General features: G+C 43.9%; 105 protein-coding genes and 1 other annotated feature (1 of these 106 running past the window's edge). Of the genes, 21 read left to right on the forward strand and 84 right to left on the reverse strand.

Annotated features, from left to right (window positions below; translation table 11 throughout):
* The 8 genes from SALPA_RS30645 to SALPA_RS27110 all read right to left on the reverse strand — a co-directional run.
* A protein-coding gene (locus SALPA_RS30645) for a hypothetical protein (protein WP_222428138.1) crosses the window boundary here: on the reverse strand, window positions 1–111 show its 5' portion. Its footprint begins 102 nt before the window's first position; the window shows 111 of its 213 coding nt (coding positions 1–111); it begins with the start codon at window positions 109–111; the stop codon falls past the left edge of the window.
* Window positions 112–147: 36 nt separating this feature from the next.
* Window positions 148–1344: a nucleotidyltransferase family protein gene (locus tag SALPA_RS27080; protein WP_145101383.1), complete on the reverse strand. Its 1197-nt coding sequence runs from the start codon at window positions 1342–1344 to the stop codon at window positions 148–150.
* 41 nt (window positions 1345–1385) lie between these two features.
* Window positions 1386–3269 carry an adenylyl-sulfate kinase gene (gene cysC, locus SALPA_RS27085; protein ID WP_145101384.1) on the reverse strand — a complete coding sequence of 628 codons (1884 nt, stop codon included), beginning with the start codon at window positions 3267–3269 and terminating at the stop codon, window positions 1386–1388.
* Window positions 3269–4075 carry a sulfate adenylyltransferase subunit CysD gene (cysD, locus tag SALPA_RS27090; RefSeq protein WP_145101386.1) on the reverse strand — a complete coding sequence of 269 codons (807 nt, stop codon included), beginning with the start codon at window positions 4073–4075 and terminating at the stop codon, window positions 3269–3271. The genes cysC and cysD overlap by 1 nt, the downstream gene beginning before the upstream one ends.
* Window positions 4072–4548, reverse strand: coding sequence for a lasso peptide biosynthesis B2 protein (locus SALPA_RS27095; protein ID WP_145101388.1), 477 nt, complete (start codon window positions 4546–4548; stop codon window positions 4072–4074). Before SALPA_RS27095 ends, cysD begins: the two co-directional genes overlap by 4 nt.
* Before the next feature lie 293 nt (window positions 4549–4841).
* Window positions 4842–5069, reverse strand: coding sequence for a zinc ribbon domain-containing protein (locus tag SALPA_RS27100; RefSeq protein WP_145101390.1), 228 nt, complete (start codon window positions 5067–5069; stop codon window positions 4842–4844).
* A gap of 80 nt (window positions 5070–5149) precedes the next feature.
* A complete protein-coding gene (locus tag SALPA_RS27105; RefSeq protein ID WP_145101392.1) occupies window positions 5150–6349 on the reverse strand; it encodes an electron transfer flavoprotein subunit alpha in 1200 nt (399 codons plus the stop codon).
* Window positions 6350–6368: 19 nt separating this feature from the next.
* On the reverse strand, window positions 6369–7154 hold the full coding sequence (locus SALPA_RS27110; RefSeq protein WP_145101394.1) for an electron transfer flavoprotein subunit beta/FixA family protein: 786 nt from the start codon (window positions 7152–7154) through the stop codon (window positions 6369–6371).
* Between the two features lie 220 nt (window positions 7155–7374).
* Between SALPA_RS27110 and SALPA_RS27115 the strand changes: the two genes are divergently transcribed.
* Window positions 7375–7959, forward strand: coding sequence for a YdcF family protein (locus SALPA_RS27115; RefSeq protein ID WP_145101396.1), 585 nt, complete (start codon window positions 7375–7377; stop codon window positions 7957–7959).
* Here SALPA_RS27115 and SALPA_RS27120 read toward each other — a convergent pair.
* Window positions 7949–11374 carry a DNA polymerase III subunit alpha gene (locus tag SALPA_RS27120; RefSeq protein WP_145101398.1) on the reverse strand — a complete coding sequence of 1142 codons (3426 nt, stop codon included), beginning with the start codon at window positions 11372–11374 and terminating at the stop codon, window positions 7949–7951. The genes SALPA_RS27115 and SALPA_RS27120 overlap by 11 nt on opposite strands.
* 52 nt (window positions 11375–11426) lie before the next feature.
* On the reverse strand, window positions 11427–12056 hold the full coding sequence (locus SALPA_RS27125) for a DUF1638 domain-containing protein (protein ID WP_145101400.1): 630 nt from the start codon (window positions 12054–12056) through the stop codon (window positions 11427–11429).
* Between the two features lie 226 nt (window positions 12057–12282).
* Between SALPA_RS27125 and SALPA_RS27130 the strand changes: the two genes are divergently transcribed.
* Genes SALPA_RS27130 through SALPA_RS27140 form a run of 3 tightly spaced genes read left to right on the forward strand, consistent with a single transcriptional unit; the run spans window position 12283 to window position 16479 of the window.
* Entirely contained in the window at window positions 12283–13152 is an 870-nt protein-coding gene (locus SALPA_RS27130; protein WP_145101402.1) for an ABC transporter substrate-binding protein, read from the forward strand.
* 27 nt (window positions 13153–13179) lie between these two features.
* Window positions 13180–15150 carry a peptidase U32 family protein gene (locus tag SALPA_RS27135; protein ID WP_145101404.1) on the forward strand — a complete coding sequence of 657 codons (1971 nt, stop codon included), beginning with the start codon at window positions 13180–13182 and terminating at the stop codon, window positions 15148–15150.
* Window positions 15151–15174: 24 nt separating this feature from the next.
* Entirely contained in the window at window positions 15175–16479 is a 1305-nt protein-coding gene (locus SALPA_RS27140; RefSeq protein WP_145101406.1) for an aspartate aminotransferase family protein, read from the forward strand.
* Window positions 16480–16680: 201 nt separating this feature from the next.
* On the opposite strand, the gene SALPA_RS27145 is transcribed toward SALPA_RS27140, so the two are convergent.
* Entirely contained in the window at window positions 16681–16965 is a 285-nt protein-coding gene (locus tag SALPA_RS27145; RefSeq protein WP_145101408.1) for a hypothetical protein, read from the reverse strand.
* A 175-nt stretch (window positions 16966–17140) separates the two neighbouring features.
* Window positions 17141–17872 carry a nucleoside deaminase gene (locus SALPA_RS27150; RefSeq protein WP_186451251.1) on the reverse strand — a complete coding sequence of 244 codons (732 nt, stop codon included), beginning with the start codon at window positions 17870–17872 and terminating at the stop codon, window positions 17141–17143.
* A gap of 382 nt (window positions 17873–18254) precedes the next feature.
* Between SALPA_RS27150 and SALPA_RS27155 the strand changes: the two genes are divergently transcribed.
* Window positions 18255–18776: a GNAT family N-acetyltransferase gene (locus tag SALPA_RS27155; protein WP_145101412.1), complete on the forward strand. Its 522-nt coding sequence runs from the start codon at window positions 18255–18257 to the stop codon at window positions 18774–18776.
* A 35-nt stretch (window positions 18777–18811) separates the two neighbouring features.
* On the opposite strand, the gene SALPA_RS27160 is transcribed toward SALPA_RS27155, so the two are convergent.
* The 4 genes from SALPA_RS27160 to SALPA_RS27175 all read right to left on the reverse strand — a co-directional run bounded on the left by SALPA_RS27160 (window position 18812) and on the right by SALPA_RS27175 (window position 22415).
* Window positions 18812–18982: an aspartyl-phosphate phosphatase Spo0E family protein gene (locus tag SALPA_RS27160; RefSeq protein WP_145101414.1), complete on the reverse strand. Its 171-nt coding sequence runs from the start codon at window positions 18980–18982 to the stop codon at window positions 18812–18814.
* A 254-nt stretch (window positions 18983–19236) separates the two neighbouring features.
* The gene (locus tag SALPA_RS27165; protein ID WP_145101416.1) at window positions 19237–19680 is read right to left on the reverse strand and encodes a cell division protein SepF; all 444 of its coding nucleotides are present in this window, start codon (window positions 19678–19680) and stop codon (window positions 19237–19239) included.
* A gap of 295 nt (window positions 19681–19975) precedes the next feature.
* Window positions 19976–21781, reverse strand: coding sequence for a translational GTPase TypA (gene typA / locus SALPA_RS27170; RefSeq protein WP_145101418.1), 1806 nt, complete (start codon window positions 21779–21781; stop codon window positions 19976–19978).
* Window positions 21782–21962: 181 nt separating this feature from the next.
* A complete protein-coding gene (locus SALPA_RS27175; protein WP_145101420.1) occupies window positions 21963–22415 on the reverse strand; it encodes a YbaK/EbsC family protein in 453 nt (150 codons plus the stop codon).
* A 151-nt stretch (window positions 22416–22566) separates the two neighbouring features.
* Here SALPA_RS27175 and SALPA_RS27180 point away from each other — a divergent pair, with 151 nt between their 5' ends.
* Together SALPA_RS27180 and SALPA_RS27185 are read left to right on the forward strand one after the other, a co-directional pair.
* Window positions 22567–23406 carry a DUF6597 domain-containing transcriptional factor gene (locus tag SALPA_RS27180; protein WP_145101422.1) on the forward strand — a complete coding sequence of 280 codons (840 nt, stop codon included), beginning with the start codon at window positions 22567–22569 and terminating at the stop codon, window positions 23404–23406.
* Between the two features lie 73 nt (window positions 23407–23479).
* Complete coding sequence (locus SALPA_RS27185) at window positions 23480–24127, forward strand: flavin reductase family protein (protein WP_186451252.1); 648 nt, start codon at window positions 23480–23482, stop codon at window positions 24125–24127.
* A gap of 275 nt (window positions 24128–24402) precedes the next feature.
* On the opposite strand, the gene SALPA_RS27190 is transcribed toward SALPA_RS27185, so the two are convergent.
* The 20 genes from SALPA_RS27190 to SALPA_RS27285 form a co-directional block, all read right to left on the reverse strand.
* Window positions 24403–26346: a S9 family peptidase gene (locus SALPA_RS27190; protein ID WP_222428139.1), complete on the reverse strand. Its 1944-nt coding sequence runs from the start codon at window positions 26344–26346 to the stop codon at window positions 24403–24405.
* A gap of 307 nt (window positions 26347–26653) precedes the next feature.
* Window positions 26654–27724 carry a DMT family transporter gene (locus tag SALPA_RS27195; protein WP_255451385.1) on the reverse strand — a complete coding sequence of 357 codons (1071 nt, stop codon included), beginning with the start codon at window positions 27722–27724 and terminating at the stop codon, window positions 26654–26656.
* Window positions 27705–28859 (reverse strand): HD-GYP domain-containing protein, encoded by a 1155-nt coding sequence (locus SALPA_RS27200; protein WP_145101425.1) that lies wholly within the window; start codon window positions 28857–28859, stop codon window positions 27705–27707. The genes SALPA_RS27195 and SALPA_RS27200 overlap by 20 nt, the downstream gene beginning before the upstream one ends.
* Before the next feature lie 90 nt (window positions 28860–28949).
* Window positions 28950–29360, reverse strand: a complete 411-nt coding sequence (locus SALPA_RS27205; protein WP_145101427.1) for a response regulator — start codon at window positions 29358–29360, stop codon at window positions 28950–28952.
* A 20-nt stretch (window positions 29361–29380) separates the two neighbouring features.
* Window positions 29381–32410: a PAS domain S-box protein gene (locus tag SALPA_RS27210; protein WP_145101429.1), complete on the reverse strand. Its 3030-nt coding sequence runs from the start codon at window positions 32408–32410 to the stop codon at window positions 29381–29383.
* Window positions 32411–32473: 63 nt separating this feature from the next.
* Window positions 32474–33499, reverse strand: coding sequence for a chemotaxis response regulator protein-glutamate methylesterase (locus SALPA_RS27215; protein WP_255451386.1), 1026 nt, complete (start codon window positions 33497–33499; stop codon window positions 32474–32476).
* Window positions 33500–33511: 12 nt separating this feature from the next.
* Window positions 33512–34321 (reverse strand): protein-glutamate O-methyltransferase CheR, encoded by an 810-nt coding sequence (locus tag SALPA_RS27220; protein ID WP_145101433.1) that lies wholly within the window; start codon window positions 34319–34321, stop codon window positions 33512–33514.
* Between the two features lie 65 nt (window positions 34322–34386).
* Window positions 34387–36114 carry a methyl-accepting chemotaxis protein gene (locus SALPA_RS27225; RefSeq protein ID WP_145101435.1) on the reverse strand — a complete coding sequence of 576 codons (1728 nt, stop codon included), beginning with the start codon at window positions 36112–36114 and terminating at the stop codon, window positions 34387–34389.
* Window positions 36115–36148: 34 nt separating this feature from the next.
* Window positions 36149–36646: a chemotaxis protein CheW gene (locus SALPA_RS27230; protein ID WP_145101437.1), complete on the reverse strand. Its 498-nt coding sequence runs from the start codon at window positions 36644–36646 to the stop codon at window positions 36149–36151.
* Between the two features lie 49 nt (window positions 36647–36695).
* Window positions 36696–38816, reverse strand: a complete 2121-nt coding sequence (locus tag SALPA_RS27235; protein WP_145101439.1) for a methyl-accepting chemotaxis protein — start codon at window positions 38814–38816, stop codon at window positions 36696–36698.
* A gap of 28 nt (window positions 38817–38844) precedes the next feature.
* Window positions 38845–40920, reverse strand: coding sequence for a chemotaxis protein CheA (locus SALPA_RS27240; protein ID WP_145101441.1), 2076 nt, complete (start codon window positions 40918–40920; stop codon window positions 38845–38847).
* A 25-nt stretch (window positions 40921–40945) separates the two neighbouring features.
* Window positions 40946–41308: a response regulator gene (locus tag SALPA_RS27245; protein WP_145101443.1), complete on the reverse strand. Its 363-nt coding sequence runs from the start codon at window positions 41306–41308 to the stop codon at window positions 40946–40948.
* A gap of 34 nt (window positions 41309–41342) precedes the next feature.
* The gene (locus SALPA_RS27250; RefSeq protein WP_145101445.1) at window positions 41343–41933 is read right to left on the reverse strand and encodes a TetR/AcrR family transcriptional regulator; all 591 of its coding nucleotides are present in this window, start codon (window positions 41931–41933) and stop codon (window positions 41343–41345) included.
* 413 nt (window positions 41934–42346) lie between these two features.
* Entirely contained in the window at window positions 42347–43084 is a 738-nt protein-coding gene (locus SALPA_RS27255) for an N-acetyltransferase (RefSeq protein WP_145101447.1), read from the reverse strand.
* 267 nt (window positions 43085–43351) lie between these two features.
* Window positions 43352–44965, reverse strand: coding sequence for an MBL fold metallo-hydrolase RNA specificity domain-containing protein (locus tag SALPA_RS27260; protein ID WP_145101449.1), 1614 nt, complete (start codon window positions 44963–44965; stop codon window positions 43352–43354).
* A 133-nt stretch (window positions 44966–45098) separates the two neighbouring features.
* Window positions 45099–46022 carry a UDP-N-acetylmuramate dehydrogenase gene (gene murB / locus SALPA_RS27265; protein WP_145102322.1) on the reverse strand — a complete coding sequence of 308 codons (924 nt, stop codon included), beginning with the start codon at window positions 46020–46022 and terminating at the stop codon, window positions 45099–45101.
* Window position 46023: 1 nt separating this feature from the next.
* Window positions 46024–46374, reverse strand: coding sequence for a YlbF family regulator (locus SALPA_RS27270; protein ID WP_145101451.1), 351 nt, complete (start codon window positions 46372–46374; stop codon window positions 46024–46026).
* Between the two features lie 54 nt (window positions 46375–46428).
* On the reverse strand, window positions 46429–47292 hold the full coding sequence (locus SALPA_RS27275; RefSeq protein ID WP_145101453.1) for a TIM barrel protein: 864 nt from the start codon (window positions 47290–47292) through the stop codon (window positions 46429–46431).
* Window positions 47293–47316: 24 nt separating this feature from the next.
* A complete protein-coding gene (gene trmL / locus SALPA_RS27280) occupies window positions 47317–47775 on the reverse strand; it encodes a tRNA (uridine(34)/cytosine(34)/5-carboxymethylaminomethyluridine(34)-2'-O)-methyltransferase TrmL (protein WP_145101456.1) in 459 nt (152 codons plus the stop codon).
* 14 nt (window positions 47776–47789) lie between these two features.
* Window positions 47790–48704 (reverse strand): DMT family transporter, encoded by a 915-nt coding sequence (locus tag SALPA_RS27285; protein ID WP_145101458.1) that lies wholly within the window; start codon window positions 48702–48704, stop codon window positions 47790–47792.
* A gap of 156 nt (window positions 48705–48860) precedes the next feature.
* On the opposite strand from SALPA_RS27285, the gene SALPA_RS27290 reads away from it, so the two are divergent.
* Window positions 48861–49958 carry a PRK06851 family protein gene (locus SALPA_RS27290; protein ID WP_145101460.1) on the forward strand — a complete coding sequence of 366 codons (1098 nt, stop codon included), beginning with the start codon at window positions 48861–48863 and terminating at the stop codon, window positions 49956–49958.
* A 62-nt stretch (window positions 49959–50020) separates the two neighbouring features.
* On the opposite strand, the gene SALPA_RS27295 is transcribed toward SALPA_RS27290, so the two are convergent.
* Both SALPA_RS27295 and SALPA_RS27300 read right to left on the reverse strand, forming a co-directional pair.
* Window positions 50021–51643, reverse strand: coding sequence for a polysaccharide biosynthesis protein (locus tag SALPA_RS27295; RefSeq protein ID WP_145101462.1), 1623 nt, complete (start codon window positions 51641–51643; stop codon window positions 50021–50023).
* A gap of 49 nt (window positions 51644–51692) precedes the next feature.
* Window positions 51693–52331 carry a DedA family protein gene (locus tag SALPA_RS27300; protein ID WP_145101464.1) on the reverse strand — a complete coding sequence of 213 codons (639 nt, stop codon included), beginning with the start codon at window positions 52329–52331 and terminating at the stop codon, window positions 51693–51695.
* Between the two features lie 116 nt (window positions 52332–52447).
* On the opposite strand from SALPA_RS27300, the gene SALPA_RS27305 reads away from it, so the two are divergent.
* A complete protein-coding gene (locus SALPA_RS27305) occupies window positions 52448–54073 on the forward strand; it encodes a GDSL-type esterase/lipase family protein (protein WP_255451387.1) in 1626 nt (541 codons plus the stop codon).
* Here the strand turns inward: SALPA_RS27305 and SALPA_RS27310 are convergent.
* The 11 genes from SALPA_RS27310 to nth form a co-directional block, all read right to left on the reverse strand.
* Window positions 54039–54950: a prephenate dehydrogenase gene (locus tag SALPA_RS27310; protein WP_145101468.1), complete on the reverse strand. Its 912-nt coding sequence runs from the start codon at window positions 54948–54950 to the stop codon at window positions 54039–54041. The genes SALPA_RS27305 and SALPA_RS27310 overlap by 35 nt on opposite strands.
* Complete coding sequence (gene aroF, locus SALPA_RS27315; protein ID WP_145101470.1) at window positions 54947–55963, reverse strand: 3-deoxy-7-phosphoheptulonate synthase; 1017 nt, start codon at window positions 55961–55963, stop codon at window positions 54947–54949. The genes SALPA_RS27310 and aroF (SALPA_RS27315) overlap by 4 nt, the downstream gene beginning before the upstream one ends.
* 48 nt (window positions 55964–56011) lie before the next feature.
* Window positions 56012–56261, reverse strand: a binding site (T-box leader).
* A 55-nt stretch (window positions 56262–56316) separates the two neighbouring features.
* A complete protein-coding gene (locus SALPA_RS27320; RefSeq protein ID WP_145101472.1) occupies window positions 56317–56574 on the reverse strand; it encodes a TIGR03905 family TSCPD domain-containing protein in 258 nt (85 codons plus the stop codon).
* Between the two features lie 74 nt (window positions 56575–56648).
* A complete protein-coding gene (locus tag SALPA_RS27325) occupies window positions 56649–58280 on the reverse strand; it encodes a putative manganese-dependent inorganic diphosphatase (RefSeq protein ID WP_145101474.1) in 1632 nt (543 codons plus the stop codon).
* Between the two features lie 152 nt (window positions 58281–58432).
* Window positions 58433–58921, reverse strand: coding sequence for a molybdenum cofactor biosynthesis protein B (locus SALPA_RS31740; protein ID WP_145101476.1), 489 nt, complete (start codon window positions 58919–58921; stop codon window positions 58433–58435).
* The gene (locus SALPA_RS31745; RefSeq protein ID WP_145101478.1) at window positions 58914–59354 is read right to left on the reverse strand and encodes an MOSC domain-containing protein; all 441 of its coding nucleotides are present in this window, start codon (window positions 59352–59354) and stop codon (window positions 58914–58916) included. Before SALPA_RS31745 ends, SALPA_RS31740 begins: the two co-directional genes overlap by 8 nt.
* Before the next feature lie 3 nt (window positions 59355–59357).
* On the reverse strand, window positions 59358–59837 hold the full coding sequence (gene moaC / locus SALPA_RS27340; RefSeq protein ID WP_145101480.1) for a cyclic pyranopterin monophosphate synthase MoaC: 480 nt from the start codon (window positions 59835–59837) through the stop codon (window positions 59358–59360).
* 248 nt (window positions 59838–60085) lie between these two features.
* On the reverse strand, window positions 60086–61066 hold the full coding sequence (moaA, locus tag SALPA_RS27345; protein WP_145101481.1) for a GTP 3',8-cyclase MoaA: 981 nt from the start codon (window positions 61064–61066) through the stop codon (window positions 60086–60088).
* 20 nt (window positions 61067–61086) lie between these two features.
* Window positions 61087–61575, reverse strand: a complete 489-nt coding sequence (gene mobB / locus SALPA_RS27350; protein WP_145101483.1) for a molybdopterin-guanine dinucleotide biosynthesis protein B — start codon at window positions 61573–61575, stop codon at window positions 61087–61089.
* Window positions 61576–61854: 279 nt separating this feature from the next.
* Window positions 61855–62307: an N-acetyltransferase gene (locus SALPA_RS27355; RefSeq protein ID WP_145101485.1), complete on the reverse strand. Its 453-nt coding sequence runs from the start codon at window positions 62305–62307 to the stop codon at window positions 61855–61857.
* A 61-nt stretch (window positions 62308–62368) separates the two neighbouring features.
* The gene (gene nth, locus SALPA_RS27360; protein ID WP_145101487.1) at window positions 62369–63007 is read right to left on the reverse strand and encodes an endonuclease III; all 639 of its coding nucleotides are present in this window, start codon (window positions 63005–63007) and stop codon (window positions 62369–62371) included.
* Window positions 63008–63565: 558 nt separating this feature from the next.
* Between nth and aroF (SALPA_RS27365) the strand changes: the two genes are divergently transcribed.
* Window positions 63566–64579 carry a 3-deoxy-7-phosphoheptulonate synthase gene (gene aroF, locus SALPA_RS27365; RefSeq protein WP_145101489.1) on the forward strand — a complete coding sequence of 338 codons (1014 nt, stop codon included), beginning with the start codon at window positions 63566–63568 and terminating at the stop codon, window positions 64577–64579.
* A 269-nt stretch (window positions 64580–64848) separates the two neighbouring features.
* Here aroF (SALPA_RS27365) and SALPA_RS27370 read toward each other — a convergent pair whose 3' ends face one another.
* The 7 genes from SALPA_RS27370 to SALPA_RS27400 form a co-directional block, all read right to left on the reverse strand.
* Entirely contained in the window at window positions 64849–65043 is a 195-nt protein-coding gene (locus tag SALPA_RS27370) for a YwbE family protein (RefSeq protein WP_021170223.1), read from the reverse strand.
* Between the two features lie 26 nt (window positions 65044–65069).
* Entirely contained in the window at window positions 65070–65627 is a 558-nt protein-coding gene (locus SALPA_RS27375; protein ID WP_145101491.1) for a GDYXXLXY domain-containing protein, read from the reverse strand.
* Window positions 65617–66915, reverse strand: a complete 1299-nt coding sequence (locus SALPA_RS27380; protein ID WP_145101493.1) for a DUF2157 domain-containing protein — start codon at window positions 66913–66915, stop codon at window positions 65617–65619. The genes SALPA_RS27375 and SALPA_RS27380 overlap by 11 nt, the downstream gene beginning before the upstream one ends.
* A gap of 20 nt (window positions 66916–66935) precedes the next feature.
* Window positions 66936–69098: a DNA helicase RecQ gene (recQ, locus tag SALPA_RS27385; protein ID WP_145101495.1), complete on the reverse strand. Its 2163-nt coding sequence runs from the start codon at window positions 69096–69098 to the stop codon at window positions 66936–66938.
* 331 nt (window positions 69099–69429) lie between these two features.
* Window positions 69430–70968, reverse strand: a complete 1539-nt coding sequence (locus tag SALPA_RS27390; protein WP_222428140.1) for a radical SAM/SPASM domain-containing protein — start codon at window positions 70966–70968, stop codon at window positions 69430–69432.
* Window positions 70969–71334: 366 nt separating this feature from the next.
* Window positions 71335–71670, reverse strand: coding sequence for an arsenate reductase family protein (locus SALPA_RS27395; RefSeq protein WP_145101497.1), 336 nt, complete (start codon window positions 71668–71670; stop codon window positions 71335–71337).
* Window positions 71671–71698: 28 nt separating this feature from the next.
* A complete protein-coding gene (locus SALPA_RS27400) occupies window positions 71699–73603 on the reverse strand; it encodes an ABC-F family ATP-binding cassette domain-containing protein (RefSeq protein WP_145101499.1) in 1905 nt (634 codons plus the stop codon).
* A 291-nt stretch (window positions 73604–73894) separates the two neighbouring features.
* On the opposite strand from SALPA_RS27400, the gene SALPA_RS27405 reads away from it, so the two are divergent.
* On the forward strand, window positions 73895–75211 hold the full coding sequence (locus SALPA_RS27405; protein ID WP_145101501.1) for a DEAD/DEAH box helicase: 1317 nt from the start codon (window positions 73895–73897) through the stop codon (window positions 75209–75211).
* A gap of 166 nt (window positions 75212–75377) precedes the next feature.
* Here the strand turns inward: SALPA_RS27405 and SALPA_RS27410 are convergent, their stop codons facing one another.
* The 11 genes from SALPA_RS27410 to SALPA_RS27460 all read right to left on the reverse strand — a co-directional run bounded on the left by SALPA_RS27410 (window position 75378) and on the right by SALPA_RS27460 (window position 91513).
* Window positions 75378–77309, reverse strand: coding sequence for a PglZ domain-containing protein (locus SALPA_RS27410; protein ID WP_145101503.1), 1932 nt, complete (start codon window positions 77307–77309; stop codon window positions 75378–75380).
* Between the two features lie 72 nt (window positions 77310–77381).
* Window positions 77382–78452 (reverse strand): virulence RhuM family protein, encoded by a 1071-nt coding sequence (locus SALPA_RS27415; protein ID WP_145101505.1) that lies wholly within the window; start codon window positions 78450–78452, stop codon window positions 77382–77384.
* A gap of 96 nt (window positions 78453–78548) precedes the next feature.
* A complete protein-coding gene (gene pglX, locus SALPA_RS27420) occupies window positions 78549–81812 on the reverse strand; it encodes a BREX-1 system adenine-specific DNA-methyltransferase PglX (RefSeq protein ID WP_222428141.1) in 3264 nt (1087 codons plus the stop codon).
* Window positions 81809–82204 carry a hypothetical protein gene (locus tag SALPA_RS30655; RefSeq protein WP_222428142.1) on the reverse strand — a complete coding sequence of 132 codons (396 nt, stop codon included), beginning with the start codon at window positions 82202–82204 and terminating at the stop codon, window positions 81809–81811. The genes pglX and SALPA_RS30655 overlap by 4 nt, the downstream gene beginning before the upstream one ends.
* Window positions 82205–82217: 13 nt before the next feature.
* Window positions 82218–85853 carry a BREX system P-loop protein BrxC gene (gene brxC, locus SALPA_RS27425; protein ID WP_145101507.1) on the reverse strand — a complete coding sequence of 1212 codons (3636 nt, stop codon included), beginning with the start codon at window positions 85851–85853 and terminating at the stop codon, window positions 82218–82220.
* Between the two features lie 14 nt (window positions 85854–85867).
* Window positions 85868–86446, reverse strand: coding sequence for a DUF1788 domain-containing protein (locus tag SALPA_RS27430; RefSeq protein WP_145101509.1), 579 nt, complete (start codon window positions 86444–86446; stop codon window positions 85868–85870).
* Entirely contained in the window at window positions 86446–87048 is a 603-nt protein-coding gene (locus tag SALPA_RS27435; protein WP_145101510.1) for a DUF1819 family protein, read from the reverse strand. The genes SALPA_RS27430 and SALPA_RS27435 overlap by 1 nt, the downstream gene beginning before the upstream one ends.
* A 13-nt stretch (window positions 87049–87061) precedes the next feature.
* Window positions 87062–87313: a helix-turn-helix transcriptional regulator gene (locus SALPA_RS27440; protein WP_145101512.1), complete on the reverse strand. Its 252-nt coding sequence runs from the start codon at window positions 87311–87313 to the stop codon at window positions 87062–87064.
* 527 nt (window positions 87314–87840) lie between these two features.
* Window positions 87841–89853, reverse strand: coding sequence for a DNA topoisomerase 3 (locus SALPA_RS27450; protein WP_145101513.1), 2013 nt, complete (start codon window positions 89851–89853; stop codon window positions 87841–87843).
* Window positions 89850–90233 (reverse strand): rhodanese-like domain-containing protein, encoded by a 384-nt coding sequence (locus SALPA_RS27455; RefSeq protein WP_145101514.1) that lies wholly within the window; start codon window positions 90231–90233, stop codon window positions 89850–89852. The genes SALPA_RS27450 and SALPA_RS27455 overlap by 4 nt, the downstream gene beginning before the upstream one ends.
* A gap of 101 nt (window positions 90234–90334) precedes the next feature.
* Window positions 90335–91513, reverse strand: a complete 1179-nt coding sequence (locus tag SALPA_RS27460; RefSeq protein ID WP_145101515.1) for a DEAD/DEAH box helicase — start codon at window positions 91511–91513, stop codon at window positions 90335–90337.
* Window positions 91514–91641: 128 nt separating this feature from the next.
* Between SALPA_RS27460 and SALPA_RS27465 the strand changes: the two genes are divergently transcribed.
* Complete coding sequence (locus SALPA_RS27465; RefSeq protein WP_145101516.1) at window positions 91642–91956, forward strand: GNAT family N-acetyltransferase; 315 nt, start codon at window positions 91642–91644, stop codon at window positions 91954–91956.
* 488 nt (window positions 91957–92444) lie between these two features.
* Here SALPA_RS27465 and SALPA_RS27470 read toward each other — a convergent pair whose 3' ends face one another.
* The 4 genes from SALPA_RS27470 to SALPA_RS27485 form a co-directional block, all read right to left on the reverse strand.
* Entirely contained in the window at window positions 92445–93803 is a 1359-nt protein-coding gene (locus SALPA_RS27470; protein WP_145101517.1) for a PFL family protein, read from the reverse strand.
* A 30-nt stretch (window positions 93804–93833) separates the two neighbouring features.
* Window positions 93834–94103, reverse strand: coding sequence for an ACT domain-containing protein (locus SALPA_RS27475; RefSeq protein WP_021170211.1), 270 nt, complete (start codon window positions 94101–94103; stop codon window positions 93834–93836).
* A 145-nt stretch (window positions 94104–94248) separates the two neighbouring features.
* Window positions 94249–95172 carry an NAD(P)/FAD-dependent oxidoreductase gene (locus SALPA_RS27480; protein ID WP_145101518.1) on the reverse strand — a complete coding sequence of 308 codons (924 nt, stop codon included), beginning with the start codon at window positions 95170–95172 and terminating at the stop codon, window positions 94249–94251.
* Between the two features lie 55 nt (window positions 95173–95227).
* Complete coding sequence (locus SALPA_RS27485) at window positions 95228–95983, reverse strand: flavin reductase (RefSeq protein ID WP_145101519.1); 756 nt, start codon at window positions 95981–95983, stop codon at window positions 95228–95230.
* Window positions 95984–96144: 161 nt separating this feature from the next.
* On the opposite strand from SALPA_RS27485, the gene SALPA_RS27490 reads away from it, so the two are divergent.
* Window positions 96145–96354: a DUF896 domain-containing protein gene (locus tag SALPA_RS27490; protein WP_145101521.1), complete on the forward strand. Its 210-nt coding sequence runs from the start codon at window positions 96145–96147 to the stop codon at window positions 96352–96354.
* A gap of 59 nt (window positions 96355–96413) precedes the next feature.
* On the opposite strand, the gene SALPA_RS27495 is transcribed toward SALPA_RS27490, so the two are convergent.
* The gene (locus tag SALPA_RS27495) at window positions 96414–96800 is read right to left on the reverse strand and encodes a DUF1540 domain-containing protein (protein WP_145101523.1); all 387 of its coding nucleotides are present in this window, start codon (window positions 96798–96800) and stop codon (window positions 96414–96416) included.
* Window positions 96801–96858: 58 nt separating this feature from the next.
* Complete coding sequence (locus SALPA_RS27500; protein WP_145101525.1) at window positions 96859–97092, reverse strand: hypothetical protein; 234 nt, start codon at window positions 97090–97092, stop codon at window positions 96859–96861.
* A 190-nt stretch (window positions 97093–97282) separates the two neighbouring features.
* Here SALPA_RS27500 and SALPA_RS27505 point away from each other — a divergent pair, with 190 nt between their 5' ends.
* On the forward strand, window positions 97283–98674 hold the full coding sequence (locus SALPA_RS27505) for a [Fe-Fe] hydrogenase large subunit C-terminal domain-containing protein (protein WP_145101527.1): 1392 nt from the start codon (window positions 97283–97285) through the stop codon (window positions 98672–98674).
* A 137-nt stretch (window positions 98675–98811) separates the two neighbouring features.
* Window positions 98812–100161 (forward strand): pyruvate carboxylase subunit B, encoded by a 1350-nt coding sequence (locus tag SALPA_RS27510; protein WP_145101528.1) that lies wholly within the window; start codon window positions 98812–98814, stop codon window positions 100159–100161.
* A 54-nt stretch (window positions 100162–100215) separates the two neighbouring features.
* Here the strand turns inward: SALPA_RS27510 and SALPA_RS27515 are convergent, their stop codons facing one another.
* Both SALPA_RS27515 and SALPA_RS27520 read right to left on the reverse strand, forming a co-directional pair.
* Window positions 100216–101880, reverse strand: a complete 1665-nt coding sequence (locus SALPA_RS27515; protein WP_145101530.1) for a nucleoside kinase — start codon at window positions 101878–101880, stop codon at window positions 100216–100218.
* 182 nt (window positions 101881–102062) lie between these two features.
* Window positions 102063–102746, reverse strand: coding sequence for an ATP-binding cassette domain-containing protein (locus SALPA_RS27520; RefSeq protein ID WP_145101532.1), 684 nt, complete (start codon window positions 102744–102746; stop codon window positions 102063–102065).
* A gap of 266 nt (window positions 102747–103012) precedes the next feature.
* Here SALPA_RS27520 and SALPA_RS27525 point away from each other — a divergent pair, with 266 nt between their 5' ends.
* The gene (locus SALPA_RS27525; RefSeq protein ID WP_255451388.1) at window positions 103013–103966 is read left to right on the forward strand and encodes a helix-turn-helix transcriptional regulator; all 954 of its coding nucleotides are present in this window, start codon (window positions 103013–103015) and stop codon (window positions 103964–103966) included.
* Window positions 103967–104049: 83 nt separating this feature from the next.
* Here SALPA_RS27525 and SALPA_RS29340 read toward each other — a convergent pair whose 3' ends face one another.
* From SALPA_RS29340 to SALPA_RS27560, 8 genes are all read right to left on the reverse strand, one after another.
* Window positions 104050–104223: a hypothetical protein gene (locus SALPA_RS29340; protein WP_186451253.1), complete on the reverse strand. Its 174-nt coding sequence runs from the start codon at window positions 104221–104223 to the stop codon at window positions 104050–104052.
* 56 nt (window positions 104224–104279) lie between these two features.
* Window positions 104280–105527 carry a pyridoxal phosphate-dependent aminotransferase gene (locus SALPA_RS27530; protein WP_145101535.1) on the reverse strand — a complete coding sequence of 416 codons (1248 nt, stop codon included), beginning with the start codon at window positions 105525–105527 and terminating at the stop codon, window positions 104280–104282.
* A gap of 27 nt (window positions 105528–105554) precedes the next feature.
* A complete protein-coding gene (gene asnS, locus SALPA_RS27535; protein ID WP_145101538.1) occupies window positions 105555–106847 on the reverse strand; it encodes an asparagine--tRNA ligase in 1293 nt (430 codons plus the stop codon).
* Between the two features lie 180 nt (window positions 106848–107027).
* Window positions 107028–108248 (reverse strand): aspartate kinase, encoded by a 1221-nt coding sequence (locus tag SALPA_RS27540; RefSeq protein WP_145101539.1) that lies wholly within the window; start codon window positions 108246–108248, stop codon window positions 107028–107030.
* A gap of 103 nt (window positions 108249–108351) precedes the next feature.
* Window positions 108352–108792, reverse strand: coding sequence for a hypothetical protein (locus SALPA_RS27545; protein ID WP_145101541.1), 441 nt, complete (start codon window positions 108790–108792; stop codon window positions 108352–108354).
* Between the two features lie 217 nt (window positions 108793–109009).
* A complete protein-coding gene (locus tag SALPA_RS27550) occupies window positions 109010–109402 on the reverse strand; it encodes a class II SORL domain-containing protein (protein WP_145101543.1) in 393 nt (130 codons plus the stop codon).
* 128 nt (window positions 109403–109530) lie between these two features.
* Window positions 109531–110649, reverse strand: coding sequence for a hypothetical protein (locus SALPA_RS27555; protein WP_145101545.1), 1119 nt, complete (start codon window positions 110647–110649; stop codon window positions 109531–109533).
* A gap of 12 nt (window positions 110650–110661) precedes the next feature.
* The gene (locus SALPA_RS27560) at window positions 110662–110928 is read right to left on the reverse strand and encodes a hypothetical protein (RefSeq protein WP_255451389.1); all 267 of its coding nucleotides are present in this window, start codon (window positions 110926–110928) and stop codon (window positions 110662–110664) included.
* A gap of 206 nt (window positions 110929–111134) precedes the next feature.
* On the opposite strand from SALPA_RS27560, the gene SALPA_RS27565 reads away from it, so the two are divergent.
* The 5 genes from SALPA_RS27565 to SALPA_RS31750 all read left to right on the forward strand — a co-directional run bounded on the left by SALPA_RS27565 (window position 111135) and on the right by SALPA_RS31750 (window position 114167).
* Window positions 111135–111479: a hypothetical protein gene (locus SALPA_RS27565; RefSeq protein WP_021170192.1), complete on the forward strand. Its 345-nt coding sequence runs from the start codon at window positions 111135–111137 to the stop codon at window positions 111477–111479.
* Between the two features lie 34 nt (window positions 111480–111513).
* On the forward strand, window positions 111514–111984 hold the full coding sequence (locus SALPA_RS29345; protein WP_186451254.1) for a hypothetical protein: 471 nt from the start codon (window positions 111514–111516) through the stop codon (window positions 111982–111984).
* Window positions 111985–112043: 59 nt separating this feature from the next.
* Window positions 112044–112970 carry an RluA family pseudouridine synthase gene (locus tag SALPA_RS27575; protein WP_255451390.1) on the forward strand — a complete coding sequence of 309 codons (927 nt, stop codon included), beginning with the start codon at window positions 112044–112046 and terminating at the stop codon, window positions 112968–112970.
* 70 nt (window positions 112971–113040) lie between these two features.
* Window positions 113041–113970 (forward strand): class II fructose-1,6-bisphosphate aldolase, encoded by a 930-nt coding sequence (gene fba / locus SALPA_RS27580; RefSeq protein WP_145101549.1) that lies wholly within the window; start codon window positions 113041–113043, stop codon window positions 113968–113970.
* Between the two features lie 68 nt (window positions 113971–114038).
* Window positions 114039–114167, forward strand: a complete 129-nt coding sequence (locus SALPA_RS31750) for a hypothetical protein (RefSeq protein WP_255451391.1) — start codon at window positions 114039–114041, stop codon at window positions 114165–114167.
* A 58-nt stretch (window positions 114168–114225) separates the two neighbouring features.
* On the opposite strand, the gene SALPA_RS27585 is transcribed toward SALPA_RS31750, so the two are convergent.
* A complete protein-coding gene (locus SALPA_RS27585; protein ID WP_145101551.1) occupies window positions 114226–115296 on the reverse strand; it encodes an SIR2 family protein in 1071 nt (356 codons plus the stop codon).
* Window positions 115297–115343 lie beyond the last annotated feature (47 nt).

Below are 115343 nucleotides of genomic sequence, written 5' to 3' on the forward strand. Positions count from 1 at the left end.
CGCTCCCTGCTGCATGATCGTAAATGAAAAGGTAGCATGCGCTTCCTGCAATTTAATCTGAATGAATGGCAGGACAGCTTCCTGGTCGCCGCCCTGCCATTCATTTAGCAAGCCAAACTATTCCACTCAATATGTATCCACTCCTACTTAGCCGCCGCGCTTCAGCCGCCGCTCCAGCCATGTAACCGGCCGGATCAAGTAATATAACCAATACCAGCCGTCAGGCAGCGGGAAACGCAAGATATCGCTTTCTTCCGCGCCAAAATGTAGTAGCATATACTGCAGTTTGTTCCGCCAGCCTGTCCGCAATTGAAACTGATATGCCTTCTGCCAATAATATAGTTTCTGCGAAATTTTGACAGTACTTGAATCATACGTCTCACGGAAAAAGGGCACTGCCAGTTCGGCTAAATGCAAACCCGAGGCATTAGCAGACAATATCGGAGAAAATAGTCGCGGTAACGGAATGTCCAATAACAGGTTTGCTAAAATCAATGCCTGATGCAATAACCGGCACATACCATAACGCTCAGCCAACACCACAACTTTTGCCCAGTCAAGACGATCACCCTGCCGCATAAAAGCAGCTATATCACAAAGCCAGCGCAAACGAAACCAAGAATGACTGGCACCATGCTGTACCAAAAAGAGAAACCATTCTTCAGCAGCGAATACCGGCACCCGATAACTGGCCATTTCTACTGTTTCCACAGCATTCTCCACTGCATGCGGCAGTTCCATGCCAACCTGTCCAATTTGCCAGTGCAGTTCAAGATAAATCCCCGTCTTTTGGTGAACATACGAAAAATGACGGTTATTTTGCAGACAAATCTGCCAGCGTTTAGGAGTCATCAGATAAGGATACTCACGCCGGTAGCCAAGCCCTAATAATAGACTATCTGCCTTCTCCAAATCATCTGTCCTCACCAGCAGGTCGATATCCCGCGACGGCCTGGCGGCCAGATCGCCATATAGGCGCATAGCAAGTACCCCGCCTTTTAATACCGCCGTATGAATACCGTCGTTTGTCAGCAGCTTTACCACCCGCACCGTTTCGCCGGCCATTCGCAGCGCCTGCCAAGTATTAGCCTGGTATTTTTTCTGTAGACAGTCCAAAACTCGTGCCGGCACAACCTGTTCAGCTAAACTGCTCAGCGTTTGATATGCTAGCGGATACACACGGTGATGGACTGCCAGCTCTATAAATATATCCCAGTTTATCAGCTGCGCAGCCAAAGCCTGCGCCTTGACCTCATCCCGGTCTGCACAGGCAAGTAACAGCCACAGCTCACGGGATATGGTATTAAAGGGATATTCTGCTTTTACACTCTGTATATCCTGCATCCTAGTACAATCCTTTCAACATTGTCTTGCCCAATACCATCCTAACTCTCTGCACTCTCTGCCAGCCTGCAGTTTGCAATGACATATTGAACCAACTGCTCAACGCATTCTTCCACGCTATATTGCTCAGTATCGATCACCAGTTCCGGCTGCTCAGGTACTTCGTACACATCGTCAATACCGGTAAACTGCCGAACAATGCCTTGCCTGGCCTTAGCATACAAGCCTTTAACATCACGTTGTTCACAAGCTGCCAGCGAGCATTTGACAAATACCTCGACAAATTCCCCTGACGCCAGCAATTCACGCGCATGACCGCGATCGTTGGCATAGGGAGAAATAAAGGCCGTAATCACAACAAAACCGGCATCCACAAACAGCTTGGCCACTTCACCCACGCGCCGGATATTTTCCCGTCGTCCGCCGGCGGAAAAGCTAAGATCCTGATTCAAGCCGCCGCGGATATTGTCACCGTCCAGTACATAAGTCTGAACCCCGGCGCGAAACAGCTTTTCCTCCAAACCACGCGCCAGCGTAGATTTGCCTGCGCCAGACAAGCCTGTCAGCCAAACGGCAAAAGACTTGTGGCGATTTCTCTCCCGCCGTTCTAAGCGACTGATACGGCTGGCTTCAGCAAACAGTGCCGGATTTGTTTCTGCTGCTTGTTTTTCATGGGAAAAACGGGCAAAATCCTGCCGCTCGCCAGCAGCCGCAGCCAGCACAATGCCGCCCCCGGCAATTTGATACCCGTCCACCAATACAAAACGCCCTGTTGCCGGAATAGCCGAAAACGCATCAAATACGATGGGTTGATCGGTCATGAGAAGTCCTTCACCGACAAACCCCGCCGGTATACCGGCAAGGCTGGCATCCTGCAAATTGCCGATATCAATCACCCTGTCAAACCGCTCAAACCAGGCGCCGGTTTCCTGACAGCCCAGTTTCAGTTTATACCGCTGCCCACTCACTAGTTCCTTGCGTCCCAACCACACCACGCGGGCATAAAAGCAGCGGCTGCTGGTTAGCGGCTGCTCTGTCCCGGCAAGCAGCATACCACGTTCTACAAACAAGGGATCAGCCAGTTCGAGTGCGACACAGTCCCCCTGACTGGCTGACCGGGTCTCTAGTCGCGGCCAGCAGTCAATACGCAGCACTTTCGTTTTTTCTGCCGTCGGCCAGACAACCACTTTCTGTCCTGCCGTTAAGCAACCAGCTTCTATACGGCCAGCCAGTAAGCGCCGCGAACCAAAACGATAAACATCCTGTACAACAAACCGCAATGCCTCCTGTGCGTCCCGCACCGGCTGAAAAGCCAAAAACTGCTCGCGCACCGTCGGTCCCTGATACCAAGCCAGGTTTTTCGAAGGTTGGATCAGGTTATCGCCGGTATACGCAGCAACTGGAATATACTGCATCGCCTTCATGCCATGGCTATGTAAAAAGTCCGCATATTCTTGCCGGATAGATTGAAATACCGCTTCTGACCAACCAGCCAAATCCATTTTGTTTATAACTACCGCGATCTGTGTAACGCCGAGTAGTGATAGCAAATAACCATGCCGGCGAGACTGCTCTCGAACCCCTTCCGAGGCATCAATAACAACGATAGCGGCTTCCGCCCGGCTTGCGCCGCTGATCATGTTTTTTAAAAACTCCCGGTGCCCGGGGGCATCGGCAATCACAAAATCCCGGTCATCAAATTTTAGTCTTGTTTGGGTGAAATCAATAGTAATTCCCTGTTCCTGCTCCTCGGCCAAACCATCCAGTAAAAAAGCAAATTCCAAACTCCGTCCTTGCTCTGCCGAGCGGCGGCAGGCAAAATCCACCCGGTCGTCCTGCACCTGACCGGTATCATATAGCAGCCGCCCCACCAGGGTAGATTTACCGTGATCAACATGCCCCAGCACTACTACCGTCGTTTCCATCACATATACCCCTTGGCCCGCAGTTTTTGCATCGCGTAGGCATCTGCCTGATCCTGCGCCCGGCCGGCCCGTTCCGATTGACCAATAGATTTAAGTTCAGCCACAATCTCAGGAATATTACTCGCTGTTGAATCAATCGGCTGCGTACAGGGCCAGCAGCCCAGGCTGCGATAACGTTTGCCGTTACGGGCAAAATAAAGCGTAACCACTGGAATCCGTTCCTGCTGAATATATTCCCACACATCCACCTCTGTCCAATCCAGAATGGGATGCACCCGCACATGCTCCCCTGGTGGCACATCGACATTGTACTGTCCCCACAATTCCGGCGGCTGTTCTTTGTATTCCCATTCAAAATTGGCAGTACGCACACTAAAAATCCGTTCTTTAGAACGGGAACGTTCCTCATCCCGTCTGATACCCAGCAGGATAGCATCAAACCCATGTTCATTCACAGTCTCGCGAAACGCCTCAGTCTTTAATGCCCCGCAGCATTCCAGCCGTCCGCACTCAGGGTTCATCCCCGCAGCCAAAGCTTGGCGATTGGCTCCGACCACCAATTGCAGCCCCCACTCCCTGACAATGCGGTCACGATGAGCAATCATCTCCGGAATCTTAAACGTAGTATCAATATGCACCAGCGGCATGGGACAATACCCCAGGAACGCCTTTCTCGCCAGCCATAATAGCACCGTCGAATCCTTGCCAATCGACCACAATATACCGGGCTTACTGAATTTAGCGTAGGCCTCACGGATAATATAAATGCTTTGCTGTTCCAGTTTATTAAGACGTTCAGTACTCATACCCTAAAATCCCTCGTTTCTTCACCTGCTGCACAGTCAGCAAACTTACTCACTACCGTAAACCGCTCCCGCCCCTTACCCCCAGTGAGGATGATTTCGCCACACCTCAACCAAGCATGGGCAATCAAAGCATTCCTCTCGTCCCTGCCGACTCCCAGATACAGTGTATTCGTTATTCCCTGCCGTCGCAGCAAAATCTTGCCCACCAATGCCTGAACAAGACACTTACTCTCCCATGGCGTGTACCGGCTTACTCGTTCTACCATCTTGCCAATTTGTTTGGCCTTATCAACATTGACTTTTTCTTCTGTTGCTTGCGATTCCTGCATCAGCCCTCCTAGTACCGGACCCAACCAGCGAAACGGCAAGAATAAAATCGATAACCGAACTATACCAGTCAAAAAAAGCACTATGATAAACAATCGTTGTTCAAACCACGACAGATTAAAAAATTGTTGTATCTGTTTAATCAATAGTGTGCCTCCTATTGTATTTACCGGGTTTTGGAACATTTTTCTAGAATTAGTTAGTTCGTCATTATTTTATAAAAACCTGCAAAAATTTAAAAACTTGCCCCACTGCTTGCAGTTTGGCAACCACTTCTTTTCCTCTGCTGGAGTTGTTCCCGGCATTTTCCCTTGGTCAGCCCAGTTCTGTAAGCCGTACCAACTAACTGGCGTACCGTCAGTGGTGACTTAATTAGATAAAAAAGCCTTTCCTCTTAATGTATAGAGAAAAGGCTTCTTCCTGTTAAAAAATTGTTATTTTAATGACATCCAGAACAACAACCACCACAAGCGCCCGTATGACTAGGCATATTGCACCCAGGCATCGATGGCTTCCCCATTTGAGACGGTGCTGTTACGGAAAGCACTTTTATTAAGGCATCTTCACCGCAGTCCGGGCAGTTAATACCGGCTTTATCTACACCCGTTTTCTGCAGCAATTCTACCAATTTCCCACATTTTTTACATGAATATTCATATATTGGCATTTGGTTATTCCTCCACAATTGTATTAGTATACCAAGCCCCGCACGCTGGTGCTCCCTGCGCGCGGGACTTATTGCATTCATTAACAAGCTTGTTTTAGCTTCTTAATTTCCTCAATCAATATCGGCAGTACTTCCAAAACATCACCGACAATGCCAAAGTTGGCCGACTTAAATATAGGTGCATCGGCATCTTTGTTGATGGCGATAATGATGTCCGATGTCGACATCCCTGCCAAGTGCTGGATAGCGCCGCTAATGCCGCAGGCAATGTAGACCTTAGGGGCTACTGTTTTTCCGGTTTGCCCAACCTGATGAATGGCCGGTTTCCAACCAGCATCAACTGCGGCGCGGGAAGCGCCGACAGCGCCGCCTAATACAGCAGCCAGTTCTTCAATCAGCACAAAATTCTCCGGTTTTCCCATACCCCGGCCACCGGCAACAATAAACTCAGCCTCTTCCAGATTGCAGGAGGCCGTGTCAGCAAGTGACAAAATTTCAATCAGCTTGGTGCGAATGTCAGCTGCCTTAACTTTGCTGGCAACCCGAACCAGTTCCCCGGAACGGGACATATCCGGTTCAGGACGTTTGAAAACATTTGGCCTAACAGTCCCCATTTGCGGGCGATGGTTAGGACAAAGAATGGTAGCCATAATATTGCCGCCAAAGGCCGGACGAGTCCAGGCAACAAGCCCTGATTCTTCATCAATCCCCAGACTGGTACAATCAGCTGTCAGACCGGTACCTACCCGGCAGGCTACCCGTGGGCCAAGATCGCGCCCGTCATTGGTCGCCCCCATGAGAATAACCGCAGGCTTATAGGTATGAATTAAATCCGTAATTGCAATAGTATAAGCATCTGTACTATAGTGCTTATATTCTGTGCCTTCAATTAAGTACACTTTATCTGCACCACTGGCAAACAGGTCCCTGGCTAATGGTGCCACATCATCGCCGATAAGTACGGCGGCTAATTCCTGGCCCATAGAATCAGCTAGTATGCGTCCCTGGCCTAAGAGTTCAAGCCCAACGCTCCGGGCTTTGCCCTGAAACTGCTCAATATATACCCAAACGCCTTTATACGCGCTGGTATCTACCGCCGGTTTGGCAGCTTCAGGACGAGTGATGGCCGTTACAGCACACACATCAACACAAGCGCCACATACTGTACAAATATCGGTAACTACAGCTTTATCATCTTCCATAACAATCGCGCCGAATGGGCAGGCGCCGACACAGGCACTACAGCCAATACACTGTTCTTTTTCTATAATTACAGCCATTTAAAATACCCCCTGTTAATCAGATGATTTTCACCTGGTTCAGTTTCGTCAGCAAACGATTTACAGCAGTATGAGCGTTATCTTCCTGAATAATCTCACCTTGCACCCGCTGTTTGGGGGTAAAGATACGGCGCACTTGGGTAGGCGAGCCTTTAAGTCCGATGTGCTCAGGATTTACGTCAACATCAGCAGCCGTCCAGACAGGAATCTCTTTGCGGTTGGCTTTCATAGTGCCTTTGATACTAGGATAGCGTGGTTCATTAATCGATTTCACCACACTCAAAAGCACTGGCAGCTTAGTCTCAAAAACTTCATAGCCTTCTTCATGTTCGCGTTCAGCCCGAACAACACCATCAGTAATTTCCAATTTGGAAACATAGGTAATTTGGGAAATGTTCAGATGCTCGGCAATCTCCGGTCCAACCTGGGCAGTATCACCATCAATGGCCTGCTTACCGCAAAGGATTACATCAAAATTACCGATTTTCTTAATCCCGGCAGCTAACGTACGGCTGGTAGCTAACGTATCAGCTCCGCCAAACGCACGATCACTTAGTAAAATAGCTTCATCAACCCCAAGTGCAATACACTCTTTCAAGGAATCTTTGGCCTGCGCCGGTCCCATCGAAATAACCGTGACCTTGCCGCCATGCTTTTCTTTCAGCCTCAAGGCTTCTTCTACCGCATTTTTATCAAAAGGATTTACAATGCTTGGTACGCCCTGGCGAATCAATGTATTTGTCTGCGGGTCAATTTTAACTTCAGTGGTGTCAGGCACTTGCTTGACACAGACTATTATGTCCATTAAGAATCCTCCTGTTGTAAAATATCAGAATATGGGTTACAAATTAGGCCATCTCTTATTCTAATATTATTTACTGGGAAACTGCAACATTTTTTGTAAAACTTAAAACTTTATACAAGGCTTTTACGATTTTTTTCAGGTGGTTTTACGTCAGTTACACACGGAAATAGTTCGTAGTGGTATAATAAAGAAAAACTTGCATCAGCCGGAGGCAACAACTATGAAGCTACTTATCCAGCAAAAACTACGTCGTTATCTATTACTGCTAGTCATACTCACTGTGGCAGTTGTTGAAATCCCCATTATTGCGATAGGCCACCTAACAAAACCACTGCCCAGCGATACCATCATTGTGTTAGGGGCCAAACTTATTGGTAGCCAGCCTAGCACCATGCTCAGGTTACGTCTCGATGAAGCCATCCAACTGTATGAGCAGGGCTACGCGCCAACCATTATCGTCAGCGGTGCCCAGGGACTTGATGAGATAGCCACTGAGGCCAGTATCATGCGCAGCTATCTGGTCGCCAGCGGTATTCCAACTGAAAAAATTTATCTGGAAGATAAATCCTATAATACCTACCAAAATCTACTCAATTCAAAAATGATTATGCGTGAGCAGGGCTTTCGTCAGGCCATCATTGTTTCTAATGCCTCCCACATTAGACGTTCCTTAGTGCTTGCCCGGCAGCTTGGCATAGAGGCCAGCGGTTCGCCAGCCCCTATGGCAGACAACGCCTACCTTACGGCCAAGCAGTATGCCCGCGAAGGAGCGGCAATGATATCGCTGCTGGTGTTTAACAAGTAGTGACCGTCCCTTTTCCCAAAAGCCCTTCAATGGCGGCAAGTGCCGCTGGTGACGGCTCAATCCAAAAATCCCGTTCGGTTTTAATTACCCGGCGGCTATCCACAAGATGCAAATAAACGGCAGACGAACCGGTATATTTATTGAGCAGTTTTTTCAGTCCGGCTAAAACGTCAGACGTTTCCTGGTCTTTATTCAAGGTGATTCTAACCTCTGCCCCGGCATTACCCAGGGGAAGGATATCATCAGCCATAATTTTGGCACCTTCTTCATGAATATTAAGACGCCCGTAAACCATTACCGGCAAGTCAGGCGCCAGCAGACGACCTGTTTTTTCAAAAACCCGGGGAAATACAATGACTTCCACCTGTCCGGTGAAATCTTCAAGAGCAACAAAACACATCATACTGCCATTCTTGGTATTAATGCGTTTAGCACTGGCAATCAGTCCGCCCACACGAATGAGCTGCCCATCGGTGTACTGCCCTTCTGCCAAACTTCCCAGCGCAGGCAAAGTCTCAAGCTTAGCACGATATTTATCTAACGGATGACCGGTTATATAAAAACCGGTTATTTCTTTTTCCATCGCCAACAGTTGCTCCTGAGGCAATTCAGCTATGTCAGGCAGCACAACATCATTAACACATTCCAACGCATCATCACCAAACAGCCCTAATTGACCACTTGCGGCATCCTTTTGCCGGCAGGCGGCCACCTCCACTGCCTGTTCTAGCACCTCCAAAAATTGGGCCCGGCGAGCCTTGAGCGAGTCAAAGGCGCCGCACTTAATCAAACTCTCAATTACGCGCTTATTGACCAGCCGCATGTCTACGCGGGAGCAAAAATCAACAAGTGAAGTAAATTTTCCGCCTTTTTTCCGGGCGGCAATAATGCTTTCCAACGCATTTTCGCCGGCATTTTTTACACCTGCCAAACCAAAGCGTATGGCGCCGCGGTCAACAGAAAAGGCCCTGCCACTAGCATTAATGTCTGGTGGCAAAACAGCTATCTTCCGGCGACGGCATTCTTCAATATAATAACCAATCTTATCATTCGTACCCATGACACTTGTCAGCAAAGCGGCGTAAAATTCCTGGGGATAATGTGCCTTGAGATAAGCTGTCTGGTAAGCAACCAGTGCATAAGCAGCACTGTGAGATTTGTTAAAGCCATAGTCAGCAAAATGGGTCATGAGTTCAAACACCTCGTGGGCTAGCTTAGCATCAATCCCCCGCTCAGCTGCTCCCCTGAGAAAATTCTCGCGCTGCGCAGCCAGTACTTCATGTTTCTTTTTCCCCATGGCCCGGCGCAAAAGATCAGCCTGTCCGAGCGTAAAACCAGCTAGCGTCGAGGCAATCTGCATAACCTGTTCCTGATACAAAATAACCCCAAAAGTATCTTTCAAAATCGGCTCAAGTATTGGGTGCAAATACGTAACGATCTTTTTGCCGTGACGACCCTCAATAAAGTCGGACACCATACCACTGCCTAGCGGTCCTGGCCGGTAAAGCGCCACAAGTGGAATCAAATCGTCAAACCGCTCAGGCCTAAGTTCTTTCACAAGATTAGTCATGCCGCTGGACTCCATCTGAAATACGCCTGAGGTATCACCGCTTGCCAGCATGGCACAGGTTTTTGTATCGGCAAGCGGAATTTGTTCTATATCCAGTTCTTCGCCCCGGTTCTCTTTAATAAGCTTAATGGCATCGCCAATGACCGTCAGCGTTCTCAGTCCTAAAAGGTCCATCTTTAACAGACCGATTTCCTCAATCCGGTCTTTATCATACTGAGTGACAAGAAAACCCTCGCTTGACAGCTGCAAGGGCGCAAAATGCGTCAGCGGCTCTTTGGCAATAACTACGCCGGCAGCATGAGTTGAGGCATGACGCGGCAAACCCTCCACGGCCATCGCCAGGTCAACCAGCTTCTTTACCGTATCCTCCGTATCGTATAACTCTTTTAGTTCCTTATTAGCGGTTAATGCCTTTTTTAGCGTGATCCCCAGTTCGGCAGGCACCAGTTTAGCAATACGGTCAACATCGCCATAAGGCAGGTTTAGCGCCCGGCCTACATCACGAATAGCCGCCCGCGCCGCCATGGTACCAAAGGTAATGATTTGCGCCACCCGGTCGCTGCCATAACGGGCTACAACATACTCAATAATTTCACTGCGGCGTTCGTAGCAAAAATCAATATCAATATCAGGCATGGATACCCGTTCAGGATTTAAAAACCGTTCAAATAATAAGCCATATTTAAGGGGATCAATACTAGTAATGCCTAATAAATAAGCGACAATACTACCTGCCGCTGAACCCCTCCCCGGACCTACGGGAATCGATTTTGTGCGGGAATAATTGACGAAATCCCAAACAATCAGAAAGTAACTGGGATACCCCATTTTCTTTATTACTTCAAGCTCATAGTCAAGCCGGGCCGTTACTTCAGGTGTAACCTCCGAATACCGCCAGGAAAGGGCCTCACGGCATAGCTTGGTCAGGTATTCAGCATCACTTGTTCCGTCCGGTGTCGGGAAATCAGGTAAATAGAGTATATCAAAATTGAAGGTGACATCACACCGCTCAGCAATCTTACAGGTATTTGCCACCGCTTCTGGATATTCAGCAAAGAGTTCCGCCATCTCAGTTGGGGTCTTCAAGTAAAAATCGTCACTCGGAAACCGCATCCGGCCTGGCTCGTCCACCGTCTTACCTGTTTGAATACAAAGCAGCACATCATGGCATTCAGCGTCCTGCTTGTTGATATAATGAGCATCATTTGTGGCAACAAGACCCAGACCCAGTTTTTGCGCTATTTTGACGAGCTGCTGATTGGCTTGTTTTTCTTCAGGCATTCCATGATCCTGAAGCTCAATAAAGAAGTTTTCCGCCCCAAAAATCTCCTTGTACTCGCTAGCCAGGGCCTCGGCTTTGTCAATATCTCCTCGCAGTATGGCCGCAGGGATCTCCCCTGCAATACAGGCACTTAAGCCAATAAGTCCTTCGTTATAGCTGCGAAGTATCTCCCTGTCAATACGGGGTTTATAGTAAAATCCCTCACTATAACCGCGTGACACCAGTTCGATCAGGTTGCGATACCCCTGCGCATTAGCAGCCAGCAGCACCAAGTGATAGTAGGATTCCCCTTCGACAGCTGCTTTATCAAATCGTGAACGGGGCGCGACATATACCTCGCAACCGATAATGGGCTTGATGCCTTGTTTTTTAGCCTGTTTATAAAAATCGATAATACCATACATAGTGCCATGGTCAGTCACGGCTACTGCAGGCATTCCCAGTTCTTTGGCCCGGGACACCAGGTCTTTTATTCGTCCGGCCCCGTCTAATAGACTATATTCAGTGTGATTGTGGAGATGGACAAAGCCTATTTTGTTAGCATCATATTTTTCAGTATTCATAAGGACTAATTATCCTTCCTATATAGTCATCAGTTGTATTGGTAGCTTGACCTTAATCGGCTGGCCTTCGTCCCACAAAATTTTTTTCACTTGCCAAGGCCTCCCGCACCGCTTCAATCATACTATTTTTAAAATACGTCAAATCTCCTGTTTCAATTTCAATCGGTACCTGCGTATGTTCAAAAAATTCCAGTACATCCTCATCCGTATATTCGCAAATGCCGGTATCAACCAGCACAATATTATCATAAAAGGCAAAAGCCTGTCTCATAGCCACTTCATCCACACCCCAGCCCGGATCAAAAAATTCACGCCACTTCTTTAGCCAGCTGGGTGTCATATAGAAAGTTTTGGGATCGCGCTTCTGCCCATCCGGCAACAGCTCTCCCAAAAAAATTTCCCAACAACTTGAGCCCCGCAAACGAATCAAATCATAGCCGCGCAAAAATTCATCAAACAGCGAATGACATTTCTCGCCAAACATAAAAATCACTCTATCTGCCTGCACCGTGTCCAAGGCCTGCACTACTTTTTCCTGTAATTTTTTTAAGTCTACATGCACACGCAGCGGCAGATACACTACGGAAAACTCACAATCAAAGAGCTTTTCCTGCTCAAATTCCGCGATAATTTTTTCCAGTTCCAATTGAAAAATTCCACAGCCGAGAAAACATATTTTCACTTAAACTCTAACCTCCTGCCTATTGGCTTGACTGCCGCCAGTATCCAGCTTACAAACTCGCGCCTACGGTGTGACTGCTTTTTCAGAGCAACCCCATAAAGCACAACTATAAACAATTATAACACATATTCTGTTTTTCTTTAATGATTGCTCCCGCATTATGGCAGGTATTAATCCAGCTCATGTGGAAAATGTAATAAAAAATAATCATCGAGGTGTTATACACTTGCATCAAATTGGTATTTTACAACTAACGCAAAACCTGGATGATGCAGTCCGCGGCTTTAAAGCCGGACTGGCTGAAGCAGGTTTGACTGCACATTTTCATTACCTCAATGCGGATGGCGCTGTAAGCGATTTGCCGCAGCTTGCCGAAAAACTGGCCAGCCAAAAGGTTGAGCTCATTTTTGCCTGCTCCACCCCCGCCGCTCAGGCGGCTATTCAGTTAGCAGGCACTATTCCGGTAGTATTTACACCTGTGTTTGATCCTGTAGGCGCTGGGTTAACACAGAGTATGGATAAGCCAGGCGGTAAAGCGACCGGCGTGGCCGGTATGGTTCCGGCTGCAGCCAAATCAGACTTTATCCGCGAGCTTTTACCGTCTGCTCAAACAATCGGTATTTTATATCACACCGGCGACAGTAATGCCTTGCTGGAGGTAAGCAATTTTAACCAGGCTGCCGGCAATGTCTTCACCCTTATTGACCTGCCTGTCGATCGAGCAGAGGATCTGTCTGCCTTGCCTGACAAATTACCTTCTACCCTTGACGCGCTGTTCCTGCCTATTGGCCGGGTTATTGAAGAGAACTTTGCCAGTGTTGCCTACTATGCTGAAGCAGCCAACCTGCCGATTATTACTTCTCATGCACCCAATGTTCCGTCAGGCGCATTAGGTGCGCTGGTAGCTAACCACTATAAGCTTGGACTTACCTGCAGCGTGAAAGCGGCCCAGATCCTTGCGGGTACTCAACCAGCTGCTATTTCTGTCGATATAGTTGATAACCCCGAAATTCTGCTTAATGCGTTTGTTGCTGCCAATTTAGGCATTGAACTGCCACCAGCATTGCTAGCAAAAGCGGCTGAAGTATTTGAATAATAATTCTTTAAACATGGAGTGAAATACATGCTGTTAACCCCGCAATCTGTCGAACTTTTAGCCCCTGTCGGCACCTGGGACGTGCTTGAAGCCGCCATTGGCGCTGGTGCTGATGCTGTATACCTTGGCGGCAAACGTTTTAATATGCGGCTCCACCGCACGGATACCAATTTTGATGATGAAAAACTAGCCCGGGCGGTAAAATACGCTCATGCCCATAATGTCCGTCTCTATGTCACTGTCAATAACTTAATTAGTGAACAGGAACTTCCCGGTGTGCGCGAATATCTCAAGCTATTAAACCAAATACAGCCAGATTCACTGATTGTCCAGGACTTAGCTACTTTACAACTGGCTCGTGACATGAATATTACCGTTCCGCTCCATGCCTCGGTTATGATGAATACCCATAACGAACATTCTATCAAAGCGCTGATGGACTATGGCGTCACCAGGATAGTAGCCAACCGTGAGTTAACGCTGACTCAGCTTACACTGCTTAAACAACGTACTGGTATTGAGCTGGAATACTTTGTCCATGGTGATATGTGTGTGGCCCATAGCGGCCAATGCTATCATTCGGGAATTGTTTTCGGGCAGAGTTCTAACCGTGGACGCTGTTTAAAACCTTGCCGCTGGCCCTATCAGTTGGTCGATACCACTACCGGACAAACGGTGGCCGCAAATGATCGCGGCCCCTATAAATTAGCGATGAAAGATATGTGCATGTATCCCGCTTTACCGCAGCTAATTCAATCTGGTGTCTGCTCTTTTAAAATTGAAGGCCGGATGCGTACTGCTGATTTTGTCAGCCGGATTGTAAAAGTCTATCGCCGGGCTATTGACCGCTATATTGCCGACCCCGCAGGTTATACTTTTGATATGTCTGACTGGCAGGAGCTCTCCGAATACCGCACCCGCGACCTCTCCACCTGCTTTGCGCTTGGCAATCCTGGTGCCAGTTCCATTGGCTACACAGGTGAACGCGAACCGCGCTTTTTCAGCCAGGCTGTCAAAGAAGCAAGCATTGCAGCCGCTGCTTCCCTGCCACCAGTAACCGTTACCCGCACAAAGTCTCCTGATCCAGCCAACCGTCCCCGGCCGCAATTAGCCGTCCGTGTGGCTTGCCCAGACTCGTTAACCAGCGCGTTGCAAAACGGCGCTACGATTGCCTATATTGGTGGCGAAGCCTTTAAACCTAATAAGCCATGGACATTAGATGACCTGGCAGCTGCCGTCAGTGAGGCCAACAACTACCAGGCTAAGGTCATTGTTACTACGCCACGTATTACTATGGAACGGGAAATCGGTGAAGCTGAACAATTCTTCAACAGCCTGAAGGCTGTAAAACCTCATGGCGTTATGGTTTCCAACAGCGGCATGCTGCGCTTGGCACAACAAACCGTCAACATCCCAATTCAAACTGACTTCTCCTTTAACCTATTTAATCACCTTACTGCTGCCTGGCTGAAAGCCAACGGCGCCAGCAAGGCTGCCATTTCCCCGGAAGCAACCTACGAGCAAATTGCCGAGTTAGTCAAAAACAGTCCCTTACCGCTGGAAATGATTGTCCATGGCGCTATCGAGGCCATGGTGCTGGATCATTGTGTTCCTTCGGCAGTCCTGGAAGGAACAGCAACGTATCCCTGCCACCATTTGTGCTCAGAAAAGCACTACTCTCTCCTCGACAGTGCAGGCGAACGTCATGACATTGCAATTGACCAATACTGCCGCAACCATATTCTGTTTGCTAAAGATTTGTGCCTGCTTCCCCATCTGCCGGCACTTATGAGTGCCGGCATTAGCCATTACCGGATTGAAGGCCAGCATTATACGCCAGAGCTTGTCGGGTTAATCACAGCTCTCTACCGGACAGAGCTTGACAAACTGGCTGCCGGCGATAACTATACTTTTGATAAAACCTGCATTACTAGACTTACTGACGCCAGTCCGCGTTCGCTGGGCATTGGTGCCTTCCGCTACCGGATATCACGGTAATTTAACAATTTAAGAGGTGAAATCATGAGTGACATAAACAGCAGCCAATACATTGGCCCGGAAAAAGTTCTGCAAAAAAAGAAAGACTATATCATTCCTTGCGTATACCATTTTTATAATGAGCCTATGCAGCTAGTCAAAGGAGAAATGCAATACCTGTACGACCATACCGGTAAACAATACCTTGACTGTTTTGCCGGTGTGTCGGTTGTCAACTGCGGGCACTGCAATCCTGAGATTACCAAAGCTATCTGTGATCAAGTCCAAACCTTGCAGCATACCTGTACCATTTATCTAACCGAAAATATTGTGAATCTGGCGGAACGCCTGGCTCAAATCACACCTGGCCGGCTGCAAAAGACCTTTTTTTGTTCCAGCGGTACAGAAGCTAACGAAGGAGCCGCTTTGCTAGCCTCTATCTATACTGGCAAACAGGAATTCATCAGCTTACGGCAGGGTCTTCACGGACGCACCAAACTGACAATGAGCCTGACTGGCCTCTCACTGTGGCGTACAGATACTAATCCTGTCGGCGGTATCAGTTTTGCCCCCAATGCCTACTGCTACCGCTGCCCCTATGGCAAGCGGCATCCCGAATGTGATTTAACCTGTGCTAACGAAATTGAAGCAATAATAAAAACAGCCACCTCTGGCCAGGTAGCTGCCTTCATCGCTGAGCCTATTCAGGGCAATGGCGGTATTATCACCCCGCCACCCGGCTATTTCAAACGAGTGAAAGAAATTCTTAACAAATACAACATTCTGCTCATCATTGATGAAGTCCAAACAGGCTTTGGCCGTACAGGTAAAATGTTCGCCATTGAGCACTATGGCGTGGAACCGGACATTATGACCATGGCCAAGGCTCTCGGTAATGGCGTTCCTGTCGGCGCATTTACTTCACGACCGGAAATTGCTGATACCTATACCCGCCCTGGCGCATCAACCCTTGGCGGCAACCCGGTGACTTCGGCCGCCGCCTTGGCTACCCTGGATGTAATTGCCAAAAACAATTTACCGGCCCGTGCTGCCGAGCTTGGTGAATACCTAAAACGCGGTCTGACCGAGCTGCAAAAAAAGCACCCTCTCATCGGCGATATTCGTGGTCATGGCCTGATGTTGGGGGCCGAACTGGTTAACCCTAATACATCTCCGGCTGCCCAGCAGCTTGACACTATTTTAGAGCAAATGAAAGACCGGGGGTTCTTATTTGGTAAAAATGGCCCTGACCGCAATGTTATGGCCTTCCAGCCACCACTGGTAATCACCCGTGAAGATTTGGATAATCTGTTAAATAATCTGGCAGACGTGTTGGCCCATATAGCTTAATAAGCATTACGCATCAGACTGGATATAACATATTAAAAAAGCGCTATCGCGCCCTTGAGGATACGGCTCTAACCGCAGAGTACACAGAGAGCGCAGAGGGGAGATGTATATCGAGACATTCCCTCTGCGTACTCTGCGTCTCTGCGGTTCAAAAAACTTATACTTTCTATCTTATAAAAAATTTGTTGGCAACTGCTGCTGTTAGCCGCGCATAGCCTGCACCCGGCGAATATTTTTCGGGGTGCGGGCATCTTTTTTCCCTGGTAACAATATTACTGCCGCCCGCTGGCGCTCAGTCGTTAAGCGAATAGCATGAGTCACAATCATAAGGACGGAAAAACTGGCCCACATACCAGCAAAAACCTGTCCGGAAACAGATTTCATAAATGCCGGAAAATTGGCAGCAAAAAGCACCAGCATTGCACTAATTGCAAGTAAACTGACCAGTGAACCAAACTTGCTGGTTCGATTCTTAAATCCTATCATCAAATCCCATCCTTCCTTTAAGACTTACTGAAGTATATGTCACTGAAATTGGGTTTATTAATTAAAATGCATATAAAAACGCTACAACCTCTATCCATTCCTCACAGTATTCGAACAGGGTCAGGCTTGCGTTATTAATAACGCAAGCCTGACCCCAAGTTACTCCATCAATATTTTAATGTCCTGCCGCGCTGTTGCTAAACGCCATGGGGTGAAAAAGCTTCTCGGCAAGTGCCTTTAGGCCTGGTGAGCAACGGGCGGGTTCAATTACCATTCCTTGCTCCATATTCCTCCAGACAGGCGGTAGGTCATCTACTCTGTGGGCCATGCCGCCGTTATCGTCAGGGGCGGCATAATAGACCTTTTTTATGCCTGAGTTGATGATCCGCGTGAGACACATGGGGCAAGGGTCCACGGAGGTGTAAAGGACAAGCCCTTTCCTGTTGCTTCGAGGGTTGCGCAAGGATGGGTCACTCGAATTCGTCGACCGTGTGGTTCCCACTTTGTCTTCATATCGATTCAGAAGATCCATCTCAGCGTGCAGGTCGCTGCGGAAATAAGGGGCATGCTGCCGGTTGTGGCTTTGTTCTACAATCTCGCCGGTTGCTTCGTACACAAGACAGGCACCTATTCCACCGTTATGCTCTTTGGAGCCCAGCAGCGCTTCCTTTACCGTAACTAGGATGAAAGGGTCATCCTCATAGCGGGGGTCAGGCACGTAAGCGTTGATTTCCTTTTCGATTTCGTCAAGATCTAAGGATTGGGTAACTGGCTGGCTACTCGCGGCAGAGATAGGGGAATTGGCGATGAACAAAATTAACAGCATGATAAGGAGTATCTTGACAATTGCCCAATTAGAAGGGCGATATTTTATATTACCATAATATATCATACTCTTTTCTCTCACCTTTCCTCTCTAAATGATCTGAATTTTTTATATCGGCCTTTGTGTTGGTGAATTACGCAAAAGTCAAGATAAGTTTTTATCTCTTGAATAATTTTAAATAATTACCTATATATCCATTATAAGGTACAATTAAGACTACTACAAGGGGTGTCGCCAACAGTTCCGACAAACCCACGCTAAAGGTAAAGCATCGAAAGGGGTCAGGCTTGCATAATATACAAATTGCTTTATTATCTACTTTAAATAAAGCAATTTCTTAATAACGCAAGCCTGACCCTAGGTTCCCCTATATGCAGTACGTCCAAGTGAGCGAAAAAAAGTTATAACAACACAGATGTATAATATAGTATAATGATATTTTTTGCCTCAAGGAGCGTGGATTATGGAGCAGAACATTATCCTTGAAACATCTAGGTTAATTTTGAGGAAACTTTGTCTTGATGATTATCAAGGTATATCCAAAATTCTACAAGACATTGAAGTGATGTATGCTTGGGAGCATGCCTTTTCCGATCAGGAAGTCACCGATTGGATCAATGAAAATCTTATGAGATATGCTAGAGATGGTTATAGTTATTGGGCTGTGATTGAAAAAAGTAGTGAACAATTGGTTGGTGTCTGTGGAATAATTGCAGAAAGCACAGATAATGAAGATCATGTTGGTATTGGCTATATATTCAACAAAGCATTCTGGCATCAGGGCTTAGCGTTTGAGAGTGCAAATGCTTGCAAAAACTATGCTTTTCGTACCTTAAAAATTTCTGAATTAACTGCTCAGATCAGACCTGAAAACTTCAGTTCCAGAAATGTAGCCGAGAAACTCGGCATGTCCGTTATTAAGCAGTTTAACCGTTTGTATAGAGGCAAACAGATGCCTCATCTTTTATACGGATGCTCAAAATAGCTTTTTCGCCATTAATTTTTTATCCCGATTGGTCTCTATCTATTAATCTTTTCATTTAACATTCGTTGATACTCTGTTAATAGTACATCAAGCATTTGACTTGCTCGAACAACTTCTGGATCAGTAAGCGTTTTCTTTAAAGCAACCTCATTCATCTTATCACGCAACTTCTCAATCATCTCCCGTAACTCAATTAATTCCGCCATTTCATCCCTCCTATATAAATTTATTGTTTACAAAAGGAGGTAGAAATATGTAGAGGATCGAAAGGGGTCAGACTTGCGTAATATACAAAATTGCTTTATTATCTACTTTAAATAAAGCAATTTTTCAATAACGCAAGACCCCAAGTTCCCCGAATGTGATTTAGCCTGTGCTAACGAAATTGAAGCAATAAAAAACGCTACTTACCTATTCAAGGTAAATAGCGTTTTTGTTAACTGACACCAGAACTGCTTACTTACATTTCATTCTTTACCCGCACATAAGTAGGCACTGAATAAGCAAATATCTTTTTATCCACTTCAATACTTGCATAAGTGTAAAGTATTACTCTTTCCGAAATCCGCTGGACGTGACCGCCCAAAACATAACATACGCCATTTAAAAAGTCGCACATCCGTTGCTGAGTAGCATCATCTACCTGTTGATAATTAACAATAATAGCAACACTGTCTTTGAGATAATCAGCGTAACTTTGTACATCATCGAAAGAGATTGGCAAATCGACAAATAATTTTAAATGACCTGAATGCTGACTGTGTACTTTTAACTTGGGACGTCGCTCAGGTTCCTGTACAGGCAATTCTTTAGCAACAGGCGTATCCGTTTTTTCCGGCGCTACCATATCTTCTTCCATCGGTATTAAAAAATTTGCTAATTTATCCATTAATCCAAGCGCCACTGGTAAACGCCTCCTCAAAAAATTCCAATTTCTAACCTTATTAGTAAAGTAGCTTCGACACCGTTTATGGCAATTCCTGCCTTACAACAATGAATTTTAACATTAATAGCAAACTGAGGAGGAATTTCCTAGTAATTTAGGACTTTAGCACTATAACTGACCTTTTCTAATTACAAATCTCACTACGTTTATCTTAGTACGCGAGTCAAGACTACCGCCTCTATAGGCAGCGCTAATTCAGGTGGAGTAGACTTTCCACCTGAATCCCCAATGTTTCAGCTATGCTGAAACGAGTTCACTGTTTGCGTTCACGGCCACGGATGTGCCGATCTAAAATAAGCTTACGCAAACGAATGCTTTGTGGTGTGACTTCTACAGCCTCATCATCATTAATATACTCAAGTGCCTGTTCCAGACTTAAAATTCGCGGCGGTGTCAGACGAATACCGTCATCAGTACCACTAGCCCGCATATTAGTAACATGCTTTTTCTTGCAAGGGTTAACATCCATATCCATATCCCGGGCATTTTCCCCGATAATCATACCTTCGTATACAGGTTGTACGGGGACAACAAACATAATGCCTCTGTCTTGGATACTATTAATACCATAACCAGTGGTTTCGCCTTGTTCAAACGCTACCAGTGCGCCCCGGGTACGACCGGGAATATCGCCTTTATATGGCACATAACCATGGAAAACATGGTGCATAATGCCATTGCCCTTGGTATTGGTCAAAAACCCTGATCTAAAACCAATTAAACCACGAGCCGGAATAATAAATTCCATCCGTAAGTAGCCAGCCAGTTCGATCATATTGACAAGCTCAGCCCGGCGGGTACCTAAGCCTTCCATAACCGGCCCCATAAATTCCTGTGGTACATCAATTGTCAAAAACTCCATCGGTTCGCAGCGCTTGCCGTTAATCTCCTTATAGATTACCTGCGGCTTGCCGATCTGCAGCTCATAACCTTCGCGGCGCATTGTTTCAATAAGAATCGACAAATGCAGCTCCCCCCGGCCTGCCACCACAAAAGAATCCGGGCTGCCGGTTTCTGTTACCCGCAAGCTAACATTAGTTTCGGCTTCTTTAAACAGACGGTCACGAATATGGCGTGACGTAACATACTGGCCCTCCCGTCCGGCAAAGGGGCTCGTATTTACCGAAAAAGTCATAGCCAGTGTCGGCTCGTCAATTCGAATGGCAGGCAGCGCCTCCGGATTCTCGGTATCAGCTACCGTATCACCGATATTGATTGATTCAAGACCAATCATCGCAACAATGTCACCTAAAGCAGCATCTTGGACCTCAGTACGCTTCAGTCCCTCGTATATATATAATTTGCCGATTTTGCCTCTGGTTTCCGTCTCACCATTCACCAGTACGACATTTTGGCCGTTTTTAATTCGCCCTCGTACAACCCGGCCAATAGCAATCCGGCCGACATAGTCGTCATAATCCAGTGTAGTAATCATAACCTGCAACGGTCCGTCAATATCGCCCCGCGGCGCAGGGATGGTTTTCTCAATACACTCAAACAACGGTTGCAAATTGTCGCTGTTATCATCCATGGCCATTTTGGCAATACCAGCGCGGGCAGTTGCATATACTACCGGAAAGTCAAGCTGTTCATCATTAGCATCCAGCTCAATAAATAATTCTAATACCTCGTCAAGAACATCTTCTACCCGCTGATCAGGACGGTCAATTTTGTTGATAACAACAATTGGCTTAATCTTTTGCTCTAAGGCTTTGCGCAATACATACTTGGTCTGAGGCATCGGTCCCTCAAAAGCATCTACTAGGAGCAATACACCGTCAACCATATTAAGCACCCGCTCAACCTCACCGCCAAAATCGGCGTGGCCCGGGGTATCGACGATGTTAATTTTGATATTATGATACATTACCGCCGTATTTTTAGATAAGATGGTAATGCCACGTTCGCGTTCAAGATCGTTTGAGTCCATAACGCGTTCAATAATATGTTCATTCGCGCGGAAAACACCGCTTTGCTTAAGCATAGCGTCAACTAAAGTTGTCTTACCATGGTCAACGTGGGCAATAATAGCGATATTACGTAAGTCATTGCGTTCCATATAAAATGATAGCCTCCCCTATAATGAGCAAAAGGATGCTTATATTTTGCACCCTTTTGTAGTGTCATGCACACTTCACTATATTATACCACTTGTCATATGTCAAATTAAATTTATTTTAAATGAAAAAAACAAGTATACCTCCAACATCCATTGCTCCTGGCAATGGAGCAACCTTTACTTATTCTAATGACCCAACAACTTTATTTAAATTAAACAAAGCCCGCGGATCAACCTTTAACGTTGTATTTTCTTCTCCTAAACCACCATAAATAAACGAAAATTGGAGAAGTCTCTTGTCCACGATATAAGGCAATGGAATTCCAAACATGGGTACATTGCCAACTGAAAATCCGGTTACTGATTTAACTTCCTCTTTTGTCGCTAATCTAACATTTTTGCAATGTAGCAAGTGTTTGATTTCTTTGAAATTAACATGACCTCTTTCCCCTGAAATAACTAACACATGAAAGCCTATACCTGTATATAGTATCAACGTTGGCGCTATTTGAGCAATATCAACATTAAAATAATCTGCACCTTCTTGTGCTGTACGAATAGGACTATCATTATAAATTAATTCAAATAAAAAATCACTTTTTTCCAAGATATCTTTTGTATTTACATTTTTCATTTATGTATAAAAACTCCCTCTAGACTTCACTGCTATTTAAAATATTATCTTAACTTGCCAGTTTATGCAAATCTATTATCATTCGCAGTGCTATAATGATAATAATGAACTAGAACAAGCCAAAGCAGGACTCAACGGGGAGGTGGACTGAATGCATACTCTGTCCAACCTATTTAATCCGATCATTGCAAAACCCAAAAACACGCTGCAATATGTTGAAATTCCGCCAAGTAATTTGCTTAAACCCTATATTAGATGCTTTTGGGGGTCATTTCACCAACTGCTACCATCGGGTAAGAATAAGCAGCGATCTTATTCTACGATCATCATCCCAGATGGCTGTATGGATATTGTTGTTGACATCAATCACATTTCCAATACACTAAGCGCGGCTTTTTGCGGTATCAATGACGCCCCCTTTCAAACTGCGGTTACTACTAAGACAGCAACTACTTCTACATTTGGCATTCGCTTTTACTTCTGGGCTGTTCCTCTGTTTGCCGATACTACCATGAGAGACGCCTTAAATGCATTTATAGATGTCGACAATTATTTTTATGATTTCAGAAAAAAACTGGCAGACATTCTGTTAGAAAGACCATCCCTTATGGACCAGATAGCGGCGGCGGAAGAATATTTGCTATCCTGTCTTCAGGCATCGCGTCCTATGGACCCCAATATCTTAAATGCTCTGTATTATATTTTAAAAACAAAAGGCCTAATCTCAATACCTGCCATATGCACCAGCCTAACGATCAGTCAAAGACACCTTGAACGCCTGTTTACAGAATTTATCGGCGCTTCGCCCAAAAAGATTTCCGATATAGTAAGGTTTCAAATGATCTGGCAAGACATGTATTATTCCCGCAATCGAAATTTTTGTGATCTTGCGTATCACTACCAATTTGCTCACCAGTCTCATTTTATCAACAATTTTAAAAAGTATGCAGGCAGAACCCCTTTGGAAGCTTTGCAGTATGCGGAAAGTTAACTTGTCGTTTTTTTGCAATACACTAAATATCCTTTATGCTAAAGTAAAGAAAATAACCAAAGGAGGTCTCCCTATGAAACTCGAAATTCTTACACAAAAACCAGATTTCTTTCAGGAGGAATGGCCCGGGCACTACGATATATTTCATTGGTTTGAATTTGTGTGCGGTATTCCCCACCCGTTATTTCTGCTTACAACTTATAAAGACAATGGTCAGCCAAATGCCTGCTTACATTCCTGGAGTTCATTTTCCGGCGATGGTGGTGGATTTTACGCTGTAATGCCCGGCATATTACAACGGTCACATACCTATCAAAACATTTTGCGAACTAAAGAGTTTTGTGTCAATTTTCTCAGTTCTGATTATCTTGAAATGTGCCAAAAAACTGTTATCAACAACGACGCTGAAACCGATGAATTTGCAGCAGGCGGGTTTACGCTTGAACCATCCAAAACCATTAACACGCCGCGTATAAAAGAAAGCTTTTTATCCCTGGAATGCAGCCTGGAACTGGAGAAAGATTTATCTCAAATGGGAATATCTGCGCTGATCATTGGGAAGGTAGGCGCTATAGCACTTGACGAGAGTTTTACCGGAAATGCATTTAAAAGATATGGACAGGATGGTTTTATGTTCAACATCCACCAGCCGAAAAATCCGTTAAATGCAGAGGGAAATCGATCGGGAATAGGAGTTATTGAGGTAATAAAAAAACAGTAAGATCTGCAAAAACAGCTAAAACAGAACAAATCTGAGTTTTAGCTGTTTTTATCTTAGTACGCGAGTCAAGACTCCCACCTCTACAGGCGGCGTTAATTCAGGTGGAGTAGACTCTCCACCTGAATCCCCAATGTTTCAGCTATGCTGAAACGAGTTCACTATTGTCAGGCCAATACTATTTCCCGTTGCAATTCGTGTTTTCCCTACTGAGCAGTCTACATTTATATAAGAGATTGCCTTGCCAAATAAGCCAGTGCCTCTGACAACTGTATTGGCTAAGGAGCCGGTTTCAAATATGTATTTAAAAATTTTTCCATGGCTTGATAAAACTCCAACCGGTTTTCTTCCTTATAAAAACCGTGCCCTTCATCGTCTTTTACCATATATTCCACCGGAATGCCTCTATCGCGCAATGCGCCGACAATTTGCTCTGACTCTTTTATCTTTACGCGGGGATCGTTTGCTCCCTGGGCGACAAACAAGGGTGCCCTGATTTTATCAGCATGGAATACCGGTGATGCCGCCTTTAGTAGTTCGGCATCTTTATCAGGATGACCAATCCGTTCGTAAAATTCATCAATCATAGGCTTCCAATACGGCGGCACGCTGGCGATAAACGTAAACAAATTTGATGGACCGCACATATCAACTCCACATGCGTAAAGTTCCGGAGTAAAAGCTAAGCCGGCCAACACTGCATATCCTCCGTAACTTGCACCATAAATACCTATCCTTTTGGGATCAGCAATGTGTTGGTCAATCAGCCACTTAGCTCCGTCCGTAATGTCGTCTTGCATCTTTTTTCCCCATTCTTTATTTCCTGCATTGACAAATGCCTTTCCGTAGCCGATTGATCCCCGGAAATTCATTTGCAGTACGGCATAACCCCGGTTAGCCAGAAATTGAACGTCAGCCCGGTAACCCCAGGCGTCTCTTCCCATTGGTCCGCCGTGTGGATTTATAATTACAGGCAGATTCTTTGTTCCCCTTCCTTTAGGTAAAGTTAAGTACCCATGGACAGTATAGCCGTCACGAGTTGTATATTGAATGGGCTGCATTGTTGCCAATTGTTCTTCTTTTAGCCATGGCGCCACATCCGCCAATTTGGTCAGCTTATCAGCAGTACTATCATAGAAATAATAAGCACCTGGATTACTAGCGGAATATTCAAAGATGATGTACTTATCCCTATTCTTGTTGGTCGAAGCAATCTTGAAATCGTTGTTGCCAAAGTGAGCCGTAAGGCGATCATAAATCGCTTGCGCTTCTTTGTCGAAAAAATAGTTGTGAAACTTGTCAGTCACATAGTACGCGAAAAGCAAGTTTTTGTTTTTTTGTGATATGCTTGCCCCGGCAATGTCTACATCAGGATTTTCAAATAATACCGCTTCTTCTTTTTCCTGGTCGGGATTAAACATTACCAACGCTAGCTTGTCGCGTCCTTTATTAGACAGCATGAATATTTTCTGGTTGGCGGCATCAAAACGTAAAGCTGATACATATTCCCGATAATCGGTGGATAGAATTACGTTGAAAGGCTGATCGGCAGTTGTGCGGTAATACATTAAATAATTGCCGTTAATCACATTTTTTCCATAAGCTATGCGGACGACACCTTGATTATCGGTTTTATAGCCCATAAAATTGCCGGGATTCTCCACCTCAAGTTTCATTTCACCGGTTGCTAATACGAGCCTGTAAACATCAAATTTTTTCGGATTACGTTGATTGGTCGAAATGAGAATTTCCTGCTCGTTATCAGGCAGGCTATCAACAATACGAACTCGAACTCCAGGGAAAGGTGTTAGGTCTTGGCTTTTTCCGGTTTGAATGTCTGCGGCATAGATGTGGTAGTTTTCGTCCCCGTCACAATCCTGAGAATAAATTATCAATTGTTCGTTTTTCCAAAAATAGGTTCTAATATCACTAGCAGTTGTAGCAGTAATTTGCTTGGCTTTTGTATCGGCGCTGCTTTGAACAAAAATGTTTAGACGATTGTTATAAGGCTTGAGAAAAGCAAATTTATTACCATCCGGTGATATTTGATATTCTGCTGCTTCCGGATTGCAGAAAAATTCCTTGAGCGGAATCAAGGGTGGCTTAACATCGACCATCTCCTTAGCGTAGGCCGGTTGGCAAACGGCCGTTACCATAACCAATAGTATTCCAACACGCATTAAGGACGATAATACCGATTTAAAAATTTTGCAGATAACCATTTTTTATACTCCTTTCTGCACTACAGATGAATAATAAATATAACACAACTATATTCAATGTAATGCCTTTGTTAAATTGATCTTCGTTTTCTTTTGTTTGTTTGTGTTTGTCTATTCTAGAATAAAGTAGGATCTCCTGCCTGTTTATACATTTTATTGTAAAGTTAAGACCATATTTTCATCCTATACACATAGGAATAAAAATATGGTCTCTAAAGAGTGGTTGGTCTGAAATAATCGGTGCATTAGTCAACAAACAAGCAATACGAATACGAGGTCCGAATTGAGGACTAACCAAAAGTCTTTTTTAATGCTCATGCTGATGGTGAGCATCAGGGAAATGCTCATGCCTATGAACCAGTGCCAAATGCCGGTGTTGGTGGTTGTGTTTTATTCCATCTGCAGCAAGGCTATCATGTGTATGTTGATGATGCTCATCATGTGTATGTTCGTGTTCGTGTTCGTGTTCTAGCTCTGCGTGCATGTGTTCGTGTTTGTGGTGCTCTGTTAGGTGAAGCCAGACGCCCAGCGCCATCAGCGCCCCCGCAATCACCAACGGCAGCGTCAATGGCTCACCAAATGCCAGCGATATTACAGCCCCAATGAACGGAGCAACAGAGAAGTAAGCCCCGGTACGGGCAGTGCCAAGGAGGCGTAAACCAACTACGAACAAGGCCAAGCTCACACCATAGGAGAGAAAACCCACCACCATCGCCAAAACCAGATTAAGGAGCGGCGGCAAGGATGCGCCGAGCATGAAGGCTAAGGCCAGATTGACCGAACCGGCAACCAGACCTTTGACTGAAGCAATCCACGTTGTATCCGCGAGCGACACCTTGCGCGTCAAATTGTTGTCGATGCCCCAGGCAAAGCACGCGCCCAGCAGCGCTAAAGACGGCCACAGACCGGCAAAGCTGGCATCCCCCTGCCAACTCAGGACCACTGCACCGGCTACGATGGCGAACATGCCCAGTGCAATGCGCCGGTCGAAGTTTTCCTTGAAGGCGAACCAGGCCAGTAAGGCCGTAAATACGCTTTCGGCATTGAGCAGTAGAGATGCTCCACATGCAGGCGTCTTGGTTAGACCAAACATCAATAAGACCGGAGCAACAATACCACCCGCCACTATCGCACCAGCAAACCAGAACGCCTCATGGCGCGGCAGTTTGACGGCAGGAGCTTTGGTCAACCAACGATATAGAGTTAGGCCAATACCGGAGCCAATGTAAAGCAGCCCCGCTAGCAACCATGGGTTAACGGCATTTAGCAATAGTTTCGCAAATGGTGTTCCTGCACCAAATAACAAAGCAGCGGTAAGCGCTGCTAAAATACCTGGTCGGCGGCGTAACCACTTTTTTTTAGTCATAACATTTTTCATCTATAGGTACACCTTTTCCTTTGAGTGGACTTTTACCTTTACAAGCTTTTGCCCTTAATGAAAAAATTTCTTCCGGCTTCAAAACTTTAACAATAAATCGAATTAAATCTTTAGTGAAGTCCACCAGTTTCTCCGGCCCCGGCCACGGGTTGCCGAATTGATCAATGATAATCCGCACCACTGGCCGTACTTGTAACTGCGGGTGAATCTCAACGACCACACCAATTTCACCGGTGTCCAATAATACAGTGGTACCAACTGGGTATATCACCACATTCTCCAGGAAACGATCAACAATCGCAGGGTCTAGCTTAGTCCCTCTTGAGGCTAACATAATATCATAGGCCTCATGGGGTAAAAAGGCTTTTCTATAAGGCCTATCTGAGGTAATCGCATCATATAGGTCTGCAACAGCAACTATTCTCGCATAAATATGAATATCTTCCCCTAATAAGCCTCGACAATAACCGGTGCCATCAAAATTTTCATGGTGTTGGAAAGCCACATGCGCGGATACTAAGGGAATTGGACCAACTCTGCGAATAATTTCAAACCCTTTTTTAGTATGGGTTTGTATTCGATTCCAGTCAGTAGGCGAAAGTGAGTCCGTCTTTTGAAGAATTTCGTAAGGAACCAATAGCATTCCTAAATCGTGCAAAATTGCCCCCATTGCGAGTTCAAGTAACTGCTGGGGATTCAAATTCATTTTGATTCCGATCATGATCGATAGTAAGCAGACATTAATCGAATGACCAAATGTATAATCAGCACGAGCACGAATGTCTGTCATTTGTATAAGCACATGGCGACTACCAATCGCATCTTCGATAATCTTCTTCATAGCCTCGCATATTCCGGTTAGATTGAATGTCCGATTTTGACGGATATCGCCGAAAGCTTGACTAGCCATTTTGATGATCTCCACTCGGGTTTCTTCGTTAACAATCTCCTCGGGCGTAATTTCCAAGTGAGGATGACAAACAAATACAGAATCTATACCCAGAATACCCAATCTTGAAATCAAATGTTCATTTAAAATTGCATTTTCTGACAGCAGAAGGTTTCCGGTGGCACTAAAAATATTCCGGGCAATAACCATCCCCGGTTGGAGTTGCGAAGTTGCTAAACGGAGCATAACTATCCTCCCGACTACAGTTGCGCTGTCCAGGTTTGCACCTTTCACTCAGATAACATAGTAACCTGAGACAAAACTTCAACATAATACTTACTCTACTATATTCTGCTGAACTAATCCCAGCTTTTCCATCACTTTCACCAGTTGGTCAATATCTATAGGCTTTGCGGCATAGGCATCACAACCAAGTTCAAAAGACTGCTGAACATAGTTCGTTTCTCCCAATGCAGTTACCATGATTACCTTGGCATGTTCTTCAGGCAAAACTCCATTCTGCCGTTCCAACTGCCGAATAGTTTTCAGCACTTTAACGCCGTCAACTTTAGGCATCATAATATCCAAACAGACCAAGTCGTAAGGATTGTTATCTTTCAGAGACAAAAAAAATGCATCCAAAGCCTCTAACCCATCTACCGTCAAGTCACATTCTCCGTACTGAGAAAGAAACTTCGAAAGAAACTTTCTACTAATCATATCATCTTCTGCTATTAATATCCTCATCCCTATCCCCCCTAGAACTTTTATCTTTTATGAACTTCGCATAGCTGTCGAATATTTTCTAAATACGCAAGCGTTTCTCGCATATTACCGCGCCTTGCGGCCAATTCAGCCTTAAAAGCCATAGTCTTTAATTCATCTGAACCAATTTGGGTCGCTAGTTTTTTAATCTTGTGGGCAGACTCCTCCATTAACCCTAAACCTTTTTCGCCAGCACTGCACTGTTCAAGCAGTTTTACTATTTCCAACAATGTCGAAGACTCTATATTTACCGCATCTGCTTCGCAAGCCAAAACAATGTCCCCATTTTCATTAATTTGCAAACTACGAATAGTATCGGCAGGATTCATGCATGTATTTTGTGGTGAAAACAATTCAATTTTATTAATCAGTTCCTCAAACTTCATTGGTTTAGCGATATATTCATCCATTCCTGCTGCCAAAAACCTTTCCCTATCTCCTAAAAGCGCGTGTGCCGTAAGCGCAATAATCGGGGTATGCTTGCGGGTATGAGCTTCCTCTTCCCTGATGCGCTTTGTGGTCTCTATACCGTCCATTTCAGGCATGTGAATATCCATCAAAATAATATTATAGTGTTTTTGCCGCCAAAGCAGTAATGCTTCGACACCGTTTTCTGCCGTATCAATTTGGTAGCCCAGCTTGCGAACCATTCTTTCAGTCACAACACGATTAATCGCATCGTCTTCAACTAACAAAAGCTTCAATGGTATCAATGGCTTGACAAATTTCTGCGGTAACTTCGACCGGTCATCAATTGTGCCAGCTTTTAAACTGATAGTAAAATAAAAAACGCTCCCCGTATCCTTGACACTCTCAACCCACATCTTTCCGCCCATCAGCTCTACAAGCTGCTTTGAAATAACCAGCCCCAATCCTGTTCCGCCGTATTTTCTAGTAATGGAGCCATCCACTTGGCTAAATGTTTTAAATAGCTTATTCATTTCACCAGAAGCAATTCCGATGCCGGTATCGCGCACAGCAAAGGTAAGTTCAAATGTTTCAGCATTTCCTCCGGTTCTTTTTATTGATAAGCTAACTTCACCATTTTCGGTAAATTTTATGGCATTGTCAAGTAAGTTATTTAATATCTGCCGCAATCGGTTCTGATCACCACTCACAATATCCGGAACATCAGCCGATAAGGTATAATTTAATTCCAGACCTTTACTTCCGGCACGATACGAATAAGCTTTTACTATTTCAGCGATTAAATCCCGGAATTTAAAGCTGACAACCTCCAGCGACAGTTTTCCGGCTTCCATCTTGGAAAAATCCAGGATATCGTTAACAATTCCCAACAACTGATGTGCACAAGATTTTGCGACCGTTAAGTTTTCTTTTTGGTCACTGGCTAATTCGGTCATTAGCGTTAAATCGATCATTCCCGTAATGCCATTAATCGGGGTTCGGATTTCATGACTCATGTTGGCAAGAAACTCACTTTTGGTTTTATTAGCCGCTTCTGCTTTATCCTTAGCCCCTTTGAGTTCTTCTTCCACAAGCTTTCGCTCAGATATGTCCCTGATAATATTTAGCAGTACTTTTCTTTCACCAATGATCGTACCTTGAGAATTTATTTCCACCGGGAAAAATTCACTGTTTTTTCTTTTATGCACCGCTTCAAAAAATACGCCTTTCCTGTCAGCTATAGCCATCTGGCACTTCATGAATACTTCCGTATCTTTTGCACAAAGATCAAAAATAGTCAAATTTAGCAGTTCTTCGCGTGAATAACCATAAGCCTTAACAGCGGCTTCGTTGGCCTCAATAATCCGCCCATCGATATCAATAAAGGTGATTATATCCTGCGCCTGTTCAGAAAGTACTTTATATCTGTTCAAACCTTCTTCGGCAATTTTTCTGTCGGTGATATCTATCCCCATACCAATATATCCTTCAGGTATCCCATGCATATTATAGTATCGCTTGCAAACTCTATAAAGCCAGCGGTACTGTCCATTACGATCAAGTACCCGGATTTCGCTTTCCTCCAAAACCTCTTTGTCCCGCAGCCCCAGTTCGGAATTAACGTATCTTTTTTTGTCATCAGGATGGAGCCGGTCCAGCCAACCATGCCCTAATGCCTGTTCAGTGGCCTGACCTGTTAGTATATACCAGTTTTCATTAATAGATTCCGTCTCGCTGTTTATGTTATTTCGCCAAATAATTGTAGGAAAACTCTCAAAGATCCGCAAATAAAAATCCCTTGTTTTGATAATAGATATTTCTTTTTGTTTCTGGTCAGTTATATCAACTAAAGCTACCACAACACGAATTTTGCCATCTACGATAATCGGTGCTGCACTGGCTCTGAACCAAAATACCACTTTTTTCCCTTCATTAACAATGGTTTTGTTGCATTCAATGCCAGCTGCCGGCAGTCCTTCAAAAGCAAGTGAAGTGGCCCGCCGGAATTCGCAATATTGACAAGTAGTTCCGTGTCCACAGCCCTTCTCATTCTCCAGACTACCCTGACAGCCAACTGCATTGCCGAAACTCTTTCCCACTACCTTTAACCGGTCTCCGCCAAGCATCTTTAGTGCCGCATCATTGACCTGGATAATCTTTTCAGTTTCATCGACAGTATACATGCCTACCGGAGCGGAGTTAAATATCATTTTAAAATTGTTTTCTTCACTCTCGATCTTCTTTTCCAACATTTTATAGCGCGTGACATCACGAAATACCACCACCACACCATCAATTCTCTCGCCAGTTTGTTTAATCGGCGTGCAGCTTGCAGATAGATACTTTATTGTTTTATCCTCCATAATAATTACCGATTCATTCTGCAAGCCCGTGGCGGTATGCGTTTGTAAAACCTGGGTAATAGGGCTGAGCAACGGTTCTCTGGTATTGGCACTATAGAGACTGAACACAGCACCAAAGGGCTGACCTATAGCCTTTATCCTACTCCACTCTGTAATTTGTTCAGCTGCTTCATTCATAAAAATAATCTTCTCTGCCGTATCAACAGCAATAACTCCATCTCCAATGGAAGCTAGTATTCCGGCCATGAAATGCATATTCATCAGCCTATCACCTGCAATCTAATTTTATATAATGCTAATAGGGACAACATTTAACTGCAGTGCCTATTGTGTCAAAATGGAATAAATTTGCCGGGATATCCTTTCTACGGGAACTTGCTTTCTTACAGCTCCGATATCATACGCAACTTTAGGCATCCCATAGACCACACTGGATTGCGCATCTTGCCCAATGGTATTTGCACCGGCCTGCTTCATTTTAAGCAACCCTTTCGCGCCATCATAACCCATCCCGGTCAAAATAACACCAATTCCGGCAGCCCCAGCCTTCTCGGCCACCGAATCAAATAAAACATCTACTGAAGGACAGTGTCCATTTACCCTATCGCCTTTAAAACACTCAACAGTATATATTTTTCCATTTCGATTTAAGCGCATATGATGATCTCCCGGCGCGATTAATACTCTTCCGGGTATAACAGTATCGCCGGTTTCTGCCTCTTTTACTTCCACTAAACATGAATTGTTCAATCGTTTCGCATACATACCAGTGAATACAGGTGGCATATGCAGAACAATAACCACACCTGGTATATCCCGGGAAAACGAGCGAACAACCTCATAGACTGCTTCTGTACCGCCTGTTGATGCCCCTATGGCTATGATTCGGTCTCTCTTTATCGGAACAGTTCCAGTTATAGGTTGACCATTGACATATTCACGCTTTAGCTGACCGACCTTTGCAGTTGCTGCAATCTTTATCTTAACGATCAACTCACGAATAAACATTTCCCAATTTACTGGTGACTTCGCGTCCGGCTTAGTAACGAAATCAACAGCACCGGCGTTCAAGGCATCAAATATATTCTCGCTCACTGCGCTTACTACAACAACAGGTAACGGATATTGCGGTATAAGTTTTTTTAAAAATTCAATCCCGTTCATGCGTGGCATCTCAACATCCAACGTCATAACATCTGGTTCAAATTCTAAAATCCTGTCTCTGGCCATATAGGGGTCAGAAGCTGTCGCCACAACTTCGAGCATGGAATCTTTGCCAATCCCCCGGAGTAAAAATTCCCTGAATACGATTGAATCATCGACCACTAAGACCCTAATCTTTTTTTTCATGGTAATCATTATTTATTCCTTTCTGTAGATTGCCGGCGCTACAAGAACATAGTTACTTTCATGGCGGCTTAAGGCTTCAGAATGGCCGATAAATAGATATCCCCCCGGTTCCATATGGTCATAAAACCGGTTGATCAAATTTCGTTTCGTGTCTGGGTCAAAATAGATCATTACATTTCGGCAAAGAATAAGATGAAACTTCTTTTTAAAAGGAAATGTTGCGTTCATTAGATTGAAACGTCTGAATATGACTTCTTCTCGTATCTTCTCGTTAATAACACTATATTCATCATCAAATTTAGATAAATACTGTTTTCGCCAACGATCAGGCAATTCATTTAATTGACTATTAGGATAAATCCCACGCTGCCCACGTTCCAAAGCAGCCGTGGAAATATCGGTTGCCAATATTTTAGTGTCCCACTGACACTTTGCCACCCCGAAGAAAGAATCGATACTCATTGCCAACGTATATGGTTCTTCACCTGTTGAGCAGCCGGCACTCCATATGCGTAAATCTTTACTCACACCCTTGGCAAAAGCAGGCAGCACCACTTGCTCCAAAAAATTAAAATGCTGGGGTTCCCGCAAAAAATAAGTATGATTTGTTGTCAGTTTATTTAGCAATATTGACCCGGCCTTACCTGTGCGGTCATTTACTATATAATGAAAATACTCAGAAAAACTATCAAAGCCATTCTGCTCAATATAGTTGTGCAAACGCCCCAACACCAAGCCTCTTTTATGCGTAAGGTTAATACCAAAATTTCGTCTGATGAACTGAACAAGTTCGATAAACTCTCTGTCGGTTATTGCTTTCATGTCTTCCGTCCTTTAACAAATACAAAGTAGTCAGCGCACTTATGACTTGTAACTTTAACTTCCGGTTAGTATTTGCCGAACTCGCTGTCATCAAGAAGAATTTTGCCTTTCGTCGTCAGTACCATTTCAGGTTTACCCGTTCTGTCTTCACGCTTTTGACTCTGCTTGTTTTGCTCAACCATAGCTTCAATGGCACGCAGTACATCCGGACTAAGGCCCTGTGTCCCCTGAATGCCATGGTCCATTTCTTTCAATTTGAATTTGGAAACATTAATTTTTAATATCTCGGCCTGACTGGCTAATTCCTCGCTTGCTGAAGCGCTTTCTTCCGCTGTTGACGAGTTAGTCTGCACAACCTGCGATACTTGCATAATAGCCTGATTAACCTGGGCAATGGCTGTAGCCTGCTCGTTCGATGCACCGGCAATATCATCGACCAGTGCCGCTGCCTTAGCTACTTCCTGTACAATGCCTTCCAGCGCCGCTGCCGTATCATTGGCAATTTTCGTTCCGGCAGCCACTTTTTGAATTGACTCTTCGATCATTACCGTTGTTTCCTTCGCGGCATTGGCGCTTCTGGCAGCAAGATTTCTGACTTCCTCTGCCACCACCGCAAAGCCTTTGCCATGTTGCCCGGCCCTGGCCGCCTCTACCGCCGCGTTAAGAGCTAAAATATTGGTTTGAAAGGCAATTTCGTCAATCACTTTGATGATTTTTGATATATTGACAGACGACTCATTAATTTCCCGCATCGCGGTTACCATTGCCTGCATTTGCTGATTTCCCTGCATCGCCTGACCCTGGGAAGAATTAGCCAATTCATTAGCATAATTGGCGTTGGCCGCATTTTGTTTGGTCTGAACTGCCACTTGCTCAATGGAAGCCGTAATCTCCTCAATCGAGCTGGCCTGCTCAGTAGAGCCCTGCGATAGAATCTCGCTGGATGCCGCAATCTGCTGAGTACCTGCAGCCACTTGCCCTGCAGCTTCGCTGATACTTCTCATTGCCTGGTTGACGTTACCGGCCATCATGTTGAAAGCCTGCGCTAATTCGCCTATCTCATCCCTGGTTGTAACCTTGACTTCACTATTTAAATCACCACTGGCAATTTTACCTGCCACCTTAGCAACTTCCTTAACTGGCCGGGAAATCACCCGGGCGATATAAAGGCCAAGCACAATAGCCAAAACAACTCCTGTTACAACAAAAGCAACCATAACCAGGATAGCACTGTTCGCTTCCTGCTTATTTGTAGCAGCTTTTTGTTTAGCAAGTTCAACTTTGAGAGCATTCATATTATTCAATGTATCATCAAAGATATCTGCATAATGAATCCCCTCAGTTGCCATCATCTGATTGGCCTGCTCATACTGGCCAGCTTGAATCATAACAAATAACCGCTTGATATACGCTTCATAATCATTTATCACACCAACAAGAGCTTTTTGCAACTTCTGTCCTTCCTCAGATATGAGAGTTTTGCTAATCTTCTCGGTTTCTTCTTTCATTTCTCCAATACGTGCAGTAGTCTTGCTCATGTTATCGGCCTGGTGCGCAGGATTTCTATCCAATATTACCTCTCTTACATTGACACGGCTTCTTTGATAAGCTTCTGTCACATTCCCCATTTGTTCAATCGGCACAGTATAATACTCGAACAGCATTGTATCTTCCCGAGCCAGGTTATACAGGTTAATTATACCTACTATACCAACAATACCAGTCACCACAGCCACGCAGAGAAAGGCGATAATAAGCTTATTGGCAATTTTAAGATTTAGATACCAATTCATACTTTAAGCCTCCTTATTGTTACCTCATATACAGTTAATTAATTTTTTCCAAAAAGTTCACTTCATCATTGCTTAATACCCGCTCACTATCAAGGATTAATTTTACGTCATCACCAACTTTTCCAATCGCCTTGGTAAACCGCTGATGGTAGCTGCCATTTTGCAATTGTGGCGGTGGAACGATATCTTTTTCCGCAATTGTCAGTACTTCGGCAACAGCATCAACAATTAATCCTACAGCAATTTCATGTATATCAACTACCACGACACAAGTACGGTCATTGTATTCTATAGAGGATTTTTTAAATCTTAATCGCATATCAATAACCGGAATGATTTTCCCTCTCAGATTAATAATCCCTTTGACGTATTCCGGAAGATCAGGTACCTGTGTAACAGGCTGCATGCCGATAATCTCAGTGACATACTTAATCTCTATGCCATACGCCTCCGCACCCAAAGTAAATGTCAGAAACTTACCCTTCTGGGTATCTTCTTCCAATTCCAGCTCATTTTCGCTAATCTCGGACATAACACTTCTCCTCTCGTGTTGCAAGTAATTTTACACTAACGTTTTCCTGTTAATACTTGCCGAATTCACTATCATCAAGAACAATTTTTTCCCTTGCTGTCAATACCGCTTCATTTTTCCCCGAACGCACTTCTTGTTTAGATCCCTGCTTCTTTTTTTCAAGCATAATTTCGATGGCGCGCAGTACCTCCGGACGTAATCCCTCTGTAGCTTGAATATTTCGACCGGTTTGTTTCAATTGGAATTTGGACACATTGTTTCTTAATATCTCAGCCTGACTGGCTAATTCCTCGCTTGCTGAAGCGCTCTCTTCCGCTGTTGACGAGTTAGTCTGCACAACCTGCGATACCTGCATAATAGCCTGATTAACTTGGGCAATGGCTGTAGCCTGCTCGTTCGATGCCCCGGCAATATCATCGACCAGTGCCGCAGCTTTAGCTACTTCCTGTACAATACCTTCCAGCGCCACTGCCGTATCATTGGCAATTTTTGTTCCAGCATTCACTTTTTGAATTGATCCTTCGATCATTACCGTTGTTTCCTTCGCGGCATTGGCGCTTCTGGCAGCAAGATTTCGGACTTCTTCTGCCACCACTGCAAAGCCTTTGCCATGCTGACCGGCCCTGGCCGCCTCTACCGCCGCGTTAAGGGCCAAAATATTAGTTTGAAAGGCAATTTCGTCAATCACCTTGATAATTTTGGATATATTGACAGACGACTCGTTAATTTCCTGCATCGCTGTTACCATTGCCTGCATTTGCCGGTTTCCTTGCACCGCCTGCTCCTGGGAAGAGTTAGCCAATTCATTGGCATGATTAGCATTAACAGCATTCTGCTTAGTTTGGACTGCCACTTGCTCCATCGTAGCAGTAATCTCCTCAATTGAGCTGGCTTGTTCAGTAGACCCCTGCGATAGAGCCTCACCGGATGCTGAAATCTGCTGGGCACCTGCCGCAACCTGTTCCGCAACCTGTTTTACATCGGCAAAAGCTTTATTTAGTGCGTCCAACGTTTCGTTCATGGCATTTTTAATCGCCGCATGATCACCTCGATAATCTCCCTCAACCTGCTGCCGCAAGTTTCCTGAAGCCATTTCCTTTAATACCGCCAAGGCCTCTTTAATCGGTTCATTTATCATATCTAAAGTGTGATTGATGCCTTCAACAATTTGCCGATAACTACCCCCATGTTTTTCGGCATCAGCTCTGGTTGTCAGTTTTCCTTCCACAGCAGCTGTAGACAAGAGGTTAACGTCGGCGATCATTCGGTTGATATTATCGATGCATTTATTCAGATTCTTACCAAGCAGGTCATTTTCTGAGTGTATTTTAACTGCAACGTTTAAGTCCCCTGCCGCTATTTTTTCGACTGCCAGCGACTGTTCCCTGATATTAGTAATCATCCTGTCAAATGCCTGCATAAGCATTCCGATTTCATCCTTCATTATTGCAGTCTTACTAGTAACGTTCACATCCCCTACGGCAAGTGAGTCGGCGGCTACAACTAAATTTTGTATTGGCCGGCTGATAGCGCGCGCTATAAATACTCCTAAGCTTATCGCAACTAATACCCCAGCTATTATAATTAGACTTACTACAACAATTGCCTGGCTAGCCGCTGCTTGATTGCTCGCCGCCTTTTCGCCAGCCTGTTTAATTTTGATAGTTTGTGCCTCTTGCAGAGTATTCTCAATGATCTTGCCAATTCTCGCTCCGTCGGTTTGCAAGAGTTGTCCAGCAATATCCAACTGATTGGCCTGCTCCAATCCAATTATTTTTTCAATAAACGCCTCATATTCCGTTACACCGGTTCGTAAGGCAGCAAAGGTATTACGTCCTTCGTCAGTATGAACTGTTTTCTCATAATTTTGCATTGACTTTTTCAATTCTTGCAATTCTTCTCTAACCTTTCCCTTGGCTCTCCCTCTTGTGCCGGGGTCGCTTGCTAGAACTATGTTTCTAGACTCATTTTGCATAATATAATAGTTTTCCGTTATATCCAACAAATCGCCTAAGGGAACAGTATAAAGATCGTACAATTTCTTGTCTTCTGCGGTAATGCTATAAAGGTTATGAATTCCAAAAACACCTACCGCCCCAGCTATCATTGATACAAAAACAAAACTAAACAGTAATTTTTTTGCGATATTCAAATTATGAAACCAAGCCATTTTCTTTCACCTCTTTTGTATTCTTCGTCTATGAAGTTTTTTTACGCTTTACCATGCCACCAATATCTAATATCAGACTAATACTGCCGTCACCCAAAAGCGTGCATCCCGCTAATCCTTCTACCTGCCTGATATTTTTTACATAGGGAGGCAGTGCCTTTACAACCACTTGTTGCTCGCCGATAAGTTCATCCGCAAATAGGCATACTATATTGCCTTCGTTTTCAACCATAATAATAATTCCATCCGTAATATCATTCGTACGAGTATTCACTTTAAATACCTGACTAATACGTAAAATTGGAAAGCATTGCCCCCTCACCATAATCATTTCATTTCCATCCGGATCAATGATAATATCTTTTTCCCTAGGCTTAAAGGATTCTTTTATCGCGGTAATTGGAATCGTATACCGAGCATCTCCTACTCCTATATTCATAGCGTCAACAATAGCCAAGGTAAGAGGTATCCTTAGAGAGATTGTTGTCCCTGCACCCGGAATACTATCAACTACTACCATACCGCCGATGCTATTTATATTTTTAGTAACTACGTCCATCCCAACGCCTCGACCGGAGAATTCAGTCACTTTATCGTTGGTAGAAAAACCCGGAGCAAAAATAAAGGAATAAATTTCTTTGTCAGTCAACTCATTCTCAGGCTTATGCAGTAAGCCATTATCTCCGGCACGTTTGAGTATCTTGTCCCGGTTCAATCCGCGGCCATCATCCTTTATTAAAATAACGACATCGCTACCATCATTCTTAGCTTCTAACGTAACTTTGCCGTTTGCCGGTTTTCCCACTGCCATCCGTTCCTCGCCTGATTCAATCCCATGGTCAACAGCGTTGCGAATGATGTGCATTAAGGGATCTGATATATGTTCGATAATATTTTTGTCAACTTCCGTTTCTTCACCGATTAACTCCAGTTGAACTTCCTTGCCAAGTTTTTTACACATATCGCGAATAATTCTATTCATTTTTTGGAAAGTAGTAGCAAGGGGCAACATCCGGATTGACATCACAATATCCTGCATCTCGCCTGTAATCTTCTCAAGCTGCCGTACCGCTTTAGCAAAATTAGTAAGAGACAACCCCCGCAAGTCAGGATTTTGTATCACCATAGCTTCTGCTACCACCAATTCACCAACTAAATCCATAAGTGTATCCAATTTAGCCACATTAACACTGATCATACTCTGCCCGCTATTGGAAACAGCTTTTTTATTTATAGCAGCGGGATGTTGCCCAATTGGGTTGCTATTTTTATCAGTAAAATCCTCCAAAATAATCTGCTTTGGCCGTGACTCTTGTTTCTCTGTTGCCGCACCGTCAATTTCTACTAATTCTAAGGTTTTAAGAAAGATTGTCTTTTCCAGTAATTCATGTATTTCACTATAAGGACGGCCAGATGAAAAGAATATCTTAAATCCCTCTGTGCGAATAATTTCTGCCGTCGCATCATCCTCCATAATATTTTCCGGTATGTATGTAATATCTTTGGCAATATCCCGTAAACTAGGAATAATGGTATATGCCCGAATATTCTCCATATCGCAGCCATCTTCAAAAAAAACTGTCGCCATAAAAGACTGCTTTTTCAGAGAAACTGCCTTCTTGTCCTGGCTGACATAATACTGTTTTTGACTGAGTACCGTACTTTCCTTAGCCACTGTCTGTACGCTGGGATTCACCTTTTTTAACTCATCAAGAAAACTGTGTGTTTGATCAATTAACGAAGAGGCATTGCCATCTGCATTGCCTCCACTCCTAATCTTGTCAATTTCATTTTTAATAAAATCGCCACTTGCCAAAATCAGATCTGACAGTATCATGTAATCAACGTTCTCCGGCTTACCCTCACGCAAATAAAAAAATACATCTTCAACACAATGAGCAAGCTGTGCAATAGTATCAAACATCATCATTGCCGCTGCCCCTTTAATGGAATGCATAATACGGAAAATCTCATTAATTGCTGCTATGTTATAGCCGTCGCATTTTTCACTGTCAATTACACTTTGCTCTAATTGCTCCACAAGCTGAGTGGTTTCAAACAAAAATAGCTCCAACATGGGTTCCATTGTAGATTCATCTGACACAATAATCGTCCCCTTTGATGACTCTTTACCAAGCCACAACTTTGTTAAGAGTTTCTAGTACCTTGTCTTCTTTAAATGGCTTTACAATGAAATAGTTGGCACCGTTCATAATTGCCTCTTTAACAAACCGCTCCTGCCCCATGGCGGAAACCATGATAACTTTAGCATCTTGATCATATTCCTTAATCTTTTTCAACGCCTCCAATCCAGACATTTCAGGCATAGTAATATCCATTGTGACAAGATCAGGCGCACATTCCATGTATTTTTTTACCGCTTCGACTCCATTTTCGGCATTACCAATAACTGAAAATCCGTTTTTCTCCAAAATTGATTTCAAAGCCATTCTCATAAAAAGCATATCATCGACAACCAATACTGTTTTCATTTTTTTACCCTCCAGTTTATCATTTTACTTTAGACTACAAGACGCCAAGTATCATATTTATAGCCATTAGGGTTTTACTTCGTAAAGAAAAGTTACGTCCGTGTAAGCGCCACTCCAGACAAATGTTGCCAAGTGTTCCAATAATAATATCTGCTACAATTCCACTATCAACCTGAGGATTAATCTCACCCGCTTTCTTTCCTTCCTCAATCACATCCTTTAAAAAATTTTTACGACTGCCAAGAATGCTTTTAATCTTATCAACAAAGTCTGGTTCTGATAACAGGACACCGTATATTTGTGTCACGGCGGTAATGGCCGGGTAATTTTCATAATAGGTTATATAGGAATCTACCAAAAAGACGATTGCCTCCTTCATTTTTAGACCTTTTAATTTGACTGACTGAAATATATCGGAATCATACTTTGAAAAATAGTCTAATACATCAAGAACAATATCACTTTTCGATTTAAAATGTCGAAATAACGTTCCTTCTGATATACCTTGTCTTTTCGCAATCTCACGTGTTGATAAGCCCTGAATACCAAGGTCATCAATTATTTCAATAGCAGTTAAGATAACATTTTCTTTACGATGGAGAAACTTACTTGCATTATTGCTCATTACGCCCTCACCTTATCGAGCGAGTGTTTACTCGCTTTTATAATAATTTTATGCCTATTCCTTTCCATTGTCAAACAAATTATGCTAAATTAAGTTATTTTTTTGTTAAATTTTACAACAAAGTATGAGTTTTACTAAAAAATTCAAATTCAAGCAAACTAAAAGACCGTGCAAAGCTTACGAAGCCTTGTACGGTCTTTGTTTTTAACAATCAGACTACCGCTTTTGTTAATTAATGCATACATTGATTTCCCTTCTCAACAAGTTTTTTATATAGATTTTTTACTTTTAAGATAAATTTCCGTATCCTTAATTTTAGTACTGGCAACCTTAGATTTTTTTACGGTCCTAAGTCTAAATGGGGTCACGTCACGAAACGAAAAAAACCGCACGTTTAGCGTAGTAAGATGTTACTATGATTCTAACAATTTAAGAATTTTGGTTTGAGTTAGTATTTCATGAGTTACAAACTTTCCGTTTAAAAATACGCTATATCTCGTTACAGGGCAGGTATGACTCTGCGCTTGTTCTTTACTGGTGATTTGATGAACTCTTACAGGACGGGAATAGTCTTTTGCTAAGATCTCATGGGCATAATTGACTGCAAATGGACATTGCGCAGTAAAATAAACGTCCAATCCATCACCATTACTAATGGTTAATTGCTTTGCGTTTGTACGAAACTTAGGTAAAGGAGCTTGAGGATTGAATCGTTTTACGACTAATTCATATGGAGTTACAGTATCACATACTTCAAAGCCATTTTTTATGAAAAAGTTTTTTTCAGACAAGTATGGCTTCTTTTTATTACTTGAAATTAATACTATACCGTTCATGCCTTCAGAATCTTTTTCACATTCTTCAAATAGTTTAGTTCCCCAACCTTGACCTTTAAATCTTCCTGATACCCAATGGCAATTAATAAACATATAACCATTTGCTTCGATTGGAACCCAGGCATTTTCGGCAGGTAAATATTCGATAAATACCTTTCCTCTTTCGTTTAGCCGCTTGAATTTCAATCCTTCTTCAAATCGGCAAGTAAGCCATTCCTTTTTTAGTCTTACGCCGGATTCACCCTTTTTGTCAGATAAGGCGCAACAAATATGTTCTTGACCTATGTTTTGTTTAGATAGGCATATAATACCCACTAGTTATACCTCCAGTTGCATATTTAGGCCGCACCCGGACACCCATTTTGGTAGTATCCGGACAGTGTAACGGCCACATCCGGATTTGCTGCCCCCAAAACTATTATATTTATGCTTCAATAAACAAGGGGTATATCCTCTTTTTCCAAAAAAGCAAAAAAAAACCAGTATCTTATTTGAAAGATTGCTGGTTTTATAGGCCATTACTTGAATGTAACTCAAGACTCCCACCTAAATTAACGATGTTTCAGCTATGCTGAAATGAGCTCACGCCCATAAATCACTAAGGGTTTTTTTAATGAATTTGCGGATTTTATCAATACGCTTAAGCACATCTTGCAGCTTGTTGCCATTGATAAGGACCAGGTCTTCCATTTTGCTCCGGTATTGGCCGAATTCTTTCTCCATTTCGTCAAGAACCTCTCTAAGCTGCTGAACAGCAGGCTCAAACTCGATAATAGCCGAAGGCTCAATCTGCCAACTGCGGCCAGTCAATGTGACAGAATCCCCATACTTGGGTATATAGGTTGGTATGTTAAACTTGTCAGTAATAAGTGCCGCAAATGGCTCTGACATTTGGTGTTCACCATGAACAACAAAGATATTAGCCGGTTTGCTCGTAAAATTGCTTAGCCAGGTTGTCAGCTGTTCCTTATCAGCATGAGCGGAAAAGCCCTCAAGGTTAGCAATTCTGGCCTTGACAGTGATTTCTTCGCCCATAATCCTAACCTTTTTAATGCCTTCTAATAAACGCCGTCCCATGCTGCCTTGCGCCTGATAACCAACAAACAGCACGGTGCTCTCCGGTCGCCACAAATTATGCTTCAGGTGATGGAGAATACGTCCTGCATCGGCCATGCCGCTCGCTGAGATAATAATGGCGGGATGGTCCAAATTGTTAATGGCTTTGGATTCCTCGGCTGTCTTGGCAACAGTCAATTGCGGAAACTGTAAAGGATGCTCCTGGTCTTTATACAGCAGATCATAGGCTTCGCGATCATATTCCTGTGAGTTCTTTAAGAAGATCTCTGTAGCCGAAATAGCCAGCGGACTGTCAATAATTACCGGAATTTTAGGAATCAAACCTTCTTTAAACAAAGTATACAAATTGTAGAGAAGGGTTTGCGTACGGCCAACAGCAAACGACGGGATTATGACGTTACCGCCTTGCTCAATCGTTTCATTAATATATTGAGCTAATTTTTCTATCGGGTCACTCGGATCATGAATCCGATCCCCATAGGTTGATTCAAGAATAAGATAGTCAGCCTGCTCAATAACAGCCGGATTCCGAATAATTGGTTGGTCAGGCTGACCCAAATCTCCAGAAAATAAAATTTTTGTAGTCTCGCCGTTTTCTACTGCCACAATCTCCACCATAGACGAACCTAATATATGGCCAGCTTCCCGAAAGGTAAGTGTCACCTCGTCTGATATTTTGATCGCTGTATCATAAGCCATCGGTGAAAATTGTTGTAAGCAATTATAAGCCTCATCTACGGTATACAGCGGTTCGATCGGCTTGCGTCCGGCCCGTTGTCCCTTCCGGTTAGCAAGCTCAGCCTCAAACTCTTGAATGTGTCCACTGTCAGGCAGCATAATACTAGATAATTCAGCGGTTGCTTTAGTAGCATAGATGGTTCCCTGGAAACCTAAATTGCACAGACGCGGCAGCAAACCGCTATGATCAATATGGGCATGGGTTAGAAATACAGCCTCGATATCTGCAGGATTATAGAGAAATGGCCGTCTGTTGAGGGCAGTAATGGCCTTCGAGCCCTGAAACATACCGCAATCAACTAAAAACTTCTTTTGCCCGACTTCCAAAAGATAAGAAGACCCGGTTACCATACCTGCGGCTCCCAAAAATGTTAAATGCATAAGCTTGCTCCTTTTAAATTATTGTACTAATTATCTTTTTAAATTCTACATTTGTTCTCTTTCCCCTGCAGAAAATAGTAAAAACCGGGGCATTATTGCTCCCGGTTCCTTGTTGATAGTAATTATACGATAATTACGCTTCGCCCAATACCCGTACTTCAGGATGGAGAGAAACGCCAAACTGCTTATAAACGCTATCCTGAACCTTGCTGATTAAAGCCAACACATCCTGGGCGGTTGCACCGCCAGCATTAATAATAAAACCTGCATGCTTTGTAGAAACCTGCGCACCACCGACACTAGTTCCTTTCAGTCCGGCTTTTTCAATTAGCGTACCCGCAAAATGACCATTAGGACGTTTAAAGGTACTGCCCGCACTCGGCATCTCAATTGGCTGTTTGGTTTGACGCATCGCAGTGTAGTCGTCAAGTCGTACGCGAATCAAGTTATTTACGCCATTTGAGAGCGCCAGTTCTACTTCACAAATAAGACAGCCATTTTCCTGAAAGACACTATGACGATAACCAAACTTTAGTTCTTCCCCCGAAAACCGTTTTAACTCGCCGCCCGCACATACTGCCGTAACAGCCTGCACTACTTGGCTCATCTCACCTTCATAGGCACCGGCATTCATAAAAACTGCACCGCCAATACTGCCAGGAATGCCAATAGCAAATTCAAACCCTGTCAGATCATGTTGGGCAGCATACTTGGATACCGCCGCTAAAAGCGCACCGGCACCAGCAACGACAGTATGACCGTTATGCCGGATACAGCCCATCTCAGGACCAAATTTCAAAACCAGACCACGGATTCCCCGGTCTAATACCAATACATTAGAACCATTACCTAACACAGTAACAGGTATGGCAAACTGTTTAGTAATATGCAAAATCGCAGCCACCTCTTGAACTGAAGCAGGCAGTGCAAGATAATCAGCCGGACCACCGATGCGAAAGGTAGTGTGTTTAGACATAGCTTCATTAACTAGCAGTCTTTCCGGGGGAATAGCTTTTTTCAATTCGGCAGCAAAATCCATATTTCTACTAACCAACATCTCATTCTTTGCCAAATAAATCCATTCCTTCAGCGACCGCATCGCCAATTATTTTATAGATATCAGCAGCAAGCTGCTGAAAACGCATGTGAGCGTGGATAAAGTCTCTAGCTTTAGGATTTAGGACAATGAGCTCATACATTTTTTGAAGTTCCTGAGATTTCTCTTTATTTTCCGGGTTGCCAGCCATTATATCATATTCAGCAGCCAGCTTTTTCTTAAAAAAATCTTGCACCATGGTTTTGCTAGTTATGTCACTATCAAGATTTTTCTTGGCAGCTAAAAAGGCCTGATACTCCTCAGAATTTCTCAGCGTCCTCCCTAATTCATGGGCTTTATCATGTACAGTCATGAAGATTCCTCCAGTTCACCATCTATTTTATGCGTTATATTCAGCATGTATACGCTAAAAATCCTTCTTCAGCATTGCTAAATAATAATCCTGCATTGTTTTGGCATCTTTAGCCTGAGTTCCTGCTGACTCGCAAATAATCCGGGGGGTGTACCCCTGATCAGCGATGACAGTTAATAACGGCTCATGCGGCGGCCCATAGGGATCACCAAAACACCAATGCCGTTTTTCGCCCGCCCTGGTAAACTCAATGGGGCTGAAATGGATATGCAGATTTTTTGCCGCTTCTGCCCCCAGTGCTTCGCCTATTTTTTCAAATACAGCGGCAAACTCTGCACTTGTCGTATATAGACCACCTGTCACAGCATGCATATGGCCAAAATCGACTGCTGGCCGGACCCGCTTATCCAGCTTACATAGCTCAAGTACTTCTTCAAGCGACCCCAGCTGATTTTGCTTACCCATAGTTTCTGCCAACAGTTGCGGACCTGTCAAGCCCTGATCCTCAGCTTGCTCTAAAACCCTGGCAAACAAACGCTTGGCCCGCTCCATAGCCTGACGCCGGTCAGCACCTTTACCAGGGCCGCCAATATGAAACACAATCCGGTCAGCTCCCATCCATTTGGCTACTTCCAGCGATCGCAAAAAGTGCCGCTGCGTGTTACTTGCCGTAGTCTCATCTTCGGTAGCCAGACTAATATAATACGGCGCATGAATACTAAGCTTAGTGCCATATTGAGCGGCCTTCTGTCCCACCAATTCAGCCGTAGGCTGTTTGATAGTAACCCCACGACTGCATTGATACTCATAGGCCTTAAGTTCCTGGCCTGCTAACCATTCCGGCATGTCAGCCGAAGCCTTATGTCCAGATTCATAAAACGCATCTGGATTTCCTGCCGGTCCAAATTGTGCAAACATCGTATCACCATCCTAAAGGCTTTGCTACCTTAGTCCCGGAAACTCCAGCTGCCTAAATGCTTCATATACTGCAACAGCTACCGCGTTCGACAGGTTAAGTGACCTGGCATCTTCAATCATCGGAATGCGAATACAGTTATCTGGATTAGCATTCAGCAGTTCCTGCGGCAGCCCGGCAGTTTCTTTGCCAAATACCAGCAAATCATCACTCTGATAAGCAATATCACTATGGCGTTTTCTGGCTTTGGTAGTATTAAAATAAAAATTATGACCTTGATATAGCTTCACTACTGCAGCAAAATTTTCGTGCACATGCACTTTGACTAAATGCCAATAGTCAAGCCCGGCCCGTTTTAAATAGCGGTCTTCAATGGAAAATCCTAATGGCTTTACCAAATGCAGTTCACAGCCAGTGGCTGCACACAATCTCGCAATATTACCTGTATTGCCGGGAATCTCCGGCTCTACCAGTACAATATGCATCAAAATCACTCCAATTATACAATATCTGTCTTTTTCACCGCTGCTTTCAGGGCTTCCTGTTCACTGCCGGTTTGCAACACAATAACAGCCAGCACTACAAGCAGCCCGCCCAGCATTTGCAGCAAGCCCATAACCTCACCCAAAAGCAAATAGGCAGTAGCAGCAGCAATTACCGGTTCCAAACAAGCGGTAATACCTACATTGGTCGGCGATAAGAAGCGTATGCCAAAAAAATACAACAAAAAAGGTATCACTGTCGAAAACACAGCAATATAAGCAAAAAGCCACCAATTTTCAGTAGTTATAGTCCCTTGAACCCAGGCTTCCGGCGATACCAGCCACCAAAATAAGCCAGCAAAACCAAACGAATAGGTTACAGCCGTCAGTGGGTGGTACCTTCGTACCGCCCGCCGGCCATATACTGTGCTAAATGCCATCGACGCAGCCGCTAATAAGCCGCTGGTAAGCCCTAGCACACTAATTGAAGCCCCGCCGCCAGCGTTAAGCATAATCAAAAAACCGCCTAAAGTGGCTAAAGCAATAGCCACACCACGCCTGGCGCCTAACCGCTCTTTTTCGAAAACAACAGCGTAAACAGCCATAAATACGGGTGCCAGATACTGCAAAAAAACAGCGGTAGCTACATTTGTTAGGCTAATGGTGTAAAAATAAAAAAACTGCAACAGTGCCATTCCCCCTGTACCCAGCAGCGCAAAATAAGCAATCTCCCGGCGTGGAATAACAAGCAGCCGTCTATTGTAAACAAAGAGTCCGATTAGCATTAATAAAAATGACAAAGTCAGACGAATCTTCACCAACAGAAAAGGCGTAATATTTTGATTAAATAACGCTTTGGCTGCCGAACCGCCAACACCCCACATACAGGCAGCAGCAATAACGGCAAAATAACCATATACTTCTTTGCGCATGACAACTCCTTAGTAAAAGATCAAAGTAAAATCTATTCTACACCAAAAGCAAAAATCCTACCCCTTGCAGCTGATTTTTGATATACTCACGCAGCACAACTCATACATTGTAGAGAAACACCACTGGTAATACCATAAACAAAAGGGAGGATAAAAATGGCTGAAGGAAAAATCAGACACCTGTTCCCTGGCGGCAATACTCCCCAAGGCTTTTTTTCTTATTATGATTATGTAATCCCCACTGATGCAACACGAATTTTTTTATTAAAAGGCGGGCCTGGTGTCGGTAAATCCACTTTTATGAAAAAGATTGGGCAAACACTTGTTGAACATGGTTTTGATGTTGAGCATCACCATTGTTCCAGTGATCCTAATTCCCTTGACGGGTTGGTCATACCAGCACTCCGGGTTGCCTTGATTGATGGCACCGCTCCTCATATTGTCGACCCTAAACATCCTGGCTGTGTTGATGAAATTCTCAACCTTGGCGAATATTGGAACGAAACGAAGATGATTCATAACAAAATTGAAGTAATAGCCTATACCAAAGAAATCAGCAGGCGCTTTCAGCGCGCTTATCGTATGCTAAAGAGTGCCAAGGCAGTCTATGACGATTGGGAAGCCGCCAACTGTGAAGCCATGAATTATAATCTTGCTAACCAAAAAGCTGCAAATAGTATCGAATCAATTTTTAGTAACATAACTACTGTTGGTTACGGCAAACAGCGGAAGCTCTTTGCTTCAGCTATTACGCCTAATGGCCCGGTAAATTATATTGATTCTATCAGTGCCGGCTTCGCAAAACGTTATATTATCACCGGCTTGCCTGGTACCGGTAAAGCAACCTTGCTGGCTAAGGTTGCCGATACAGCCATCGCCAAGGGGCTGGATATTGAAGTCTTTTTCTGCCCGCTTGACCCGCGTAAACCCGAACATATCCTTATTCCCGCCTTGGATACAGCCCTCATAACCTCAACCCCGCCGCATAATCAAAGTTTTACCAACGCTACCGCTGTTATTGACATGAATGATTGCCTTGATACAGACATCACCTTACGGTTAGAGCCGGTAACTGATTATGATCGAACAACTTTCTGGGAGCTTTTTGGCAAAGCAGGTGCTTATATCCATGAAGCTAAGAAGCTGCATGATGAACTTGAGACTTACTATATACCCAATATTAATTTTAACGGTGTCGATGTGCTCAGAGTAAAAACGTTAGCACGAATATCCGGTTACGCCGCCAAGCAGTGAACCCGTTCCAGCAAAGCTAAGCCCCCGCCGCCTAAAATGGTGGGAGTCTTCTTATTCTCAGCTTAGGCTCTCAGCATTCTTAGCCGCATTAATAGCTGAGATAATTTGGAGCCAAAAAAGGGTATTCTGCTAATATCACGCTCTGTCACTCCACCAAGCAGTAGTAGAACAGCGCCGTAAATGATGGCCGCTAAACACATAACCCCAAATGTCGCAATAGCATCACTAACTCCGCCTGCTACCATGAATTGATAGATAACATCAATACTTGCCCCCATAACAATGGCTGCAAGGACACATTTCCATAGTTCCTGCCAGTCCATGTGCAAACCTGTGTATTTGGCAACAAAATATAAATTTAGCAACGCAGCAACGCCAATATCGGCATTAGTCGCCCAACCAGCCCCTTGTATCCCCAGACTAGGCATAGCAGTCAGATTCCAATTTAACAGGACTTTGACTGCAGCCGCAATGCCCATATTGATTACCGGCAATACAGTATAACCCATCCCCTGTAAAACCCCGGTTGTTATCTGATGAATACCTAACAGGTATATACCAAAAGAAAGTACTTTCACTACTTCCCCCGCTTGAGGCGCATGGTATATAAAGGCAGCAATCGGGGTTCCCAGCACCCACAGCCCCGCAACAGCGGGAATTGTCACAATATTGCCAAGCCGCATAGCTGAAGCTGCCCGTTCACGAATTTGCGCGATATTTCCCAATGCCTTGGCCTCTGACACAGCAGGCACAATGCTGGTCGCCAGCGCTGCTGTAATGACGGTTGCCAGATTAACCAGCGGCACTCCCATACCTGTCAAATAACCATATAATTCAGTAGCCTGCTCGACAGTATAACCAGCTACTTCCAGCCGGACAGGAACAATCAACAGATCTAAATTAGCCACCAGTGGCAGCATAATACTGGCAAAAGAGACTGGCAATGCCAGGACTACAATACGCCGCACAATACTGCTTGCCGCTTCCTGCTCCCGTTCTATTGGGCCTGCATAAAATCGTTTGCAATTGCGCTGCAGCCGCCAGTAGTAATAGAGTAATACACACAGTCCGGCTGCCGCTCCGGCACCAGCGCCCATGCTTGCACCACCGGCAGCATATTCAATACCTCTGGGAAGCAGCCAAATAGCAAATAACAGCATGGCTCCCACGCGAAATAGCTGTTCTACAATTTGGGACACAGCAGTGGGGGTCATGTTTTGCCAGCCCTGAAGATAACCCCGGAAACTGGAAAGTAACGTAACTAAAAAAACAGCCGGTGCTAGCGCCAGTAATGCATAATATGCACGTGGATCACGAATGACCTGATATTCAATTAACCAACCGGCACCAAAATAAACTAGCGTACTTAAAGCAATGCCTGTCACTGTAAGAATAGACAGCGACAAATAAAAAACCCGGTTAGCTCCCCGGTAATCTTGAAAAGCAACCTTTTCGGCGGTAATAACAGAAATAGCCACCGGAATACCGGCAGTTGACAGACTAAGCGCCAATAGATAGATGGGAAAGGCCATTTGATAGAGGCCGATCCCTTCCCCACCCAACACGCGCGACAGAATGATCCAGTTGAGCGAGCCAATAACTTTTACGACAATACCAGCAACTGTCAACACAAGAGTCCCTTGAAGAAGACGGTTAGGCTTACGTACTATTTCCTGTTGCTTCATATCCTGAGCTATTCATCCCTTCCCCAAAAACGGTCTTCAGTCTATTATACTAATTTTGGTCAGATTGTGTCCTGTTCTTCCAAAAGTAGTATACTGCAAAAGCGATAAGCAAAATTGCAACTATCAGACTAGCCTCATGACCCATCGTATTTAACTCGCGCCAATTTTCGCCCAACATTTGGCCGGCATAAATTAAAGCCACTGTCCACGGAAGGGAGCCTAACACGGTATAAAACATAAATTTACCTAGATTCACTTTGGCAAACCCGGCAGGCAGCGAAATAAAGGTACGGACAATGGGTAACAATCGGCTGAAAAAAGTGGCCTTTATCCCATAGCGGTCAAACCATCTTTGCGCAGTATCAACATGTTTTTTAGATAAAAACATGTATTTTCCATACTTTGTAACAAAAGGTTGTCCACCGTAAAACCCAATCAAATAAGCAACAATCGAACCTAGTAATCCACCTGACACCCCAGCAAAAACACTCATAGTAAAATCCAGCTTGCCAAGATATACCAGATACCCTGCAAAACCAAAAATAAGTTCACTAGGGACAGGTATACATGCACTCTCCAGCGCCATGCCGATAAAAATTCCGGTATAACCCAAAAGAGCAATATAATCAATTACAATTTGAAAAACCTGTTCCGCGACAATCGCCTCCTTCGCTTCATATTCTACCATGGTTTAGTAGTAAACTGCAAAACCGCTATTCAAAAGAATAGCGGTTTACCTTCTGATTTGTATTACTAATAAAATGTGGTAATATATACTCTATAAATACTATTAGGATTCGGCAGGTGTACACGTTGAAACGAATTTTTATTATTATGGCTCTAACCCTTTCCCTGCTTTACGTATTAGAAATCTCCGAAGCTGTTGGCCTCAAAAGTTTTAAACCCCATCTGGAAATTAATCATAAAGCCAATGAAAATATTTTACAATGGCAACGATTACCTTATTTTGCTTATTATGAGGTAGAAGCTTTGAGTATTCCGCCTGACAATGACGCTGAGCAAGCCACTGATACAGAGCTAATTGCCAGCTATCGTACTTGGAAAAACCAAATGCCTATTGACGAAAATTTTCCTTTTCGCACCTACTGGCGCGTATCGGCCCAAACTCTGTTTCATCAGCCGCTGGGCAAATACTCTGACCACGTTAACCTAACACAAACCATCGATGGAATAGCCGCCGACTTTAACAATGTAAAGCCAGAGCCCACTTCCTTTTACCCTGCCAGCACTCCGGCCTCTATCCGGCCAATGCTAACCTGGACGGTAGTACCAGGCGCCGTATACTATGAGCTCGAGTTCTTAACAGAACCACCGGAAAATCCCAACGATGTTTTTTCATCTGACAAGCAGGTTCTCTTAACCCGCGAGGTGTTTACCAATGGCTATAATGCTGATTTGTCCTGGTATGAAGGCAGCCGTATCTTCTGGCGCGTCCGCGCGCTAAATAATCACGGCAACCCCCTAGGCGTTTTTTCTAATGCTACTGAACTTTACCTTAATCACGATATTATCCCTGTCACCAGACCGCTGATCAATGAGCACAAACCGACCAACCTGCCTGCACCACTCTATCCCGCCTACTCCCTGATACCCGTATTGGGAGCTTTAAGCCATGAAATTGAGCTTACTCGTCAACCACCGGAAAACCCTGGTGGCATTGAACCCTCACAATACCGTATTTGGAGTCAAACAGTCATTGGCTTAAATGACTGTTATGACGATCAGCCTCGAATTATTCCCGGAAAATACTATTGGCGGGTACGTGGTATTGATGCCGCCGGCAATCCGGTCGGCGGCTATTCGGACGCCGCTGAATTTAGCGTTGACTTGAGCCGTGGACACTATGCGGCCACCTTTGGTGACAGTATCACCCACGGCGGCGGCGCTATCTCCTATTCACCTGCCGATTTTGATTACAGTTATCAAACCTATCTTAATTTTCCCGCTGTCAATCTTGGTAAAAGTGGTGATACTACGGCAGCTATGCTAGCCAGATTTGATCAAGATGTACTACCCTTCAAACCGAAATATCTACTAATACTGGGTGGTACCAACAGCCTGCGTGGCGGTGTCCCTGCTGCTCAGGTCATTACTGAGCTCACAGGGATTCGTGATAAATGCCTGACAAATGGCATTCGACCTATCTTTTTAACCTTACCGCCAATCAACCCGGATGCAATTGCTGATGTCTTCCATGAAGAAACAGTTAACAACTGGCGGGAAGAGTTTGATGCTGTCAATCAATTTATCCGGCAGCAGCGTTACTTTATCGACCTTGAACCTCACTTTCTTGACAGTAACCGTGAGCTTCCGGATTATTTGGCTATTGACGGCTTACACCCGGATATTGAAGGCAAAAAACTCATAGCACAAATTATAAATGCTCACTGGTCAAGGGTTGTTCGCTAGCAGCCTGTTCCAGTAGTAATAACTCATCGCGCCGTTGTTTTGCATTAGAAAAAAATTTATGAATGCTCGCTCTGTCGCCTTGACGAACCGCTGTCGCAACTTGGCTGACAATTTGACTAAATTTATCTAAACTGTCGGCAATTGGTTCAGCATTTGTCATGCAAATATCAGCCCACATATCAGCATTGGAAGAAGCAATGCGTGTTGTATCCCGAAAACCGCCGCCTGCCAGTTTGATGCTGTTTTCCTGGTCTTGCAAATACGTAAGCAGGTTTACCAGCGCAGCAGCGCCAATATGTGGTACATGACTGATTAAAGCCGTACACCAATCATGCTCGGCAGCATTCATTTCCGTGATTCTGGCCCCTGTCCAGTTAATCACCTGCCGTACTGCTTCTACAGCTGCAGCATCCCCATCCCTTGTAGGAGTGAGTATATACCACTTATCGTAAAAAAGTGTGTCAACGGCAGCTTCGATGCCACTTTTTTCGCGCCCGGCCATGGGATGACCGGGAACGTAATGAACACCCTGTGGTAATACTGCCGCGATTTCTTGTATTAGATAAGTTTTAGTACTGCCAGTGTCTGTCAAAATAGCGCCTGGTTTTAAATGGGGTGCTATTTCTTTTATGAGCGTCGCTATTTGCAGTACAGGCGTACACACAAAAATCATATCGGCACTCTTTATGCCTGTTTTATAATCAGCAGTAATCCGGTCAGCAGCGCCGCATTGTTTGGCTTTAAGCATTGACAATTCGTTCGTGTCAATGCCTGTAACTTCAACCTTCTCCCCCTGGGAGGCTTTGATGGCCAAACCAAGCGAACCGCCAATTAACCCCATACCGATGATTGCAATCTGTTTGATTGCCGGCTTCATGCCATTTTCCTGCCAACTGCCGCAGCAATAATACCCACTTCATTCATCAGAGCTTGGAAGTTAGCAGGAGTCAACGACTGACTGCCATCAGACAAGGCCTCTGCCGGATTAGGATGAACCTCAATCATTAAGCCGTCAGCTCCGCCGGCCACGGCTGCTTTAGCCATGGGTCTAACCAGTTTCCACACGCCGGTGCCATGACTGGGATCGACAATCACCGGCAGATGACTCAAGTCTTTAAGTGCTGCTGCCGCACTCAAATCCAACGTGTTGCGGGTGTAATCCTCGAATGTCCGGATACCGCGTTCGCAAAACATAACATTAAAATTGCCTTCACTTAATATATACTCGGCCGCATGCAACCACTCATTGATAGTTGCCGCCATCCCACGCTTTAACAGCACTGGCATACCGCTTTTACCTACTGCCTTAAGCAGTTGAAAGTTTTGCATATTGCGGGCACCGATTTGTAATACATCGGCATAAGCACTTACCACCGATACGGATTGGATATCGACAACCTCAGTAACTACTTTTAGCCCAGTGACCTCCCTGGCCTCGGCCAACATTTCCAGCCCCTTTTCCTCAAGCCCCTGAAAAGAGTAGGGTGAAGTCCGCGGCTTGTAGGCGCCCCCTCGCAAAAACTGAGCACCAGCTGCTTTAACAATTTTTGCTGATTCCAGCAGCTGCTCTCTGCTTTCCACTGCACAAGGACCTGCCATCACTACCAGATTAGTACCGCCAACAAGTACCCCGCCAATATTAATCACTGTATCTTCGCTCTTGATTTCCCGGCTGACCAGCTTATAACCAGCAGTAACAGATATCGCCTTCTCTACACCAGCCATGGCCTCTAAAGGTAGTTGAGCCATTAATTTTTTTTCACCAATCAGGCCAATAATTGTACGTGATTTTCCTTCTGACAAATGTACTCTTAATCCAGCGCCTGTTACCCGGGCAACCACGGTGTCAATCTCTTTTTGAGTAGCTGCCGGGCTCATCACAATAATCATAGTTGTCGCCTCCTAAAATTTTTGGAAAATAAAAAAAGCCCCATCCCTAACAGGGACGAGACTTTACTCGCGGTACCACCCTGCTTGCTTAAAATAGCAAGCCACTCTTTTCAGGTACAGGACATTCCGATACCCTAGCCTCTGATAACGGTGGCATCCGGCGCGGTCTACTTGGAATCAATCCGTTCAACCTGCTGCTCACAGGTGTATTTCAATAAGCACGCCTACCGGGTCACACCACCCCCCGGCTCTCTGATAATAGCGCAGCCAATTTACTTATCCCATTCATTGCATTTGCATATGCTGTTGCCAATGAATATATCACATAACAAAATTCCTGTCAATAGCCTTATTTATTCTAACGCATTTTTACTCATTAACTGCTCTAGCGCCTGAGCCAGCTGATCAGGACAAGAAGTTGCTTTAGCGCCGCATCTTATCCCTTTTAATTTAGTAATAACCGCATCGACTGTCATTCCTTCTGCCAGCCGGCTTACGCCCTGTAAATTACCAGGGCAGCCTGATTGAAAATGAATTTCCTTTACGATATTGTCTTCTACCAGGAACTCAATCTTTTTTGAACACACACCGCTGGGTATGTAAGTATTCATGTTCCGCTCTTCCTTCCTACTTATGGATTATGGAAACATTATAGCATACAACCTGTACGGTGAACATTACTATTTTACGACCGGCGAACAGCATCAATCAATGGCGGTACAACCTGTTTTTTACGTGACATAACGCCAGGCAAATACCAGGTGCCATCTGGGCGTCCTTCGCCAAAAGCGGCTGCAATCAGTCCTGCTGGCTGTCCGTAGTAGAGCAGATATGTTGCCTCGTCTACTATGCCCGTAATAAGCAATATTGCCATATTATACGGCTCTTTATTGCAAATGGCCTGTAACGCAGCTTCCAGTTGGCTTTGCTGTTGAAGTACACTTTCCGGATCCATAATTGAGAGTTGACTTATGGCAACATAATATTCGCCAATCTGAAATTCCTTCAAATCGGCAGCCACAATATCAGCCGGTGTTAACTTATCAATGACTGAACCAGCTTTTAGCATCGCCATACCAAAATCCTGAATAGTAAGCCCAACAATTTGGGCTAGTTTATTGGCCGTATCACCGTCTTTTTTCGTTGCTGTAGGTGATTTAAAAAGTACAGTATCAGAGATGATGGCAGCTAACAACAGACCGGCAATCGACTTAGGTATTGGAACATTCCGCTGCCAGTACATATTAGCCACAATAGTAGCTGTCGACCCTACCGGTTCATGCCTGATAAATATTGGTTCACTAGTCTCTAGTCCACCTAATCGGTGATGGTCAATAATTTCAACAATTTTGGCTTCTTCTATTCCGTCTACTGCTTGCGAACGTTCATTATGGTCAACCAGAATAACCTGATCACGCTCAGGCACAATCAGCCGGTCCCGATCAATAAGCCCCACCAGATTTCCTGCCTGGACAACTGGATAATTGCGGTAGCCGGTACGAATAATACTATTTTTTATATCAGAGACCAGGTCCTCAGGTTTAAAGGAAGCAACATTAGTTTTCATGATGTTCCGCACCGGAATACTCTGGTTGATCAAGCGTGCACAGGTATAGGTATCCTGCGGTGCTCTAATGATATAGGTGCCTGCCGCCTGAGCTGCAGTTTCCACCTCAGGTGCAACCTCAAAATCACCAGTAACAATTAGGCAAGATACACCAATAGCAATACAAGCCAGTTGAGCCTTGGTACGATTGCCTACCAGAACGATATCACCAGGCTTAATAACTTTAGTCATCGTCTTGGTATGAGACGCAGCAATTTTCACATGCCCCTCAATGATCCGTGACAACTCCCCACCACACACAAGTGTGCCATTAAGGCAGCGTAAAATTCCCGCATAGTTAACACCAGTTTCCCGTAAATCCTGCATACCCAGTTCACTGACATACCGCTCAGCCAAATCGCTAACTGTGACTATTCCTACTAGCTTGCCGCCATTTTCAACAACAGGAATGGATTTCAGATTATGGGATTGAATCAGCTGACCTAGCTTCCGCAAGGTGTTCCAGGGATGAATTGTTATAATATTTTCATGCATTACATCTTTGGCCCGGGGATATATGTCTAAAATAAGTTGTGGCGGCTGAACACTAAAAAGTTCTAATACATATTTAGTCTCGGCATTAATCTTTCCCGCCCGTGCCGGAACTACGTGCTCGCCCAAAGCTGTTTTTAGATTTGCATAAGCAACTGCTGAGCAAATAGAATCAGTATCAGGATTGCGATGACCAATTATGTAAATTGGTTTGGACAAGCTATTCTCAACTCCTCAATCTATACTCTTCTGGAATTTTTTCATATATATATATATATGACCAGGCCCTATTCAGCCTCATGGAGGAACTTGAACAGATACCTGGCCTTAAACGAATAGAACAAGCAGTTATTGAACTATTAAACTATGTATTAAGGTCTGGCACATTCACCAGCTTCCCCTTTCATAATGGCTAAACCATGATCAAGCGCTGGCAAAATAACTTCCAAACATTCGCGTACACCTTTGGGACTACCAGGAAGATTGATAATAAGCGTTTTGCCACGTAACCCAGCTACCGCCCGCGACAACATCGCCCGTGAAGTTTTTTCCAGCGATTTAGCCCGCATAACTTCCGGAATACCAGGAACTTGTCTGTCAATTACTGCCAAAGTAGCTTCTGGTGTTACATCCCGTGGCCCAAGCCCAGTGCCACCGGTAGTGAGAATGATATCTATCTTTTCATTGTCAGCCATGTTAATCATAGCCTGACTAAGAACCTCACGCTCATCAGGAACAATTACATACTGCTTAACCTCGCCAAGCTGTGCCAGTGTCTCAGCAATAGCCTTACCGCTCAAATCCTCGCGTTCACCGCGTGACCCTTTATCGCTGGCTGTGATAATGCCAATACTATACATTTTCGATCACCTCTAGTGTATCACCATTAGCTACCCGTCCGCCAGTCACTACGATCGCAAATATGCCTTCTTTAGGCATAACACAATCACCAGCCTGATAGTAGATACTGCAGCGGTTGTGACACTCTTTACCAATTTGACTGACTTCCATTAGTACATCACCAATTTTTAATTTCGTACCAATAGGCAACGCTGGTAAATTAATTCCCTCAGTCGTCAAGTTTTCAGCAAAATCTCCCGGATGAACATCAAGCCCTTTTTGTCGCATTTTTTCAATGCTTTCTACAGCTAGAAGACTGACCTGGCGGTGCTGGAACCCGGCATGAGCATCGCCTTCCAGGCCAAGTCCGACTAAAAGATTAGCCTCCCCGACATTTTTTTTGCGTTCGCCTTTATTTTTGCTGGTGCAAACTGCTACAATCTTTCCTTGCATTGTTTAATCCTCCCTTACAAAATTACCGCTTTTTCCGCCTGACTTAGCGCGTAATCGGACATATTCGATAGTCATTGCCTTATCTACTGCTTTGCACATATCATAGATCGTCAAGGCAGCTACTGACACGGCTGTCAAAGCTTCCATTTCCACCCCAGTCTTGCCGGTGGTTTTTACTATCGCCTTAATATTAATAGCATTAGCTGCGTCTTCAATGGTAAATTCAAGATTAACGCCAGTCAGCAAAAGCGGATGACACATGGGAATTAAATCCCAGGTCCGCTTGGCTCCCATTATCCCCCCTACTTGAGCTACTCCTAAAACATCACCTTTGCCCATCGCACCTTGTTTCACTAACGCAAGAGTAGTTGGCTTCATAGTAATCCGGCCTTCAGCCACAGCTTCCCGTTTGGTCTCATCTTTAACAGTTACATCTACCATCCGCGCCTTACCGGCGTGATTAAAGTGTGTTAATTCCTCCATGACTACCTCCACCATTAGTAAAGTATCTTTTTTTATATTCTGTCATTTCTTTCACAATTCCTGCAATATTTTATGGCAACTTATTTTTCATGGTAAGGGTTAGAACAGTTTAATCTACTGCTAACACAAAAAAAAGAAGGTGCTAAAGTATTTTAGTAACAAACTAACAAAGGCCTAGCTTCTTACTGTTAAGAAGTTAAGCCTAATTAATTTATCCTTAGACTACCTTTTTATGCTACTTTTTTAACTCATCCACCAATTTGCGACATTTTCCGAAAAAACTGTGTTGGCTCATCCGGATTTGTCAGGGTATGGCCCTGCGGCTTTTTGGCAATAGTCTGATAAAAAAGTTCGGCAATTTCATCGTCACTGGCACCATTACGTAGCGCAGTCTTAACATCAATCTCCTGATTAGACAATAGACAAGGCTTGAACTTTCCGTCAGCAGTCAGGCGGATCCGGTTGCATACACCACAAAAATGTTCAGAGATTGGGGTAATGAAACCAAATGATCCTTTGGCCTGTGGCAAATTATAGTATTTCGCCGGACCATTGCCGCAAATATCAATAGTGGGCTTTAGCTTTCCCCGCCCGAAACTATTAATCATAGTCTTAATCTCTTCAATACTCGGGCCAGGACCAGTCGCGCTTTCGCCTATCGGCATGTATTCGATAAACCTGACCGATACAGGCTCACGGTGTATAAAGTCAACAAAATAAGCAATATCCTGTTCAGTAATCATATTCGTAAGTACAATATTTAGTTTAACCGGTGTCAGTCCCACCGCCAAAGCGGCTTCAATCCCTTGCAGTGTCTGGACAAGATCGCCGCCGCGGGTAATTTGCCGAAATAGTTTTGGATTAATGGTGTCAAGGCTAATGTTAACACGTGTCAAACCGGCTGCTTTTAACTTTCCGGCCATAGCTGCCAACAGACTACCGTTCGTCGTCATTGATATATCCGTAATGGTTTGTAATGCGGTAATATCGCGGATAAATTGGATAATGCCTTTACGAATAAGCGGTTCGCCACCGGTCAAACGGATTTTCTTTACTCCGTGATTGCTAAGAATTCTTATAATCCGTAAAAATTCTTCATATGACAGAATTTCGTCATGACTGAGCATTTTTACACCCTGTGCCGGCATACAATAAGCGCAACGAAAATTACATCGGTCAGTTACAGAAACCCGCAAATATTGGATTTGTCGGTTATAGCTGTCAAACATACCACTCACGCCTTTGCTGTTTACTTATTTAGTACCCTTACTTCTAGAAAATCGGCCAAAGCACTAGGATCATCAAGTGCAAAATGTGGTATTGTCTCATATACAATAATATCCGAAACCACGGCCAAAAGTTCTGGTTTCACGCCAAGTGGGGCATTAATGTTCCCTTGGCGATATACTTCAATTTTACACTTTGCTTCCTGCTTATACCCTTCGGTAAAAATGATATCCACATTGTCTATGTAACCAGCGACCTGGTCAAGCGACAGTTCTTGATCAGTCTTTTTAATCATGGCCATTTTATGTGGTGAAGCCAAACACACTACATCAGCACCGGCCTCTGCATGCCGCCAGGTATCTTTGCCTGGCTTATCTATCTCAAAGTCATTGTGATGATGCTTAATAACTGCAACTTTATAGCCCCGTCGCTTGCATTCAGTAACTAATTTCTCCAAATATGTTGTTTTTCCACTATTTGATCGCCCTACTACAGATATTATAGGAATCATTATTCTCTCCTTAAAAAGTGATTTTTAAAGCAACTTAATTATCAGCAAAAACCGATCAATTACTCTATATTATGAAAAGTTCTTCATCAGACCCAATTAACCTTCCTCTAAAATCATTATTTACAAATTTTTCTCACAATAACAGTTTATCATAAAGGAAGAGTGGAGGTATTGCCTATTCCTCTACCTATTAGGAACCCTAGACAAAGTATGACCATATCAACTAAATATATATACAAAAAACGTCCGTGGCAAATTTTTCATTGACACGGACGTTTTTTACAGTTTTTTAACCATAGCAATCTCATCACAATTAGGGAACTTAGGACAATTAATGCACTCTTTCCACATCTTATGAGGCACGCTCTCTTTTGGTACTTCTTCAAAATCCAATTTGGCAAAAAAACCCGGCTGGTAGGTTAAAGCAAACAAGGTTTTAATACCAAGTTCTCTAGCCTCTTCTGTTAAAATCTCAACAATTTTAGTACCTACCCCGGTCTTTATCTTGCTAGGATGGATAGCCAGTGCCCGTATCTCGCCCAGTTCATCCCACACCAAATGCAACGCGGCAATACCAACGATTTGCCCATCTTCTACTGCCAGGATGAATTCCCGCAGACCTTCATACAGGGTATTGCGCGCCCGTGCCAGCATCAACCCCTGTTCAGCATAATCATTAATTAATTTAAGGATGTCTTCCACATCACTAAATTTCGCCTTACGAAAAATCATATTCATTCCCCCAATTCTTTGTATCATTATACATCCAGGGTAATATTTATACAAGATTGCATCAGATTTTAATTTTATTACTCGGACATAGATGATTGAGTGGGCAAACGGTACAGGCTGGGCTGGTTGCCTTACAAATCTTGCGACCATGCCAGATTAACCAGTGATGAGCGTCGCTCCATTTTTCCTTAGGTATCGCCCGCATTAGTTCCTGTTCCACTGCGAGCGGCGTCTCACCAGTTGCTAACTTGAGGCGGTTTGACACCCGAAATACATGGGTATCGACAGCAATCGCCGGCACACCAAACCATTGACTTAGCACGACATTAGCCGTTTTGCGCCCCACCCCCGGTAATTTAATTAATTCATTAAACGTATTCGGTACTTGTCCGTCAAATTCCCGGCACAACATTTCGCAAGTAGCTAGGATATTTTTTGCTTTGCTCCGAAAGAGACCACAATCCCTTATTTCTTTTTCAAGTCCGTTTTGGCCTAATTTAAGAATTTTTTCCGGCGTATTGTAATGAGGAAACATTCGCGCTGTAATAATGTTTACTCTGGTATCAGTACACTGTGCGGATAGAATTACTGCAATCAAAAGTTCAAATGGCGCTGTATACTGCAGCGCTGTGGTAGTATTCTTATAATGTTCTTCCAACAACTCCAGCATTTGCTGCTTAATGGCCTTGGTAATACGCACATCTTTGCCCCCAATCTGAAAGTTACTGCATTAAAGTAAAGTATATAAGTAAATAATGGCTGCGTCAATTTGTTTCGGTTACGGGCGTTGATATACTAGCTAACTTTCCCAGACAGGAAATAACTGCGTACATATATATCATTCTTTTAGTATCTTATTTACATTACCATTAAATTTTATTAATATAATCAAACATGCTTGACACCGCCTTATCGTCTGCTATAATAAATACATGATTTAAAATACTGCACATTAGGTGATTTATTATGATAACCAATGTTAATTTATATACAAACCAATACTTTTATTTTTTTGCTTGGGCCATCTTTTTTGGCGCAGGCTTATTTATGTGGAACAACTTAATACGAAATTTGCCTATGAGGCCTTAACAATTAACAAGCTACGTTGCGAAAGCAAAACCTAAGGCTCATTGAGTCTTAGGTTTTTTTGTTTTCCAGCTGGAAAGGTTAACCTTCGCTGAAAGACTAAGGCTTCTAAAGGACCTGGCACAAGCCAAGTCTTATCTATAAATCTATAAAATTACAGGAGGCGCTATTCATGATTATTGTATTAAATGCTTCGGCTACACCCGAGCAAATTGAAAAGCTAAAACAGGAGTTAGAAACTTACGGTTGCAGTGTTTGGCCTACTTATGGCCAATTTCAGACGATTTTGGGTATTGTAGGTGATACTGGCAAGCTTGACCGCGACTATTTACTGAGTAAAATGTATGTCGAAAAAGTACTGTCTGTACAAGAGCCCTACAAAAAGGCCAATCGAACCTTTCATCCCGAAAACACCGTAATCAAGGTTGGCTCGCAAACAATCGGCGGCAACAAGCTGGCCATCATTGCCGGACCCTGCTCTGTTGAAAGCCGCGAACAAATTGTCGGTATCGCGCAGGATGTTAAAGCCGCTGGAGCTGGCTTTCTGCGAGGCGGTGCCTTCAAACCACGTTCTTCACCGTATAGCTTCCAGGGGCTGCAGGCTGAGGGACTTGAGCTGTTAAAACAAGCCAAACAAGCGACTGGTCTGCCCATTGTTACTGAGATTATGTCGATATCTCAGTTGGAACAATATCACGAGGATATTGACGTTATCCAAATTGGCGCACGCAATATGCAAAATTTCGATCTTTTAAAAGCAGCCGGTCAAATTACTAAACCCATCTTGCTTAAACGGGGTTTAAGTGCAACTATCGAAGAACTTTTAATGTCTGCCGAATATATTCTGGCTGGCGGTAACGAAAATGTAATCTTATGCGAACGCGGCATCCGTACTTTTGAAACCTATACTCGTAATACTCTTGATCTCAGTGCCGTACTGGCTATCAAAAGACTCAGTCATTTGCCGGTCATCGTTGACCCCAGTCATGCGGCCGGACTGTGGTGGATGGTGGAATCCCTGTCTAAGGCCGCTGTAGCCGTAGGCGCTGACGGGGTCATCATTGAGGTTCACCAAGATCCAAGCAATGCCAAATGCGACGGCCAGCAATCCATAAAACCTGAACGATTTGCCGCACTTATGAATTCCCTGCGGGAAATTGCCCGCATTGATAATCGCACTGTGTAAAAAAGGCGAGCTAAGTTCGTAACCCCCCGGCCTTTGCCGGAAAAAGCGTTCCGCAGGAGAAAATCCGGGCGATATTCCGTTAAAAAATCCGTACTGTTTGAGCGTAGCGAGTTTACGGATTTTAGGAATATCGCCCGGATTTTCAGCTTTTGGAGGCTTGGGGCCTAGACCTTTTGTTACTTTTGTGGCAATGACAAAAGTAAACCCCGCTCCTTGTATTCCATTGACTCAACGTAAGACAAAGGACCGTTAGCGGTATTCATAGCAGACTAACCCAAAACTTCTTGAACCCTGCCAACCGTGCCGTCGGTTAACCGGACTTTAATGCCCCGATGATGTACAGCGCTGCTTGTTAAAATATCTTTGACTATCCCTTCAGTTAACTGTCCTGTCCGCTGGTGCGGTTTTTGCACAATTTTTACTTTCGCACCTGGGGTAATATTTTTCCGTTGTGTTCCGTCCATTACTGTATTCTCCTCCTTCCTGTTTATTACCCTTGCGGCGATTGCTGCAAAAATTCTAGTAATGTCTTATCACCGATATACAGCTGCTCAATAACTCCATAACCGTCTTTAATACGAACAACTGCCACACTTGTTTGTTTACCTGCACTTTCGCGATAAGCAGCTTCAGCCGCAGGAGCCAGATCTTCCGGCAAATAATACCGCGTAAATGGTAAGCTAACATAAATTGTATTTTGCCCGTTCGCATAGGCTTTCGCTTTTACGTAGTAACCTGTTTCCGGACAAGTTACACTCACCCCGCTGATATAAGCTTTGCCTTCTGCATTCTCACTAATAATAGCATATACCAGCTGTCCTGCAACCAAGTCGGCATTATTACTGCGAGGAGCTGTGGTTTCTTTAAACCGCAGCTCAACATATCGCCCCTTAAACGCATCATAGGGGTCAACCGGGGCCGTCTGCCAGTAAAACTGCCGGCCAGTCTGCAATACGTCCTCCCAGCGCCAAGCCATAAAGAGTGGTACAGCTGCCTGCAAAAGAGCGACAATGATAAATAAGCCTAGCAGCCATTTTCTATTTTTCATGCTGCCACCCCGCTTTGCGGCGCAGTAAAACAATATTTGCCACAAGAAAACCCAGACCTACCAAAACAAATACTATGCCGCGCACAACAAAACTTACATCAATATCGAAAAAACGAGCAACAATCAGCGCTACGATCAGCAGCATACCCAAATTTACGACGCCAATACTCTGGTTACGCACTCCTGTGGCCATAATGCTGATACTCAGCCACAACAGGTAACCATTTAAAATGATGGTTGCGCCAGTACCACTGACATCGTAAAACTGAATTAAGTATGCGACTCCAATTACACAGGGTATCAGCGAAAAACGCCTGAAATCCTGCTCGCTGCGATTGCGCAAAAGAATAGTACCGCCTGTCACCATGATTAGCAGCACAGCAGCTAATCCATAAGCCGGCAATGACTCTGAGCGCCAACCTGATGCCATATGCCGCCAAACATCATTAAACGTTAAAATAAAGGTTAACCCGATACTCCCTGTCAAGCCTACCGTTTTGAAAGGCAGGCGCCAATTGTATTCTCCCTGATTAGACCATACTACTCCAATCAGATAGGTTATGGCAAATAGCGCACTATATATGAGCAGCCCCAGCCAATCCAGATAATTTGAAAAAGCTGCCCCAAAAATAAAATAAAAACAAATAGTTACCACCCAGGATAAAATGACTGTAGTATTGGCCTGACGGCAGTTGACAAGCATTCCCCGGCAATAGGGCAGTGCTAAACCGAATAATACCCAAATAAATTGCTTACTTAAGCCATACTGACCGCCGCTCCAAGCAGTTATTCCGATAAAATATAATGCAGCTGCCACTGCGGAATTCATCAGATACAGCAGCGGCAGGGACAGCAGCATCCAGGTGAGCATAAAAGCATCCATATCCTCCACCAGATGGTAGGTCTGCCCCACCAATGCCAAGGCGGCACCAACCATCAGCATTAGCAAGGTTGCCGCCGCCTCGCGCCATGCCCTGCTGTTTTGCTTAAACCACAGTACGCTGCCAGCTACAATTTGCGCAGTTACAAGCAGCCCAACCGAAATCATGAGTCGATGCAGCTTGGTTAATTGCGCCCAGTTATGGGCTAAAATCAAAATAATACCAAGCCCCACCAGGAGCGCACCAATGATACCAAAGACCAGCATAAAGGTCCTGTTACCTGTGTTTTCAGTTATAGACCCATAATGCTCTTTTAGCTTATCGGCGCTTTCCGGCGGAATAATGCCCTTAGCAACAAGTTCTGGCAATTGCTGGTATAACCATACTATTGCTTTCTTATTCATCATCGGTAATTTTCTTACCCCCTCTACGCTTTGCCTGCCGCAGAAAAATGCTTACATAAAACCGCCTTGATGGCACCGTAGCTCACGCCATCAGGCAGGGCCTCCTTAAGTGGTCTCAATTGGCCTGTGCCAATTTCTTTTATCGTGGCAATAATAAGTTCTTCATACTGGGTGGGAATAAGTCTGTCCCAGTCAACAGCATGCCCCTCCTGCGCGCAACGTACCAGATGATTTTGCAGTGTGTTAACCGTTAAATCCCGCGACTTGGCAATGTCCTCTAAGTCAAGGCCTTGCTGATACATAGCCAGAGTTACAATATGGCTGGGTTCAGAATCTGCCTTGCTGCTCTTTTGGGCTGTCACCTTTTTGGTTGGCGCCGAAACAGCAGCCACCTCTGCATAACTTGCTGCAGCAACGTTTTCTGCCAGATAGGCAGTAATTATCCCCAGAAATTCTCCGCCATATTTTTGCAATTTAAGCTCACCAACGCCCTTGATTTGGCGCATAGCAATTAAGTCTGCCGGTCGCTGCTGGCTCATCTCCCGCAGAGTGGTGTCAGCAAACACAACAAATGGTGGTATATTCTCCCGCTCAGAGATGCGTTTACGACACTGCCGCAGCAGTTCAAATAGGGAATCGTCCTGCACTGGCTGACGTTCAGTAAATACCTTTTGCCAAACTCTGGCCTCGCTGCGCAACACTAAAAACGCTTCCGGTTCTAATTTTACTACCGGATATTCACTCTCAGTCAAACGTAGATACCCTGTGGCCAGCAAGCGTTGTACCAGGGTTTTAATGTCCTGCACAGTACGCTCTGCCATTAAGCCATAGGTCGGCAACTGGTCGAAGCCCAGTTGCTGGACCTTTTTATTTTTAGATCCTTTTAATACATCAGCAATAACCGCAATGCCAAACCGCTCCCGCATGCGGTAAATGCAGGAAAAAACCTTCTGCGCATCAACCGTAATATCGACCTGTTCACCATCGGCCATGCAGTTACCACAATTGCCGCAGCCTTCGTTTGTCGTCGGTTCACCAAAATAATGTAATATATACTGCCGCAGACAATCAGGAGTGTGACAATAATCCACCATCTCCTGCAGTTTCTTTAGTTCATGTTGTTTGCGCTCCGGATGCTCAACCGATTTATCAATCAAAAACCGTTGTAACAGCGGATCTTGCGGCCCGAACAGCAGGATGCATTCTCCCGGTGCGCCATCCCGTCCGCTGCGACCAGCTTCTTGGTAGTAAGACTCCATATTCTTGGGCATATTATAGTGCACTACATAACGTACATTGGATTTGTCGATCCCCATACCAAAAGCATTAGTGGCCACCATAACCCGGATATCATCATAGAGAAATTGTTCCTGCTGGGACATACGCTCCTGATCACTTAACCCGGCATGATACCGCCCAGCAGCAAACCCCTTTTTCCTGAGCAATTCATACAGACTGTCAACTTCTTTGCGGGTAGCTGCATAGATAATACCGGCTTGATTGGCGTTGGCCTTAATATATTTCATAACAAACTGCTGTTTGTTTTCACCGCGTAGGACGGAAAAAGAGAGATTAGGCCGGTCAAACCCTGTTATATGGACTTGTGGCCACCGTAAGGCCAGCAAGTTCTCAATGTCATTTTTTACCTCAGGGGTGGCAGTAGCCGTAAAAGCACCAATTACCGGCCTTTCAGGCAAACTGGCAATAAACGTACCCACATTTCGATAGCTTGGACGAAAGTCATGGCCCCATTGCGAAACACAGTGGGCTTCATCAATAGCCAGCATACTTATTTTAAGTTCACCAACCGCCGCTTGGAACCAGTCGGCAGTCAGCCGTTCAGGCGCCACATAGACCAGTTTGTAACGGCCGGCGCGCATATACTGCAACCGTCGCCCAGCCTCTGCACCTGTCAGCGAGCTGTTAATAAAAGTAGCAGGTATCCCCTGCCCAGCTAACGCATCCACCTGATCCTTCATAAGCGAAATAAGCGGCGAAACCACCAAGGTAATGCCAGGCAGCAGCATCGCCGGAATCTGAAAGCATAACGATTTACCTGCCCCAGTCGGCATTATGGCTACCGTGTCCTTACCGCCAAGCAGACTACCAATGACCTTAGCCTGCCCTGGCCGAAATTCGTCGTAACCGTAATATTTTTTTAATATTTCCCGAGCTTTTGTTAACATTTATTTATCTCCAGTTTTAAATTGATGTAGTTGTTAAAAGATACCTGAAGCCCAAATTGTCTCAATTTCGGTTTAATCCAACAACCTACATTCTATAATAGCACATCTAATTTGAAAAGTTTATTTTAACCTTGCAATTACATAGTATCTTTTTTATGAAAAAATACGCAAAAACAAACATTTCAAAATGAAAAAAGATACACGATAAACCAGTTCGGGCAGTAAATCACAAAAAAGTCCCCTGTTGAGCCTGTTGAGGGACTTTTTTTTGGTGATGGTTACTATGCATGCTTTAATGGTGTCTGTTTTATGGTGGTTTCTACTAGGCAGCTCACCTTACGGTTTGCTCGGCGTGAGAAATTATGCGACAAAGATTACTATTCATAGCAGCAAAAGCCTCTGATTTTTGCACAGCGTCATTAAGCACGGCGCGCGCCTCTTCTAGTTTTCCGTTTTCATAAAGAAGCACTGCCAGATCATAGTAAGTATCCATGTAGTCTGCCTCTGCCAAATGTGTTGATTTTTTCAACAAACCAATACCTTCCTCCAATTCGCCAAGCTTTGCGCGCGACAGGCCCAAGCCTTTATAGGCATAGGCGTTCTGTGGGTCTATAGCTAAAACTTTTTCATTGGCTTGACAAGCTTCTTTATAATTCCCCAGCATAAAATTAGTATAACCATAGTAATTTAGCGCATCAATATCGTGGGGATTTTTTTCGATTACTTTTGCCATCAGAATTTCAGCCAATTGCCAATTTCCTTTGTGAGCAAACTTTTTTCCCAGCGATGCAAGCTCAGCTTCGCTTATTTCTTGCACCCTTGCAACAGCTTTATTTATTGCAGCATTGTACGAACAATACGTATTTTCAGAATAGATACCCCCATTTAAAGTTAGTCGGGTATTAGGGCAGCCGCCTAAACAGGTATCACCATATTGACAGATACGACATAACCCTGCTAAGGATTCTTTCTTCAGTTTACGGCTCCATTGAAAATGTTCCTTATCATTCCAGATGTCAGTAAGAGAAGTTGTACGTATGTTCCCTTCAATAAATTGCCTGTCTCTTATCGAAGTACAGCCCAAAATATCACCATTATGCAAAATACCAAAACTGCGCTTGCCGGCAGTACATCCTTCCCACTTCAAAGTAGTGGAAGAACGGTACGCCTTGCTGCGGACTTGTATTTCTTTTTGATTATAATAACCAATACAATCAGCCGGATAGATGCTAATCCCTGAATCATTACTAGTTTCAAAAGAAAAATCAATAATTTTATCGATATCGTCCGGTTGAATTAGCATATCATTCTGATTTGAAAAATTCCCCATTGGTAAACCAATCTGAATTTGCCAAACAGTTACGCCTTTACTAATGAGTATATCCCGTACTGCTTGTAATTCCGGAAGATTTTTTTTGCTAATGGTTGTAATAATTCCAGCAGTCATTTGCTTTTTTTTCAGTAAATCCAATGCCGCCATAATTTGGTCAAAGGATCCTTCTTTACGCATAAAATCATGGGTTTCCTTCAAACCATCAAGACTGATTGCAAAAGTGCCGATCCCACTGGCTTTTGCCATATCAACAGTATCTTCTGTGACCATCCAGGCATTGGTAATGATATCGGGGATTACATTATTTTGGCGAAGTCGTTGCGCCAGTAAAGGCCAATCCTTTCTCGTCAACGGTTCACCACCAGAAAGAGTAATCCATTTTAAACCAAGCGCCCCAATCTCATCGCAAAGACCCAAGGCTTCCTCTGTGTTTAATTCATCAGGCAACGGTTCTTTGCAGCTTGAACCGCAATGCTTGCACCGCATATTGCAGCCCATGGTAATTTCCCAAACAGCAGTTACTGGTTTGTATTCCAAATTGAAAACCCCTTCCTGGTTTTATCTTAGTACGTGAGTCAAGACTTCCGCCTCTACAGGCGGCGTTAATTCAGGTGGAGTAGACTCTCCACCTGAATCCCCAATGGTTCAGCTATGCTGAAACGAGTTCACTCTCCTAGTGCACGCTGTTTTACATATAATTCTACATATGAGAAAAAAATCCTGTTATTTTTAACATATATTGCTAAATTATTTATTTTTTTGAAAAATACAATATAAGGATATCTGAGATAGTAGGCAATAAAAATAGGCTTGTCCAAAAGAGGTTTTAAAAACCCTTTTTGAAAACAAAGCCTTTTTATCAACCTTAGTAGATAATAAATCCGGTTATTTTATCCGCTCAGCTTACAGCCAGCTGCCCCATACCTCAGGACAATACCCCACTGTGGCCTTAGCACCATTGCGCACTACCGGCGTTCGTAATAGCAGCGGATGCTCCAGCAGCACCTCTTCCACATTGTGTACCAGATATTTTAAATTGCGTTTGGCATATTCCTTACCGGTTTTATCAATCAGATTTTCCAGCCCACCGACAGCTGCCCTTACTCTGTCTAGTTCCCCTTTGCTTAAGCCCTTTATGGTTAAATCAATAAACTGAAATGGTAGCTTACGTTCTTTAAAATACCGTTCCGCTTTCTTCGTATCCTGGCATTTTTTGGTGCCAAATATCTGTATATTCATCGCCTTCCAACCAGCTCCTTTGTTGCCATTAGTTTGCGAACTGATCCACCAGTTCATTAAGATAGGTCCAGCGCTCAAGCAGTTCATCAAGCCTGGATTCCAGCTCCTGCTGCCTGTCGGTAAGCTTCTGCAGCAGTTCGAAGTCACTGCCTGCAGTATTAATGCCTGCCGCTACCTGAGCCAGCTCCTGCTCAACGCTGGTGATTACCTCTTCAATCTGGTCATATTCCCGCTGTTCTTTGAAAGACAGCTTGCGGGGCCGTTCTTTAGGTTTGTCCTGCACTGTTGGTTTCTTATCTGCTGCACCTTTGCTTTTATCAGCATTTTCAGTTTCCTGCACACTGATTTTGTCCTGATAATCTGAATAGTTGCCAGGATATTGTGTAATTTTGCCCTGGCCCTCAAAAACAAATAGTTTTTCAACAACCCTGTCGAGAAAATATCTGTCATGAGAAACCACAATCACCGCACCGGGAAAGTCTTCCAGATAGTCTTCCAGAATGCTTAGGGTCTGCACATCCAGGTCATTGGTGGGTTCATCCAACAAGAGCACATTCGGGGCGCTTATAAGAATCCGGAGCAAAAACAAACGACGCTTTTCCCCGCCTGACAGCTTGGCAATCGGTGTCCATTGCAGGCTGGGCGGAAAGAGGAATCGTTCCAGAAGCTGTCCGGCGCTTATCGTACCACCATCAGCGGTAGGTAAAAAGTGAGCTTCTTCCTTGATATATTCAATCACCCGCAAATCTTGGTTCATTTCGCTGCTTTCCTGCGAAAAATAGCCGATTTTAACAGTCTGACCAATCTCCACCTGCCCACTATCAGCAGTCAACCTCCCGGTAATCAGGTTGAGCAAGGTGGATTTGCCGCTGCCATTGGGTCCGGTAATACCTACTCTGTCATTTTTGAGTACAATATAATTAAAGTCCTGAATTAGCGTTTTGCCGTCAAATTCTTGGTTAATATGCTCCAGTTCGATAATCTTACGCCCCAACCGGCTGGCCCCGACAGTAATTTCCAATTGTCCGCTTGCTGATTCAGGCGTTTGGGCACTTAGTTCCTCAAACCGTTCAATTCTGGCCTTTTGCTTAGTACTGCGGGCCTGCGCACCCCGCCTTATCCAGGCCAGCTCATTTCTCAGGATATTCTGGCGCTTACGCTCGCTGGCTTCCTGTTGTTCTTCCCGCTCCGCCTTAGATTCCAAAAACTGGCTGTAGTTCCCCAGATAGGTATACAGGTTACCCTTATCCAGTTCGATAATCCGGTTTGTCACTCTGTCCAGAAAGTAGCGATCATGGGTAATCATCAGCAGTGCCCCCTTACGTTTGGCCAGGTATTGTTCCAACCAGGCCACCGTCTGGTTATCAATATGATTGGTAGGTTCATCAAGGATTAAGAGGTCTGCAGGATTAATGAGCGCACTGGCTAACGCGATTCGTTTGCGCTGTCCGCCGGACAAGGTGCTGACAATAGCTGCAAAATCAAAAATTCCCAGTTTTGTAAGAACTGTTTTAGCATCACTTTCCAATTGCCAGGCATTGCTGGCATCCATTTGTTGGCTTAATGCAATAAGCCGTTTTTGCCCCGCCTCATCTGCCGGACAATTCTGCGCCTGCAGCAAAACCTGTTCGTATTCCCGCAGCACCTGCATCACTGGCGAATGGCCTTTGAAAACCTGTTCCAGCACAGTAGCATTCGCATCAAATTTTGGGTTTTGCGGCAAATATTCGATCTGCAGGCTGTTACCTGTCGTTATTTTACCAGCATCGGCTGTATCCACGCCGGCAATAACCTTCAAAAAGGTTGATTTACCTGTGCCATTGACGCCAATCAAACCAATTTTATCGCCCTCGTCAATGCCAAAGGTAACTTGTCTGAATAAGACTTTCTCGCCGTAGCTTTTCGTCACATTCTCTAGAGATAGTAAGTTCATGTTCTAGTCCTTTTCGTCATTTTTATTTATTTTAACATAAACATCAGCTTTATTGAAGAAATACTCTTTACTTTAATGGAAAATAGTAGTATATTAGATTATTACTCAACACTGTATACCCTTAGTTTTGCTTGCACAAACTGAAATAACAGCTATTTATCTTAGTACGTGAGTCAAGACTCCCGCCTCTACAGGCGGCGTTAATTCAGGTGGAGTAGACTCTCCACCTGAATCCCCAATGGTTCAGCTATGCTGAAACGAGTTCACTTGGAAAAGAAAGGTGTTTTATTAATGGCAACAAATTTCTCAGCCCTGGGTATTCGCCCTGAGCTGACTCAATTTTTAAAACAAGCTGGTATTATCCAGCCTACTCCAGTCCAGATACAAACTATTCCGGTGGTACTGGCAGGCAAAGATGTCATTGCTCAGTCACAGACAGGCACCGGCAAGACGCTGGCGTTTTTACTGCCTATTTTAGAAAAAATAAGAACCTCGGCCCCGCATGTACAAGCCTTAATTGTCACCCCTACCAGGGAATTAACTATGCAAATCAGGGATGAAGCCGTAAAACTGGCAAATGTGCTGGATAGTAACGTATTAGCCGTTTATGGCGGTCAGGATGTGGATGAACAAATTCGCAAACTCCGCGGTCAGCCACACCTTGTTATCGGTACCCCCGGCCGCTTGCTTGATCATGTACGCCGCAAAACACTGGTGCTTTCAGGAGTCTCTAAGCTGGTTTTGGATGAGGCCGATCAAATGCTCCATATGGGCTTTTTAGACGAAGTGGAAGAGGTTATTAAGTTGACCTCCCCCAAACGGCAAACCCTGCTGTTTTCAGCCACCATGCCGCCAAAGGTACGCTCGCTGGCGGCACGCTATATGACCAAACCGGCAGATATTCATATCCAGACGCAAAATATAACCTTAGATGAAATCAAGCAGGTTATGATTGAACTGCCTGAAGCAGGTAAGCTTGACAAACTCTGCGCTATGATTGACGAATATCAACCCTATCTAGCCATTGTCTTCTGTCATACCAAGGAACGGGCCAAGGCTCTCAATACTGCACTCATTCAGCGCGGTTACAAAGCAGACGAACTGCATGGCGACTTGTCCCAGGCCAAACGCGCTCAGGTTATGAAGCGCTTTAGTGAAGCCAGGCTACAGCTCCTGGTTGCCACTGATATTGCCGCCCGCGGCTTGGATATCGAAGGTGTTACTCATGTATTTAGTTATGATATCCCGCACGACACCGAAAGTTATATCCACCGTATCGGACGTACTGGCCGGGCCGGTGAAACCGGGACAGCCATCACCTTCATTGTTCCCGGTGAACATATGTATTTGCGTTTAATTGAACAAGGTATCGGTTCAACGATTGAAAAATATAAGGCCAATGGACAAAGAGTAATTAAAAATGCCACCAAAAAAACCCCTGCCGCTGCGCCTAAGAGATTCATGGAAAAACCAGTGGCCGACAAAAAGACTGCTGATAAAAAAACTGACAGTCATGGCGGCAATAATTTAAGAAGCCGTCGCAAACCGAAACCCGCCAGCACCAAGACCTATGGTGCCAAGCGGAAAGTATCCAAGGGCAAGGCGTAATCAGCCTTGCCCTTTTTGTTGCCCTGGTGGTACCGGCATACATTTCATGCCTTCAATTATCTGACGAGACCGTATTTTTTATTTTACCCTCCAATAATTCTTCTGGTTTATTTTCTGCTGTCATTTCTGCCGAGGCGAGCTGAAATTCACTCATGCCATCACCACCTTATACGTTAAATCCGAAGTCATTGGCGAAAGCAATATCCATTACTACTCCATGACGCAATATTTCCAAGTCATTCTTTTCATCATAAGCCACCAAATAATACTGCTTGGAATTATCATACTGTTTATTCTTAAAATTGAACCGCAGCCGGAAAATTCTCTTTTGCGGGTCAACATCCTGTTTATCCGCCAAATACATGCACTCACTGGAGATTTTCTCATTATCCTCGGAAATAAAGAACAGCTTGTAACTGGTTGCTTTCACCACATCACTGACCGGTTCTGATTGAATGAAGTCGAGAGAAGCAATCAGATTCGTGATTTTCTGCACCATGCTCACCAGCGAAATCTGGGCCGTTCGGGTTTCCATATGGTATTTTTCGGTCCGAACATCAATAACCGGAACAATCATTTCCTGTGGCGAGGAACCGCCATGGACATAATTCTGACCGCCACCGGGAACCTTGAATACGTGGGAGTTGATCGGGAATGATACGCTTCTTTTGTCGTCATTTTCCAGCACCGTACCTAATGAGAAAGATGCCACGCCATCATCTGCAATCGCCATATCAGAGATCATAAAGCGGCGATTCATAAAGTTACCCTTTCCGGCAATTCCGCTAATTTTATTACTCTCACTCAGTTTATCACGCTTATAAATAAATCCATGATCCGCCGTAACGATAAAGTGATAGGTATTGGCGCTAACAGACAACCGTTTGATCAGATCATAGATTTCTTCGACCGCTTCCTCGCAGGCAGTAAAGACTTCATGTTCAGTATTGGGCTTGTCGCCCCGGGCATCAATCTGGTTGTGATACACATAGATCGATTCCATATCATCCGGGCAGAAATAATTGGCCGCGCCTATAAGGTTAAAAGCGCTGGACAGCATCTGATACTGCGTCTTAAACTTCACGCCAAAATGCTTCTTGCTGCGATACTCGCAAATAGCTGGTATATCTAGTCCATTCAGCTTTGCTCCGGTGTTCTCGTTCATCAGTCGCTCCGAAATCCACCGCAAAAAGAAACTGTCCAACACCGCAAAGGTATCACAATCCAGCAGATCTTCCGGTTCGTAACTTTCGAGCGTTGCAGCGACTTTAAATCCAACTGCAATAGTAGTAGAAATTTCGTCATATCGCTCACGATACAATATGTTATTCATCAAGTTGTCCATAAAGGCAATAATATTGCCGGACTTGTAGGACACGAAACTGCGCCAGCTTACAGGCACTTCACTTTTCAGATATCTGGCGGTATAGGTTACGAACATGCTCACGACAAGCTTTTCCAGCGTTGGTTTCACATCGGTATAACCGAACTGTTCCTCACAAAGCCGCCAAAACGCAGGCAACAGATCATACTTTGTCAATTCGGCCAGGAACTTATTGTCTTCAAAACTATCCTCCGTCATAACCACACGCAGCAGCTCATCGAAGGAAGCGGTGCGAGTTTTGCAGAGCACACTCATTAGGGCGACTTCAATACTTTCCCTTGTAAAATTTTCAATCTCCAGATCATAGAACTTCTGCGTCCGATCCTTAGCGCCGAAGAATTTAATATACTTCTGAATAACCGGCTTGTACTTTTCATCAATGCCCAAATCCACCGCCAGTAAAGATACGCGGTCGGCAAAGAACTGCTTTGAATACAGCAGCGTGTCCTCCAAATGGTTATCCCGCATCGGCGGCTTCGGAAATGGCGCATAAATCAAATAGCTGGTTTCCTTGTCCAACCGCTCTAAAAAGTATTTGGTATAGAACTGGTTATCTGGTTTCAAATGATAAACCTTAGCATCTGCCAGTTTCAATGTATCAATATCGTCGGCAAACTCTGCCTTTTCATCATACCAGAATACCAGCTTCCGGGTATCGCCAGAGAACTCGGCGTTGAGCTTGTCTGTAATTTGCTTTAAGTTAAGTTCAGGCATTTTTTAGCCTCCGGCTTTTTAATGTTGAGTGTTAAGAGTTGAAAGTTTAGTTTTAAAGTGATCAATAATTTTCTATTCATCCGGTTGTCTCACGTTTTTTCGTGAAGGCAATTGTTTTGCGGCAACTTCCAATGCCTTGATATTTTCTTCTCCACCGGCTAGTTCTTTATACTCACGGCGACGAACAGAAAAGCGATCGTATTCCTGTTTCGCAAATTCATCGGCTCGCTGTTTGCTTACACTTCCTTTATTCGAAAGCACCTGGCGCTCATTAAATTTGAGAAACTCATCCAACTTTTGTTCCCAATCCTTAATGAATACCTGCTTACGCCTTCTGGCTTGATCTTCTGCATAATCCAGCCACATGACAACGATCCGATTCAACTCATCAATTTCCATTTCATTTAAATAATTTTTGGCTACAATTACATCTGTCTTACGGACTTCATCGCCTTTCCATGTCATCAACCCCATATTCGGAAAGCTATGATTGGCACGGGACTGAATTAATTCAGCAGCGGTCATTCCCGTTGCAGCATAATGCAGCTTATTTTGAATAACACTAAAAAACTGTACGCTTTCTTGTGAAGAAGGTTCATAATCAGCGGCCATAGCGAAAATTTCTTTGACACGCAGATACATTCTCCGTTCGCTGGCGCGAATGTCGCGAATGCGTTCCAGCATTTCATCAAAATAATCCGGCACGCCTGATCCTGGAAACGGTGGGTTTTTCAGTCGCTCATCATCCATAACAAAACCTTTGACTAAATATTCCTTGAGCCGATCTGTTGCCCAACGACGAAATTGTGTACCGCGCTGCGAACGAACCCGATACCCGACAGCAAGGATTGCCTCTAAGCTATAGTGTTCAATTTCCCTGTTAACCTCTCGTTCGCCTTCCAATCGAACTATCCGGAATTTCCGGATAGTTGCCTCCGGTGACAATTCACCTTCAGCGTAAATATTTTTCAAATGTTCATTGATCGTCCGAACATCCTTTTGATAAAGCTCCGCCATTAAGCCCTGGCTGAGCCAAAGAGTTTCATCTTCAAAGCGGCATTCCACGCGGGTTTTACCATCTTGCGTCTGATAAAAAAGGAATTCACCTCTGGACGAAGAAATTTCATTATCCTTTTCGTTCATCCCTGTCACCTCCAAGGTAATAGAGTTAAGTTTTTAGAGTTAAGAGTTCAGTTATTTCAGACCTTCACTTAACTTTCAACTCTTAACCCTACAATTCTATATCGTCGCCAGCACGTCCAGCTTCTTGCCATCTATTCCAGTTTGTACTTTCTCATAATTGACCTTGACGCCGTCGTCCAGATCTATGGCGATACGGGCAAGCGCCAGATGGGCAATCTTTTCATCGTAGTCCTTGGTTTCTTTCAGTTGTTTGGTCAGCTTGTCCTTGCGCTTTTCGGCAGCAGTCACCTCGCGGGCATTGGTGCTATTATCAATAGTTTCCTGCATCCTGGCAAGTTCGCGCTCATAAACTCGTTGCATCTTATGCAGATAGTCGATACGAAGGTTGCCAATGGTATTCTCATCATAACGGTGCATATAAATGAGTGCCTTGAAGCCATCGGCCTTGCCGCTGTCAAACAGCCAATAGATGGGGCATTTTTGGTATACTTTGCAGTGATCCTTGAAAAAGTTTTTCAGAAAATAGTTGCGAATAATTTCGCGAGAGGTATTTCCTTTGTTACCCACTTCAGCAGCGATAAAATCAAGATTTTCTTCTAATGTCTCTGCACCATACGCCTTTTTGACAAAGGCGACGAATAAACCAACAATATCATCTTCGAAGTATTCTTCGTCGGTGATAGGGATGATATTATCCGCATCTGGTTCATATGTTGCCCTTTTCCACGCGCCATCAATTTTTATATCAGCATAACGATATGATGCTAAACTGATTCCAGCATAACCACCACGAATTGGATTTCCGTCTTTATCAAGTGCCGCATGACCCTTGTATTTCCGGTAGTAATCTTCAAAATCACCACCAGCAAAAACCAAACCTTCTTTATCCAACGAATAACGACCAAACATACAGCCAACAGCATATAAAATAAAGCTGCGGATATCACGTCCTAAATCAGCTTTTCGAATGGTCACGTCCTTTTCCTCAACTTCGGGAGTTAATTCGTCTTGTAAACCGTATATTTCGATGAAAATGCGGTTTAATTCTTCTTCGTTGGCTTTGAGTTGAGCGAATTGATTGTAGGCAAAAACTTCCCATGATGCAAATGCATATGCAATTTGACCATTATTACCGTAAATAAGCAGTGGATGTCTCTGGAAATTCCATGATACTTCAAAAGCATCCCAGTCTAATTGCGAAATCGCAATGTTATTTTTCACGAGCCTTTCCACCGCACCTTGATCCAGAGCAAAAATAATAGGTAATCGTTCCAAGTCATAATTTGTAAAACTCATTGTAGGATTAAGTGCTTGCAAATACTGAAATGCTATTCTCGAACACAAGAATCCTGCAATATAATACAATGAATATTCTTTATGCTTTCCGAATGCAGAGCGACTTGTATCATCAAAAATATACCCTATTCCCTTGTATTTAACAGCAAATCGTGACGAGCTTAATTTATTCCAAGTTAATCCTTCCTGAAAATAACAGTCTTGATTTCTTAGTGCTGCTCCTTTTTGCAATTTAAGTTTTCTCCCGCCTAATTCCCAATCAATAACATATTCATCATTTGTTGACCATTTACGAAATTCACCGCCACTATTACAAGGAAACCATTTATGACATCCATCTAATGTTTGTTCTATATTTTTATAGTAAAATCCTATTTTCCCTACTTCAACTTCAGACCAATGCCGAAGATATTTGGGATTATCAGCAGTGGATAATCCCGCTTTCAAATCTAATACATCATAGATTAGCTGCTCCGACAAACACCGCGAATAAGGATAAATCATTTTGTCAGATATCCAATACGCAATCGGCATCCCCGGGATTTTAGAAAAGTTTTCAGCGTTAGTTTCAAAGAAATAACCACAATTTTTATCTACCAGTGCTTCCAGCACTTTTTGTTTTTGCACTTCCATGCCACCCTTAAAGTCGGATAGCTTAAAGTAGTATCCATTTTGCATATCTTTTGCATTTTGTAGCACAAAAGAACAAATCGGCACTGTAGCTTCTTCAAAAGCAGAATACTCCATCTGAATAAGAGTAGTAATAGATTTATTATTGATGATAAACTTACGCAAATTCTCATAAGTTTTTATAAACATCCAAACAAATGGTGTCATAAATGCTGAATAACCATTAGGCCTGCAATAACCAAAATTGCGGTACATAAACACACTGAACAAGTCCCCACTATAGGGCTTATATTGATTAATTACAAACTCTTTCAGATGACTTTCAAGCTTGTTCATATATGGCGGATTTGTACAAACTATCGTATATTTCTTAGCCATGATTTTTGCCTGTTGCACTAAATTACGCATGATATTCGCAGTGTAGTTAAACTGAGCCGATGAGAAGAGATCCATTGGCACAGCCTTTTCACAATCCCGCAAGTAGGCTTCAAATGCGTCGTAATTTTTTTGATCAACTGATTGTAAAGAACCGACTTCCTTTGCATGACAATATTGCTCAATTAAGTATTCACCAATAACATTAAGTTTGCTATCGACAGTAATACCATTTTGTACAAATGTTGAAATCCCATTACTTTCTTGAATTGCGCAGACATTGGGTAAAATCCCCATAGTCAGCACACGACGGTTGTAACTTCTCGCTTTCATCATAACTGCAAAATAAGCCAACTGATATGCGCGATCATCAATATCCAAACCGTATAGATTATCTTTCAAAATACAAACAGCCGCATCGCGGTCAGAATAGCCACGTTCACGGTAAATTTCCATCAAAACATCAAAAGTATAAACCAGTATATGACCACTTCCCATACATGGATCAAAGAAAGTCAAATCCTTTGGCTCAACTTTTTCGTCGATGTATGTAATTTCTCCACTCTTAGGGGTGACAAAGAACTCTAGTTTTTCATGCAGTTTACTTTGCGGATTCCGTTCTATCCAATACAGTCCTAGGGAGTTATCCACCATATAACGAACTACCCAATCTGTTGTGAACAACTGAGTTGCCGCAGAAATATCTTCTTTTTTCACTGTCCCTTTGTAAATATTGATAACTTGATTTTTACGTTCGTCATTGTAATACTGGTACATCCAGCCGATAATTTCTACAGCTTCTTTAAAATCATCTTCCGAAATGTCATGAACTAGACGATACACCAAGCCATCCTTGTCAGTGAACACTACATTCAGCAACAGCTCAGTATAGTCACTGGTTTTTTCAAACAGGTTCGGCAAAATGGCATTTAGCGCATTGCACTGTTTGATAAACAACATGCAAAACAGCTCATCCAGCTGATTCTCCTGTTTTAACTGCATAATGCGGTCTTTTTCATAAGGGGTAAACTCCAGATCGTTATCAAAAGGATGGGTCACCAGGTCCGGCTCCCCGTGCTTTCTGAAGAAAGCACACGGACGCGGGAAGTAAGATAATCGTTGACCTCCATAAACCGCACTGCAATCAAACGGTTAAACCAAGTATAGTCCACTTCCTCGATAACCGCTTTGTAGGCGGTCGAATAATCAGCTTGCTGCTCTTTGTTTCGGATAACGGTTGCCAGTGCTTCGCGTTGCTTGATCTCGATGCCGGAAATGGAATATGGCTCTTTAGTGCCGATGCCGAAGAAATGTACATCTTTTGTAGACTGCGGCAGAGGGCTTTTAATCGCCTTTTCAGTAATTCCTAAAAGTCCTGCCTTATATGTGATATCTGCGATCAGCTTATTTCTTGCCCAGATTGCAAAGTTTTTAATAGCTGTTTTGTTCATTGTCTACAGCTCCTTAGAATTCAATATTGATAACCGTATCCTCATCCAGTTCCTTGATAATCTGTTCTCTCAGGACTGCCATATACTTGTCCACGTCATGCACCGATTCAATCTGCCAGGAATTGGCCACGTTGACAGTTTTGATGCTGATGTTTTTGTGCTTCTTGATTTTCGGGGGAGGAGCAACCGGCTTTGTTCCTGTACTGCCATATTCAGCAGGCTTTTCAGCAATAGCTTTCGCTTTGGCAAGGGCAATAGCAATCTGTTCATCCTTCTTGGCAATCTCATTGAGCAAGCGAACTTTCAGGGCATCGGCTTCTACCTTGATATTTTGCAAGGTAGCCACGTTATTGCATGACTTGGCCTTCTCTTCGATTTCCGTAAAGAGTTTACGGAAGCGAGCGGCAAATTCATCCTTGTATTCTTTGATATTAAGCACTTCAAACACCCGGTTGCGAGCATCGTCAATGGCGGCAAGAACCGGCGCTTCCATCGAGGTAAGGACTTTCATGTAGGCATCACGGAAACAGTCAATCAACTCCGGCAGTTTCGGAATGTCCTTATAAGGAGCTTCTTTATGCAAGATGGCCTTGATTTCCGCAACGGCGCTTTCCACGCCCTCATCCACAATGAATGTTTTACTGTCATCGTAGATCATCATGAGATCCAAAGCCCGCTCAAAGATGGTTTTCTGTTCACCGGAAAAAAAGGTCTTCACTGGCTCATAATCTTCGGCAAAATCAAGATAATCATTGCGATCGGCATGGATTTTTTTGAAAAATTCTATGGGAGACTGTATTTGAGTAACGGCACGAAGGATGGTTTTTCCGCTGACTACCACTTTCTTTCCTGGCAAAGCCGCTGTTCTCTGCATGATCTCGAATTTTTCCAGTTCAGTGACAATGTTCTGGCTGTAGCTTTGGAAAGATCGCATCATAGAGTCATCGTCATCATTTACGCTGGAAATGCCGAACAGTTCCTTCATGACTTCACGAACAACCTTCTTCTGGTTGTCATTGGCTTTTTCGCGACGCTCGGTCAGCAGCTTTTCCACATACTCCCGCTTGGTGATATAGCGGACAAGGTCATCCTCGCTCTTATTCAAAAGCGTGACGCTGCTGCCGTTGACATTGAACGCGATATCGCCATTTTTGAACAACTTGGCCACTAGCCATTCCACGTCATCCTCAACGAAACCGTAAGGAGCTTTCATAAACCGGTCCAAAAGGCTTTTCATGGAGGTCTTCATGTGGGAACCGGAATTCATCGAAATAAAATTCAACATATCATTGAGGGCATGAACATTCGCTTCCGTATCGCCGTTCAAGGTCAGAGCCTGCTGATTTGATCTCTTGAACAAAGCGCGGATGTTGGCTTCCCCCATGACTGCATCAATGTAGGTCAGCTTATGATAAACGGCAGAAACCAAACGCCCTAGGGCATCATTGATTTTCGCCGTGACATCTTTGCTGACAATCGGCGCTTTATCGCCGTTCACATAGATATCGGCCTGTTTCATTGACTCAATCAGGAACAGTTTGGCGTTCCCGTTACGTTCCCGCATCTCTACCCGTTTCGCTTCTTTGATGGTTTCAAACTTGGTTAACGTACTGGAAGTGGTAAGTCGCAGGTATTTTTCAATTTTAAGTGCACTTCGCAGTTCATCAATAAACGCTACGTCGTTAGGTAGAACCACCAAAACTTCTTTACGTTGCCCGGACAGCATGCGTAGGGTGATTTCGTCTCCGCCATACTCTGACTTCGGGGTCACCACATGAACGCCAATATCATGATTTTGATTGGTTTTATACGGACGGTCATCCACCAACTGATTAAAAGCAAAGTTATACCGCCCGTTTAAGGCAGGGTAGCGATATTTCTTATCCGTAAAGATGTCTTCAAAGATCAGTTCGGAAACCTTGCCCAGCACCTCAGCCAGTTCCACATTCTGGCCTTCAATTTCCCGGTTGATTTCCTGCTCTTCATCGGTCAGGAATACGTAGATATCGCCGTTTTTCTGCACCAGCATCTGGCGGACAAGGACTTTCAGGGCTTCTCCCACTTTCTTTTTCAATTCGATACGGTCGGTATCAATATCATCAATCATTAGGCTGGTGATGTTGTCAAGGTTGGCAGTAATCTCCTTGACATACTTAATCATGAACAGCGTTTTCAGAACATTGACATTGAAGCAGTCTGCCTCGCGGTCTGGATTGATATAATCGTTTTCCCAGGCCCGGATGATTACGCCTTTATGGCTGTGATCAAGGAATTGGTGTAGGGCATCATAGAACACGTTGAACGGAATGATGGCTCCTGTCTCCTTATGCATCAGCTTCATGGCCGATTCCTTGAACAGCGCAATCATCGAGCGTTCGCCTTCGGACAGATGCTTGCCGGAAGCGCCATGGGTACGGATGGAAGTCAGTACGCTGGCCAGCAGGTTGAACTGGTAGGGTACAAAGGGATAAACGGCGGCAAAATCCTTGTCACCGGCATATAGTTTTTTTTCTACACCGTCATTGAAAACAATCAGGTTTTTGATGATGGTGGCTTTTTGCTCATACAGAAGTGTAAGGATTTGTTCCGGAGTGGGCTTTTTGCCCAAGATCCTTTTCTTGATGACTTCATCCACGTTTGCTGAAGATAATGACAGACGGGTATCAAACCGTCCCTGGATCTTCGAGAAGTCATTGCTCCTGAGCCCCATATCCTTGGCAATAGCGTCAATGTCCTGCTGACTGGTTACAACGACCCACGCCTTGCCCTGGCAGGCAGTGCCCAGATCCTCGGTTACCGTCTGGAGGTTCAGCATCAGTTTGGAGTCATCTCCTATGTACTGACCGATTTCATCTACCAAGAATACCAGATGATGGTTGTTGCCGTTGCGCTCGATGTATTCCTTCACCAGCTTGGCGAAATCTTCGATGCTGATATTGTAGCTTTCCGTTGCCTTCTCGCACCAGTTACGAGCTGCAGCTTCACTCATAAAGCCCATCTCGTCTAGAACATCAACGATTTTATCCTGAATGAAATCGAACTTGTGACGGGAGGTTTCCCAAGGTTTGCCGAAATCAGCGGTAAATTTTTCTTTGAACTCTTCATAGCGCCCCGCTTCGGCAAGAGTGCGCTCCAAATCAGCCAGGAAAGGGATGGAGCCGCAAAACCCCTGCATTTCATTGAATACTTTTAAGAAAACCGAGACGATGGCATCCTTTGACTGTTTGCCGGTCATCTCGCTTTTAGAGTCGATGTTAAACAACACCACATCGGTGTTTGTGGCAACACTGGTAGCCAGTCTCATATCTGCCAACACCATGGCATCGGCAATTTTATTATCATCGGTAAAATACTCCAGCGCCTTTTTGCCGTTTACTTCTTTGTTTTCGAGTAGGTAGGATAAGATTTTCAGAAAGTGGGATTTACCGCTGCCAAAGAAACCGGAAATCCAAACGCCCATCTTATCGGTATGGCCGTTGATGCCTTTTTTGTAACTGGCGAAGAAATCCGCAAAATGCTTTTGCAATTCGCGGGTGACAACGTATTCCTCCAGTTCCTGGCGAATGTTTTCATCATCGCCTTGGCCGACCTTGATCACACCTTTAATGTCGCGTTCAATATCCTTGGCAAACAGTTCCTTCAGCATCATAGCATTCCACTCCTTTAATCCACGAGCCGAAAGGCTCTGTAATAATTATCGTCTTTAATCGCACCAAACAAGACTAATTCCTGCCCGTTATATTTACCGGGATAAAACATGACAACCGGAACACGATCAATGGCCTGATGAAGATTATTGAGCACCTTATGTGAGCGTAGCAGCGGATAGCATTTTCCTACACCGATCAAAAAAACCACCGCATCTTGAGGAGTATGCTCCTGAATGTATTTTACAATCAGACTTTCATCATCATTGACTTGCAGCAGATTTCCTACTGCCTTGACAATGCGTTCCATCCCTTTTTTCTTTTCAAACTGGAAACATTGTTTCATGAATCCTTCCTTTTCCAGAAGATCAATGATTATGTCGTAAAGGTCATACACAACAAGCTCAAACCCGTCTGTGCCTTTACTGTTTTTTTCCTTCATATATGCAATATGTTCTCGCACAATCAATTCTTTGTCGGCCGGATAATCAAATACATAATAGCCCACTTCGTTTCCCAGGCCTTTGTTCTCCCGGAAGCTGGGCAACTTAATCATGTGCTCTGCCGCATCCAGTCGTTCTTCCAAGCTTGCCATTATCTCACCCCTGTCAGCGCACGGAGTATGGTTTCCATGCCATTTGCCTTCAAACAGTCTTCCAAAGCGTTATCGATGATTGGCTTTAGGATTTTCCTACTTCCTGTTTCTCGATCAATTAAGCCTGCTTCCATGAACATAGTCTTATAACAGGTGCCCAAACGTTTTAAAGTGTAGTCCGTCCATTTCGCCACCTTCTCGCTTTGTAGCTGTTTGTTTTTGAAAAAAACTCCAAGGTCGCTGTCTGTCAATTCATCAACACCAATAATCAGCTTTTCACGATAGACCTCGTAAACGAAGTCAAAAAACAAGCTGTCACTTTGCATCACCGCTATTAGGGCAATTACTTTCTGGTTTGAAATATTGCTTTGCTCAAACAATGTATAAAAAGAGGGATTCAAGCTCTTCACACGAGTTGACACCGTGTTGAATATCTGGATTGCCCTTGCCTGTGTTGGCGCTAAAAATATATTTTCTTCTACATTCAGCTTCTTAATTTCCGGCAAAGTTTTACCGCTGCTCAGCAGTTGAATCACCTTGCGGAACTCAGCAAACCAGAAGGAAAGCTTGACCATCCCTGCACTATATTCCTTGCGTTCCATATCTGTTTTTCTCCTATTGCTCTAGAATTGTTTTACTTGATGACAAGGCCGCATTATTATCAGGACTCTGAACGACTTCAACAATATCTCCAATATCACAATTGAGCGCGCGGCAAATCTTCACCAGTACCTCCATAGACACAAATTCATTATTAGATAATTTGGTCAAGGTGTTCGGGCTAATGCCGGTCATTTTTCGCAGTTCAGTCTTTTTGATGCGTTTATCAATCAACAGCTTAAGTAATTTGTTGTAGCATACGTCCATTATTCAACACCTCAATTGTTTTAACAAAAATTTACATTGTATATTATATCATAGTAATTCTTATATCAATAGCAAAAATATATAGATATTTGCGATTTTTTCTCAAATAAATATCATGACAAGCGCACAAATTTCCACATAAAAAGCAAAACACCACTCGCTCACATCTCTGCTACCGGTGGCTATTTTGCAAAAATTCCAAAGTAATGTCACTATCTTCGATGGTATCGTGTAGAACTCCACATATATGTTCAATTTCACTTTTGCCTGCCATCATTACCCAAGAGAATGAAAAATGTATGGTGCCCCAGCTTTATCAATTTGCCCGGCATGTGCGGTAATTAGGAATTTTATTTGGTGAAAACAGCTATCTCCGTATAACAAAACTGCTTGGTCACTATTGCCTTAATTCAATTTGCGAAATTTATTGTACCTTATCTAATAATTTAAGAAGCCGTCGCAAACCGAAACCCGCCAGCACCAAGACCTATGGTGCCAAGCGGAAAGTATCCAAGGGCAAGGCGTAATCAGCCTTGCCCTTGTTTTTTTGCTGGTGGTACCGGCATATCCGGCTTATCATTCTTATCATTATAAGAAGCCCGGCAAGCCGGATAGCGTGAACAGCCCCAAAACTTGCCATGCTTACCATTCCGGAGTTGGAGCACCCCTTTACGACAGCGAGGACAATGATACTCACCATTGAGTGGTATGTCGGCCCCCTTGGCCTTGGTGCATAGACTGGCCGTAAACCGGGCTTGCTGCATTAAAAAAGTGTCCAGGCTGGCATGGCCTTCGGCCATCTGGTGTAAAATATCCTCCCATAAAGCGGTAAAGTCAGGATAGGTAATTTCTTCCGGCAGTATATCGACAAGCAAATACGCCGGCTCAGTGGGTTTAAGATATTTTCTCTTGGTTTCTTCCTTCAAAAAGCCGCGGTCAATCAGTTCTTTAATAATGGTAGCACGGGTAGCCTCGGTGCCAATGCCGGCCACATCTTTGAGCTGCTTTTTCAAGTCAGGATTTTTTACATATTTATGTATTTCTTTCATAGCAGCTAGCAGCGTAGCCGCCGTAAACCGGCCTGGTGGTTTTGTCGATTTTTTCTCAGCCGAAGCCCGTATAAATAAAGGCTGATCGCCTTTCATCATGGATGGCAGCATTGTACTGTCATCCTCTTTTTTTTCTTCGGTATCGGCGCTATAGATTTCTTTCCAGCCTAATTCCTTGATAATACGGCCATTGGCGATGAAGGTTTCACCGGCATGTTCCAGTTCAGCCCGCGTCTGATCATAAACATGAACCGGATAAAATTGGGCAATATAGGTCTGAGCAATAAGAAAATAAATATTTCTTTCTGTCTCATTCAAACTGGCAAAATTACATCGTTCCACAGTAGGTATGATGGCATGGTGAGCGGTGATTTTCTTATCATTCCAGGCACGGCTGCTAATATTGGTATCGGCTTTAGCCGCCCAGCCTGCCAGTTCGTTATTAGCAATTCGGCCTAAATTACCAATAATTGTGGCAGCATCTTCATGCTGAGCCTCAGGCAAAAATTCGCAGTCAGAACGCGGGTAGGTAGTGAGCTTGCGTTCATATAGCTTTTGGGCCGTATCTAATACCACCTGCGGATCATAACCAAACTTTTTACCAGCCATAACCTGCAGGGTTGAAAGTGCTAGCGGCAGACGCTGCTGCTCCTTTTTTTCAGTTGTTTCGCAGGAAATTACAGTCACTGGCTCCTTAGCCGACTGCAGCCATGCCAGCAAGTCCTTGGCAATGGTTTTATCTGCCAACCGGCCTTCCGTATCAAGACCTGGTTGTTCCTCTTGCGGTTTCCAATAGGCGGTAAAAACAGTGGTATCATGCTCAAAATCAGCTTTAACAGTAAAATACTCCACTTGTTTGAAGCCTTCTATTTCCCGCTCACGGCGGACAACAAGGGCCAGGGTTGGCGTCTTAACCCGGCCTACCGGCAAGGTTGTGCGGTGACCTGCCTGCTGGGCTGCTAACGTATATGCCCGGGATAGATTCATGCCAATCAGCCAGTCAGCACGGGATCTGGCTAAGGCTGACTGCTTCAAGTCATGAAACTCCTGGTTATCCCGCAGGCTGATAATGGCTTTTTTTATGCTATGCTCATCAAGTGCATTTAACAAAATCCGGCGCACCGGCTTTTGATTATTAACATAATCCAACACTTCATCAATCAGTAACTGTCCTTCACGGTCAGGGTCACCGGCGTGGACAATTTCTGTTGCCTGGTCGATCAAGCCTTTGACAATTTCAAATTGTTTTTTGCAGGAATCAGCCACCAACAGCTTCCAGTTTTGCGGGATTATCGGTAAATCCTCTACCCGCCATCTTTCATATTTGGGATCATATTCATCCGGTTCAGCCTGGCGGAGAATATGCCCATAACCCCAGGTAATTACGCCATCGCCGGTAGTAATATAACCATCCTTGCGGCTTACCGGTCCTGGCAAATATTTCGCAATTTCAGCTGCCATGCTGGGTTTTTCAGCAATATATAACTTCACTTAACCACCGGTCCACGCCAGGCGAGCATGCCGCCTTCGATGTTTACCACCTGCTCAAAACCCTTGCTGCGCAACAGGTTTGTTCCCTGAGCACTTCTTCTGCCACTGCGGCAAATAAGCAGCACCGTCTGGTCTTTGGGTATTTCATCTAACCGGGTTTCCAATTGATTGAGCGGGATAAGCACTGCATCAGGAATATGGCCTTCCTGATATTCCTTTAGGGTACGCACGTCAATAATGGCAGTTTTTTGGGCCTGCCACAAAGAAAGCGCTTCCTCGGTAGTCATACTAATTCCTCCTTGACTGGCAACAACCTGGTTGCAGCCAGCGCTGATAGCCATTACTACTACCAGCATACCTATCATCATTATTTTATTCATTTTTCACTATTTCTCCTTGTGACATTTTAACATAACTCTTGGCAACTGTGACAAGTGCAAGAGGAATAGTAAGGAAAATGTAGAATATTTTACATGCAAGATTATTTCTTTACCTTAAGCCTTGGCTTAGTTCCTGCTTTTTTATCAAATAGCTTACCATGGGCTAATTGCTTTGGCAGCATTGCTATCTTTAGCTGTTTTTCATAGTGGGTAATTAAAGCAGCTTCCTGTGGTGATACTATGGAAATCGCTGTCCCGCTTTTCCCCGCCCGCCCGGTACGTCCGGTTCGATGTAAATAGATGGCCGGATCTTCCGGCAAGTCTAAATTAATTACAAAATCTACTCCGGGGATATCAAGCCCACGGGCTGCCAAATCAGAGGCGATCAGCAATTGAAGTTTGCCACTCCGAAACCCATCCAGGGCTTTTTTCCGGTCTTCTTTAAGAAAACGCCCATGGATACCGGCTGCAGTTAAGCCATTATAGTTGAGCTTGTCCACCGTTAATTCAACATCATCACTACGATTAATAAAGACCAGCGCTCTGTCAATGGGCATGGCTCGTACTATTTTTCGCAGCAATTCAAACTTATCCCGCCGCTCAGCTACAAAATAAATATGCTTAATATCCGGCTTATTACCGGCTTTTTCTTGCGCCGCCACTATTTCAACAGGGTTATTCATAAGCTCTTGCACCCGCACAAGCGTCACCTGCGGTACTGTTGCAGAAAAGGCCAAAAGTTGTCTGTCCTTTTGCGTAGTCTTAATGACAGCTTTAACACTGTCCATATTATTATCATCAAGCAATCTGTCAACCTCATCAAGAACAATGGTCTTAACAGTCTGGGTGTTTATCTTTTTTTTCTGCACCAATTCGAGGATGCGCCCGCTTGAACCGGTAATGATATGCGGTTTTTCCTTTAATTTATCAATTTGCCGCATAATATTGACATCACCAATGATGGGGGCAGCCGTCACCGGCAAGCCGGTATTAGTTGCCAACAATTCAATCTGACGCTGGATCTGGATGGCCAATTCATGAGTTGGTGCCAAAATAAAAGCTTGTGTCTCGCGTTTGGCAGTGTCAATTTTTTGGAAAAGCGGTAAAAGATAGGCCAGTGTTTTTCCTGTACCGGTAGGCGATTGGCCGATACTATCTTTGCCAGCCAATGCTGGTGGTATAACTTCAAGCTGTATCGTTGTAGGCTCAGTGATACCCGCTTTGGTAAGCCCCTGGGCCAGCGGTGCTATCAGCCCTAATTGTTCAAAGTCTTTTTTCATATACTATTTATTCAACCTCCGCTAGTCTAAATCTGCTGGTTATTATCATGCCCTAATTCAACAGCAACTACTGTAATCCCTTTTCTAGCAATAACAACCATTCAACAATCTTAAGGAGATGAGCACGTATGAGTGACAACATTGTAGAATTTTACCAATCGCTAGGCTTTGAAGAAACCGAAGTGGAAGATGGACAAACGGTACTGGGTATTGAGCTTACGCCAGAGGGGGCTTACGCCTTACTCACTGATGCGGAGGGCCTCATGCCGCAAACTCCCAACCAGGAAATCATCTTTGCCTACTACACGCCAGAAGATTCCTATCTCTGGAGCGCAAGCTTCAAAAATTCCACTGTATTTAAAAACCTTTGGACAGCGGCAGCAACCATTGAGGACAAACTGGCGGCTATCACCACCCATCGGGAGGCAAATCAAAGGTTTTAGTAAAATAGCCCCAAAAGGCGAGATTGCTTACACTATTGTTCACAATAACCAACAGGTACTTCCTGTTCCCAATCATTGCGAGCGACAGTACGGCAATCTCGCCTTTTATTTTAAGCTAAGAAAATATATGGTTTTGAGAGTTATGGAGGCCTTATAAAACAAGGGGGTGTCAAGTATAAAACCCGGCACAGGCGACCCCGTGCCCCGTGCTTCGTGCCCCCCGTAACCCCCCGGCCTTTGCCGGAAAAAGCGTTCCGCAGGAGAAAAGCCGGGCGGTATTCCGTTAAAAAATCCGTACTGTTTGAGCGTAGCGAGTTTACGGATTTTAGGAATATCGCCCGGCTTTTCAGCTTTTGGAGGCTTGGGGCCTAGACCTTTTGTTACTTTTGGGGCAATGCCAAAAGTAAAACCCCTCTCCTTGTATTCCATTGACTCAACGTAAGACAAAGGACGCATAGCGTTTTTCTTATTCTACGTTATCTTACCTGCTAATTAGTCAAACTGCGAACAGGAGCCGGGATTCTCCCGCCCCGGGCAATAAAATCATCTGATTTAAATTTGCTCACAGGTATAATCGGGCTATAGCCCAACAGTCCGCCGAATTCAACATTATCTCCCACTTTTTTGCCTGGTACAGGAATAACCCGCACAGCCGTTGTCTTGTTATTAATCATGCCAATGGCCGCTTCGTCGGCAATAATCGCCGATATGGTAGCTGCCGAAGTATCTCCCGGAATAGCAATCATATCAAGACCAACCGAGCATACACAGGTCATCGCCTCTAATTTTTCCAAAGTCAAGCTGCCACGTTCAATAGCGGCAATCATACCCGCATCTTCGCTGACGGGGATAAAGGCTCCGCTAAGACCACCTACATGGGAGGAAGCCATCAAACCACCTTTTTTAACAGCATCATTTAAAAGCGCCAGGGCGGCGGTTGTACCTGGTGCTCCACAGCTTTCCAGGCCCATTTCTTCCAGAATATGCGCTACACTGTCACCAACTGCCGGTGTCGGTGCCAGCGATAAGTCGATAATTCCAAACGGATAACCAAGCCGGCGTGAGGCTTCCTGAGCCACTAATTGGCCAACACGGGTAATTTTAAAGGCCGTGCGTTTTATTGTTTCAGCCACAGCACTAAAATCCTTACCGCGTACATCTTCCAGTGCCCGTTTAACAACACCAGGACCGCTTACACCTACATGAATAGTAACCTCAGGCTCACCAACCCCGTGGAACGCGCCGGCCATAAAGGGGTTGTCCTCAGGCACATTAGCAAACACTACCAGCTTAGCACAACCTAGTGCGTCCCGGTCTTTGGTCCGTTCGGCGGTAAGCTTGATAATCTCGCCCATTTCCCGGACACAGTCCATATTAATACCCGCTTTGGTTGAGCCCAGATTGACTGACGAGCATACTCGTTCAGTCACTGCCAATGCCTCCGGAATGGAGCGAATCAGTATGCGGTCCCCGTTGGTATAGCCTTTTTGCACAAGCGCCGTGAAGCCGCCAATAAAGTTTACCCCGACTTCCTTGGCAGCAGCATCCAATGCCTGTGCCACTGCAACATAGCTATCTGTATGGCAGCTTTCGGCAGCAATAGCAATCGGCGTTACCGAAATACGTTTATTAATAATAGGTATGCCATATTCAGCTTCGATATCTTCCCCTGTCTTAACCAATTTTTCAGCAGTACGGGTAATCTTATCATAGATATTCTGACAAAATACCTTAGTATCCGGGTGCCCGCAGTCTCGCAGGCTGATTCCCATCGTGATTGTCCGAATATCGAGCTTATTTTCTTCAATCATGCGGTTAGTTTCATTGACGTCCTTCATTGTGAACATGTGTATCTTCCTCCAAGCTTAAGACAGTTATTATACGCGGTGCATTACATTGAATATATCCTCATGCTGCACTTTAATATCAAGACCCATAGCAGTACCTTTTTCGCCTAGCAGTTGTCCTAAATCTTTCAGACTGATAATAGCTTGCGACATATTAACCAACATGACCATGTTAAAGAAGCCTTCCAGGATATTCTGGTTGATATTAAGAATGTTAATATTGTTTTCCGCCAAAATATTACTGATCATGGCAATAATGCCGACCCTATCTTGTCCGACAATTGTAATGACAGTTTTCATAGTATCACACTCCAAAATTTTGTATTATCTGCTTAATGGTATGATAATATTATACTCATTTTCGTAAAAAAGCCAAGCGTATGTACAGAAAAAACACCTGTCGCCCATAACAGGTGTCAATTTGTTCGTACTTTCACTTATAAAACTAGCATTTAGACCCGCGTTTATGCAGCAAATATTCATATGCTACCATAGCCGCCTTCGCACCATCGCCGGCTGCAATTACAATCTGCTTGTAAGGACCATTAGTTACATCACCAGCAGCAAATAAGCCTGGAATATTGGTCCGGGCACGACAGTCAGTAACCACTTCCCGGTAGTTGTTAAAATCAAGTATTCCCTGACAGTATTCCGTGTTAGGCAATAAACCAATTTCGACAAAGATCCCCTGTACCATAAGCTCAGTTTGTTCTTTGGTTTCATTGTTGGTAATAATCAGAGTTTCTACCGCCTGCGCTCCCTTGACCTCGGTTGTCGTATAACCACTGAATTCAATAACTGGCTGCGCAAGTTCTTTGAGCTTTTCAATAACAATAGGCTCGGCAGTATAACCATGTAAGGCTATGAGGTAAACCTTGGCAGCCACACCACTGACTTCGATTGCAGCTTGCAAAGCCGAATTTCCGCCACCAATAACGGCTACATTTTTCTCGGCAAACAGTGGTCCATCACAGGTAGCACAATAACTGACTCCCCTTCCGGTAAACTCTGCTTCTCCTGGTATCTCCAGGCGGCGTGGACGTTTGCCTGAAGCAATAATAACGGCTTGAGCCTGATACTCGCCCTTATCACTTATTACGCTAAAGGTTCCATCCGTATTTTGGGATAAATCAGTAACCTCCTCATATTTTATTTCAATAGGGAACTTTCTTACTTGCTCATCAAATTTATCCATAAGCTCAGGCCCGGTAATAAATTGATAACCCATATAATTTTCAATGTCCATCGTCCACATCGGCTGACCACCAAACTCTTTAGTCAGCATAAGCACCTTCAGTCTTTTGCGCGCCGTGTACACGGCAGCTGTCATACCGGCGGGACCTCCGCCAATAATGATCAACTCATACAAAGCTATCACCCTCGCACTAGTATTTAGCTGTATATAACGCATAAATGAATAGTCATTATTTATTGTTTCTATAAAAACTATATGTTAGTGCTTCCTGATTTGCTACCATTCTTCCGGCAGTAACATCGGCAACAAATAATGTATGAGTACCCACATCCACCATTTTTTCCGGCAATATGCTTGCTTCAACATACGCAAGACAATTTTTCAGAATAGGACAGCCATTTTTTCCGGAAATATATTCCACACCCGCAAATTTATCTGTAGTACGGCCAGACTGGTAGCCAAACCGGCGGACGGCTTCCGATTGACTGGTAGTTAGCATCGACACTGCAAATACACCGCTTTCCATAAGGTACTCATGGGTAAGATTATTTTTATTAAGACATACCGACACCCGCAAAGGGTTACTCGTTAATTGAAACAGAGTATTACAGCATTGCCCGTTAAACTTATTAGCTTTAACAGAAGTAACAATATACAGCCCGTAGCTTATTTTATCTACAGCCGAATTAGCCGTATCAAGGCCTGCCGCAAGCACCGCCTCTGTGGTTAGTTCCAAGACCTCATCAAGCAGCAAAACAAATAGTTCAGAACCAACGCCGCAGACGGGACACTTATCAGGCGGCGTATCGCCGGTATGAACATAATCGCATACTGTACATTTCCAGCGCTTACCTGCCTGCTTTGGCGCAGGCGTCTCTATAACGACAGTGAATTCCTCCGGACCAACACCACAAATCGGGCATTTTTCTGGCAGCTCTGCTCCTTCATGTATGTATCCACATACACTACAACGCCATTTATTCATAAGCTTTTCCACCTTTGTCAAAAAATAATTATTCTTTGCTTCTTATTTTCATTCCAACTTGCGTATTTGTCAATAATTTGTTACTATTTTTTATAAATACAATGCATTTACTGTAAATAGTTAGTTTTTAAACAATTTTGAGAAAAGAGAGGGGAAAAAAGATGATAACGCCTGAGCTAATTGCCAGAATAAATGCTTTGGCAAAAAAGAGTCGTGAAATAGGTCTTACTGACAATGAACGCTCTGAACAAGCCGAGCTTCGCCGCCGTTATCTTGACAATATACGAACACAGGTTAAAGCACAGCTTGACTGTATAGAAATTGTCGATCATGAGGAAAACTGCAATTGCGGCTGTCATAATCAGCACTAATAGATAACGCCGGAGCCATGGCTCCGGCGTTATCTATTATAGTCCAGCAAGTGAATAAATTATTTATTATCTTGAAAGGTTTCACAGTCAGTATCTGCTGTTTTGGAAGCATTAGGACCTGCTACATGAATGCTTTCGGCGTTGCAATAATTGCCATTATCCCAAAATTTGCAGTTATTAACAAAACATTCTACCGCTGGAGTGATTTGTGTACCTTCCAAAAAGGCGGCTGACATAGTACCGCCAATATTGGCGTTGTGGAAAGCACCAACCATATCCCCCATTGTCTTACGGTGATGAAAAGCCTTGCACAAGGTATCCTGTGGCTTGCCTGAAGTCCCTTTGAGCTCATCATTATAGACACTAATTTTTGCGGCCATACACTGCTCGCCGGGCATATAGTGGGTACATTGATCAACACTGCATTTAACCGTTGGATTCGACATATAGTTCACCTCTTTATTTTTTTTATAGTATTTATCTGTTTTTCATCTTTTATGCTCATTAAATCATCACAAATGCTAGTTGTATTCTTGTATCATATTGGCACACAGGACAGTATAGCAGATGCAAACAATAGTCCTCTGATGTAAAAGGCAGACATTGAGTATCCATATACGGACTGTATGGTCCAAGATAGCTGTTGACAGCGCCACCATCAACTAGAGCGGCGCCACACTGAGGACACTTTGCTGTAATTTGCTGCAAGGCATTGCACAGCGGGCAAATCTTTTCCATATGTTTCACCTCATTGAATTACATCTTGGTTAGTGTGCGCTTGCCGCGGATGATTCATCCTGGAAAACAGGCAGTAAGACAGCTTTATCCTTTTTTACGAATACTACCTATAAAGAATTACATACACTACAATGGGAATTCGACAAAAATCCCAAAAAATTGAAAATATTATATTGGATAGGTGATACATATGCCAAAAAATACCCCTCCTGACCTCAATATCCGTCCAAGAATTCTGTACCAAGTTGCCAAAGCTGCCTGGGAAGGAACATTATTTGAACGCAAAGGAGAAATCTGCCATTTATTACAGCGAGAATTTGCAGATAAAGCTACCCGTCGCCTTGTTGCCAATCAGATTCGCATCGCGATGGGACTGGAGCCTACCGATTCGGAAGAAGTCATCAATGAGTATGATGCAGAGGCGCTCATGGGCATAGGCAGCGAGCCTGTTGTTATTGCCAATCCAGAAGCTTGCGAAAATTGCCATAGTTTCTCCTGTGAAAAAGCCTGCCCGCTTGGCGCTATTACCCGTGACGAACTGGGACGACCCTCTATTGACAGAACCAAATGCGCGAATGACGGCTATTGCATCAGCGCCTGTCAATTTGGTGCCTTAGCCGACAAATCCCAATTCGTCCCACTCATTAATCTCCTGCGTCAAAACTCTCATAAAGTGTATGCCTCTGTTGCCCCCGCTTTTGCCGGACAGTTTGGCTCTAAAGTAACTGCAGGAAAGCTGCGCAGCGCCTTGTTAAAATTAGGCTTTACTGAAATGGTAGAAACGGCGTTATATGCTGACCTTATCACCATAAAAGAAGCCTTCGAGTATGATGATAAGGTCAAAAGCGAACATGATTTTTTAATCACCAGTTGCTGCTGCCCTATCTGGATTAAGTTAATTGAAAATAAATTTCCTGACTTAATGGGCCACATATCGCCATCAGTATCGCCTATGATCGCCTCAGGGCGGTTAATCAAAGAACTTGAACCTGAGGCTAAGGTCGTTTTTATCGGCCCCTGTGTTGCTAAAAAGTCTGAAGCACAGCTACCTGATCTTAAAGGTGCTATCGATTTTGTCTTGACCTTTCAGGAGCTTACAACGATCTTTGAAGCAGCTGCTATCACTCCCTCCGAGGAACCAGATGAAGAAAATCCGCTAGCTTCCTGGGGCGGTCGGGTCTATGCCCGTACAGGCGGCGTCAGCGACGCGGTTGGTACCACTTTGGAAAAATTAATTCCTCGCCGGGCTGAGCTGTTTAAGCCCATTAAGGCAGACGGTATTCCTGACTGCACAAAACTATTAGAAGAAATCAAAGCAGGCAAACGGGAATTCAACTTTATCGAAGGTATGGCTTGTAGAGGTGGCTGCGTAGGTGGACCTGGCCGGCTTCTTCCCCCTGAAGAAGGCACCAACCATGTAAATGATTATGGTAATGCCGCTCCTGCGCATACTCCAGTCGAGAATCCGCAGATATATTCTACCCTGGCCAAGCTTGGTCATTACAACGGTATGCCCACCATGACTGGTACAAGTAAAATGGCGGCCATTCTGGCCCGAAAACTTGGTTCTGTTATAAAATAATAATACATATTTTGGTTTTTGTGTCATGTATACAGTATTTTTTTTAAAATAATGCTGGTAAAAATGCTAATAACCGACTAAAATTTAATTATTACGCATTTATTATCCTATGTTTTACTAAAATAAGGGGGATTTGCATGACTACAAATAATCCAGTAAAAATAACAGAAACCATCCTGCGCGATGGCCATCAATCACTGGCGGCTACACGGATGCGCACTTCAGACATGCTGCCTGTTTTGGAGCAACTAGACGAAATTGGCTATTTCTCGATTGAGGCCTGGGGCGGCGCTACCTTTGACAGCTGTCTGCGCTTCTTAAATGAAGATCCATGGGAGCGGCTGCGTACGCTTAAGAAGTATTTGAAAAAAACCCCCATTCAAATGCTTTTACGCGGCCAAAATGTACTTGGCTACAATCACTATGCCGACGATGTTGTTCGCGAGTTTGTTAATCGTGCTGTTGACAACGGCGTAGGCGTAATTCGCATTTTTGATGCGCTTAATGATGTCCGCAATATGGAAGTTTCCATGCGGGCTGCCAAAGCGGCTGGTGCTCATGTGCAAGGTGCCTTTGTTTACACGATCAGCCCTTACCATAACAATGAGTCGTTCCTCAAGGTAGCCAAAGACCTTGTCAGTCTAGGCACTGATTCTATCTGCATTAAAGATATGGCCGGCTTACTCGCTCCCTACAAAGCATATGAGCTTATCAAGACTCTTAAAGCCGAAATTAATGTTCCTATTCACCTGCACACCCATTACACCAGCGGCATGGCTTCGATGACGTACTTAAAGGCTATTGAGGCCGGTGTTGATATTATTGACTGTGCCCTGTCACCATTTGCCCTCGCTTCCTCTCAACCGCCTACTGAAGCCATGATTGCCACACTGGAAGGCAATGAGCGTGATACTTGTCTGAACAAAGAAAAACTTTTCCCAATTGCCGATCATTTTAGAGGGGTAAAAAAAGAGCTTGCTGAAACTTTCCATCTTAATACAAATATCGAAATTGATACTAAGGTATTGTCCTTCCAAATCCCCGGCGGCATGCTCTCTAATCTCTTGAACCAGATGAAGGAACAGGGTATGGCTGACAAATTCCCTGAACTTATCGTAGAAATGCCGAAAGTGCGGGCCGAACTGGGTTATCCGCCGCTGGTAACACCAACAAGCCAGATTGTCGGTTCCATGGCCGCCTTTAACGTTATGCTGGGCCGCTATAAGGTCGTACCCCGGGAAGTCAAAGACCTGGCCCGTGGCAAATATGGCCGCACGCCAGCCCCTATTGATCCTGCGTTTTTACAATCACTTATTGGTGATGATGAGGTTATTACCCACCGCCCGGCTGATGACATTAAGCCGCAAATGGCTGCGCTTCGCCAGGAGCTAGCTGAAAAAGGCTACCCAAATGCTTCTACCGAAGATGTACTGTCTTATGCCGTGTTCCCTGAAGTAGCGCTGAAGTTCTTTGAAAGTAACAGATAAGTAAAAATAGAAAAGACCCTGCCACTTTGAAGACGGACAGGGTCTTTTCTATTTTTACTTTTTTTCGAAACAGGACTTACCGATAAACTCGCGCAGTATAGAATTAGGGGGAATTTCATCATCTTCCACTGAATCAAAGTACACCAGAAAATTTAGTAACCGCCGTGCTTCAGAATACTCAGGATCTTGGCTGGTGATTTTTTGCAAAAGCGGCTCAGCATATTTTTTAAGCACCGCCAATTCATAAATAAGAGCTGAATTAAACATGAGATCAGCTTGTTCCTGGAAAGGAAAAATATTGCGTTCCTCACCACGCCGCACAGAATTCCACATCTTTAGTGTCATCAGCGCATCATGTGAGCGAAATTCGCTGTCACGAACAATCCTGCGAATAAGACGGGCATCGGTTGTCGGGATACGGTTATGACTGTCTATGGATAATTGTGTTAACGCACTAATATATATCTTTATTTTACAGTGACGGGGAACAGCACTTGTCAGGCGTTCATTTAAGCCATGAATACCTTCAATGATCAGCGGTTGACCTTTATCCACTTTAATCCGGTGCCCCCGGTGCTCCCGCTGCCCTGTCTTAAAGTTATAGGTAGGCATCTCCACTTCTTCTCCAGCTAAAATCCGGGCCAAATGAGAGTTGAACAATTGCAGGTCTATGGCTTCAATAGCCTCAAAATCATAGGCTCCCGTTTTATCAATCGGTGTCTTATCTCGATCAACAAAGTAGTCATCCAGGGAAATAGGTACAGGCCACACACCATTAACCCGTAGTTGAATATTAAGCCGTTGGGCAAAGGTTGTTTTACCGGAAGAAGAAGGTCCAGCTACCAAGATTACTCGCACATCGTTATGATGGGAAGCTGCAAAATCAGCAATCTGGGCAATTTTTTTCTCATGCAGTGCTTCGGCTACCCGGATAATATCGCTAAGCCCTCCCGCTTTCGTACACTCATTAAGAGTAGCCACATACCCGCACCGCAAGATCTTGCCCCACTCCTCGGCTTCCTGTAATACCTTAAACAACTTTGGATTCTCAATAAACTGTGGCAGTTTATTAGGATTTTCCTGTTCAGGGAGTCGCAGAATAATTCCTGGCGGATAATTTCTGAGCTCAAACACCTGCAAATAGCCTGTGGATGGTGTCATCGTCCCGTATAAATAGTCGTAAATCTGTCCACAATAGTAAATGTTTACCTTTTCTCTGTTAAGCTGCTCTAACAGACTGACCTTTTCCTTGCGTCCAGCTGCCTTAAATAATTCTATTGCCTCAGTTTTGAGCAGTGTTTTGCGGATAATGGGACGATCTTCAACTATAATTTGCCGCATCTGCTGCTCAAGTTGAGTAATATCCTCAGGCGTTACATCCCGCCCATGGTGCAACTCACAATATAAGCCTTTACTTAAAGAATGCTCCACTGTCACTTCACAACCGGGAAACAATTCTTGCGCAGCGACAATCATAACCAGCGTTATGCTGCGCTGATAAACCTTCATCCCATCACTGCTGCGAAGATCGATAAAGTCTACCCTACTATCTTGCTCTAACACACTTTGCAAATCTTTAATTTCGTTATTCACTTTGGCAGCCACTACTGGTGTAGTATACCTATGCGCAGCATCCCGGCTAAGTTCCAGCAGCGTAACACCTTTAGCATACTCACCCGTATGGCCGTTAGAAAACGTAATACGAATTTTCGCTGACATAAAAAGGCCCCCCTATCAGGATATACTTTCTTACACTATATTTAATTTATTCAACCATATTCCTCTAATTCCTGCAGCTATTACCCCAAACTAAACTAGACGTATACCGGAATCCATCCTCCCTACGGATAATGAATTCCAGTATACGTCTAATCACACTTGGTAGATTCATCACGTTCCTGTTACCCAATACTTTGACACTGAAGAAACTCACTTGACCGCAAAGCAGAGTTGACCATTTGTCTGCCTTTCTCCAAAAATAAGAATTGATCTCCTAACGCCTTGGCCTCTGAAAGATCATGGGTTACAAGAACAAAAGGAATATTCCAGATTTGTTGAATTTTTTTCAGTTCTGACTGTAATTCAAGCCGTGTATCACTATCAAGCGCTGACAAAGGTTCGTCCAGCAATAAAATAGCCGGCTCGGCCATCAGGGCACGCGCAAGAGCAACACGTTGCTTCTCCCCTCCTGATAACCTATCAATGAACCGCGTTGTCAGATGTTCTATACGCAGCAGCCCCAGCAGTCTTTCATAAAGTTCCTGCGACTTATTATCATATTGTTTAACACCATACCATATGTTTTCTCTTACATTCATATGGGGAAATAAGGCAAATTCCTGAAACATATATCCCACACGCCGAAATTGCGGTGGTACGAATGTTCTGTCCGTGGAAGAGAACAAAATGCGTTCATTATGAATAATGGTTCCTTCATCTGGGCGCAAAAGACCGGCAATCGCGCGTAAGATGGTTGTCTTACCTGCGCCCGAATGACCAAACAAAACCAAAATACTATCTTCAACAGTAAACTCAATGTTCAGCGTAAAATCTGCTAATCTTTTCTTTATCGTTACTTGCAGCACTTAGAACACACCCTTTACTGATTCTCCTAATATCATACCGTTTAGACCAACCAATAAGCGAAAAAGCAGCTTGCTGCTGGGTTTACGCTTGCTGCTGGTTTGGTGCCAACTGTTAGACAATACGCTCTTGACTGGCGTCTGAAACAATAGCAATAATTAAAATAAATATAAACTAACAAAACATAACATAATCCCTATGGTATTATTATAATATTTGTTGTATGATATTGGCAAGAGCTTGTTAATAAATTATTACAACTTTTTTATTGAGGTGCATACTTATGAGTGATACAACTGCTTACACCCCCGAAGAGGTCGCTAAGATCCTGAAAATTTCTCGTTTCACTGTCTATGAAATGATTAAGCGTGGCGATCTTGCAGCCTATCATATTGGACGGAAAGTCCGTGTCGAAGCACCGGATTTAGAAGTCTATATCCAAAGATCAAAGAGGAACAATATGCTTACCAAACAAAGCGCTGCCCAACCGCCAACAGATGACCCTGCTCCAGAACCCGACAGTTTTATTATCTGCGGGCAAGATATTGTGCTTGATATTCTGATACGGCACCTAGAAAAAGCCCTGCCTCACGTCCGCTGTTTTCGTAATTACTCTGGCAGCATCGACGGCTTATTAGCCCTTTATCGCGGGACTGCTAATATCGCTACTGCCCATTTGTGGGATAGCGACACTGATACGTACAATACTCCTTATGTACGTAGGTTTTTACCAGGACACCGGACGCAGGTCTACAATCTGGCCTATCGCAACACCGGTTTCTATGTTGCTAAAGGCAATCCGAAAAACATCAACAATTGGCAGGACTTAACCCGGCCTGACATAACACTTATCAACCGGGAACGAGGTTCCGGTTCAAGGGTCTTACTCGACGAAATGCTTCACGTTCTTGATATTGATTATCATCAGATCAAAGGCTACTCCAAAGAAGAAATGAGCCATTTGGCAGTCGCAAGCTGTATTGCCAGAGGCGAAGCCGATGTAGGTATCGGCATTGAAAAAGCCGCATTACAAGTAAATGATATTGAATTTATTTTTCAGAAAAAAGAGCGTTATGACCTTGTCCTTCGCAAGGAAGATATCGATAAACCACATTTTCAAGCTCTGCTGGACGTTATTCGTTCCGATACATTCCGTAACGAAGTGAGCGGCATGGGCGGTTATGATCTGTCCCAAACCGGTCAACTTATGGGCAATAGCTAAAACAAATGCGGCCATCTTTCCCCCATACAATACCGGGGAAAGATGGCCGTATGAAATTATTGCCAGTCTGTATACAGCGCTTACTATAATCTTTTCAATAGCCGGTAAGCAAGTATTGGTATTGACGCTTTTCTTACCGCCAAGCGCATACCGAATAAAACAAGGAACATTGCTCCCAAAACATGCATCATCCAAAAACCGGTACGAGGAAATTCCAATGTAGTATTCTTAAGTAAGTTGCGGTGACCACAATTCATGCGTATCAACCTCCTTCAGAAATAGTATTTCCCGCACCTTACTTAGCAAACATGTTTTATTTATCCACGACAGCCATGGTCTGAGCCATTTTGGCTGCCATACCGGTAATTTTAAATGACGGCACAGCACATACAGCAATGCGAATACCCTTGGCAAGCGGTACAGCAAAAATATGGTCTTCATGTAGCTTATCGCACACAGCATCAGGATTCTTAGCCGGAACAGTTAAGAAGAAACCTGCGATATATGGCAACATGTGCAGATTAGCCGCTTTGGCCTCACGGACAAAGATGTCCGAACGGTCACGGATCATATTGTAATATTCATTGCGTTCCTTTTCCACTTGTGCCAATATGGCTTTATCGTTATAAATGGTCGCTAAGAGCCGCATACAACCGCGGTTGATATTAGACCAGGTAGCTCGGCTGGTAAATTGGTTAATATCAGTAAATTCTTGGACGACATCCTTATTTTGGGAAATACTAATCATAGCACCGGTACGCTGCCCATACATAGTATACCCTTTGGACATACTAAAGCCCAAAATGATAAGCAAATTATCCGGTAAATTGCCAAACTTCTTCATAAAGGTACGGCACGCATTCTTCTCACCTGCATAATCAATATAAGCTATGTCCACTAGCAGAATCACGCGTTTGGATTGGTCTTTAGCCGCCGTTTTAAGAACCTCCAGCACGTTATCCCAGTCACTGTCGTTTAAGCTATAACCAGTAGGGTTATGGGCCGGAGTATTAATAATAGTCACTAAACTATCTTGTTTAGTCAAAAGTTCGTTGACTTTGCTTTCAAATGACTTACTATTGAAGTTTTGTTTTTCATCAAACAAAGTATATGTATCCAACTTGCGCAAGGCATCCTGGCATAATACCTTGTACGGGCCCCAGTACCAGTCAGAAGTTAGTAATGTATCACCAATCTCTGTATAATTCGCAATCGTGTGATGGATTACCCCTGAGCCACCAGACGTGGCTACCGCACTGGTATAAGCTTCAGGACGGTTATCACCAAAAGCTAAGGCCGTAGCAGCCTCTAAAAACTCAGGTAATCCAGCAATAGGTGCATAGTTAATGACTTCATTTATTGGTAGATTTCGATATACTTTTTCGACTGTAGGCAAACATACCAAAGCTTCCTTATCATCTAAAATTGCGCCAATAGTAGCGTTGACAACCTTATCTTTCCCATATTGAGCAGCATCCTTATTAGCTGCTGCTGAAGCTCCAAAGATTTTGTCAGTAGCAAATTTACCTTTTGCGTGTGTTGCGGCAAGACTTAATGTCATGCTTCTCTCCCCCTGTTTCATTCTAATTCAAGGATACATTTTATGCAGCATGCGCGGGAATGGAATAGTCTCGCGAATGTGCTCAAGACCGCATAACCAGGCAACTGTCCGTTCAAGGCCCAGTCCAAAACCGGAATGCGGTACTGTACCAAACCGTCTTAAATCCAGATACCACTCAAAGGCCTCTTGTGGCAACTTATGCTCGGCAATCCGCTGCTCTAGTAATGCCAAATCATCAATACGCTGACCGCCGCCAATGATTTCGCCATAGCCCTCAGGAGCTAACAGATCAGCGCCTAACACTACTTCAGGATTATCTGGATCAGGTTTCATATAAAAAGCTTTAATTGCTGTTGGATAACGGTGAACAAATACCGGCGCATTAAAGTGGCTGGAAATAATGGTCTCATGGGGCGCACCAAAATCATCTCCCCATGTAAATTCTTCACCTGCTTGTTTCAGGATTTCAACAGCCTCTGTATAGCTAATACGCGGAAACGGCAGCTTAATGGCCTTCAGCTTTTCAACATCCCGCTCCAGTGCTTTAAGCTCATTAGTGCATTTTTCCAGCACCCGTTCAATAACATAGCTAATCATTTCTTCTTGGAGTTTCATGGTATCATTAAGAGCAAAATAGGCCATTTCGGCCTCAATCATCCAAAATTCCAGCAGGTGCCGACGGGTCTTCGACTTCTCAGCCCGGAAAGTAGGACCAAAACAGTATATGCGTCCTAAAGCCATAGCATTAGCCTCATTATACAGTTGACCACTTTGCGATAAATAGCCTTTTTCGCCATGATAGTCAAGTTCAAATAAGTTAGTTGTACCTTCACAAGCTGCTGGTGTGATAATCGGCGCATCAGCCAAGACAAAATCACGTTCATAAAAAAAGTTTCTGAGCGCATGTTCAATCTCAGAACGAATACGTAACACAGCAGCCTGTCGTGGTGTACGAATCCAGAGATGTCGGTGTTCGGCCAGAAAATCCACACCATGCTCTTTATGGGTAATGGGATAATCTTCGGCAATACTGACAATCTCTAAGGCTGTGATTTGCATTTCATAGCCACCAATTGACCGTGGTTCCTCACGCACCAAGCCTGTTACTTTAACAGCGCTTTCCTGGGTTAGCTTTTTGGCCTCAGAAAACAGGACTTCGCCTGCTTCCTGCTTAACCACTACCCCTTGCATCAGCCCCGAGCCATCCCGGATAATAAGAAACGCTATTTTCCCGGAAGAGCGCTGATTATAAATCCATCCTTGTATAGTTACTTGCTTGCCAACATGGCAAGACAAATTTTTTATGAGTGCTATTTCCACCCAATGCCCTCCTTTCCAATACGTGCATCTAGGGTACAATGCTAGACACTAATAGGTTATATGGCTATTATGTACTTATTCTGGATATATCATTATTTTTCCTTTTAAAAATTGTTAATAATTGGTATTTTGAAAAAAAAGACAGTCCCTTGTCAGGACTGTCTTGCTTGATCCTTTGCTTTAATCAGGAAAGAAGCGGGAATGGATGGCATTTACAGCTTCTTTGACTCTATCTAATTCAATCAAACATGAAATACTGATTTCAGAAGTGCTAATAACCGCTATATTAATACCGGCATCAGCCAGCGCACCAAAGGTAGTAGCGGCAATGCCCGGGTTACCTAGCATGCCAGCACCAACTACTGATACTTTGGCTACATTCTCATCAATCATCAAGCCGCTAAATTCCATTTCCGTTTTCAGTCTCTCCAAAATTTTCTTAGCTTGGGGAGCATCGCCTTGGGCAATAGTAAATACCATGTCGATAATGTGTTTGTCCATAGCACGAACACTTTGAACAATCATGTCTACGTCAACATTGGCCTCTGCCAAGGTAGAGAATATCTTATAGGCAATTCCGGGCTGATCTGCTACTCCCAGCACAGCTATTTTTGCAACATTAGTATCATGTGTTACGCCACGAATGACAAACTCTTTTTCTTCCATAGTATATTCCTCCCTGATAAATGTACCTGGTTCCTGTGTAAACGTGGAGCGGACATGAATGGGCATATCATAATGCATACCTAATTCTACTGAACGTGGATGCATTACGCCGGCACCGAGCCGCGCCATTTCGAGCATTTCATTATATGTAATTTCTTTCATGCGCCTTGCAGTCGGCACAACTCTGGGATCAGACGAATAGATTCCATCAACATCAGTATAGATTTCGCAGTGGTCTGCCTTGAGGCCAGCTGCTACCGCCACTGCCGTAGTATCAGAACCACCCCGCCCTAAGGTAGTGATATCACCATTTTTAGTCAATCCCTGAAAACCTGCTACTACAACAATTTTACCGGCATTAAGTTCTTGCCGGACTCTGTCGGCAGCAATGCCAGTTATCTTTGCTTTGTTAAACATCTCATTGGTGGTAAAGCCAGCTTGAAAACCAGTCATAGATACTGCCTCATGCCCTAGCTTGGCAAAAGCCATGGCTAAAAGCGCAATCGATACTTGTTCGCCGGTTGCCAGAAGCATATCCATCTCTCGTCCAGTCGTCTGATCCGTAATCGCTTTCGCCAAACTTATTAAATCATCTGTAGTATCTCCCATTGCTGACACTACAACGACAATTTGATCATCAGGATTTTTTTCCTTTAATACCCGCCTGGCAACTGCTATAATTTTTTCCGGTGTAGCTACTGAGCTTCCGCCAAATTTTTTTACAATTAGTGCCATGCCTATCCCCCTTTATCTACGCTGCATATAATTAAGCATGGCAGTTTATATTCTCCATATAAATACAATATCCTTCTACAAGTGGACAAAACAGTAAACTTTTTTACTTCACTACATACACATTGATAAAAATTAAGCCTGCAAGGATAATCTCCCAACAGCCTTTAGTAACCAAAATAATACTATCTTCCTGATTGTAACACCACTCAGTAAAGTTCCGATAGGCGCCTTCCATATCCTGCCACAAAACAATGGTTCCAAAAATAGCAGCAAGCAATGCTACCAGCTTAAGACCAATTGTCTGAAAAGCAGCGCTAATGGCAATAAAATAACACGAAAGGGTCATCCAGGATAAAAACAGCAGCATAAGCGTTAAGCGGCGGGCAACTTTAGCCCCAACGTGTCTTCCCATCCTTAATAGCGTTAGTCTAACCAGACGACGGCCACAAAGTACCTGACCATTTTCATAACGTCTGTAACGCTGAGGAATGTCATAATTCCAAACAATAGAACAACAAGCCATGACTAATAGTAGTTTCTGCATACAATCAACCTCCCGGTACATTATAATGCAGTTCCCCCTGAAGTCCTCAGCTATATTATACCATTATTTAATTAATCGAACAATCAGACATTTATTTTCACTAATCCCCGCCACTGTATCTAGCTGTTTTTTTTACAGCCCTAATAGAAAGTTATACTTTTGCCAGGTATGCAAAAAGCCAGGAACTACTCCCTGGCCTCAAGAACATCTTATGTAATTATTCTACAGAAATAGTCTTAGTCCCTTCCCACAAACCATGAATATTACAATAGGCTTCAGCAACTAACGTACCGGAACCGCTAAGTTTAATTACTGCTTTACCGAAAGGTTCGGTATAGACCGGACCTTTATTAGCACCTTCAGTAGATTCACCGTGAGCTGCAAATTCAAAAGTAGCAACCTCAGAGGCAAATTTAGCGTTATCAGGCTTAAAGTAGAGTTTTATCCAACGAATATGGTGTTCTGTTGTATTCGGATGAGCAATTTCTTTACCAACACAAACCTCAACACTAACCTTTTCCCCTGCTTTACCTTTATCTGGTGCCTCAATTACCGGTACATGTTTCTCAGCTTTCCAATCAGCACTTTGTACTAAATCAGCAATTTTCATTGAATATTCCCCCTTGAAACTATGTAGCATCTATTGCCAATTATTTTAAGGATAATTATTCTCTATAAAAATTAGAATTTCTTTTATTGCTAACCTTTTTAAAATTCTTTTTTAGTATTGGCTATCCCTTATTGAAATATTCGCACCTTCAAACTTTTTATCTCTTGCTTGTCAATCTCTTCCCATTCAGGCGGACATAACATCTCTACAGGATAAAGTGTCAAGGAAGTATCACACTCATATATGGCTGCAAATGCCTGTAAAGCAGGAATAGCACTGCTAGCCCGATTAATAGAAGCAATCTCTTCTTTGGGAATTTTTACAGATAAAATACAATCGTCAGTTAGGTCATTTTTTACAATACCGGCCGCATATGCCTCCTGGAAAGACGGTATGTTTGCCAAAATAGTGGATACTACCTGCAAAATAATAGCACCACATAGCTCAAAATACTGCTTGTTAAACACCCGTGTATCTTTGTCCTGGAATTGAAGACGACCTGAGGGTAGCATTTCGCAAGTTTGTTTGGGAATAACCGCTTTGGATGGCAACCACACCTTAACGAAGGGAATATCCGCAAAAAAATCAATATCCACTTCAACAACTACCGGCAGTTTTAAATGACTCAAGACCTCGTCAAGTCTGGCCCTAACCGCGCCTGATGCTCCTGTCAGCAACTGTTGAATCAGTGCCAGCCGAGCGGTTTCTTTTACTTCATGCTGACGCCTCTTTTCTTCATAAACCAGTCTTTCCTGCTCGTTACGCCGCTCCATTTCTTCCCTGGCTTCCCGCTCGGCCTCTTTGATCGCATGATCCCGGTCTTTCCGGGTAAAGTGCAGTGATACTGCTGCCGCCACTCCCATCGCCACTGTAATTAAAAGAACAATAGGACTAAAGAAAATAACTAATATGACAAATAAAGAAATGATTATTGCAACCCTGATTCCCAGGGGATAAACATAGCTATCTTCTGTTTTGGTCACTGCTTTATCAATAAGATAACTATGGTCTGTTAAAACAAGCTCTGGGAATGGTTCCTGAACAAGCAACGGTTCATAGTCTGCCGGCTCATAACTAAATTTGCTGACAGCCGCTAATTTAAGCTCGTTGTCTTGATGCTGGATAAATTCCTTCCGCCAGCGCTCAAATTGTTCTTCACCCTTAAAATAGCGAACCTCAGCCCGTTCGTTATTCTTAATCTTGTTCTTTTCCCGCGGAGAAGTTGTCTTATCAGGCTGTAACGACATAGGTTGGCCTCCTTATTTATGAATTGTTATCCTGATTGTTTTACGCATAACAACGTAACAAAAGGCCAGTACTCCACCCAATGTAAAGAAGAACGCGACTGGCTTTACCATCATAATTTCCGAGCTGCCAATAAGGCTGAATAAAAGCGCCGTCATATAGGCTAAAAATAGTTCACCATAGCGTGGACTATTCACGCGTGGTGCAATAATTAGCCACACTAAAAAACCTATAAGAATTATATTACTGTTTTTCATGAACTCCATTGCTTGAAGCTTCACCTACCTAATTTCAAGAATAGCTCTATATTCGCTACTTATTACTTTTTTCCCTGCTTACCAACTATTTCCCTTTATTTTTTAGTTGATTATCGTTGAAATTGTTAACGGCTGTAACATTATGTTTTTGTACTTCATATATTGAAGTAGAACAGGTATATAAGAATTATAAGTTTTCCTATAGTAAATAAAGGAGGTCATTAATATTTATGGAAACCAAATATCCGCATTGGTATGGCCCTGAAGATAACATGTGCTGCGACTATCCCGACAAAGAAATGATGTGCTGCGATGATCATTTCATGGAAGAACCCATGTCTTACAAAATGCAACATGATAACTTTAAAGACCGGTTGCTTTGCTTTTTAGGTGACGAAGTCATCCTTGGTACTGACGCTGTGATTGACCGCAGAGGCTCCACTTTCTGTGGTACTGTCTGCTACATTGGTTGTGACTACATCATTGTCAATAGCACCCATTGCCATCGCTGTGTTTCACTGCATGTGCCTATTAAAATGATTCGTTTCATCGCTCCATTTAAAGGCCGTCGGTAACATTGCAAGCCTTGGCATTGGGAGATGATATACCATGAAAAAACTATTCAGCCGTCGCCCGTTAACTGTCGACCCTGCGCATATGATTACATTGCATCAAGAAGCCATTGAACAACTTGAGCTTATGAACACTGTCGTAGAAGCGTCAGAACATGCCAGTGATGGGATGCATGATACACTTACCCGGATGGCTGAAAACCACTGGGAAGCCTATTTGGATGTACTCCACATGATCTGCATGCATGAAGAAAGTTTTGCCGCCGTCATGAAAAAACACGGCTTTGCAACGCACGACAATGAACCTGTTGACACCGAGCAGCGACAATTCTTTGGCAGCCGCGCACTAATTATGGCACTCCTTTTAGGACTTATCCGCCGCCACCGGCGTTTTGCCTACTTCTACAGCTTACGGGCAAATCCCATGGGAGAGTATATCAAAGAATCTGTAGCTATGGAACGCGAACATATAGTAGAAATGATTGGTATGGTACAAAATATGATGTAATCCCACCATTCGTACAAGGAGGCAGCTTGCCTCCTGTATTTTTTAAAAGGATTTTTTTATTGACAATACGAATAATAGAATATAACCAGTTAGCACAAGGAGCCACTATGCCTGATTTTAAAGTACCTTCCTCCTGTCCTGTCCTGCCAGTAAAAGATTTTTTACGCCGACAGGCTGGATTATCATTAACACTATGGCGTAAAATAAAAAATAGTGGCAGTATTGTCATCAACACCCGCCCGGCAGCAATAAATGACCTAGTCTATCCTGGAGACATCATTACAGTTTCCTGGCCGAATAATTCCTCTATTACGCCGGAAAATCTGCCGCTTACTATTTTATATGAGGATGAGTGGCTGTTGGTGGTAGATAAGTCTGCCGGCATGCTTGTTCACCCAACCTCTGGTCAATCCTCCGGTACGCTTGGCAATGCTGTGCTGCATTATTATAGCACACATAACTACCTGTATGGCTTTCACCCTGTCAATCGCCTAGACCGCAATACCTCAGGTCTGGTACTAATCGCCAAACGGCCTGATATTCAGCATATGCTAAATCAAAACCTGCAGCATATAACTAAACAGTACCTGGCTATAACTGCAGCAGTTCCGAAACCGCCCCAGGGTGTAATTGATGTACCTATTGGCCGAAAACCAGGCAGTATTATTGAACGTGAGGTTCGCCCCGACGGTCAGCAGGCAATTACCCGTTATTCGGTCCTTGCCACCTTCAGCACTGCCTGTTTGCTCGGCATTACACTAGAAACAGGGCGTACCCATCAGATAAGAGTCCATTTAAGCCATATCGGCTGCCCCCTGCTAGGGGATGATTTATACGGCGGCTCTATCACCCTGCTTAACCGCCAAGCTCTCCATGCGGCAAAACTAATCTTACCGCATCCTATTACCAAGCAGCAACTTACGCTTGTCAGTCCACTGCCAGACGATCTCAGTAATTTTATAACCAACTTGGCGAGTAATTTATAACTAAATGTGCTATAATGTATACGAAATATGCTATACTATATGGGTTCCAAAAAATAGAGGAGGGATTTCAATGCCATTAGTCACTTCGAAAGAGATGTTTAAAAAAGCCTACGAGGGCCAGTATGCTGTTGGCGCGTTTAACGTCAACAATATGGAGATTATCCAGGGCATTGTTGACGCCGCCAAGGAAGAACAAGCTCCACTTATTCTCCAGGTATCGGCCGGCGCTCGTAAATATGCCAAACATATCTACCTGGTCAAACTGGTAGAAGCCGCCCTGGAAGACACCGGCTTACCCATTTGCTTACATCTAGATCATGGTGAAGACTTTGAAATTTGCAAATCCTGCATTGATGGCGGGTTTTCTTCAGTAATGATTGACGGCTCTAAACTACCGTTTGAAGAAAATATTGCGCTTACTAAAAAAGTAGTAGACTACGCCCATGAACGCGGTGTTGTCGTTGAAGCAGAACTTGGCCGTCTGGCTGGTGTTGAAGATGCGATTAAAGTCAACACAAAGGACGCTACATATACTGATCCTGATCAAGCTGTCGAGTTTGTAAAAAGCACCGGTGTCGACTCTTTAGCCATTGCTATCGGCACAAGTCATGGCGCTTATAAATTCAAAGGTGAGTGCAAACTGGACTTCGACCGCCTTGAAACCATTTCTAAACTTCTACCTGACTACCCACTGGTACTGCATGGCGCTTCGACCGTACTGCCTGAATTTGTAGGAAAATGCAATGACTTTGGCGGACAAATTAAAGGCGCTCAAGGTGTACCTGAGGATATGCTGCTCAGAGCCGGAAAACTGGGAGTATGCAAAATTAACATTGATACCGACCTCCGCCTTGCCATGACCGCTTCCATCAGAGAACACTTTGCGAAAAACCCCTCCGACTTTGACCCGCGTCAATACCTCAAACCAGCCCGTGCAGCCATTAAAAGCATGGTTCAACATAAGATCCGCAATGTCTTAAATTGTAGCAACCGCCTTTAAAATCACGGCATATAAATTCTATAATAGGAAAAAATAATAATAAGCCTATTATAGAAAGGGGATTTCTCATGGACGCTAACAATGTCAATTTTGCTACTTTGTCTACTAATGAACTTGATACCATTAAAAAGTTTGAACAAGAGTTTGCCGCTAAATACGGTAATAACATCTTGCTGCTAGCCTTTAAGCAAAAATAAGTAAAATCATTCAGCCTAGCTGGATAAAAACTAAGTCGCCCATTGGGCGACTTAGTTTTTATTCTATAAAATTCTCCGTTTGTCTGCAAAAATCCTCAAAAGTATTATTTGTAAAACGGATATCTGTCCCTAAAAAGCGCAGATATCGTTCTTTTTCTTCATCCAGCTTTTCCGCTTTTTTGCCAGGATAATTATTAATCACCGTTATCTTTAGCTTATCAGTCCGGTTGGTCTGAATTCGCTTTATTAGATACTTAATATGCATATCAGCATCAGGAAACGAATACCCACAAAAAATGAGATGCCCAATATCATTAAGGCTCATTTCCGTTTTATGCCAAACAATAGTTAAAAAACTATTAGACATATCTTTAAAAAACGTTGGCGGCACAATCACAGGAGTTCTCACTGATTGGCATTGGGAGCATCGTGCCTGAGAAGGATCTGTTAACAGATTAAGAATACCCTGTTGCTGATCAATTAATTTCACTGAATTACAGGTAGGACAATAAGACCAGTTCAGCGATCCATGCACTTTATAAAGAGTTACTAGCGACACGCTTTGGGGAAGTGATAACAAACCAGCTTTTTTCCTATCCGCAGTAAATTCAATCCCGTAATCGATTGCAATACTGTCTCTAAAAGATAACGCCCGGTCAATCAGAATATCATAATTAGTTGATATAAATATTGTGTCTCTTAGACAGCCAAATTCATTCAAGCGTTCAACCAATTCACGGTGAAATCCCCGGACAACTGAAGTTTTATCTTCCAGTACTCCAGCCATTAGCAGTACTAGATACTGCCTAATATAACCTATTCGATTAGAATTTTGGGCAAGATTCTCAAGATCAAAATTTTTAAAAGACTGGCGCTTGCGCACTGCCAAATCTAAAAGACCAATCGCCTCCTCAAAAGTTGGAAAATGAATCTTATCCAAATCATCCTGAAGCACATCAATATAAAACATTTGTTTAAAGTACGCCCTTAGCTCTTGTACCAGCGTACAGTCACTATAGTTATTTTCTGCGCGGAGTGCTGTAAAATATTTTTTGAAAATCATACTTTGTACTGGTGCTCCCTCCGCCGCAGAAGCACCGCCGCCTAAAAAAATTGCTGTCTTCCTCATACAAATTTTTATTCTTCCCGAGCTGCATCAAAGTATACAAAAAAGAA

The sequence above is a fragment of the Sporomusa sp. KB1 genome, from assembly GCF_007830295.1.
GTDB lineage: Bacteria > Bacillota > Negativicutes > Sporomusales > Sporomusaceae > Sporomusa.

Excerpts from the sequence above, each read along its gene's own strand:
- SALPA_RS27080 (WP_145101383.1), bottom strand. The coding sequence starts at position 1,344 with ATGCAGGATATACAGAGTGTAAAAGCAGAATATCCCTTTAATACCATA.
- cysC (WP_145101384.1), bottom strand. The coding sequence starts at position 3,269 with ATGGAAACGACGGTAGTAGTGCTGGGGCATGTTGATCACGGTAAATCT.
- cysD (WP_145101386.1), bottom strand. The coding sequence starts at position 4,075 with ATGAGTACTGAACGTCTTAATAAACTGGAACAGCAAAGCATTTATATT.
- SALPA_RS27100 (WP_145101390.1), bottom strand. The coding sequence starts at position 5,069 with ATGCCAATATATGAATATTCATGTAAAAAATGTGGGAAATTGGTAGAA.
- SALPA_RS27105 (WP_145101392.1), bottom strand. The coding sequence starts at position 6,349 with ATGGCTGTAATTATAGAAAAAGAACAGTGTATTGGCTGTAGTGCCTGT.
- SALPA_RS27110 (WP_145101394.1), bottom strand. The coding sequence starts at position 7,154 with ATGGACATAATAGTCTGTGTCAAGCAAGTGCCTGACACCACTGAAGTT.
- SALPA_RS27115 (WP_145101396.1), top strand. The coding sequence starts at position 7,375 with ATGAAGCTACTTATCCAGCAAAAACTACGTCGTTATCTATTACTGCTA.
- SALPA_RS27120 (WP_145101398.1), bottom strand. The coding sequence starts at position 11,374 with ATGAATACTGAAAAATATGATGCTAACAAAATAGGCTTTGTCCATCTC.
- SALPA_RS27135 (WP_145101404.1), top strand. The coding sequence starts at position 13,180 with ATGCTGTTAACCCCGCAATCTGTCGAACTTTTAGCCCCTGTCGGCACC.
- SALPA_RS27140 (WP_145101406.1), top strand. The coding sequence starts at position 15,175 with ATGAGTGACATAAACAGCAGCCAATACATTGGCCCGGAAAAAGTTCTG.
- SALPA_RS27145 (WP_145101408.1), bottom strand. The coding sequence starts at position 16,965 with ATGATAGGATTTAAGAATCGAACCAGCAAGTTTGGTTCACTGGTCAGT.
- SALPA_RS27155 (WP_145101412.1), top strand. The coding sequence starts at position 18,255 with ATGGAGCAGAACATTATCCTTGAAACATCTAGGTTAATTTTGAGGAAA.
- SALPA_RS27160 (WP_145101414.1), bottom strand. The coding sequence starts at position 18,982 with ATGGCGGAATTAATTGAGTTACGGGAGATGATTGAGAAGTTGCGTGAT.
- typA (WP_145101418.1), bottom strand. The coding sequence starts at position 21,781 with ATGGAACGCAATGACTTACGTAATATCGCTATTATTGCCCACGTTGAC.
- SALPA_RS27175 (WP_145101420.1), bottom strand. The coding sequence starts at position 22,415 with ATGAAAAATGTAAATACAAAAGATATCTTGGAAAAAAGTGATTTTTTA.
- SALPA_RS27180 (WP_145101422.1), top strand. The coding sequence starts at position 22,567 with ATGCATACTCTGTCCAACCTATTTAATCCGATCATTGCAAAACCCAAA.
- SALPA_RS27185 (WP_186451252.1), top strand. The coding sequence starts at position 23,480 with ATGAAACTCGAAATTCTTACACAAAAACCAGATTTCTTTCAGGAGGAA.
- SALPA_RS27190 (WP_222428139.1), bottom strand. The coding sequence starts at position 26,346 with ATGGTTATCTGCAAAATTTTTAAATCGGTATTATCGTCCTTAATGCGT.
- SALPA_RS27195 (WP_255451385.1), bottom strand. The coding sequence starts at position 27,724 with ATGAAAAATGTTATGACTAAAAAAAAGTGGTTACGCCGCCGACCAGGT.
- SALPA_RS27200 (WP_145101425.1), bottom strand. The coding sequence starts at position 28,859 with ATGCTCCGTTTAGCAACTTCGCAACTCCAACCGGGGATGGTTATTGCC.
- SALPA_RS27205 (WP_145101427.1), bottom strand. The coding sequence starts at position 29,360 with ATGAGGATATTAATAGCAGAAGATGATATGATTAGTAGAAAGTTTCTT.
- SALPA_RS27210 (WP_145101429.1), bottom strand. The coding sequence starts at position 32,410 with ATGAATATGCATTTCATGGCCGGAATACTAGCTTCCATTGGAGATGGA.
- SALPA_RS27215 (WP_255451386.1), bottom strand. The coding sequence starts at position 33,499 with ATGAAAAAAAAGATTAGGGTCTTAGTGGTCGATGATTCAATCGTATTC.
- SALPA_RS27220 (WP_145101433.1), bottom strand. The coding sequence starts at position 34,321 with ATGAAAGCAATAACCGACAGAGAGTTTATCGAACTTGTTCAGTTCATC.
- SALPA_RS27225 (WP_145101435.1), bottom strand. The coding sequence starts at position 36,114 with ATGAATTGGTATCTAAATCTTAAAATTGCCAATAAGCTTATTATCGCC.
- SALPA_RS27230 (WP_145101437.1), bottom strand. The coding sequence starts at position 36,646 with ATGTCCGAGATTAGCGAAAATGAGCTGGAATTGGAAGAAGATACCCAG.
- SALPA_RS27235 (WP_145101439.1), bottom strand. The coding sequence starts at position 38,816 with ATGGCTTGGTTTCATAATTTGAATATCGCAAAAAAATTACTGTTTAGT.
- SALPA_RS27245 (WP_145101443.1), bottom strand. The coding sequence starts at position 41,308 with ATGAAAACAGTATTGGTTGTCGATGATATGCTTTTTATGAGAATGGCT.
- SALPA_RS27250 (WP_145101445.1), bottom strand. The coding sequence starts at position 41,933 with ATGAGCAATAATGCAAGTAAGTTTCTCCATCGTAAAGAAAATGTTATC.
- SALPA_RS27260 (WP_145101449.1), bottom strand. The coding sequence starts at position 44,965 with ATGCATTTAACATTTTTGGGAGCCGCAGGTATGGTAACCGGGTCTTCT.
- murB (WP_145102322.1), bottom strand. The coding sequence starts at position 46,022 with ATGTTGGTTAGTAGAAATATGGATTTTGCTGCCGAATTGAAAAAAGCT.
- SALPA_RS27270 (WP_145101451.1), bottom strand. The coding sequence starts at position 46,374 with ATGACTGTACATGATAAAGCCCATGAATTAGGGAGGACGCTGAGAAAT.
- SALPA_RS27275 (WP_145101453.1), bottom strand. The coding sequence starts at position 47,292 with ATGTTTGCACAATTTGGACCGGCAGGAAATCCAGATGCGTTTTATGAA.
- trmL (WP_145101456.1), bottom strand. The coding sequence starts at position 47,775 with ATGCATATTGTACTGGTAGAGCCGGAGATTCCCGGCAATACAGGTAAT.
- SALPA_RS27285 (WP_145101458.1), bottom strand. The coding sequence starts at position 48,704 with ATGCGCAAAGAAGTATATGGTTATTTTGCCGTTATTGCTGCTGCCTGT.
- SALPA_RS27290 (WP_145101460.1), top strand. The coding sequence starts at position 48,861 with ATGGCTGAAGGAAAAATCAGACACCTGTTCCCTGGCGGCAATACTCCC.
- SALPA_RS27295 (WP_145101462.1), bottom strand. The coding sequence starts at position 51,643 with ATGAAGCAACAGGAAATAGTACGTAAGCCTAACCGTCTTCTTCAAGGG.
- SALPA_RS27300 (WP_145101464.1), bottom strand. The coding sequence starts at position 52,331 with ATGGTAGAATATGAAGCGAAGGAGGCGATTGTCGCGGAACAGGTTTTT.
- SALPA_RS27310 (WP_145101468.1), bottom strand. The coding sequence starts at position 54,950 with ATGAAGCCGGCAATCAAACAGATTGCAATCATCGGTATGGGGTTAATT.
- aroF (WP_145101470.1), bottom strand. The coding sequence starts at position 55,963 with ATGATTATTGTGATGAGCCCGGCAGCTACTCAAAAAGAGATTGACACC.
- SALPA_RS27320 (WP_145101472.1), bottom strand. The coding sequence starts at position 56,574 with ATGAATACTTACATACCCAGCGGTGTGTGTTCAAAAAAGATTGAGTTC.
- SALPA_RS31740 (WP_145101476.1), bottom strand. The coding sequence starts at position 58,921 with ATGTATAGTATTGGCATTATCACAGCCAGCGATAAAGGGTCACGCGGT.
- SALPA_RS31745 (WP_145101478.1), bottom strand. The coding sequence starts at position 59,354 with ATGCAAGGAAAGATTGTAGCAGTTTGCACCAGCAAAAATAAAGGCGAA.
- moaC (WP_145101480.1), bottom strand. The coding sequence starts at position 59,837 with ATGGAGGAATTAACACACTTTAATCACGCCGGTAAGGCGCGGATGGTA.
- moaA (WP_145101481.1), bottom strand. The coding sequence starts at position 61,066 with ATGTTTGACAGCTATAACCGACAAATCCAATATTTGCGGGTTTCTGTA.
- mobB (WP_145101483.1), bottom strand. The coding sequence starts at position 61,575 with ATGATTCCTATAATATCTGTAGTAGGGCGATCAAATAGTGGAAAAACA.
- SALPA_RS27355 (WP_145101485.1), bottom strand. The coding sequence starts at position 62,307 with ATGATTTTTCGTAAGGCGAAATTTAGTGATGTGGAAGACATCCTTAAA.
- aroF (WP_145101489.1), top strand. The coding sequence starts at position 63,566 with ATGATTATTGTATTAAATGCTTCGGCTACACCCGAGCAAATTGAAAAG.
- SALPA_RS27370 (WP_021170223.1), bottom strand. The coding sequence starts at position 65,043 with ATGGACGGAACACAACGGAAAAATATTACCCCAGGTGCGAAAGTAAAA.
- SALPA_RS27375 (WP_145101491.1), bottom strand. The coding sequence starts at position 65,627 with ATGAAAAATAGAAAATGGCTGCTAGGCTTATTTATCATTGTCGCTCTT.
- SALPA_RS27380 (WP_145101493.1), bottom strand. The coding sequence starts at position 66,915 with ATGATGAATAAGAAAGCAATAGTATGGTTATACCAGCAATTGCCAGAA.
- recQ (WP_145101495.1), bottom strand. The coding sequence starts at position 69,098 with ATGTTAACAAAAGCTCGGGAAATATTAAAAAAATATTACGGTTACGAC.
- SALPA_RS27395 (WP_145101497.1), bottom strand. The coding sequence starts at position 71,670 with ATGAATATACAGATATTTGGCACCAAAAAATGCCAGGATACGAAGAAA.
- SALPA_RS27400 (WP_145101499.1), bottom strand. The coding sequence starts at position 73,603 with ATGAACTTACTATCTCTAGAGAATGTGACGAAAAGCTACGGCGAGAAA.
- SALPA_RS27405 (WP_145101501.1), top strand. The coding sequence starts at position 73,895 with ATGGCAACAAATTTCTCAGCCCTGGGTATTCGCCCTGAGCTGACTCAA.
- SALPA_RS27410 (WP_145101503.1), bottom strand. The coding sequence starts at position 77,309 with ATGCCTGAACTTAACTTAAAGCAAATTACAGACAAGCTCAACGCCGAG.
- SALPA_RS27415 (WP_145101505.1), bottom strand. The coding sequence starts at position 78,452 with ATGAACGAAAAGGATAATGAAATTTCTTCGTCCAGAGGTGAATTCCTT.
- SALPA_RS30655 (WP_222428142.1), bottom strand. The coding sequence starts at position 82,204 with ATGAACAAAACAGCTATTAAAAACTTTGCAATCTGGGCAAGAAATAAG.
- brxC (WP_145101507.1), bottom strand. The coding sequence starts at position 85,853 with ATGATGCTGAAGGAACTGTTTGCCAAGGATATTGAACGCGACATTAAA.
- SALPA_RS27430 (WP_145101509.1), bottom strand. The coding sequence starts at position 86,446 with ATGGCAAGCTTGGAAGAACGACTGGATGCGGCAGAGCACATGATTAAG.
- SALPA_RS27435 (WP_145101510.1), bottom strand. The coding sequence starts at position 87,048 with ATGGAACGCAAGGAATATAGTGCAGGGATGGTCAAGCTTTCCTTCTGG.
- SALPA_RS27440 (WP_145101512.1), bottom strand. The coding sequence starts at position 87,313 with ATGGACGTATGCTACAACAAATTACTTAAGCTGTTGATTGATAAACGC.
- SALPA_RS27455 (WP_145101514.1), bottom strand. The coding sequence starts at position 90,233 with ATGAATAAAATAATGATGATAGGTATGCTGGTAGTAGTAATGGCTATC.
- SALPA_RS27460 (WP_145101515.1), bottom strand. The coding sequence starts at position 91,513 with ATGAAAAAAGACTTTGAACAATTAGGGCTGATAGCACCGCTGGCCCAG.
- SALPA_RS27465 (WP_145101516.1), top strand. The coding sequence starts at position 91,642 with ATGAGTGACAACATTGTAGAATTTTACCAATCGCTAGGCTTTGAAGAA.
- SALPA_RS27470 (WP_145101517.1), bottom strand. The coding sequence starts at position 93,803 with ATGTTCACAATGAAGGACGTCAATGAAACTAACCGCATGATTGAAGAA.
- SALPA_RS27475 (WP_021170211.1), bottom strand. The coding sequence starts at position 94,103 with ATGAAAACTGTCATTACAATTGTCGGACAAGATAGGGTCGGCATTATT.
- SALPA_RS27485 (WP_145101519.1), bottom strand. The coding sequence starts at position 95,983 with ATGAATAAATGGCGTTGTAGTGTATGTGGATACATACATGAAGGAGCA.
- SALPA_RS27490 (WP_145101521.1), top strand. The coding sequence starts at position 96,145 with ATGATAACGCCTGAGCTAATTGCCAGAATAAATGCTTTGGCAAAAAAG.
- SALPA_RS27495 (WP_145101523.1), bottom strand. The coding sequence starts at position 96,800 with ATGTCGAATCCAACGGTTAAATGCAGTGTTGATCAATGTACCCACTAT.
- SALPA_RS27500 (WP_145101525.1), bottom strand. The coding sequence starts at position 97,092 with ATGGAAAAGATTTGCCCGCTGTGCAATGCCTTGCAGCAAATTACAGCA.
- SALPA_RS27505 (WP_145101527.1), top strand. The coding sequence starts at position 97,283 with ATGCCAAAAAATACCCCTCCTGACCTCAATATCCGTCCAAGAATTCTG.
- SALPA_RS27510 (WP_145101528.1), top strand. The coding sequence starts at position 98,812 with ATGACTACAAATAATCCAGTAAAAATAACAGAAACCATCCTGCGCGAT.
- SALPA_RS27515 (WP_145101530.1), bottom strand. The coding sequence starts at position 101,880 with ATGTCAGCGAAAATTCGTATTACGTTTTCTAACGGCCATACGGGTGAG.
- SALPA_RS29340 (WP_186451253.1), bottom strand. The coding sequence starts at position 104,223 with ATGAATTGTGGTCACCGCAACTTACTTAAGAATACTACATTGGAATTT.
- SALPA_RS27530 (WP_145101535.1), bottom strand. The coding sequence starts at position 105,527 with ATGACATTAAGTCTTGCCGCAACACACGCAAAAGGTAAATTTGCTACT.
- SALPA_RS27540 (WP_145101539.1), bottom strand. The coding sequence starts at position 108,248 with ATGGCACTAATTGTAAAAAAATTTGGCGGAAGCTCAGTAGCTACACCG.
- SALPA_RS27545 (WP_145101541.1), bottom strand. The coding sequence starts at position 108,792 with ATGCAGAAACTACTATTAGTCATGGCTTGTTGTTCTATTGTTTGGAAT.
- SALPA_RS27550 (WP_145101543.1), bottom strand. The coding sequence starts at position 109,402 with ATGAAAATTGCTGATTTAGTACAAAGTGCTGATTGGAAAGCTGAGAAA.
- SALPA_RS27555 (WP_145101545.1), bottom strand. The coding sequence starts at position 110,649 with ATGTCGTTACAGCCTGATAAGACAACTTCTCCGCGGGAAAAGAACAAG.
- SALPA_RS27565 (WP_021170192.1), top strand. The coding sequence starts at position 111,135 with ATGGAAACCAAATATCCGCATTGGTATGGCCCTGAAGATAACATGTGC.
- SALPA_RS29345 (WP_186451254.1), top strand. The coding sequence starts at position 111,514 with ATGAAAAAACTATTCAGCCGTCGCCCGTTAACTGTCGACCCTGCGCAT.
- fba (WP_145101549.1), top strand. The coding sequence starts at position 113,041 with ATGCCATTAGTCACTTCGAAAGAGATGTTTAAAAAAGCCTACGAGGGC.
- SALPA_RS31750 (WP_255451391.1), top strand. The coding sequence starts at position 114,039 with ATGGACGCTAACAATGTCAATTTTGCTACTTTGTCTACTAATGAACTT.
- SALPA_RS27585 (WP_145101551.1), bottom strand. The coding sequence starts at position 115,296 with ATGAGGAAGACAGCAATTTTTTTAGGCGGCGGTGCTTCTGCGGCGGAG.